Origin of the sequence: Paraburkholderia eburnea (assembly GCF_002917095.1) — a bacterium.
Classification (GTDB): Bacteria; Pseudomonadota; Gammaproteobacteria; order Burkholderiales; family Burkholderiaceae; genus Paraburkholderia; species Paraburkholderia eburnea.
In genome coordinates this window covers 1-113911 of the sequence record NZ_PQGA01000017.1, presented here as the reverse complement: position 1 = coordinate 113911, position 113911 = coordinate 1, and the positions used below count along the sequence as shown (strand labels likewise).

The following is a 113911-nucleotide window of genomic DNA, read 5'->3' as shown; positions in this document are numbered from 1 at the left end:
ACGCCGATCCGGCACACGAGACGGTGGAAGTGCTCAAGAAAATGGGCGCCGAGGCCGTGGCCTGCGTGGGCAACGTCACCTCGCCCGATTTTGCCGAGCGCTTTGTCGGCACGGCGATGAACACGTTCAAAGGCATCGACATCCTCGTGAACAACGCCGGTTACACCTGGGACGACGTGATCCAGAAGATGACCGACGAACAGTGGTACGCGATCCTTGACTGCCACATGACTGCGCCGTTTCGCATCCTGCGCGCCGCGTACCCCCACATCAAGGCGTTGCACGCCGCCGATGTCGCCGACGGTCGCGAGGTCTATCGCAAGATCGTCAACATCTCCTCGACCTCGGCGCTCAACGGCAATGCCGGGCAGATGAACTACTCGTCCGCGAAGGCCGGTGTGATCGGCATGACTCGCGCGCTCGCCCGCGAGTGGGGCCGCTTCAACGTCAACGTCAACGCCGTGGCTTTCGGTCTCATTCATACGCGCATGACCGCCGCCGACGCAAAAGCCGGCGCCACGGTGCGCATCGAGAATCGCGAGATCCGCGTGGGCCTGAACCCCGAGATGCTGAAGACGCACGCGCAGCGCAATCCGCTGGGCCGTGGCGGCACGCCTGAGGAAGCGGCAGGCGGCGTGTATCTGTTCTGCTCGCCGGAGTCGAACTACATCACCGGGCAGACCATTGCGGTAGCGGGCAATCTTCAGTAACAGCGGCTGTGTTTTAGCGACCAACAGCGAGGCGGTTTTTTCTCCGCCTCGCTGCGGTTTCTTCAATCGCGGTAGCCGAGTCCGAGCGCTCGCAGCCGCGCAATCGATGCGGTGTCGAAACCCCAGTCGCACAGCGCCGCATGACCGTGCTCGCCGCGCTCCGGCGCGGGCGCGCCGGCAACCGAAGGTGTCGCCGAAAAGCGCGGCGCCGGAGCCGGTTGCATAACGCCGGCGATTTCCACAAAGCTCGCCCGCGCGCGATTATGTGGATGCGAAGGGGCTTCCGAGAACGTCAACACGGGTGCAACGCACGCATCGGAACCATCGAAGATCGCACACCACTCATCGCGCGTGCGGCCAAGAAACGCAGCGGTGAACCGCTCGCGCAGAATGGGCCAACCATTTCGATCATGCTGTTTCGGCAGATCCGCGTCAGCCAGCCCGAGCTTTTCGATCAGTTGTCCATAGAATCTGGACTCGACGGCTCCCACCGACATGTAGTGGCCGTCTTTAGTGCGGTAGCTGTCATACCATGGCGTGCCACCGTCGAGCAGATTGCTTTCGCGCTGTTCGTTCCAGTGTCCGGATGCGAGCAGCCCCCAGATCACCGAGCCCAGTTGCGCAGCGCCCTCGACCATCGCCGCATCCACCACCTGCCCGCACCCGCCGCGCTGCACGTTGAACAGGGCCGCGACCACACCCAGCGCGAGCAACATGCCGCCCCCGCCGTAGTCGCCAACCAGGTTGAGCGGCGGCACGGGCGCCTCGCCTGCCCGCCCGATTCCCGACAACACGCCCGACAAGGCTACGTAGTTGAGGTCGTGGCCCGCGCGTGCGGCGAGCGGGCCACTCTGCCCCCAGCCGGTCATACGGCCATAAACGAGCCTGGGATTGCGTGCCAGGGCCAGATCCGGGCCCAATCCCAGGCGCTCCAATGTGCCGGGCCGAAAGCCTTCGATCACGACATCGGCCGTCGACATCAGTTCGAGCGCCGCCTCGATCGCGCTGGACTCCTTGAGATCCAGGGTGACCGAGCGCCGGCCACGCCCCGGAACGTTGACGATCTTGCCGGAACGCCTGGGCCCGAGGTCGTCGGGCGCCTGCGGCCGGTCGATGCGAAGGACGTCCGCCCCCATATCGGCCAGCAGCATGGCAGCGAACGGCGCGGGCCCGATCGCTTCGAATTCCAGCACGCGAATACCACTTAGCACACCCATCCTCATCTCCTCATTGTGCGTCTTGCTTTTTACGTTGGCGCTTGCGCTCGATCGCAGGCGCAGCTTGGCCGTTTATGAGGTTAATCGGAGACGGTTCAGGGGACGCCCCCCTGGGTGGGTAGGATATGGCGCGTGGCTGCGCCGGATTGCCTGCTAGCTCAGCGCTTCCTTGACGAAATCGAGTCGATCCTGCCCAAAGAACATCTCGTTGCCGACGAACATCGTCGGCGCGCCAAAGAGGCCGCGCGCCACCGCCGCCTCAGTGTCCTCTTTCAGCTTTGCCTTCACGGCAGGGCTTTCCGTCAACTGCAACAGCAACGACACGTCGAGGCCTCCCGCGGCGAGCACTTCTGCGATGGTCGTCGGATCGGCCATGTTGCGCGGCTGCTCCCACATCGCGCGATACACGACATCGACGTATTGCAGGAACAGCGCCTCGTCCTGCATCTGCAGGCCCGTCGCGGCGCGCATGAGCATCAAGGTATTGATCGGAAAATGCGGGTTATACCGAAACTGAACGCCATAGCGCCGGGCGAAACGCGCCAGATCCACCTGCATCCACGCGCCCTTGGACGCAATGGTGGCCGGAGAAGCATTGTTGGTCGCTTTGTGGATGCCTCCCAGCAGGACCGGCCGATAGACGAGCCGCGCGTCATGCTGCGCCGCGATGGCGGGTAGCTGGGTCCACGCGAGATAACTCGCGGGACTGCCGAAATCAAAATAAAACTCGACGTTTTTCATTCGCCTGTCTCCCCATGTCGTGCCTCGCCATCGCCAAACGCCAGCGGCCTTCGGCAATTCAAGGCTATAGATGAACACTCTTTAACTGAACGACGGTTATGCTATTCTGCCTGGTGGGTCAATCCGGAAACCGCCATGCGCTATTCAAGCTCTCACAAGGAAGAAACGCGACGCAAGCTCATTGAGAGCAGCCGCGCGATCGCGAAGCAGGACGGCTTCGCGTCCACGGGTATCGATGCGTTGATGGCGTCGATTGGCCTGACCGGCGCCGCGTTTTACACCCACTTCCCCTCCAAACAGGCGCTTTTCGATGCGCTGGTAAGCGAGGAAGCGTCCAATAGCGCCGACTTGCTCGCGAGCGACGACAATGCACCGGATGGCGATCTCGCGAAGCGGCTGCGCAGTTACCTGAGCACCTCTCACGCGCTGCATCCTGAATCGGGTTGCGCCCTGCCGGCACTCGGCGCGGAAATCGCGCGCGCCACGCCCGAGGCGCGCGCCGAAGTCGAGAAATCGCTCAAGCGCATTCAGAAGAGCTGGGGCTCGCAAATCGACGATCCGGAAACCGCCTGGGCAGTCATCGCCCAGTGTGTCGGCGCCCTTCTGCTGGCCCGCACGGTTGAGAGCGAACGCACACGCCGCGACATTCTTGCTTCGAGCCGGCGCTTCCTCGCAGAGGCGCTCGACCTCGACAAGCTCAAATAACAGCGGAATTACCAGCGCTCCATATAGGGGCGCAGATCCAGTTCGAAGGTCCAGGCGTCGCGCGGCTGCTGGTGCAGATACCAGTAGTTTTCAGCGATATGTTCCGGATTGAGGATGCCGTCCTGTTCCTTCAACGCGTAGCGCTCCGGAAACGTCGTGCGGATAAATTCCGTATCGATTGCGCCATCGACAATCACGTGCGCGACATGAATATTACGTGGTCCTAATTCTCTGGCCATACTTTGCGCGAGTGCGCGAAGCGCATGTTTCGCACCGGAAAACGCCGCGAAATTCGCCGAACCTCTCAGGCTCGCCGTAGCGCCAGTGAACAGAATCGTGCCGCGTCCGCGCTCCACCATGCGTTTGGCCACTTCACGACCGTTGAGAAACGCGCTCAGGCAGGCCATTTCCCAGATCTTGAAGTACTTGCGCGCCGTCTCTTCCAGGATGCTGCACGGCACATTGGCGCCGATGTTGAACACCATGGCCTCGATCGGGCCATGTTCGGCCTCCACGCGCTCGATCAGCGCGACGACATCCTCTTCCTTGCGCGCGTCGCTCCCGTAGCCATAGGCTTGGCCTCCCTCCTCGCGGATGCGATTGACCAGCGGCTCCAACTTCTCTGCCGAGCGCCGGACCACGCAGGCGATATAGCCTTCGCGGGCAAACCGGGCGGCAATCGCGCCTCCCGTGGCGTCGCCCGCGCCAATCACGAGCGCGACCTTCGGGCGCGAGTTGTCTGACTCCATGCTGCCTCCTTTATAGAACGATCGTTCAGTAAACGAACGTTAATTATAAGAGCGAGCGTTGTCAACCCTGTTTTACCTGATGCGGCGTGCCGCAGCTTTAGCCGGCGCTTTCCATCCGCGCATCGAACGCCGCGCGCGCCGCTTCCACGGCGTCCATATTGCGCAGCGTCCACCCGTAAAGAGCCTTGAACGGCGCCTGTAGCGAGCGCCCGAGCGGCGTGATTTCATACTCGACCGCGACTGGCGACACGGGAATGACCCGTCGAGAAACCAGGCCGTTGCGCTCCAGCCGCCGCAGACATTGCGTGAGCGCTTTTTGCGTGACGCCTTCCAGATGGCGTTTGATCGCGTTAAAACGCAGCGGTCCGCCATCGAGCACGGTCAGGATCATCATCGACCACTTGTCGGCGATCTGGTCGAACAGCAGCCGGCTCGGACAATTCACAGAAAAATGCTCTCGGCAGTCGGACATGGTTTCCTCAAAGATACCTGGGCGAAACAAAGTGCGTTATTGACGTCTGGTATCCAGAATATACCATTCGGGGTGCCGCTGAATTCCACGGAATTCCCACCGACACAACCCAACTCAATCGACACGGAGCCTCTTTTCCATGCCGTCGTTTTCGTCCGATATCCTGTTTCAGCCCTTCACCATCGGCTCGCTGACCTTGCCGAACCGCATCGTCATGGCGCCGATGACCCGCTCGTTCGCTCCTGAGGGCATCCCCGGTTCGCACAACGCCGCCTACTACCGGCGTCGCGCGGAAGGCGGCGTGGGTCTGATCCTCTCCGAAGGCACCGTCGTGAACCGCCCCGCCTCGCGCAACGATCCCGGCATTCCGTTCTTCCACGGCGACAAGGCGCTCGCGGGCTGGCAACACGTGATCGACGAAGTGCATGCGGCGGGCGGCAAGATGGGCCCGCAACTCTGGCACACGGGCGCGGTCAAGAGCTTCATGAGCGACTGGACGCCCGATGCGCCGGTCGAAAGCCCGTCGGGCATCGACGCTCCGGGCGTTCAGCGCGGCGTCGCGATGGCCGACGCCGATATCGCCGATACGATCGCAGCGTTCGCCCAGGCCGCCGCCGACGCGAAACGACTCGGCTTCGACACGATCGAGCTGCACGGCGCGCACGGCTATCTGATCGACCAGTTCTTCTGGTCCGGCAGCAACCAGCGCGATGATCGCTATGGCGGTCCGAGCATCGGCGAGCGCGCGCGTTTCGCGGCGGAAATCGTCGCGGCCGTGCGTGCGGCGGTCGGCCCGGATTTCCCGATCGTGATCCGCCTGAGCCAGTGGAAGCAGCAGGACTACAAGGCTCGCCTGGCGCTCACGCCGCAGGAAATGGCCCAGTGGCTCGAACCGCTCGTCGCGGCCGGCGCCAACGTGCTGCACTGCTCGCAACGCCGCTTCTGGGAGCCGGAATTCCCGGAAATCGACGGCGAGTCGGGTCTTAACTTCGCCGGTTGGGCCAAGAAACTCACCGGTGCGGCGACCATCAGCGTGGGCTCGGTCGGTCTGTCGGGCGACTTCATGGCGGCGTTCGGCGGCGAGAGTTCGACCAGCGTGGGTCTGGACCGTCTGCTTGAGCGCATGGAGCGCAACGAGTTCGATCTGATCGCGGTGGGCCGCGCGCTGCTGTCCGATCCGCGCTGGGTCGCCAAGGTGCGCGAGGGCGACGCCGAAGGCCTGCACGGTTTCGAACCCGCGGCGCTGCGCGAACTGGTCTAAGGAGCGAGCCTGAGCCTCAGGCAGACTCGGGGCGACGTGGCTCGGCGACGCATACGGCGCCTGCCACGTTCGTCCGGGCCGCCATGGTGACGCGATTGCGTCCCGACGCCTTCGCAACATAAAGGGCGTCGTCGGCGCGCACGATGGCGCTCTCCAGCGTATCGTGCGCGCCGATTCCATCGACGCCCGCGCTGAGCGTACAGCTCACCCCGTCCGTCGACGATCTCTCCACCGCAATACGCAATTCGTTCGTCATCCTTAGCGTATCGTCCTTGTCCGCATGTGCGAACAGCACCGCGAACTCCTCGCCGCCCAGCCGCCCGAACAGTTCGCACGCCCTCAAGCGCCCGGACACCGCCGACGATACCTGGGCAAGCAGCCGATCGCCGACCGCATGGCCGGAGCTGTCGTTGACGGCCTTGAACTTGTCGATGTCGAGAATCGCGATCGACAACGGGTCGCCCCGCGCACGCACGACACCGAGCAAAGCGTTGGCTCTTTCCATGAAAGCGCGACGCGTCAGCGCGCCGGTCAGTTCATCGATGGTCGCGAGCTTTTCCATGCGCCGGAGAATGCGCTCGTGCGCGAGCATGACCATGCCCGTCGACATGCAAAGCAAAGTGACGATCGCAAGACCGAGCAGCACGACATTCCACGGCGACGGCTGTATGAACGAGAGCGTCGGCATCCTGCCTGAGACAATCGCGACGATACGCGCGAAGTAGACCAATGCGCCTAGCCACGCCGACACGGCGATCAGCCGGCAAGCGTAGCGCGCGCGCCGATATTGGGCGATGAACGAACAGCGCCAGGCATTCGTCGCGCCGCACGGGAGGCATACCGAAAAAACAGCGCGTGCCCTGCACGAGCAACAACACCGCGCCCAGCGTGGCGAACGAGACGTCAACGATGGTGATGGCGCGGCCCTGCGCACCAGCGATCAGGATCCAGCACGAGGCCGCAGCCAGCAGCGCATAGCCCAGACACCAGCGGATCACGCCAGACAAGGCGGTGCGGGCCAGCGAGCCCAGCACGGCCACACTGATCAGACAGGAGACGATCAGGGTTCCCAACAAAGCGACGGCGCCAGGCATGAACAGGCCCGGTTCTGGCAGCGAGAGGAAAGGTCCGTACGGGGCGAACGGTAAGCCGCCGCAAATCGAAAGCAATTTGAAAAAGCCGCCGTGACCGCACCCCGTTTCGGGATACCTATCCTATCGCACCGGCTTAACTGGACAATTACAGTTTTGGCCGACGTGTGGATGAGGTTCCCGACCGGTTCGCGCGACGCTTCGACTTGAGCGGCTTTACGTCTTCGATGTGCCTGGCGTTGGCTTCAATCCATGCGGCGTCGCGTTCGAGCACGGGCGGCAATTCCGCCTTCAACAACTCGATCCATGCGCGGGTCTTGGCCTCAAGAAACTTTCTCGACGGCATCAGCACATAGACATCCACCTCCGGCGAACGCCACTGCGGCAGCACATGCACAAGCTCGCCGCGCTCCAGCGCGTCCAGCGCGGCAAAACCCGGCAGCAGGGCAATGCCCAGACCGCCGCACGCCGCCTGCAAAACAGCTTCCGGACGATCGCCGATCAGCGGCCCCGCAGGCTCGAACGCGTGCGTCGTGCGCCCATCGGTCAATTCCCAATGCGGCGTGGTCGAGGGATTGATGAGACGCAGGCAGGCATGGCCGGCCAGATCGGCCACGCTCTTCGGCGCGCCATGCTGCGCGAGATACGCGGGCGACGCGCACAACAACCCATGCACGGCACCCAGACGTTGAGCGACGAGGCTCGAATCCGGCAGACGCCGCGTCAAATACACGCTCACGTCCACGCCTTCTGCGAGCAGGTCCGGTACGTATTGCGAGACTCCGTACTCGACTGTCACCGCCGGATACAGCGCGCAGTAGCGCGTAACGAGGGGAACTACATAGCGATCGCCGAAACTCGCCATGCACAGCACGCGCAACCGCCCGGATGGCTGGATGGTCGCGCCGCTCGCCTCGCTTTCCGCTTCCGAGACCAGATCGAGAATGGTGCGGCACTGGTTGGCATAACGCTCGCCGGCGCTGGTGAGCGCGAGACGGCGCGTCGTGCGCTGCAACAGCTTGGTTTGCAGACGGTTTTCCAGCTCGGACACAAGCCGCGAGATCTGCGCCGTCGTCAGGGCCATGTGTTCCGCGGCGCCGGTGAAGCTGCCCGCGTCCACCACCCGCACGAAAGCATTCATCGCGTGGAGCAATCCATATTCGAGATTCTTGCGCATGACGTAACAATTTTTCAGATCAGACTGTATTTTTGCATAGTACCGACGTAGTTAGGATCACCTCATACGTCGATTTCGCGACGTCCTGACGCCCCAAAAACCCCGGGCGCCAAGCCTGATAAATGGGTTTCGACATAAGGTGGTCCAAAATGAACGGCGCTGAAAGTCTGTTGCGTTCGCTGGTGGCAAGTGGAGTGGAAGTCTGCTTCGGCAATCCTGGCACGTCCGAGATGCATTTCGTGGCGGCGCTGGACGAAGTGCCGGGCATGCGGCCGGTGCTCGGCCTGTTCGAGGGCGTCGTGACAGGCGCGGCCGATGGCTACGGCCGGATGGCGGGCAAGCCCGCCTGCACGTTGCTGCATCTGGGCCCGGGTCTGGCCAATGGCCTGGCGAATCTGCACAACGCGCGCCGCGCGTCGAGCCCGGTCGTCAATATCGTCGGCGACCATGCGTCCAGCCACTCGCTGTACGAGGCGCCGCTCACCTCCGACATCCCCGGCTTCGCCCGCCCCGTTTCGCACTGGATTCATGCGTCGAAGAGTGCGCTGACGGTCGGCGCCGACGCCGCGCGCGCGGTGCAGGCCGCCCGCACAGGCGCGGGGCAGATCGCTACCCTGATCCTGCCCGCCGATACCGCGTGGTCGAGCGCCGACGGCGCCGCCGCGCCGCTGCCCGTGCCGACGCCGGCCCACGTGGACGCCGCCACGATCGAGCGTATCGCCGCGCTTGCGCAAAGCGGCGCGCGCACGGCCTTCCTGCTCCGCGGCAACGCGCTGCAAGGCGAAGGCCTGCGCGCCGCCGGCCGCATCGCCGCCAAAACCGGCGCACGCCTGCTCTGCGACACCTTCGCGCCGCGCATCGAACGTGGCGCGGGCCGTGTGCGCGTCGAGCGCCTGCCCTATTTCGCCGAACAGGCGGTCGAGTTCCTCGCGGGCACGGAACTGCTCGTGCTGGTCGGCACGCAGGCGCCCGTCAGCTTCTTCGGCTACCCGGACAAGCCCAGTTGGCTCACGCCACAAGGCTGCCGCATCGCCGTGCTTGCGCATCCGCATGAAGACGGGGCAGCGGCGCTCGTTGCGCTCGCAGATGCGCTCGGCGCCGGCCAGGTCATCGCGGCAACGAATCCGCGCGCATCGTTCGACGCCGCGCCGGACGGTGTGCTCAACGGCGAAACCATCATGCGCAGCGTCGCGCGCCATCTTCCCGAGCACGCCATCATCACCGAAGAAGCCTCGCTGGCGATGGGCTACTCCGGCTTGACCGAAGCGGCCGCGCCGCACGATCTGCTGACCCTCACGGGCGGCGCGATCGGCTGCATGATGCCCGTCTCAGTCGGAGCGGGCATCGCCTGCCCCGAGCGCAAGGTCGTCAATCTCCAGGGGGACGGCAGCGCCATGTACACGGTCCAGTCGCTCTGGACCCAGGCGCGCGAAAACATCGACGTCGTGACAGTGATCTACGCGAATCGCGGCTACCGCATTCTCGCCAATGAACTCAAACGCGTGAACGCCCGCACCGATGGAGCGCACGCCGCCTCCATGTTCGATCTGGAAAATCCGACGCTCGACTGGGTCGCGCTCGCACAAGGGATGGGAGTCGAAGCGGTGCGTGTCGAATCGGCGGCTGCCTTCGACACCGCATTCGCTGGCGCGATGAAACGTCATGGCCCGATGCTGATCGAGGCCGTCATTTGACCTGATGCCTCACGGCGCCGACCTTTCTTTTACATCAATCTGGAATCCTCATGAATACGCCTTATGCCGTCCCGCTTTCTCCCCATGGCCTGTCGAGCATCGCACCGCCGCCGCCCTGGCACTATGCGGGCGACTTCGTCCTCGTCGAATTCTGGGCCGATCCCGCTGCCATCGAGGCGGTCCTGCCCAAAGGCCTGACGCTCGATCCGGCGTCGCCGGGCCATGCGAGCGCGCTCTTCATCGACTGGCAATTCACGTCGAACAACGACGAAATGCTCGATCCGGCGCGCTATCAATACCGCGAGTTTTTCATTCTCGTCGACGCGCTGCACGACGGCAAGCCGGTGTCCTTCTGCCCGTATATCTTCGTGGACAACGATTCGGCCATGATGCGCGGCCTGATCCAGGGCTTCCCGAAGCGCTACGGCCAGGTCCATCAGACGCGCACGTTCACGGCGCAAAGCCCGGCGGCAGCGCCCGTTGCGGCGGGCACGCGTTTCGCGGCGACGGCGTCCTCGGCTGGACAGCGTCTCGCGCGTGCCGAAGTGAAACTCGAGAAGGCCGTTGCAGACGTGTCGAAACTCGGCATCGCGGGCCGTCCGGTCGTCAATCTGCGCTACTTCCCGCGCCTCGCCGCAGGCCAGCACGACGCCGCGGCGGTCAACGAACCGGTGCTATCGGTGATGGATAACGCGAAGATCGCCGACGTGTGGAGCGGCGCAGGCCAACTGACGTTCCCGCCCGCGCAGGGCGAAGAGATCGCCGATCTTCAACCGCTGCGCGTGGGCGCGGGTTATCGCGGTTCGATGGCCTATAGCGTGACGGACCTGAAAACGCTGATCGATTACACGAAGTAAAAGCCGCATAACAACAAGGGCCGCTTTTGCGTGTGCTCTTCTGCGCGTGCAGTTTGATGAAAAATGCCGCCTGTCGAGGCGGCATTTTTTTATTTCTCGATCAGGAATCGTTCGCGGTTCTTGCCCTTGATCCAGACGGGCTCGCGGCCGCGGCCGCTCCAGGTCGCGCCGGTTTTCGGATCCAGGTATTTAGGCTCAACGGGGTGAGCCGCTTTCCTGTTGGGGCCGCGCGTGCGCTTTCGAACGAGATCGTCAGGCGTGAGATTGTATTCGTCCATGATCGAGTGAATTTGTTCGATTGCCTTCACCCGTCCTTCGTTTTCTGCTGCCTCGATCTGCTGTTGAAGTGCGGCGAGTTGTTCGCGCATCTGTGCGAGGTTGTTACCAGATTTTGTGGCCATCCTTCATCCTCAAGTGTGGTGCTACAGTCTGTCGTACCATCAGTTGACGCCCGTGTCGGCGCATTGCGTGGGGAAACCACCAAACCCAGTGCGTCCAGCTTGACGCTTTCGCTGTGATTACCTTTCCCACGGCATCCCGATCTCACGGTTCCGGGGAATATATGATGTTGCGGCTGAAATTGCCAGTAAAACAAACAGGCTGCCCCTCGTCCATCATGAATCGCCGTCCGCTTCCGCTTTACCTTGATCCAGTCAATCTGTCAGAAAAATCTTTTGATGATTGATTTCTTAGATTTTATGACGCAATGCTCCGATCTATGGGATTCTGGCAGAAATCCATGAAATCCGGATAGTTAACAAATAATCCCGCATGCCGAAAGCCGCAGAATCGCAGCACACCGACTGGCAGGGTGCGTATAGGCGAGGCGACCAGCGTGCTATCTTGTTTATTGATGGAGCCATCTGTGTTTCAGGAGAATCTCGCGTTATTCAGCATGATCTGAATAAAAACGAAGTATTTATCGCCGGAGGGAAATATGAGCAAGCTGACCGCCACGATCAAACATGAATTCCTGGAGATGCTGCCCCCGACGATTTTTTTCTTTGTCATCCTCCACATTGTCGCGATCATTCGCACGCTAACGACGTGGGGAACCGGCATATCCCTGCCGACGTCGATTTCCGTGACCATCGCGGCCCTCGTGCTCGGCAAGTCGGTGCTGATCGCCAACATGTTGCCTTTCATCAACCGGTTTCCCGAGAAGCCGCTGATCTGGAATGCCGGCTGGAAGACGCTGATCTACTCCCTCGTGGCATTGCTCGTGCACTACCTTGAGCACCTGTATGACTACTGGAAGGAAACCCCGGGACTGGCCGCCGCCAATCACAGACTACTCGCCGAACTCAACTGGCCACACTTCATTGCGATCCAGATCCTGCTGGTGACGCTCATCCTCAACTATTGCGTACTTGCCGAACTGGCCCGTGTTATCGGTCGTGACAGGTTCAAGGCCATGTTCTTCGGTCCTATGGCATTGAAGCCAGGCGATCAGTCTGTCAACTAGTCCAGCTTCAAAGGCTGGCGATATTCCGCTGATGTTTGACAACCGATTATATTTTATAAAACATGAGAAGGAAAATAACGCGCATTAACAATTTATTTTTAAATAACATATCCATTCGATCAAAAAAATACGGAAAATCAGGAGTCTTTCGTTTATTTCCTGTTTCTCCGACCTCACTACCTAAACTAAAACCCAGCCCCCAACGGGGCGCCGTTTCATTCACTTTATGACGGTGTCAAGGAAGACGCCGACGTGCTGGGCGCCGAAAACGTGCTGCTGCTCATCAGGACATACATCATTCCGCCAACGCTCACGATCCGGGAAGCGTCGTCGAGTCATTCGAACCAGCTCTTCGCGCTCGTCGGCACCGTCATCGTCCTGCCGATCATCCTGATCTACGACGCCATGCAATATCGCGTCTTCAATGGCAAGGTCCGCGAAGGCGATCAAGGCCGCCACTGACAGGATCTGTCTTATTCGTCTGGTTCTATTTCCATTGCCGACGCGAGCACGGCCCAGTCCGCGTTGACGGGCGTGGTGCCGCGCACGAAAGGACGATAGATCTTGTCGCCTCGCTGGATATTGCTGCCCGTGAGCGCGCACTGGCCGCGTTTTCGCGCGATGCACAGGCGCCAAAGCTGCTCCGTATAATGCCCGCTCGTGGAATCGCTCCACGACACGGAAATCAGCTTGTCCTTGCAAACCTCCACGAAAGACAGATTGGCGCGTCGCGCGGGAGCGGCGTCCATGATGTCGGATTGTGCCGTTCTGGAAAGACCGTTCGCGGCGTGACACGCTTTGTCATGCACGCCATCATGTAGAACGGAGCCGCCGCCCAGCAGCGTGAGGGTGTATTCCCAGGCATGGTCGATACTGACTTGGTGCATCGTCTGTCTTCCCTTCAATGTTGAATTGTCAGGCCAGATTCATACGATCATTCTGTCATGCGCAAGCGGTCCAACCGCGTGTCATCGCATGCTAGCACCGGCAAGAGGAAAATGATTCATTGTCGATTACCGCGATGACTAGTTCGATAACCTAACGATTCCCCCGATATCAGGACCGATCCGTCAACCGGTTCAGGCGGAACGCAAACCTTGCCGCCGCCGCAAGGCTGTAACAAAATCGTCGCATTAGCACAGTAAAGTGACGGCCATTTTACGCACGAACATGCTCGCTTCGTTACTGGCCGCATTTTACGAGACCGTCCGGCAAGGCAGCATCACCGCTGCCGCCAGGCGCCTCGACGTAAGCCAGCCCACCGTCACCTCACGCATCCAGCAGCTCGAAAAGCGATACGGCGTCGAGCTGTTTTTCCGGCGCGGCAGCCGGCTCGATCTCACGCAGACGGGCGCGACGCTCATGCCGCTCATCGACCGGATGATGCAGACCGAGCACGACATCGACTTCGCGCTGCGCAACGAGCGCGAGCTTTTTGCAGGCAGTTTCAGGCTGGGGGCGACGGGTCCTTACTACATTCTCCCCACCATCGCCGCGTTTCGCCGCCGCTATCCCCATGTGCAACTCGGCATCGAGATCGACAACTCGCAAGGCGTGCTCGATTCACTGATGGAATTTCGCGTCGATGTGGCGGTGTCATCGAATGCCGTGGATGACCCGAGTCTCGTATGCCACCGCATCGCTCACGACCAGCTCGTGCTGGTCGTCGCGCCCGAACATCCGCTCGCGGGCAAAGGAGCGGTCGAACTGGGCGTGCTCAGGTCAGAAACGCTGCTGCTGCGCGAACCCGGCTCGCGCACGCGCGATGCGACCGAAGCCGCGCTCGCGCGTCACGCCATCGAACCCGCGGCGCTGATCGAAATCGGCGGTCGCGAAGCGATCTGCGAAGCGATCCGTCACGGGCTGGGCTGCGCGCTCATGCCATCGGGTGAAGTGCCGCGCGGCGCGTCGCTGGTCGCTGTGCCAATCGCGCCCGAGGGTCCGGTGGTCCACGAATATCTCTACCATTTGCGCAGCCGCGCAAACACGCGCCTCATGCTCGCTTTTATGGCGACGCTCAATGAGACGCTTGCCCTCACCCCAAAAATGCCGATACGCCTATAGGTAATCTTGCGTAAAACGAAATAAGCACGTCTTACCAGCTTCGTAAGATCCCCTGCATTCGACGGACTGTCCGGCGATATGAACGGCAGGGGACAAACGATGACAAGGCAGGCAGCCAGGAGCGCAGTCGCCGCTGCAACCGTGCAGGCGCTTTGCGGGCTTGCGCTCGCTGGCGCACTCGCGGGATGCGGTGGCGAAGCGACGCAATCGTCGGGCACACCGGTGAATTCGAGCGCCACGAACAACGCGACGGGCAACATCAGTGCGAGCGGCACGGGCAGCAACACCGCGCTGGTCAACAAGATGCTGGTGATCGAACTGGATGGCGTGACGTACAACGCGCTCACCACAGCGATCGCGGCCGGCAAGCTGCCGAACCTTGCGAAGCTCAACTTCGCGCCTGCCTATAGCGGCGGCGTGAACAGCACGCTCAGCCAGCAGCCAAACCTAGACACGCCAGGCTGGGCCACGCTGGTCACCGGCACGTGGGCCGATCGTCACCAGATCAATTCCGATGCTTCGGGTCAGGCGCTGCACGCGCCCACCGTATTCTCGATGCTCAAAGCGGCGGGCGCGGGCACGCTGGGCGCGGCCGTCGATTCGCCGGGTTTCGCCGCGATCCTCGCAGCCGACCAGAACGCGGGCTATCTCGACAGCGTCGTCAACTGCGCGTCCGTGGACAGCTGCGTGACGAAGCAAGGCTTGAGCATGATCGACAACGGCTATTCGCTCGTCGTCGCGCAATATCATTCAGCGCAGGACGCCGCGCTGAACTGGGGCCTCAATTCGTCCAACTACGCCAGCACGCTCACGCAACTCGACAGCGCCGTGGGCACGCTGATCGCCGAAACGGCGCAACGCAGCGGCGAAAACTGGCTCGTGATGGTGAGCGCAAGCCACGGCCTGAACGCGGCGGGCGGCACGGATGGCCTGCCGCTCGCGCCGGAATCGACCAGCTTCATCGGCATGAATGTGCAGGGCAACGCTCGCACGGGCAGCAGCGCCGCGCCCACTTCGCTAGCGGACCTGTATACGCGTGCGAGCATTGCCGATATCACGCCCACCCTCCTTGCATGGCGAAGCGCGCTGCCGGGCGCGGCGACGTATGCGCTCGATGGCGGCGAATTGACGGGCCAGCAGCCGGTCTCGCAACTGGGCGGCGTAACGGGCAGCGACAACGCCAGCACGGTGCTCACGTGGACCGCGCCGAGCGCCGGTGCGATCACCGTGCTGCGCGACGGCCAGCAGATCGCCACGCTGCCCGCGGGCACGACGACCTTTACGGACAGCAATCTGGGCGTGAGCACCACCGGCGCTTATACGTTCAACTATGCGGTGGCCGCAGGCGCCGCGCCAGTTGCGTCGCTGATCCGCGTGGCCTATGTCGCGCCGCCGCCACCACCGCCTCCGCCTCCCCCACTTGCCACCACGCTCACGAACGGCCTGTCCACCTACTATCCGTTCGGCGCGCTGCCGGCCATCGACAGGATGAGCGCCAGCACGCTCGCCGCCTGGGCGACGGATGCGGACGGCGGCTCGCTCACGGCCGATCCGTTCGGCGGCAAGGGCCTGAAAATCGACACGAGCATCGTCGATAGCAACGGTTTCGACGGCTATCGTCTGCAGCAGACCAATGACGTGACGACGCAGGCGCAGTTCACGCTGGGCTTCTGGTTCATGACGTCGTGCCAGAACCTCACGGGCAACGGCACGCCGATCCTGTCGAACAAGAACTATTACTCGGGCGGCAACGCAGGGATCGCCATCGGCCTGTTCCCGGGATCGAGCACGAGCTGCAACGTGCGCTTCAATATCGGCGATGGTAGTACGCGCAACGATATGAACTCGGCGACGGTCACGGCCAACAAGTGGGCCTATGTCGCGCTCACCATCGACACGACGGGCAAGACGATGACGGGCTATGTGTTCGATCCGGTGCTCGGCGAACAGAAGTACACCACGTCGGTCACGGCGAACGTGGCGAAGCTGCCGGGACTCGGCGTATTCGGGCTGAACGAGGACGGCACGGGCCAGTACTACATGAACGCCTGCAAGGACACGCCGCCTTACACGGCCGGCAAGTGCGCGGCGACGCCGCCCGATGTGCAGTCGTTCGGCGACCTCGCCTTCTGGAAGCGCACCGTCACGGAAGCCGAATTGCAGACTGTCTACGGCTCGGGCAAACCGCTCTCCACGCTTTTGCCTTGATCTTGCCTTGAGATATTCGACGATGAACAACGCCTTCACGAATCAACAATATCGCTTCGGCGCAGGGGTCTTTCTTGCCGCGGTGCTTGGCGCGTCGCTCGCGGGTTGCGGCGACGGGTCGAACAGCAACGGCGCATCGGGCAGCAGCGCCGCAACGGCCAATACGGCCGCCGCCGGTGCGGGCGGCGCGAGCGCGCCCGTAGCCATCGTGGCCGCGCCCGCCTCGGGTAGTTGCGCGGCATCGGGCACCGCCGCCTCGCAGCCCTTGCTCAACACGCAACTGGACTGCGCGCCCTGATCGGCGCGAGCCGCGTGGAAAGACCGCTCGGCTCGCGTCGCCTGGCACACCCCGAAATACACCGTCCCGCGCGCGCCGGCTCGCCGGCTGCGCCTGCGTGCGCGCGCAAACACACAAAAAACACCGCCCATCATGACTTCAATGGATCGCCGAAATTTCCTGCGCGCCGCCGCGGCGGGCGCGTCGCTCAGCCTGTTTCCGCCTGCGATCCGGCGTGCGCTCGCGATTCCCGCGAACAACACGACCGGCACGATCAACGACGTCCAGCATGTCGTGATCTTCATGCAGGAAAACCGCTCGTTCGACCATTACCTCGGTACGCTGCCCGGCGTGCGTGGTTTCGCCGACCGCTTCACGATCCCGCAGCCAGGCGGCACCAACGTCTGGCAACAGAGCGACGGCAGCCGCACCGTGCTGCCGTTCCATCTGGACAGCACCAAGGGCAACGCGCTGCTCGCGGGCGGCGCGCATTCGTGGAGCGACGCGCATAGCGCCTGGGATAACGGCCGCATGACGCAATGGCCCAAGTCGAAAGGCGATGTATCGATGGGCTATCTGCAATCCGCCGATCTGCCGTTTCACTTCGCGCTGGCCAACGCGTTCACGATCTGCGATGCGTACCATTGCTCGCTGCATGGCGGCACGAACTCGAACCGCATCTTCCTGTGGACCGGCACGAACGGCCCGACCGGCTCGAACTACGCGGTGGTGAACAACAATGGCTGGGACAGCCTGGGCGCATCGGCGACGGGCCTCACGTGGACCACCTATGCCGAGCGCCTGCAAGGCGCGGGGGTGAGCTGGAAGGTCTACGAGAACCAGCCCGACAACTATACGGACAACCCGCTCGCCGGCTTCGCGAGCTTCCGCAAGGTCAACGAGACCGTTCCCGGTTCGCCAAATGCGCCCTATACGGCCGCGATGGAGGCGCTCTCGCCGCTCTACAAGGGCATCGGCAACACCATGCCCGATGGCGGCTTTTTGCAGGCGCTGCGCGACGATATCGCCGCAGGAGAGCTGCCGCCGGTGAGCTGGATCGTGTCGCCGCAGGCCTATTGCGAGCACCCCGGCGCATCGACGCCGGGCCAGGGCGCGTACTACCTGCAATTGCTGCTCGACGCGCTGACCGCGAACCCGGACGTGTGGAGCAAGACCGTACTCATCGTCAATTACGACGAGAACGACTGCTTCTTCGATCACATGCCGCCGCCCGACGCACCCTCGCCCAACGGCGACGGCACCTATGCGGGCAAATCCACGGTCACGACGCAGTACGAGTACTTCACAGTGCCGAACCCGCCCGGCGACTCCTCGCCGCTCCAACCCGACGGCCTGCCCTATGGCCCAGGCCCGCGCGTGCCGATGTTCGTGGTGTCGCCGTGGAGCACGGGCGGCTTCGTCAACTCGCAGGTGTTCGACCATACCTCGGTGCTGCGCTTTCTCGAAGCGCGCTTCGGCGTGTACGAGCCGAACATCAGCCCGTGGCGGCGCGCCGTATTCGGCGACCTCACCTCGTGCTTCAACTTCGCGACGCCGAACGACGCCACGCCCGCCGCGATCGCCGCGCCGACCAAGGCCGCCGCCGACGCGCAAAGCGCCCAGCAGAGCGCGCTGGGCGCGGTGCCCGTGCCGTCGGTCGCCGCACAGACGATGCCGCAACAGGCGCTGGCGTTGCGCCCCTCGCGCGCGCTGCCCTATCACCTGCACACGAGCGCGAACGTCGATACGCAAAACGGTGCCGTGTGGCTCGTGTTCAGCAATACCGGCAGCGCGGGCGCGGTATTCCATGTCTACGACCAGTTGCATCTGGACCGCGCGCCGCGCCGCTACACCGTGGAAGCGGGCAAGGAACTCTCGGATATCTGGACACCCGCCACCACGGACGGCGGCGCGTACAGCCTCTGGGTGCTCGGTCCGAACGGCTTCCATCGCGAATTCACCGGCAACATCGTTGCGTCCGCAACGGGTCCGAAGCCCGAAGTGCGCGTGTGTTACGACGAGACCAACAACGCCGTCTATCTGACCATCATGAACACGGGCACGTCGACCACCAGCGTCACGGTCACGAGTAACGCCTATCGCGCCGACGGCCCTTGGACTTACAGCGTCCCGGCCGGCATGCAGGTCGAGCCGTACTGGTCGCTCACGGGCTCGAATGGCTGGTACGACTTCACGCTGGCGGCGGAAAACGGCGTGACGCGCCGTTTCGCGGGACGCGTGGAAACAGGCAAGGACAGCATCAGCGATCCGGCAATGGGCGCGGCGAGCTGAACACCACCGCAGATCACGAAAAAGACCCCTTTCTTCATTCAACCACCGTCACACGACACCACCACAGATGAATACGCTTCGACTTTCCACGCTTTCCCTCGCTCTGCTGGGCGCCAGCTCCGCTGCCTTCGCGGCGGACAGCGTCACGCTCTACGGCGTCATCGACACCTCGATCCAGTACGTGAGCCACGCCGACTCGCAAGGCGACCATCGTTGGGGCATGGCCGACAGCAACCTCTCGGGCAGCCGCTGGGGCCTCAAGGGCGCCGAAGATCTGGGTGGCGGCCTGAAGGCGATCTTCCAGCTTGAAAACGGCTTCAATCCGAATACCGGCGGCTTTCACCAGAGCAGCCGGATGTTCGGCCGCCAGGCGTTCGTCGGCCTGTCCGGCGATCAGTGGGGCACCGTGACACTCGGCCGCCAATACGACCCGCTCGTCGACATGATCCAGCCGCTGACAGCCGATAACGACTTCAGCAGCATGTTTTCCACGCCGGGCGACGTCGACAACAACGACAACAGCTCACGCACCAGCAACGCCGTGAAGTATGTATCGCCGGTGATTTCGGGCTTCCAGTTCGAAGGCCTTTACGCGCTGGGCGGCGTCGCGGGCCAGACCGGCTCGGGTCAGACGTGGTCGGGCGCGGCTACGTATTCGATCGGCCAGTTCAGCGCGGCGGCGGGCTACTTCTACGCCGCCAACGCCGCGTCGAGCGTCAAGCGCACGGGCTGGAGCGGCACCTCGGACGGCACCTTCGACGGCAACTTCGATCCCAACACGCCGCTGAACAACGGCTACATCACGGCGAAGTCGATCGGCATTGCGTCGGTGGCCGCTCAGTACGTCATCGGCCCGGTGAAGATGAACCTGCGTTATAGCAACGCGCAATATCGTCCGGACGCGCAATCGGCATTTGGCAGCACGGAGCGCTACAACGTAGGCGGCGCGTATGTCGGCTATCAGGCGACGCCTGCGCTGCTGCTCGGCCTCGGCTATATCTATACGAAGGCCGATGGCAATACGTCGGCGACGTATCACCAGGTTTCGGCGGGCGCGGATTATTCGCTTTCGAAGCGCACGGATGTCTATCTGATGGGCGCGTGGCAGCACGCGAGCGGCACGCAAGGCAACGGCAAGGGCGGCACGGCGCCGGCGGAAGCGTCGATCGGTTCGTACGGCTACTCGTCGAACGATACGGTGCAGGCGATTGCGACGGTGGGCATTCGCCACAAGTTCTGATCGGCAAGCTGTTATCCGGGTTGAAAGGCCGCGCATCGGGAATGCGCGGTTTTTTTGCTCCGCTTCAAAAAAAGTTTTTGCTTCGCTGTAACCGGTGGCGCGCCCCGCGCGAATTAGCTGTTGTATCCGCGACGGATACCCTCTACCTCGACCACCGGAGAACACTCATGTCTGCAAAGCTCAACGTCAATGCCGCGCTGCTCGCCGGCGCCGTCGCCAGCCTGCTCGCCTCCACCGTTCACGCCGCGCCGCTTACCCAGGCCGAAGCCAGCGCCGCCGTGGCTGCGCACAAGGAGAAGTGCTACGGCGTCGCGCTCAAGGGGCAAAACGACTGCGCGGCGGGACCCGGCACGAGCTGTCAGGGCACATCGGCGATGGACTTCCAGGGCAACTCGTGGAAATTCGTTCAGGGCGGCACCTGCACGAGCATCCAGGTGCCGGGCGGCGGCCACGGCTCGCTCACGCCGATGAAATCCTGATCGCTAACGTGCTTCAACCAACCCGCGAGGAGCGTGACGGCCATGAGCGATTTCGTCCGATCAATGGCGTGGGCTGCGCCTGGCCGTCCCCCTCACGCCGGGTTCGTGGGCACCAGTTTCAAGCACGATCATCTCGGCGCGATTCTCAACGAGGGCTTGAAAGAAGGCTTTTTCGAAGTCCATGCCGAAAACTACATGGGCGCGGGCGGCCCGCCCCACCGCGCGCTTGCTGCGATCCGCGAGCGCTATCCAGTTTCGCTCCATGGCGTGTGCATGTCGATAGGTGGTCCGGACGCGCTGAACTTAACGCATCTCGCGCGTTTTCGTGATCTGGTAACGCGCTATGAACCGGAATGGATTTCGGAACATCTCGCGTGGTCCTCGCACGACGGCACGTTCTTCAACGACCTGTTGCCGCTGCCTTACCACCGCGCAACGCTCGATCGTGTATGCGCGCATATCGACCAGATGCAAACGGCTATCGGCCGTCCGATCCTGCTCGAAAACCCTTCGACGTATGTGAGGTTTGCCTCATCGACAATGAGCGAAACCGATTTTCTGCGTGCCGTCGCGCAAAAGACAGGATGCGGCTTGTTGCTGGATGTGAATAACGCCTTCGTTTCGGCAGTAAATCATGGCAATTCGGCGCATGACTATCTCGCCGCGTTTCCACTCGAATATGTAGGCGAAATCCATCTGGCCGGTCATAGCGAGCAGCGCGACGACGAGAATCAACCGCTACTCATCGACAGTCACGACCAACCTGTCGCCGATGTCGTGTGGGATCTCTACGCGAAGATCATTGCCCGCGCCGGCGCGGTACCAACCCTCATCGAATGGGACAGCGATCTGCCCACGTGGCCCGTGCTGCGCGCGCAGGCGGAAGCGGCCCGGAGGATCATGACGCAGTGCGCCCCCGTGCATAACGAAAGCCTCTGCCATGAAGCCTAAACAGCATGCCGCGTATGCGACGGCATTCGCGCGAGGATTGACCGATCCCGCCATCGTTGCCCCCGCCGACGTGATCGCTCAGCATGGCAAGGGGGTAATCAATCGCTACAATGTCTATCGCAACAACGTGACGGTGAGCCTGATCGATGCGCTCGCAGCGATCTACCCGGCGGTGCAACGCATCACGGGCGTCGAATTCTTTCGTGCGATGGCGCGCTTTCATGTGCGCGCGACGCCGCCGCGTTCACCGCTGCTTTTCGAGTACGGCAGGGATTTCCCGTCCTTCATCGAGTCGTACGAATACGCGCGCGAGATGCCCTGGCTCGCGGATACAGCCCGCATCGAACGCGCGTGGCTCGATGCGTATCACGCGGCGGACGCCGCCCCGCTGGCCGCGCAGGCATTCGCCGCTATCGACGCCGAATCGCTCGCGCAACTGCGCTTCATCGCTCACCCGGCCACGCGAATCGTGCGCTCGCCCTATCCGGCTGTTTCGATTTTCGCCATGAACCGCAGGGACGAAGCGATCGAACCGCTCCACGCAAGCGACGCGCAGGACGCACTCATCACGCGTCCCGATCAGGACGTGATCGTCTCACAACTGCCCGCCGGCGGCGCGGCGTTCCTGCTCGCGCTGATATCCGGTTCGCCATTGGGAGCCGCCGTGGAAACCGCGTTTTTCGAAGACGAATCATTCGATATCCAAACTAACCTGCAGGCAATGATTTCAGCCGGCGTGTTTACCGCTATCCGTTCTGGAGCCCCGTCATGATGCCGACCCAGGAAAATCTCAAACCATCCTCTGCGGCCTTCTTCGCGACCGCGATCGTGCGGGCGCGTCGCGCGGTTGAAACGCTCGCGCAACCGTGGCTCGTGCAACTCGTGCTGCGCCTCGCACTTGCGGTGCCATTCTGGCGATCGGGCGTCCTCAAATGGCACGGTTTTCTGCAACTCAATGACACGGCGATCACGCTCTTTACGGACGAATTCCAGCTACATCTGCCGGGCGGTCCTTATCCCTTCCCCGCGCCCGCCGTTTTCGCGTTTCTTTCCGCCTGCGGGGAGGTGGGATTTCCCGTGCTGCTGGTGCTCGGAATCGGCACGCGTTTCGCCGCTGCGGGTCTGTTCCTGATGACCTGCATCATCGAATTGACGGTGCCGGACGGCTGGCCCATTCACATCACCTGGGCAGCGATGGCGCTGGGCATCGCCGCGTGGGGGCCGGGCCGGATCTCGATCGACTGGCTGCTGGGAGACCGCGCAAGCCGCTCGCGCTAACTCTGGCTCTCATAGAGCAGCAGGGACACGCAGCAGAACGTGCATGCAAGACCGACTGCAGCCAATGAGTGAATTTATAGAAAAATTCGCCCCAATCTGCCCGCCATCCTATACTCCCCCACAGTACTTGTGGCATACTCCCATCCAGTATCTAACCGGGAGCCACCATGCCCCACACCGTCGAAGAAAAGAAACGCGTTCTGACCCGCGTTCGCCGCGTGCGTGGGCAACTGGACGCGCTCGAGCGCGCGCTTGAAGAAGGCGCGGATTGCGGGCCGATTCTCCAGCAGATTGCCGCCATGCGTGGCGCCATCAATGGCCTGATGGCCGGTGTGCTCGAAAGCCATCTGCGCGAGGAGTTTTCGAGCCTTGCGCCCGCTGACGACACCTCGAAAAAATCCATTGACGAAGTCGTTTCGCTCGTGCGTTCCTATCTTCGTTGAGGCTTCGCAGATTCTCGATTGACTCTCGATTGACACGCGCCGGTAACCGCCCGTGCGGGCCGGACCCTTTGTTTATCTCACCAGGATTGCTATGAAATCACGTGCAGCCGTTGCATTCGGGCCGGGCAAGCCCCTCGAAATCGTCGAGATCGACGTCGAACCGCCCCGCAAGGGCGAAGTGCTGGTGAAGATCACGCACACCGGTGTGTGCCACACCGATGCGTTCACGCTTTCCGGCGACGACCCCGAAGGTCTCTTCCCCGCCGTGCTGGGCCATGAAGGCGCCGGCATCGTCGTCGAAGTGGGCGAAGGCGTGACGAGCGTGAAGCCCGGCGATCATGTGATTCCGCTCTATACCGCCGAATGCGGCGAATGTCTGTTCTGCAAGAGCGGCAAGACCAATCTGTGCGTGGCCGTGCGCGCCACCCAGGGCAAGGGCGTGATGCCCGACGGCACGACGCGTTTCAGCTATAACGGTCAGCCCGTCTATCACTACATGGGCTGTTCGACGTTCAGCGAATACACCGTCGTCGCGGAAGTGTCGCTCGCGAAAATCAGCCCCGACGCCAACCCCGAACAGGTCTGCCTGCTCGGCTGCGGCGTGACCACGGGTCTGGGCGCGGTAAAGAACACCGCCAAGGTTCAGGAAGGCGATACCGTGGCCGTGTTCGGTCTCGGCGGTATTGGCCTGGCCGTCATCCAGGGCGCGAAGCTCGCCAAGGCGGGCCGCATCATCGCCGTCGATACCAACCCGGGCAAGTTCGAGCTCGCACAGGCCTTCGGCGCGACCGATTGCGTCAACCCGAAAGATCACGAAAAGCCCATCCAGCAAGTGATCGTCGAGATGACGGGCTGGGGCGTGGATCACAGCTTCGAGTGCATCGGCAACGTCAACGTCATGCGCGCCGCGCTCGAATGCGCGCATCGCGGCTGGGGTCAGTCGGTGGTGATCGGCGTGGCGGGTGCGGGCCAGGAAATCTCCACGCGTCCGTTCCAGCTCGTCACGGGCCGCCGCTGGCTGGGCACGGCGTTCGGCGGTGTCAAGGGCCGCTCGCAACTGCCGGGCATGGTCGAAGACGCGATGAGCGGCAAGATCCAGCTCGCACCGTTCGTCACGCACACGAAGCCGCTGTCCGGCATCAATGAAGCGTTCGACCTGATGCACGAAGGCAAGTCGATCCGCACCGTCGTTCACTATTAAAGCCAGCACTTAAGGCCTGCGCGCGGCACGTCATCCGTGCCGCGATGCTTTGCCCTCTGTCGTGCGCAAAAAAGGCCTCGCCGATTGGCAAGGCCTTTTCCGCTTTCGCTGGGGCGGCGTTATTGCAACGCGCGAACCGGCAGCAGCTTGCCTTCCCAGAGCAATGCGGTCGTCTTGACCATCAGCAGTCCGATCGCGGCAGTCGATGCAACGAACAGGACGAAGGCCAGTTCAGGCACCCACCGCGGGCCGCCATGCTGGGCGATGAGCATCGCGAGGGTCGGCAGGGCCGCGACGCCGAAGCTGAAGGCCCAGTACGACGGCGCGAAGGCCTGAGCGCGAATCCACGGCAACAGACGCAGCAGCAACAGCGCTTGATAGAGACCATAGCCGAGCAGCGCATAAGCCACGATGCCCGCGGCGCCTGTCAACGACACATGCATGCTGGTCATGATCGCCATCCATGCGACGCCGCCCACGACCGGCGGCGCGAGCTGCACGCCAAAGGTCGGACGCAGGGCCGGCGCGGTCGGTGCGGATAGCGCGGCTCGGTTGAGCAACTTCGATTCGATCGCGAGCCACGAAAGCGCGCCGCTGCCGAAGAACATCGCCGCCAGTTCGGGCAAGCCGAATATCGCGGCCGTCGTGGCCGCCACGAAACCCGCAGCGACGGTCGGCAGATAGATCGCGGGCGTCACGAGTTCGGCGTTGCGCCCGCCTTGCCAGAGCCGCCCGTGCAGCATCACGCCGACGCCGATTTGCGCCGTCGCGCCCGCCACGAACAGCGCGAGGCCCGCGTCGTGCGACCAGAGCTTGATGGCCTGAGCGGCCAGCATCGTCGATACCGGCGCGAGCGCCACGAACGACGACTGCACTTCGTGCTGCCATTCCTTGCGCGCGGCATCGCGGTGCGCGACCCACTTGAGCGCATACATCGCCATCACGGCAGCCCATACGACGAGCCCCACGACCGTGAGCGCCGTGCCCGCGAAAGCCGGCACCTCCCAGAGCCTGGCGGCGACCCGCCATGCGCCCGCCAGCGCGAGCATCCCTACCGCGATGCCAAAAAATCCGGCGGGCATCGGCTCATGTTTCATCATCCATTCGTTCATGATTCCACTCCTGAAACTTGAGGCAGCAAAAGCCGCCGTCGATGGAGTGACTTTAGGCTCGGGCGCGCCCGACGCGAATGCCGGGCCGTGTCAACAACATGCCCGATCGTCTCACCGGCGCGTTGCCGGAAGCCGCCCTCTATTTCAGACGCCCAGGCCTTCCTCGAACTCGGCCAGCGCGCCTTCGTGGGCTTCGAGCGTGCGTTGCACCTCGGGCAGCGCGCGGCGCACCAGTGTGCGCGCGGATTTCGGCAGATCCGAGCACGCAAGCTCGATGTCGCCGCTGCGATGCTCGCCGAGCATCGCAAGCAGCACGCAGGCTTGCTGGACGTCCTTCTGCGACTTGATGAGCATGTTGGTGCGCAGGCGCGATACGAGGATCTTGTGGATCGCGAAGCGCGCCGGGTCGGGCACGCGCACGGGCACGGCGCCATGCCGCGAGATCAGCGTGCCCATATGCGACTGGCCGAGCAGATACGCGAGATACGGCATCCCGCTCGCATGCGCGCCTAGTTCCGGCACGGCGACGGTCGGAAACGTGTCGCCCTTCGACGGCACGAGCAAATCGACGTGAAAGCGCGTTTTGCCCGCCTGCTTGAACGACGTAGGCGGATCGCCCCGGTTGAACGGCGGCACCGGCACGAAATCGATGCCCGTCTCCCGCAAAATGTCGAGCAGGCCGCCAGAAGGCAGATTCTGCAAGGCGAGCTGGCGCGCGCGGGCGATATCGATATCCTCGGTCTCGTAGGCGATCGCCTTGATGCCGAGGCTGTTGAGCAGCACGGCATACGCGTGCGAACCCACCAGCACCGCGCCCGCCTGGAACAGGCCGTGGTTGTAGAGGACCGCCATCGTCGCGTAGGTCTTGTTGTCGGCGATCTGGAAGCCGAGTTTCGCCAGTTCCCGGATGCGGCTGATGAGATCCTTGGCCTGCTCGATCTGCGCGGCCACTGCCGCAACGCGTTCGTCGGCCTCGGCATCGCCCTTCGGGCCGCCCAGACTGAGCTGCTGGCGCTTGCCCTCGGCGTCCATGAACTGGCGGTAGTAGTAGACAGCGTTGCCGCGATTGTGCTCGACGATCGTGCCGGGCGCGCCCACCAGCACACGCGGCTGGGCGGCCGCGCCCTGCTCGACGTTTGCATACTGGGAGCCGAACGCCTGATCGTGCCGCTGATAGAGAGGGAAGCCTGACATGGTCCGGAGAAATTGCAGTAATTTTCAGAATTTTACTGCAAACACAGGATCGTCGATAAGCAGGTATTGCAGTAATTTTTCGAAAACTACTGCAATAGCGTGACAGGCGGCCTATGTACCGCCCGGTATCCGGCACATGCCGCGACACATTACGTTGCACAGCGCGGCCATTGGGGACATGTACGGGATACGTGCAGGAGGTCCAATGCACTCGTACCCCAACCCTCCATGGAGAGTCCGTCATGTTCGAACGTCTCAAGATCGCCGCCGTCGTCACTGCATTGGTAGCCACCGCCGCCTACGCGGTCTTCGCGTCCACCGCCAGCCCCGCCGCCAACGAACCGGCCGCCTTGCAGAACGGCGCACCCGCGCCCGACTTCACCGGCATCGACACCTGGATCAACAGCCCGCCACTCGATCTGAAGCAGTTGCGCGGCAAGGTCGTGCTGGTCGAGTTCTGGACTTTCGACTGCATCAACTGCGCGCATACCGTGCCTTACATGAAGGCGTGGTATTCGCGCTATCGCGACAGGGGGCTGGTGGTCGTCGGCGTGCATACGCCCGAACTCCCGATCGAGCGCAACACCGACAACCTGAAGAAAGCCATCGCGCGTTTCGGCATCGAATACCCGGTTGCGCAGGACAATTCGTATGCGACGTGGAATGCGTATAGCAACCAGTATTGGCCCGCGCTATATCTCATCGACAAGAACGGCAAGCTGGCCTACAGCCATTTCGGCGAAGGCGATTACGATCAGACCGAGCAGACGATTCGTGGGTTGCTGGGGTTGGACGGGAAGAAGGGTTGATCGGGGTGATGTGGAAAGCGCGCCTTGAACGGCGCGCTTTTGTATGTTCAAGCCACGAGAAACTAGCCACGCTCCTTTGCTTTGTCTTTGCGTTTCGGCGGCGGCCCGGCACGAAGTTCGGATTCCTCCAGGAAAAAATCCCGGTTGCCGGTCATGCGCTCGACCATGAAGTCGATGAAAGTCCGCACGCGCAACGGCTGTTCGGTTCGGTGCCTGTAGTGGATGTAAATCATCCCGTATTCGCTGACATGCTGCGTCAGTAGCGCAACGAGCCGGCCGCTTCGAATATGGCGCGTCGCATTGAAACTCCCCAGTTGCCCGACGCCCAGGCCCGCCAGCACCGCTTGCGTTTCCATTTCCGTATCGTTGACGCAGATGGCCGCAGGCAGATCGCGATAAACGATCTCATCGCCGACACGAAATTGCCACTGCGCAAGCTTGCCGGTATTCGCGCGCCGATACCCCGTGCAGCGATGTCGAGCCAGGTCGTCGATGGTGCAACGCGCTTACTCCGTCGGGCGCAGGTCGCACATGACCAGCGTATTGAGCATCAACGAAATCTGCTGCAACGCCAGCGCATAGTCCCCGAGCTGCGTATCGCTAGGGATAGACTCGCCATGCAGAGCACCCGCCCGCTGCGAGGCGGCCAGCAGCAGGGCGTTGGTCGCGATCGCAACGTAGCCCGCTGCCGCATTCGCGCTATCGGCAGACATGAGCGCACGGCGTAGTCCAGATACCGCCCCGCCAGCCAGACGAAATAGCGCGGGCTGTGCGCGCCCGCCGTGGCATCGGATACCCCCGCCGCATTCTCGCGGTCGAAGGCGGCAGCATCGCCCGCTGACACCTGGGGCAATCTCGCCCGCAGCAGCAGCGCGGCTTTCGCGATATCGACGGCGCCGGTTGCCCGAAGCTGCTGGCATACGCGAACCGCGTCACCGGACGTCATCGCTGCGCCGGCTGCGGCGGCAGACTGCGCGGCCATCATGACCGGCAATACCAGCGCTGCCGCACAAAGATCTGGATTCCTTATTTTTTCTGATCCGCATCGAGAACGAGGTTGCGGTCCGCCGCGACGAGCCTGACCGGGTCGGTCTTCTTCCATTGCGATTTCGGTATCAGCACCGACCACTCGGCGTCAGACGTATCGCGAAAGAACGCCGCTACGCCCACGTAGTTCGCCTCGTCGCCGATGGGCTCCGATACCTTCAGTGTTTGCCCCGGCCCGAGCGTAACGTCCCGGCTCCAGAGCGTCGCGGCCTTCAGCGCATCGCTACCGCCGAGCAGTTGCGCGTAAGTCGCCGTCGCAAAGGGCCGGTCGTCCTTCAACTGGACAATGCGCAACACGACCGGCAGCGACGCGCCGCGCGTGTCCGGATTGAGCGCCCCGCGCCCAACAATGGCGAGGTTCATCTGTTTGACCTTCGACACGAAAACCGCCTGCGTCGCTGCCACCGTGCCGTCCTTCACCGACTGCAACATCCCGCACGCCGGGAGGGCCAGCGCCAGGCCCACGCCAAGCGCGCCCTTCGCGATTGCGTTTCGCATCAGAAAGGCGCTCCCTCGAAGTCGATGCGCGGATAGACGGTCTCCTTTCCGTCGAAGTTCAGTACCAGCCGCATGGAATGGTGGAAACAGGCGTAACGGCCTATAAAGTGATTGAGCACGTCGCCAAACAGGACGGCGTCGCCTGGCCCGTCAAAGGCAGTGGGGTCGAGGTCGACGTGTACGCGGACCTCGCGGTGCATGTAGGCGCGCTGAAGGACGTTCTTCGCGGATAGCCGCGCCTCCCGGATCGCCTCGATGCGGCGAGTCGGCCCGTCGTCCGGCGTCCAGTCGTAGAGTTCCAGGGTCTCCTGCAGCGCCGCTTCGCCCTCCATCGCGATCCGGTTGATCTCGTTCGCGCCGCCCGCCGTAAACTGGCCCAGCAACCGCCAGTCATATCCCGGGTAGTAGCGCGGCGGATAGAGCGGCATGGTCGGCGCGGTCAGGTTGCGCACCGACGCAATGCCGGTAAAGCCCGAGACGGTCTCGGTAATGGTCGCTTCGGTCAGCGCCATGCGCGGCAGGCGCCCGTTGTTCGCGAGCGCGCGCACCGTGAGATAGCGGTCCGGCGAGGGGCGGTCCTCATCGTCCTGCGCGTCGCGGTGCGTGCCCGACCAGAGCTGCCCCTCCAGCTCGACCCACAGTTCCCGCCCGTTCACGCCGAAGTGCGTCGAGGTGCAGTAATACCGCTCCGGCTTGTCGTAGCGCGTGAGCCAGCCACGATGCCGGAAGCTCCTGAACGGCTGGTAGGCATGTTGTGCATTGCTTTCCGGGTTCGACGCGATCACCGCGACCAGGTCGTACGGCTCGACATGCCCGGCGAGGCCGGGCTGAACCCGGATGCGGTGCTCCCGGTCGTGCCAGTCGGCGGGCCGCAGCGGCAGCGCGTCGACCTCGAACAGGTTGATGATGGGCGTACAGAAAAGACGGAAGCTGCCGCGACTGACCGGATGATCGCCGGGCATGCGTCCGTCGAGTTCGATCTCGAACGTCATCTGCGCTTCACCGGGCGGCAGGACCGCCGCGTCGAAACCGCACAGGTCGACGAAATGGAACTTCTGTGGAAACACGAAATACTCCAGCAGCGTCTGCTCGCGGTCGAGTTCCTTGTTGCGCTTCGCGTCCGTCACCGGCCAGAGCCGCGTCGAGGGGCCAAAGCCCGACGCCTCGAAGCGTACTTCGGGCTGCGGCTGCAATGCGCCGTCACGTACCGAGGGTAGGCGCAGGTTGATCGCCGCGACCTGGCGCGTGAGCGCCGCATACAGCGCGGCAGCGGCGGGCCGGTCGCCGTGCAGGTAGAGGCGGATGCGCGAGAGGTCGACGCGCTCGCGTTGCTCCCCGAGCCAGAGGCCGAACGTGAGGCGGATGACCGTGCGCCCGTCCGCGCGCACCGCGACGAGCGCATCCTCCACCGAAAGCGGCAGCAGCTCGACCGCCTGCGTCGTCCGGTACGGACACTGCACGCCCTCGGGGCCGATGGGCGCCGAGCGCACCACGGCTCCCGCCGGGATCTGCGCCGGAGTCTGGACGGTGCGGTTCAGCGGCGTGCATTCGATGATCGACAGCGAGGGAATCGCGCGCGCCGCGTACTCGTAGAAATTGTCGAGCAGCGGGTCGGTAATCTCCGGCATGCCATCGCCGATCTTGCCGCGCAGCCGGGCCACGAGGAACGCGAAGCCCTCGTAGACCGCCCGGACCTGGTCGTCCTCCTGACCGTACTGCATACCCAGGCGCCGCGCGGCCTCGGGCTGCTCGCGTGCGAATTCCCGAGCCGCCTCGCGCAGATAGCGCATTTCCCCGTCAAAGAGCCCCAGGAAGGGATTCTCGTGTTCAGCCGGGTTTTTCTTCCACGGTGCAGTCATGGTTGCATCTCCGGTGGGAGCGGTGGCAGGGAGGGCAGGCCGGAGATCACGCCGGCGCGGCCCGTTACGAAGATGCGCTCGGGCATCTGGAAGCCGCGCAGCCTGAGCAGATCCAGCGGCCCGGCGCCCGCCTGCACGCGCAGCAGGTAGCGCAATGGCAACGTTGCATCGCCCGCCGACGCAGCCTTCGCGTCAGCGCTGGCGGTTGTGCCGTTCCAGACCAGCTCGAAGCGCGAGTCGTCGAGCGGCTTCACCTGCGCATTGGCGAGCAGGCGCAGAAACGCCCAGTCGCCGGTCGCATCGGACGCGATGCGCGTTCCCGCGTCCAGCGATTGCCAGGTCAGCGACGCGTGGCCGGCGAGACCGTTGCCCGGCCATACGAGCGGCGTCCAGATCTCCCGCTGGTTGAAGTAGACGATCTGCTGCCCGTCTACCGTCAGTTCCGTACGCGTCACGTCCGGCGTAGGCTGCGGCATGATCTCGAAGTGATACCCCGCCTCGCCCTGCGCATAGAGACGCGCGCCCAGCGGGCCGATCAGCCGCAGCAAGGCGAGGAACTTCGGGTCGAACTGCAACGACTGCGGCGCGAGTTCGTTCGGCACCCACTGGTCGCCCTGACGCTTGAGCACACCGGAAAGCTCGACCTCGACAAAGCGGTTGATGAGCCCCGTATCGGGCCGCACATACCGGCCAAACTCGGCGAAGGACGCATCCGAGCCTGTCGGTGCGAACGGATAGCGCGAGGCGAACGCCGCCTGAAAGGGTGAGTACACGGCGGCGCGCCACGCATCGTTCAGGCTTGCGGCGGCGGGCTGGAGGACGGCTTGCCAGGCCGCGTCGAGTGGCTGCACGAACATCGTCTGCCCGAAACCGGCCCACTGCGCGCCCAGGCTCGCGGCAGTCAGCGCCGCGTCATCGTGCGCCTGCGTGAGATCCGAGAGCTTGCCCTGAAACACGGCTTGCGCGAGCGAGCGCGCCATCGACTGCGCATCGGGGCTCGACTGGATTTGCTGGAGCTTCAGCCGCACGGTGGTATCCGCCGTGAGGACGCGCGAGAGGCTGACGCCGTTGAACGCGGCGGCATTCGCCGTATTGCCGCCCGCCTTGTTGCCCCCCGCCGCCGGGTTCGCGTCGCCCATCAGCGCGAGCAGCGGCCCGAACGAGCGGTCGAGCGGATTGACAACGGGTGCCTGCGTCGCATCGCTGTCGCCCCCGCCGAGGAGCCCCTGCGCCTTGCGCACCAGCGTATCGGTGAGCGCCTGCGAGGGACGGCCCGCCTCGCCCTGGTACTGCACCGACTTCATGACCGCGAGCAGCGGCGACGTCTGCGCATCCGTGAGGCGCGTCAGCTGGTCAATGACGCCGGAAAAGCTGGTCGCCGGGATCAACTGGAAACTGTTGAGCATGGTCGCCCAGGCCGCGGTGTAGTCCGTGAAGTAACGCGTGCGCAGCCGCTCCCGGAGGTCGTCGGCATCGTGCTTCGCGTCGAGCGCGGTACGCGCCGCATCGACCGCACCCTCTACGGCGGTGGCGCTGATCCGCGCTGCCGGCTGTTCGCCGGTCAGCACCCAGTCTCCCTCGACGTGCTGGTCCTTCGCAGCGTCGTCGATCGCCTTCTCGATCACGCCCTCCCACGCCGCGCGCGTGAAAATGCCCGGTACGGTCTGCGTGGTCGTGAACAGGCCGTGCGCATCCGCCCCGGCGAGCAGCGTCGCGAGCGAAATGTCCGCGTACTTGCCGCGCGCTTCGTCGAGGATGCGCTGGTAAAGGACGTCGTCGCTCGCGGAAAGTCCAATTTGATTGACCAATGTCGAGCGCATCTGCGTGACGAGCGGCATCGACGCGCTGATCCGCCATTCGGGATGCGCCTTGAGATGGTCGGACCAGAAGCCCGCGAGCTGCTGCGAGGTATCGAGCCATTCCCCCGGGCGCATACCGGCGGGCGCAGGCCAGACAGCCAGCAGTTGCGACTTGAGGAACGGCGCGTCGGTACGCGCGGGCGTAGCGAGCATCAGGTACGCCTTGAGGCGGTTGTAGGCGAGCTGCTGCGCATCGTGGCTTTGCTGCTCGTCGGCGCGAACCTGCGAGAGCTGCCCGAGCTGCCCTTCCAGCGCCTGTACGACTGGCTGGCGCAGGTTGCGCAGGGCGACGGTCCGGTACGGTTGCCAGAGCGCGTCCAGGAGGTCGTCGTTGCGCGAGAGGCCCGCGCGCAGATACCACGGCGCGCCGTGCTGACGCCGGTATTCGAGCGTTTCGATCTGCTGCTGGAGGGCGAGCTGCGTACGCAGCGCCTGCGGGGTACCGGGTGTGGCGGCCAGCGCCGCTGCGGCGGTCGTCCCGGATTCCCGGATGAGCGCGTGGTTACCGAGGCCCGATATCATCAGCGCGACCGTCCAGGCCACCACACAGACAAGGGCAAGCACCGCGAGCGCATTGCGCCAGTAAAAGCCGGTGCGGCGACCGCGATAACCGGGCGAACTCGCCGCGATCTCCCGCCATACCGGCAAGAGGGCGGCGGGCTGGACACGCGTCACGGTCATCGTCTGCGCCAACGGCGCTTCGGCGGACGCGGGTGTGTCGCCGCCGTCGACCACCGGCACCGGTACGACGGTCGGTCCCGGAAAGACCGGCGCGAACATGACGCCCGCCAGCGGCGCGCGCAGCCAGTTCGAGGCCGCCAGGCCCCGCACGCCTTCGGCGATACGCTCGCAATGGTCGCCGATGTACTTCGACACGTCCATCAGCCAGGTCATCCACTGCGGTTCGCCGGCCTGGCGCACACCCGCGTCCGCCGTTCGCCGCTCCAGTTCGCCGAGCAGTTCCGGCACGCGGGCGGCAGCCGTCTGTGCCTGGCCACGCAATTCGCCCGGCATGAACGCGCCGACGGCATCGAACCGCTCAGGCTGCTGACCATGCGCTGCGACCGGATGCAGGAACGTAACGGGCGCGGCCCAGCCGAGCGAAGTCGCAAGCATCGAGAGCCTGCGCGGCAGGTCCATATCGGCGTCCCCGGCGCGGGCAACGTGTACCAGAGCATCCACCGGATAGCGGCCACGCAACTGCCGGATCTGGCCGAGCCACTTCGCCGCCTCGATGCCGTCTGGGGCCGCATGGACGAGGATGGTCTCGTCGACGTGCAAGACCCCCGTCTGCTTGAGTCCGGGCGCAACCTGCTCGACCCGCTCGTCCGTGCCGTTCACCAGCAGCCAGCGCAGGCGCTTGCGCCAGAACCAGCCGTGCGCGACGCGCAGTTCTTCGGCCATGCGTTGCAGCCGGGCGTCGCGCTTGAGCGGCTTTTGGGGCTTTACGGTATCGCCGGCTTCCCTTCGAAACAGCCGCCCGGCGAATGCGTAGGTACCCGTAGCAAACAGGACAAGATGAGCGACGACGACGAACGCGAAGGCCGAGAGGATGGCGACGATCGCCCACAGGCGCGACTCGCGCGACGTTATGTTGACCATGTCGCCATGCAGCGACACGAAGCCGATCGCGAGCAGGGCGATGCACAGGGCCACGACTGGCACCCCCCATATCGCGAGGCGGCTGGACGGGCCGGGTTCTTCCGTCGGTGCTGCGTGCTCGGTCGAGAGCAGGTTAATCCTGGGGTCTGTCATCGGAAATCGGGGGGGTGTCGGTTGTATTGGGCGTGACGCGCAGGACCGCAGACTGCATGTCGTCGATGATGAGTTGCGGGCCATCCGCCGCGCCCGACTCGACGGCGGCTACGACGGACAGCCAGCCGTTGCCGTCGCCGAAGTCGCCAACGATGCGGTCGGGCCTGCGCTGCGCCTCGTCTTTCGAAATGGCGTCCATATGGGCCGCGTAGAGCGCCTTGTCGCAGCCGTCGACGGGCCGGGTAATCCACGCACGTACGAGCGAGGTCCAGGCTGCCTTGCCCCATAAGGCAGCATTGGCGAAGCCGTATGCGGCCTCGCCGGCAAGGCCCCGGACGGGCCGGTGCAGGAGCGCCGCGACCCTGACCGTCTCCGGCAGCTTGAAGTAGCCCGCCGAGAGCAGCACGGCGACGCATCCCTCGGTACTGGCTTCCGGTGGTCCGTTCTCGTGCCAGGCGGTCGCGACGACAAGCAGCGGGCGGGCCTCCCTCGCGTCGAGCCACGCATCGGCCACCATCAAGCCATCTGAAGCCGGTACGGCCTGTACCGCGAGCGACGGTAGACCCGCGATACGCAGCGCCCCGACGACCTGTGCAACGTCCGCCTGCTCCCGGCCCGGGGCGCTCAATACGCGAACCTGCGGCCACCAGACCCGCTCGTAGCACGTCAGCGCCCCCAGACTCCCGGAAAGCTGTTCTAGCGTCTGCGCAATCTTGAGCGTCAGCAGCGATACAGATTGCGTCGCACGTTTCGCGTCGAGGCTATCTTCGCGATACTCAGGAACCTCCGGAGCGGGCTCCTCGACCGTCCAGTTCGCCTCCTCAAAGCGCGCGTGAGAAACGCGCGCCATGCCGGCGCGCGGTAATTGCTCAACGAGGAGGCGTTTCCCGACGGCAATCGCGTCGGCAAGCATCTGTCCGCCAAGCGGCAGACAGTAGCCTACGCAGAGCACCTGGAGGGGCCGCTGCGCCGTACGTAACCGCTCCGCCAGCCACCGGTTCCGATGATGGTTACGCCAGTGCGCCCGATACCACAGGCCCTCATAGCCGATGCGCTCGATGCCGAACAACAGCACAAAGGCACCGTTTGGAACGCCAACGAACCAGAACCAGAACGATCCCCCGCTCGCTGGTTGTCCCTTCGGCCAGGCCAGCATGGCAATGGCGACGCCGACCATGTTGCAGGCGAGCCAGATGCAGAACCACCACGGCCAGAACCGGGGACGGCGCGGATAGGCGCTCGCGCGACCCGCAGGAGAGAGGTCGACCGGCATTACGCGATATTGACGTTCTGGAGCGACGAGATCAGCCGGCAGCCACATGCACAGCGGTGATGGTGCATGGCGACCCACTCGCCGTCACGGTCAGGGAATTTCTCGTAACCCTCGTCGATGACAGTCGGGCCGTGCTGCGCGCAGAGCGCCGCGTCGCCCTTGCGGGCGAGCGGCCGGCTCATGAAATTGGTCCACGGCGAGCCGCCCGTCACTTCGCCACCGTGTTCGAGTTTGTCACCCTTACGGATCGGTGATTTTGTATTCATGTTGTCGTTGAAATTAATTTATTCATCATCTTCTAATTGACAATCTAGTAACGCACCTTTTAGGGATATTTTGATCCCAATATGTACTAACCAAGTAGCGCCTCTTCTTATCCACCTGGAGGTTAACAAATTCATCACCACATGATGGAAACCTCTCTACAAACTCATTAGACGATAGAGAATATGTAAAAACCCTATCGACTTCATACGTCCCCATCCCATCGTCTACATGCGACACCAAAAATCCAATTCGCCCGCTAAAGTCATAACTGCCAATTTCGATATTTGGAGGTTTTTCTGTGTCGAGACTTATCTCACCCTGCTTAACTCCATTCCTCCCAGATAGCCTCCACACCAAATTTTGACCTTTAATTTCCACTACAGCAGTAACCCCAGGAGATGGAGTGAAAGTTTTCGAAAAATCGGCAGCGTACACCGAAAACGATATCGCGAGCATCGCCACAGCCACTAAGGACCTGATTATTCTCATAGATTACTCCGGTCTAAGCATATTTGCCAAAACAGCAACCTTTGGGTGAGGAGGATTAATTAGCACCGCCTCATCAGCATCAATTTCATCACCCAAGACGCGCGATATAAATACTGAATAGGCCTGCCTCTCGTAGTAACCGTTTCCACCCCCGTTAACGAGCCGATTTATAAAACCTACGTTCGAAGCCGAAAAGTTTTTGTCGGAAACCCTATTAATATCCAACAACCCTTGAGAAAATGACTTCGATACCCAATAGAAACCACCTGAGTCACACGCATATTCAGCATTCTCCGCGATAATATCCGGATCGTAACGCGGCGACCAAAGCATCAAATGTCCACCATCACTCGGATTCGCTGAGTAGTGCTGCGAAGTCGCCGTGATACGGTGCTGCGAACCCGGCAACCGCTCAACGTATGAACCTGTAGTGTTATTAGGTATAGCTCGATACGTCCCATACGCCTCAAAATTTCCAACCCAAGTAAGCTGCATAACTCCACGACCATAAAATGGCCCATAGTATTGCGTCGCTGGATTGGCAGCAGAGTATTGACCAAAACCCCATTCATGCATAAGGCGTCTTGTACCACCGAGATTACGCCATTGGGCCGTTTCCAATAAGACTTGCGCCAAAAATAGGGAAATCCGCTTTGAATCACTTCCCATATACTTTCTAAGGCAATTGTTTAGCGCAACTACGTGATTTTTAATACGTTGACGCGCAATTTCCAGCGTTACCCGATAAGTATCGTTGTCGGTTGTAATAGCTCTCCGAGGATGGTCACTTTCCGTATAGAACGGATAGCGAGGAAATGTAGCCGCTAGTTCATCGCGGGTTAGCCAGCCACACTTCCTAAAATGCCGTATAAATGCGAGCGGATGGAAGAACCAGAGATTCTTCCCGGCGGGCAAGCCGGTCACGCCCCAAAACTGGATTTCCTTCAGGTAGTCGAGGAACTTGGTGTAACCTGCCTCGTTCCCGTGATAAAAGCCTCCCTCGTCGAGCAGCTTCACGTAACGCGTATTGTTGTTCGTACTATCCCATTCGCTGGGAGCGTTGCAGATGAATCCACGCAATGCCTGGCGGACGCCATCGTGCCCCCTCACGTAACTGGAAAGTGCGTCCGCCTTCTGTACCTCAGTCGTTGCCGCCGAGACTGTGGGCTGTTCGTTAGCTGAAGCGTCTCTGACGAGTTTCTTTAGCGCGTCGATATCGCACAACCCGTCACTGCCAAAAGGCGTATTACCGTCGCTTAGCTTCTGCCAGCCCATGAACGACGGGAAATCTGCGTCGGACAACTTCTTGATCGCCCGGGCATTGATGTCGATATAACCGAAGTGGTCTGCTGCGTAAGAAACCCGCAGCCACGTAACGCGCTGGCTGGAGACATTTGTCGGATGAGGATTGCCCGGCAATGCCCCGTCTACCGGAGGAGGTGAATTGGCCGACTGATCCGTTAGCGTAGGTGCCGAAAGGATACGTCCGAAGCGCAGCATCTCGTACCCGTCGCTCGGGCAGGCCCCATAGAGCGCCGTCGCACGCTTGTAAAGGTCGTATTCGTAATCGGGCTCGGGTACCGGCTGCTCCGTCAGCAGCGTGCGCGAACCGTCCGCCGCGACGCTCCAGACATTGGTGTACTTTGTCCCTTTGCTGAAGTACGTTTCGACGACGAGCGGCAGCGTATTCGTCCCTACCTGCCCCGGGTCAAACTCGATGCCATGCAGTTTGTTGTGTTCATCAGTTCCGGGCGGTAGTGGATAAAATTGTTGCCCGGCGGGAATCGTGTAGTAGGTATGCCCCCAGCAATCCGTCGTCGTCGGCGTAACCGGCGTCGCGTTGCCGAGCTGCGTATGGCCGAAAAAAGTATCGAAATCGGCCGGCAGCATGAAGACTTCGCAGTGCATATACACGACGCCTTGATAACGCCCGAGATAACCAACGATATCTTTGCGCCGTACCTTATGGACGCCGCCCGCCACCGCAGGCGCTACCTGCCCCTGCGGAACCTCACCGGTAGGCTTGCACAGGAAGTCCGCCAGCCCCGTCGCGTCGTAACCGAACGTGTGGTACTCCGCGAGCGGCAACAGGTGCATGTAGAGCGAATAGAACGTCAGCGTGCGGCCATCGCCCGTTTCGGTCGAGTGCCTGAGCAGGACGAAACCCGCGTTGCTGTTGCCGGAGTTGATCGCGTGCTGGCAGACCCGGTACGCAACGACATCGCCGTCGGCGATGGCATAAACCGCGCCGTGCACGTCGGGCGCCAGATGGACGCCACAATGCCAGTGCCGGTCGAACGCGACCGGGTAGATACCGTGTGCAAGCTCGAACTTGTCGACGGCGTCCATCATTGGGTCCGGCTTCGAGGCATCGCTCGACGTCACGCCCGATTGGGGCAGAAAGGGAGGGCTGATAATCATGGCGGTCTAGTGCGTATGGGAGTACAGATCGTCGAGCTGAAGATCGCTTTGGGGCAGCACAGGCAGCGTCGTCGCGACGTTGTCCGGTCCCACGAAGGTAAACGAGGCGGCCTTGATGGTGTATGCGCCGGGACAATGGAACGTGATATTGCCGCCCTCCAAGACGACGGAAGCGCCCCCGCAATTCAACGTGATCTTCGACTTCGCAGAAACCTGGACGTCCGCAGTTTCGCTCGCGACGCGCAACTGCTTCTGCGCGAACAGGTCCATCCCGTCCGTGAGCGCCGCCATCATGACCTTGCCCTTCGCCGCGATAAAGTTCAGCCCGAGCTTGTGCGAGCATAGCGAGATCAGTTCGCCCGCTACCATGCGTAGCCGCTTCGTGATGCTGGCGTCCATGCTCTGGCCGGCGGTGACGATCACGTTCTCGCCCGCCGAGTGCTGGACCGATTTCGGTGTGACGAACGCCATGCCGCCCGGGGCACTCGCGAGCAGCCCCGCGTCGCGGAGCTGGTTCAGCCCGTCGAGAAGCGCCGCCTGCGTCGCGCGATCGGCAGGATCGGCTCCGGCCTGCGTGGTTGCCGCCGCGAGATCCGTCACACGCTGTAATGCCGACTTGAGCAGCGCAACGGCGGCAGGCATTTCGAGGTGCGGCGTATCGGCTCCCGCCGCAGCATCCGCCGTAAAGAACAACCCTTTCGCCGCGCGCGTCGTACCCCATCCCTGGGTCGTGACCTCATACCCCTCCCCGCGCTTGAGCTTTTTGCTGTTGAGCAGGTAGCCCTGGTTCATCGCCGTCTGGTTGTAGACCGTCGCGATTCGCGCGCTTTCCTTGCCCTGCAAATCGTTAAAGACGATCTCCGCGCCACGCAGCGGCGAACGCCAGATCGCGTAGCTGAACATTGCGTTCGCGCCGTGAACCACGTCCGGGTGGGAATAGTCGTGCAGGGCACCGGAGATATGCAGGCGGTCGACGTCGTTGTGGGCCGCTTCGAGCAGGACCTCGGTCGTCGGAAGCAGTGGCGAGTGGAAGCCACCCTGATACGACGAGGACGGCCGCAGCAGACGCAGCTTAAGCAGTTGCCGGTCGGTATTGCCCGAGCCTTGCAGGAACTTCGGCAGAACCGGATACCGCCCGTATTCGTCGAGGCACGCGTAGGGCGCCGAATCAAATGTCGTGACGACGCCTACGACGGGGCCATTGATAAATCGCCAGTCACGCTCGTAGTCGAACCGTGGCCGATACGCGAGGTGCGCGGGCATCGCCTTGAAGCGGGTGAACGCCGGCTTCGTGCGGCTGCCCTTCATGACCATCGAGGTAATCACGAAGCCGTATTCCGCGCTTGCGAGCTTCGCGTTCGTCAGCTTCATGACCACGCCCGGCGCGACACCCTTCGCGTCGGTCGTGCCCGAGAGCGTCGCCTGCCGCGCTACCAGCTCGTCGCGCCGTGCCTGGACCAGCGCCTCGCCTTGCTGCTGCGTGAGGTGGAACTCCGCGCTGCGGTTGATCTGGCCGAATACCGAGCGGTCCCCCGCTTCGCTGGAGACGCTCGCGCTCGCCCGTAACGGGTCGTCCGGCGTGCGATAGTTGCGCTCCCATACCTCGACCGTCGCGGCAACCAGCCTGCGGTGCTCGTTGACCTGCTGCACCGCTTCCTGCCAGTTGCTGTTCAGACCCGCGCCGTCGAGCAGCGGCACCTCGATCGAGCGGATATAGGCGCGCGGATTGTTGGCGAAAACAATGGTCTCAAGTCGCCCGTCCTTGCTGCGGCCCTGCCGGTAGAACCAGAAAACGCCCTTGCGGCGGCAGTGACGGGTAATCAGGTTGTAGAGCGACTCCTCATACATGACCACCTGTTCCATCTTCTCGTCGAATCCCTCAATCTGGAACTCCACGTCGAAGGCGTCGAAATTCTTCCGGTCGACGACGGCCTGCGTGATCAGCTCCTGGAGGGTAACGTCCTTGAACGTATCGGACCGGACTATGCGCTTGAGGAGGGCCGCGAAACGCGGTTCGAGGCGCAGGCGGTAGGTGCCCTCGTCGCGACTCACGCTGACCCGCTTCCAGCGCGTGATCACGCCGTTGAAGGTCGCCGCCTCACGGTCGACGGAGTCGGCATAGCTCGCCGAAGGCACGGTCGCACACTCGTCGATCTGCAACCCCGCCCGTTTCCCCACGCAGAGCTTGCCGTCGATGGCCAGTTCCGGCGACGTGACCGTGACGTCGACGAAATAGTCCCGGCAGAAGCCGGCCTTCGCCTTGAAGTTGACCACGTCGAGCGGAATGTCGAGTCCGCCTACCCACAGGCTCAGGCGCTGACTCAGGCGCGCGCTTGGGTGGAGCAAGGTATCCGTAAATCGTTTTGTCACAGCATCCATACGCATCCCGGTTCGTTAAAAGGAACAAGGCGAAGCCGCCGGATTGACGCTTCTCGCCGGATTCGCGATTTCTGGCAACCAGCAATTAAGGAATTACTCCATCCATGCGTCAATCGGGGCATCAGGATGGCGTCTGCAATTCCCCACGTTTTTGTCAAACAAGGACAACCCCGCGATCTGCCGATTTTTCGAGATTCCATTGCGTGGTAGTCCGTAGCAAACGCCCTTAACCGGCGGGGAACGTCCCGCGAAAAACACGCTAGTGATGCGCGGGCGGCGCGAGCGGATCGCGCACCGGGAACGGCCATTCCTGGAGGTTCTCGCGATGCAGGGCGCAGAGGAGCATCGTCGCGTCATCGCGGGCGCGCGACTCGATCTGCCCGATCAGATTTTCGACAAGCGCGAGGGTCGCGCGCCCGGCGTCGCCGGGGCCAGCCCGCATGACCTCGCGGATCAGGCGGCCGAGCTGCTGAAGGTCGTCTACGCGCGTATCGGCGTGGCTGGCCGCGAGCATGGCAAGACTTTGCAGGCGGTTGTAGTCGCGCAGGAGGGTGCGCAGGGCTGTGCCCGGCAACGGCACGGTGAGAGAGTGTCGTCGGACATGGCATGCAGGTCCTTGAGACGGGCCCGCGCACAACGCGACAAGGTGGGGTGAGCGGGCACATTGACAGGGTGTGGAAACCGGCTGCTTGACCAGTACCGGCAGGTCCGAAGACCTACCCCACCAAGGCCCGCCCATTGACGAAAGCAACAGACGTGCGGAGGTAGCCGCAACCCTTGCGGATGTGCAGGGTCATCCACGCCGAATTGAAGCCGCTGGGCATCCACGCAACCGTGGTCGAGCCGGGATATTTCCGCACCGACTTTCTGGATGCGTCTTCACTGGTCGTGGCGCCCGACGTGATCGACGACGCGTCAAACCCGCCGCTGCGGCTTCCGCTTGGCACGGACACGCTCGCTGCCATCGCTGCGAAAAACGCATACGTCACGCAGGAAACGGAAGCATGGAAGGTGTTATCCGCATCGACTGACTTTGCAGCTTGAGTGCGAGGCGGGCGCTGATCGACGCAATATTGCCCGCAACAAAAAGCGCCCAGGTCTCCCCGGGCGTTTTCATTCCAGCATCACTCACGCTTTTCGACGCCTCCTCTCCATCACAAATGCGTCACCTGCAGGATCGCCTCGGCAAACGCCTTCGGCGCTTCTTGCGGCAGGTTGTGCCCAATTCCGCCAGTCAGATTGCGGTGCAGATACTTGCCCGTAAACTTCTTCGCGTAGGAGGCCGGTTCCGGATGCGGCGCGCCGTTCGCATCGCCTTCCATCGTAATCGTCGGTACCGCAATCGTCGGACCAGCCGCAAGACGCTGCTCGATTGCATCGAGACGCGATTCGCCTTGCACGAGGCCCAGCCGCCAGCGGTAATTGTGAATCACGACAGCCACATGATCCGGATTCTGGAATGAAGCCGCCGTACGCTCATAGGTGGCGTCATCGAAATTCCACTTTGGCGAGGCCAGTTGCCAGATCAGTTTATTGAACGCATCGCGGTTGGCGGCATAGCCCTGCGCGCCGCGCTCGGTCGAGAAGTAGAACTGATACCACCACTGCAATTCGGCCTTCGGCGGCAACGGGTTTTTATTCGCCGCCTGAGAGCCGATCAAATAGCCGCTCACCGAAACCAGCCCCTTGACGCGTTCGGGCCACAGCGCCGCGATGCAGTCCGCCGTGCGGCCGCCCCAATCGTAACCGCCCAGGATGGCCTGATCGATCTTCAGCGCATCCATGAACGCGATGATGTCCACGGCGGTCACAGCCTGCTGGCCGTTGCGCGGCGTATTCGCGGAGAGAAAGCGCGTCGAACCATAACCGCGCAAATACGGCACGATCACGCGATAGCCCGCTGCCGCAAGCATCGGCGCGACTTCGACGAAGCTATGAATGTCATATGGCCAGCCGTGCAGCAGCAGCACCGGTTGACCGTCCTTTGGTCCCGCCTCGGCATAGCCGACGTTCAGCAGGCCCGCGTCGATCTGGCGGATCGGCCCGAACGAGATGTTACTGCCCGTACGCGAGCTGGACGCCGCGCCTTCCGTGGACTGCGCGTGGGCCAGGCTGTTCAGGCCCAGGTCCGCGAGGCTCAAGCTCGCCAGCGTAGTGCCGAGAATCCGACGACGCCGGACATTGACGGGATCTGACATGACGTTTTTCTCCGTGGTGATCGCAAACACGCGAATGAACGCTTCAGCGTCTTTATAGCGCAGTCGCTCAGACGCCACGTATCCCAATGTATCTGCCCGCCGTCCGTACACACGACGAATCAAAATCGCTGCTTTAAATGCGATTTGAATACACCTTAAATTCACTTTAAGCGCGCGAATCGACCAGCGAAGCAGGTACGCCGCCGGCCCCGATATCGATGTGGATATTACGCTGGCCGAAGTCCGACGCGAGCTAATGATGTGATAACGCACCGCATATCGTACGGAATCCGTATCGATATGCGGCGCGCTTTGGCCTTGATCGAATTTAGTGGGCGCTTCGTGGCCGCCACCCCACTTCCCTCAACGCATCGACCAGCCGCGCCGCGCCCAGCGCTTCCACCTTCGCGCCACGCGACGCCACATCGCGCCCGGCCACGAGCGCGTTGATGATCGCTTCCTCCACGGCTTCCGCCGCCGCCACGAACAGCGCGGAAATATGGTCGTTGTTGACCATCTTCACGTCGGCCGTGGGCGCGCCCTTGCGGCCATAGTTCGCCGCAGGCAGCCCGCGATTACCCGTCGCAAAAGCCAGAAAGATATCGCCGCTCGAATCCTCCGTGCCTCCGCCCACGCGAGCCAGGCCCACGCTCGCGCGCTGCGCCAGTCGCGTGCACTGATGCGGCAGCAAGGGCGCGTCGGTGGCGAGCGTGACAACAATGGAACCCATGCCCGGCTCGCCTTTCGCATCGGCCTCGCGAAACGGCGAATGCACATGGCCCAGCACTTCGCCCACCGGATAACCGGCCACCCGCAGCATCTCGCGCACGCCATAGTTTGACTGCACGAGCGCGCCCATGGTCCAGCCGCCCGCGTCGGCGTCCAGCACGCGCGATGCCGTGCCAATGCCGCCCTTGAACTCGTGGCAGATCATGCCCGTGCCGCCGCCCACGCTCCCTTCCTCGACCGGCCCGCTGCGCGCCGCCGCAAGCGCATCACGCACATGCGCGGCTGTGACGTGTTGCCCCCAGATGTCGTTGAGCAGGCCGTCGTACGTCTCCATCACGACCGGCATGCACCAGTAGATACGATTACGCACGCTGTCCCGTTCGGCCGCGATCAATGCATCGCGCACCGTGCCAACGCTGTGCGTGTTCGTGCAGGCGATGGGCGTGGTAAGCAGACCCGCCTCGCGAATCCATTCGAGGCCCGTGGCGTCGCCGTTGCCGTTGAGCACATGCACGCCCGCAAAACAGGGGTCGTCGTGTGTCGCGCCCGCGCGCGGCTCGATGATCGTCACGCCGGTGCGTACCGACACGTCGCCGTTATCGACTTCGACCGTGCAATGCCCGACCCGCACGCCCGCGACATCGGTGATCGCGTTGAAACGCCCCGGCTTGCCGGTTCCGATGCGGATGCCGAGTTCCCTCGTTCGCATGATGCCTGTCCTCCGTTGTTTCAGTTTCAGTGCTATTTACAGTGTTAGGTGTGGTTCAAAGCGTGCGGAATGTTTCGCTACGCCGCGCGCAGGCCGCATACATCACGAGCGCGACGATCAGCAGCACGCCGATGATGTACAGATCCGCTGCCTTGGTGGCCGTGGCGAGCGTCGTATAGAGCGTGTAGCCGGCCCCCGCGATCGCGACGAGCGGCGTGACGGGCCACAACGGCATACGGTAGTGATGCTCGACATCGCGGCGCACGAGACGGCTCGCAAGCGCGGCCAGCCCGACGACGAGGTAGACCAGCAGCAGCAGATCCACCGTGAAAGCGGTCAGCTCATCGAGGCTCGATACGAACACCAGCCCCGCCGAAGGCACCGCGAGCGCGAGCGTCGCAAGCCACGGCGAATCCAGACGCGGATGGATCGTCGAGAACGCCCGGTTGCAGCCGCGCGGCCAGAGCGCGTGACGGCCGCTGCTATAGAGCAGACGCCCCATCGTGATGACGATCGCGATGATCGCGTTGAACACGGAGAGAAAGATGCCGCCGCTCACCACACGCGAGAGCACCGGATTGCCGAGTTCACGCACGACATAGCCGATCGGATCGGCGCTCTTCGACAGTTCGCTGAGCGACGGCGCGCCGAGCACGATCGCAATGAGCGGCACGAGTTCGACCACCAGAATCACGAGCAGCGAATAGATCACGGCGCGCGCGACATTGCGATTGCCGCCGCGCAGGTCTTCGGCGAGATACGCTGCCGAGCCGAAGCCGTTGTAGCAGAAGATCGCCGTGCCGATGGCGGGCACGATCGCCGCCGCTGTAGCCGGAATCAGCGCACCGCCGCTGGCGACGAGCGGATGCACGAGCGCGAGCGCGCCGCGATGCGGGGCACTGAAGCCCAGTCCCGCGATCAGCATCAGCACGCCCACTTCGACGACGAGAAACGCCCCCGTGATCCACGCGTTGGTCTTGATGTTGAGCATGCCCAGCACGTAGCTGAGCAGCACGATGGTCAACGCGACGGACTGGTTGCCGAACTGCGTGCCGAGCGCGTTGTTGAGGTAAGGCGCGGCGCCGCTTGCGAGCACGGCCGGAATGAATACGCTGACCGCCAGCACCGTGATGAAGGTCAGATAGCCGGGCAAGGTGCCGAACACGCGTTTGGCCATCACATATTCGCCGCCCGCGCTGCGGTGTGCGGCGCTTAGCTCCGCATAACAAAGTGCGAATGCAAAGGCGAGCACGCCGCCCAGCAGGAACGACATCACCGCGCCGCTGCCCGCCTGCTGGATCGCGAACGGCGCGATCACGAAGATCGAACTCGCGGGCGTGACGCCCGACACGGTGATCATGACCGCGTCGCGCACGCTAAGCGTCTGCGTGAGCGTGCGTCTCGTTTCACCGGCTTGGCTGGTTTCACCCGGCTCGGACGACGATTGCATCGTGCCCGTGGATTCCGACATCATTGCCATCCTGCTCTCCTATGCTGCGCTTTTTTGAACGCCCATACTCGGGGCCACAGATTGCGTTGCAGTCTAGGAAGCCATTTTTTTGACCGCTATTCCCATTTAGGGTTACGCCCTCGCGGTGTCTGGCTATTGTGGCGACATAGGGCCAACATAGCGCCAACAAACAGGTTATGGATCGACTCTTTACGGAAATTGCAATGCATCAGGCGCTCGGCCGCGTGCTGGACCATCTCGGTCAGCCGCGTTTCTGGCGCTTTCTGGTGCTGCTGCTCAACGAAATGGTGCCGTTCGACAACGCGCTCGCCACGGCGATCGGCGCGGATGGCGTGCCCGTCGTGCTCGACGAATACGATGCGGGCGGCAGCGATACACCCTCGCCCGTGCCGCTCTATCTGAACGGTCTCTATCTGCTCGATCCGTTTCTACAGGCGGCGCACGACGGGCTCGCGGACGGCTGCTACCGGCTGGAGGAAGTCGCGCCTGACCTGTTCCGGCAAAGCGAATATTTTCTGAGTTATTTCCGCGATGCGGTAGGCGAGGATGAAATCCAGGTGCTGTTGCGCCCGCAGCCGGACGTGCTGCTTTCGCTGTCGCTGGGCGCCGCCACGCGTTTCGATGCCGAGCCGCTAGGCAAGCTCACGGCTGCCTTGCCGTGGGTGCTCGCCGCCATTCGCCAGCATTGGCGGCTGGCCGGCGACACCGCGCGCATCGTACCGAGCGCCGCCGATCTGGGCGCGCGCGTGGAGGCAGCGCTCGCGCGTTTCGGCGCGGGTCTGCTGACCGAGCGGGAAATGGGCATCGCGCGCATGGTGCTTCGCGGCAATTCCTCCAAGGCGATCGCCGAGCGGCTCGCCATATCGCCGGAGACGGTGAAGGTGCACCGCCGCCATCTCTACACCAAGCTAGGGGTTTCTACCCAGCCTGAACTGTTTTCGCGCTTTATCGAAGCGCTGGGCGATGAGGACGCACCTTAGCGCTTTTTCGCCTTGTCATTCGGTATCCTCTCTAATTTTTCACGACACTGTTGCGTGCGCGCGAAATCAGCAATAAAAATCAAAGGCGACTATCACGCGCTACGGCAACTTACTGCAGTGACACCCCATCGAAACGATGGCTGCCCAGCGGCGAGAACACCAGGCCCTGAACGCGATCCGACACCGGCAGCGACACGATCGAATGCGCGATCGGCGTGAACGGCACCTGCTGCTTGAAAATGACCTGCGCCTGCTCATAGAGCGCGGTGCGCTGCTGCACATCGGCATCGGCACGCGCCTTGTCGATCAGCTTGTTGAACGCCGGATCGCACCATTTCGACACGTTGCTGCCGTGCACGGCATCGCAGCCCAGCAGCGCGCCCAGCCAGTTGTCCGGATCGCCGTTATCGCCCGACCAGCCGTATAGCAGCGCGTCGTGCTCGCCGCCCTGCTTTGCGCGGCGATTATATTCGCCCCATTCGTAGCTCACGATCTTCGCGCGCACACCGATCTTCGCCCAATCCTGCTGGATCAGTTGCGCCATCAATTGGGCGTTCGGATTGTAGGGACGCTGCACGGGCATCGCCCAGAGCGTGATCTCGAAGCCCTGCGAAAAACCCGCCTGCGCGAGCAGCGCACGGGCTTTCGCGGGATCGAAAGGCGCGTCCTTGAGGCTCGGGTTATACGACCATTGCGACGGCGGCATGGGATTGGACGCGATCTTCGCATTGCCGGCGAACACCGCCTGAATGATGGCAGGCTTGTCGATCGCCATATCGAGCGCGCGGCGCACGTCCACGCGATCGAGCGGCGGATGCTGCGTGTTATAGGCGACGAAGCCGACATTGAAGCCCACGCCCGACACCAGCCGCAGCGACGGATTGCGTTTGACCACGTCGAGATCGGCCGGACGCGGAAACACCGACACCTGGCATTCGCCGCTCGCGAGCTTCTGGATCCGCACGGCCGGATCGGGATTGATCGAGAAGATCAGATGCGCGAGCTTGACGTCCTGGGGGCGCCAGTAATCGGGATTCGCGTCGTAGCGGATCAGCGCGTCCTTCTGGTAAGAGCGGAACACGAATGGCCCCGTGCCCACCGGCAACTGGTTGATATCGGCTTCGCGATGCGCGGCGCTCAACTGCGCCGCGTATTCGGCCGAGAGAATCGACGCGAAGCTCATCGCCAGATTGCGCACGAAGATCACGTCGGGCGTCTTGAGCGTGAAGCGCACCGTGTAATCGTCGAGCTTGTCGATCTGCGCGATGTTCTTGTCGAAGCCCAGATCGCTGAAATATGGGAAGCTCGTCGGATAGGCCTTGCGGAACGGCTGCTGCGCATCGAGCATCCGGTTGAACGTGAAAAGCACGTCATCGGCGTCGAAGTCGCGTGTGGGATGGAACCACGCCGTCGTCTGGAATTTCACGCCGCGCCGCAAGTGAAACGTGTAGACGCGCTGATCGGGCGAACTGTCCCAACTCGTCGCGAGTCCCGGTTCGAGATCGAGCGTGCCGTTGCGAAACTGCACGAGTTCGTTGTAGATCGTATCGGTGCTGGCGTCGAAGTCGGTGCTGGTAGTGTGCTGGCCGGGGTCGAAGCCGGCCGGGCTGCCCTCGCTACAGAAAACCAGCGTGCCTTTGGGCGCGGCGTGGGCTATCGGCGGGAAAAGCAAAAACGCGGCGGCGAGTGCGCCGGTGCTTGCGAGCGCCTGGGCAAAGCGCCGCACACCTGAAACTTGAATTGGCATGGTGATGTCCGGATGAGGTGCGAAACCTGCGGATTTTTCTGCGATATCCGGACGATTTTGCGTACTGCGCACGCCATGAACCACCAATTTATCCGCACAACATTAGCAGCGAAGGTGCTAAAGCAGTCGGCATGTTGCGTTCGGCCGCCAGTCGTCGGGCGGGTTGACTGTCGTTCTGGGGCCACATCGACTCGGTAAATTGTTGCATCGCCGCACGCCGCCCTTGCATTCCAGGAAAGGGAGCCTATAATAGGGAAAACCCTTAGGTAACTACCCTGGAAACAGAGGACATCATGGCTGCGCTCATCGCTGCACTTTCGTCTAACGTCAATCAAGCTGTTGAGGCGCTCGGTCGTCTCGGCGTCAAGGCTCTCAATCGCCACCTGGAATACTGCGAACTGCTCGCAGAAGCCCAGCGCCGCTACTAAGCGGACCCGCGGACCGAGGGCGTCCGCAGCATTGATCTGTCGCCCTCGAAGTCGCTCTATGTCGTTGCTGTGCTTGCGTCAACGCGCGCCGGAAGCCATTGCTTCTGGCGTTTGCGTTTGTGCCAGGCAAACGCGCATTATTGCGGCCCCGTTCGCGGGCACACCGCCTGGCTTGCCGCAATGGGTCGCGCGCGGATATATGCGGTCGTATGGGCGGTGGGCCGAACTCGGCTTCCAGCAGAACGCAGAACAAGCGTGGTGTAGCATGTTCCGAACAAGCGAACGCCTGCCCCTCAGGCCCGCCCCCGGAACCCTCGTCGATGCCCACCGACTGGAAGCGCCGTATCCGCCTGTTCGTGCAGCGTTTCTGGCAGCCCGCCAGCGCCTGCATGACCTGCATGCCCGGCAGTTGGGGCAACATCATGAGCCTTGGGCACTGGACGCTGGCGTTCAAGACGGGCCTCTTCACCGGCCTGCTCGCTGTGCTGCTCACCTTCACGCCGCTGGCGAATCTCTATTCGAACCGCTACGGCAACGCGCTCGTGATGGGCGCGCTGACGGCAATCGGCGACGCCTGGTCCCACCCAAGTCACTACGCCTTTCCGGAAGCGATCCTCACCGGCACGATTTCGGGGCTGATCACGCTGGCCGCGTCCTTTCTCCTCGAAGACCGCGCGCGGCGACTACGCAGCGCGTGGACGCGGCTCTTCGGTTAAGCGCCGCGCTCATTCAACGCTAATCTGGTTAGTCAACGGCTGCCCGGTTTCAAATTCCGTGATGCTGCGCATCGTCGTCTCGCAGATGGTCGATACGGCCTCGCGCGTCATGAACGCCTGATGCCCCGTCACGATCACATTGGGAAACGTCATCAATCGCTGCAACACATCGTCGTCGACGATCGTGCCCGAGAGATCGCGAAAGAAGACATCGGCTTCCTGCTCGTACACGTCGATCGCGAGGCCACCCAGTTGCCCGCTCTTGAGCGCACCAATCACGGCCTCCGTGTCGACCAGGCCGCCGCGGCTCGTGTTGATGAGCAGTGCGCCACGCTTCGCGCGCGCGAGCGTATCGGCGTTGATGACATGGTAGGTCTGCGGCGTCAGCGGGCAATGCAGCGACACAATGTCGGCGTTCATGCCGATCGCTCCATCCGTCGCGTAGCGGCCGCCCAGCGCTTCGAATTCCGGCGACGGATACGCATCGTAGCCAATCACATCGCAACCGAAACCCACCATGATGCGCGTAAACGCGCGGCCAATCTTGCCGGTGCCGATCACCGCGACGGTCTTGCCACACAGATCGAAGCCCATCAAACCGTCGAGCGCGAAATTGAAATCGCGCGTGCGGTTATACGCCCGGTGGACCTTGCGGTTGATCGCCATCAGCAACGCCACGGCATGCTCGGCGACCGAATTGGGCGAGTAATCGACCACGCGCACCACCTTGATACCCAGTTTCGCGGCCGCCTTCAGGTCGACATTATTGAAACCGGTGCAGCGCAACGCCACCAGTTGCGTGCCGCCGCGCGCCAGCGCTTCAAGGATGCCGGCGTCGGCCTTGTCGTTGACGAAGATGCAGACGCCGCGATAACCCGCCGCAAGTCCTACGGTATCCTCATCAAGCGGATCATCCAGATACCGCAGCCGATGCCCATGATCCGCATTTGCCGCATCGAGAAACTGGCGATCATAGGGCTTTGCACTGAATACGGCTAATTCCATCTGCTTTCTCCGGATACGGGTTCGATACTGCGCGCCGCCGCAACCGCTCACCCCATCAACGCGACGACGATCTGCACAAAGAGAATCTTCACGATAGTCATTGAAGGGAAAATCATCGCATAACCCACGTCTGGCAGGTCGGTCGGCGCCACGCGGTTAGCAAACGCCAGTATCGCCGGGTTGCCGGTCGCGCCGCTGATCACGCCCATCGTCACGTCGAAGGGCAAGCGGAAGATCCACAGGCAGCACGCCGCCGTGATAACCACCAACGCAAGCACGATGACCACGCCATAGAGCAGAAACGACATGCCCGTCGTGCCGACCGTCGCGAAGAATTTGGGCCCGGACGCCATCCCTACCTGGGCCAGAAAGATCGTCAGGCCGAAGTTGCGCAACACCAGATTCGCGGTGAGCGGCATCGTCCAGACGAACGGCCCGAAGCGCCGCAAGCGGCCAAGACACAGCGCGACCAGCAGGAGTGCCGCGAGGCCCAGCGTCAGCCTGCCGACACCGGGAATCGGCACCGGAATCACCCCCGCGATCAACCCGAGCGCCGCGCCGACACCGATCGAAATAAACCCCAGTTCCGCAGTCCCTTTAATCGAATCGCCGAAGAACGCACGCATCGTCTTCTGATGGACCTGATTGACCAGCAAGCCCACCCGGTCGCCGAATTCGAGGATCAATTCCTGGCCCGGCATCATATCGACGTCGCCCCGGCGCACATGCGCGATCGAACACGCCACCCCATCGGGAAGGCGCAAGTCGCGCAGCGCGCGCCCGACCACCCGCCGGCTCGACGCGAACACGCGCATATAGGCCAGATCCTCGCGATGGTTCGTCATGCGCCCCGGCTGCAATTCCCCGCATAGCGCGGTGGCGTCGCGCAACAAGGCCGGATCGGTCGAGGTCGCCAGCAACACGTCGTCGGGCTGCAGGACCAGGTCGGCCAACGGCGTCTGATTGTGGTGAGCGCGGCGCACGGCCGCGATGAACACGCCCTGCGGCAATCGCTTGATGAGATCCGCCAGGGTCAGGCCGACGAGATCCGCATTCCTGAGCGCGATCTCGGCGGTCTCGATCAGTTTCGGCGACGGCCGCTCGATTCTGGGTTTCAGCACGGCGCCCAGCGCATACAGAAACAGAATGGGACCGGCGACGCCAAACGGATACGAAACGCTATAGCCCACCGCCGCGCCGTCGCTTTTCAATGCGGCCACCGCGGCTTGCAGGCTCGCGGTGCTGGTGCCGGAGCCCGCGAACATCCCCAGCGCCTGATCGAGCTTCACGCCGAACAACGGAATCAGCGCGATGGAGACAAAGCCCGCGCCGATCACACCCACGATCGCCGCCGCGTTGGCCTTGAGTCCGTTGGCACTGGTCAGCCCCTTGAAGAACTGCTCGCCATACTGAATGCCGATTCCATACAGAAACAGCAGCAGACCGAGCGTGCCGAGCATGGCGGGCGGCGCCGACTTCGGCGCCCATCCGCCTATCGCGAGACCCACGAACAGCACCGCGCCGGACCCGAGCGACACGCCCTTGATATTCAGTTCGCCCACGACGTAGCCGAGCGCCACCGTCACGAAGAGAGTCAGCAGAGGCTGGGCTTCGAGCAGCGTCTTGATCGCGTCCATGCAAGCCATCCCTGTCGAAGAGTTGGAGTGCTACCACCGCGCTTGCACACATTGGCCTCGCTCAGGCAATGTGTCGCTTCGGCGAATTCGGCAGCTTCGAATTGTCTGCCATTATTCCCCGCGCTGCGTTGGCGCCGCGCGAAACTGCACGCTGACGATAAAGTGGACGCCAAAGGTTAGTTAACCCGCAGCGTGCTTCCCGCCTTCGCCCGTCAATCGCGCTCCGGCGCGCCAAGCGGAAAGAGCGGCCGATACGGCCTCGCCTCCTCCACCGCACGCGCAAATGACGGCCGCGTCAGCAATCGCTCGCGATAAGCGCGCAGCGTGGCTAACTCAACCGGGATGCGATGCGTCCAGTCCGCATAGAACAGCGAGGGCGCCGCCGCGCAATCCGCCAGCGTGAAGTCTTCGCCCGCGGCCCATGTCCGGCGGGCCAACTGCGCGTCCAGCCAGGCATACGCCAGATCGAGCTTCTGTGCCGCGTAGATCTCGCCTTCGGCACGCCTCGCGGCGTCGCCGGATAACGCACCATCGACAGCGCGCTGTACCGGCGTCATCACATGCAGATCGAAGAAACGGTCAAGAAAGCGCACATCGAGCGCCGCCATGGGGTCGGCGGGCAACAGGCGCACGGGTCCGGGATGCGTGAGCTGAAGATATTCGATGATGATGCTGGTCTCGGCCACATCGCGCGCGCCGTCCACCAGCAGCGGGAATTTACGCAGCGGCCAGCGTCGAAGCCAGTCCGCCGCGTGCGGCGAATCCGGCCCGATGACGCGAAATTCAAATGGCGTGGCGTTCTCGTACAGCGCGATCAGCACCTTCTGCGTGTACGAGGAGAAAGGATGACCGTAGAGCGCGAGCGACATCTTGCGACCTCCCTGCAATGCCAACCAGGCGGCAGTTGGCGACGTCCGCCAGACTACCGCATTCAGGCGGCGACGGGACGGCCCCGGGACGGGCGGGCGCGCTTCAGGCGCAGCGCCGGCGATTCCACGCCGCGCCAGCTCGCATAGGCGAGCGGCACGCAAATCGCCGTCACACAGGCAAACAGCGCGAGCGGTGCGATCGACGGCAACCAGAGCGCGAGCAATTGCGTAACGGGCCAGCCGTAGAGATAAAGCCCATAAGAAAGATCGTCACTCGTGCGCAGCTTCGCGAGCAACGGCGACTGGCGCTGGCCGATGTAAAAGAGGGCATAGGCTCCCAGCGTCACGGTGGCCGCGCGCATGACGGCCCCCGGCGCGAACAGGGCCGCGCAAAAGCCGATCAGCGCGAACACGGCGAAGCGACCGCGCAACCGCAAGCGCTCGCGGAACAGGTAGAAGCACACACCCGCCAGATAGAGCGACGCGAACCACAGCATGAAACCCGATACGCCGAATAGCGCGTCGCCCTGCTCGCCGCGATGCTCGGGCGCACCGGCGATCGCGGCCACGTTGACGGCCAGCGCGAGTACAAGAATCGCCCAGCGCCGCTTCATCACGCCGCATAAACCGAGCACGGTCATCAGCAGATAACAGCGCAGTTCGAACGTAATCGTCCACATCGAACCGTTGACCGACGGCACCGGCGAATTCGCGAATACGTCGGGCGTGCGCGGCTGGCGCAGCCCCACGAGATCGGCGAAGAATTTATGCGCCGACCAGTCACTGAAATACTGTGCGGTACTCGCGCCCAAAGGCCCGACCACGAATACCGAAAGCACCGAAGCGACGATAAACGCCGGATAGAGCCGCAAGGCGCGCTTCTTCAGGAACGCGAGCGCGCGGTTCGTGCGACCAGCTTTGCGCGGTCAGATAGCCGCTGAGCAGAAAGAAACCGCATACGCCGAGCGTGCCCACGGACATCCCCGCCGACAGGCCCTCAAGCGGATCCGGATGGCGCAGCAACTCAAACGAATGAGAAAAGATCACCCCGACCGCGAATAGCAGCCGCAAAACGTTGAAGTTATTTTTATGCACGCTTTTATCGTATGTTTGTTGATTTCCCCGTAGCAACGCGGACCGGACTATAGCATCGATCTATTTCAGTTAAATCAAGGCTGTCGCGTGAAAAGAACAACCGATAAGGGGGTGTTGCATCTGTTTTAAATCGCTGGTTTAAAACGCCTTTTAAACTGCGCACCGACGCCCGCGCGCGCACGCATAGGCCCGCGCAAATCCGGCCACGGCACGGTTTCTGCTCAGACACTCCCCATCGGCGCGGCGCTGCCCGCAAGACACAGCGCAACGCGCCGTCAACAACCGGAGGAGGAACCCCATGAATCACACTGAACTGGGCGCGGGGGTGGCAACACCGCTTGTGGCAACGCAGCACGTCAGGCCGCGAGAGGCCGTTTCCTGGGGGGCGATACTCGCGGGGGCTGTCGGTATGGCCGCGTTCTCGCTGATCCTCCTCACTCTCGGCACAGGACTCGGACTCTCATCGCTCTCGCCGTGGCCGGGCAGCGGCGCGCACGCCAAGACCTTTGGCGCGGCGGTCGTAATCTGGATCGTCGTGTCGCAGATCATGGCCTCGGGCCTGGGCGGCTATCTGGCTGGGCGTCTGCGCCGCCACTGGCCGGACATCAGCGGCGATGAAACCCATTTCCGCGACACGGCGCACGGCTTTCTCGCGTGGGCGCTGGCGACGCTCCTGATGGCCGGCCTGCTCGCTTCGGCGGCATCGGGAGTCGGGCGTACCGCGGCGGTGGCTGCCGCCGAAAGCGGCGTCCATACGGCGGCGGGCCTGGGCGGCGTCGATCGCGGCAATGCCCAGACGGCGTGGCAGACCTGGCCCATGGGCTATCTGATCGACGGCATGCTGCGCCCCGTCGACGGCGCGGCCGCGCAGGTGCAAACGCGCCCCGAGCAGGCGCTCGCGAGCGTCGCGCAGAAGCAGGAAATCGCCCGCATCTTCCTCAACAGCCTGCCCTCGGGCAGCGCACTCTCAACCGAAGATGCGCATTACGTCTCGCAGGCCGTCGCCCGGCAAACGGGCCTCTCGGCCGCCGATGCCCAGGCGCGCGTCACGACGACGTACACGCGCCTGCAGGACAAGATGAACGCACTCGACACCGCTGCGCGCGCCGCCGCCGACGAGGCCCGCAAGGCCACCATCCACGCCACGCTCTGGCTGTTCGTTTCGCTGCTGATCGGTGCGTTCGCCGCCAGCTACATGGCGACCGTGGGCGGCCGCCTGCGCGAATTCTGATCATTTCCCCTGGAGACTGACATGCGCTCGATTCTTCTCTATCTGATTGGCGTGCCGATTCCAATCATCATTCTGATCGCCTTGTTCTGGCATTGATCTCATCGAAGACGGCGCGCCTGGCACGCCGTCTTTGACATCGCCCCCACGCCCGCAGTAAAATTATTTCATCATGCGTTGAATATATAGGGCGGGGCGGCCCATGCTTACACAAGCCCTACGCGTCGCGCCCATTTCATCGCTGCGCCCCCGCGCCAACCCGATGAACATTCACACAAGCGCAATCCAATGGACAAGCTGGGCAGCATGAAGATGTTCGTGGGCGTCGCGGAAGCCGGCGGTTTCGCCAAGGCCGCCGTGCGCGCGTCCCTCAGTACCGCCGCCGTCTCGCGTGCGATCATGGATCTGGAGGCCAGCCTGCAAACGCGCCTCTTCAACCGCACCACGCGCCAGATCTCGCTGACCGAAGCGGGCCGCCGTTATCTGGAGCATTGCGAGCGCATCCTCAACGAGGTCGATCTCGCCGATGCGGAGGCCATGGGCGCGACAGCCCTGCCCACCGGACGGCTGCGCGTGCATGCGTCAGCGGGCTTCGGCCAGCATTACCTGACGCCGCTGCTCGCGCGCTATACGCAGCAATTCGAAGGCGTGTCCGTCGATCTGGTGCTTTCGCAGCGCACGCCCGATCTGCTCGAAGAGCGTTTCGACGTGGCAATCGTGGTGGCGCAAAACCTGAAGGATTCGTCGCTGGTGTCGCAGCGCCTGGGCATGACGCGCGCGGTGCTGTGCGCGTCCCCGGAGTATCTGTCGCGGCACGGCACGCCCGCGTCGCTCGATGAACTCGAAGCACACACCTGTGTGCAGCTTTCGCTGCAGGATCAGCCCTCGCTGCCATGGATCTTCGAAGACGCCGACGGCAACGAACAGGCCGTGCGTCCCCAGCACGAAGCGCCCTTCACCGTGAATATCGCCGAAGCGCTGGGCGAAGCGATCCGCGCGGGCATGGGGATCGGCATGCTGCCCATCCCGACCGCGCTGCAAGGTCTGCGCGACGGCACGCTCGTGCAGGTGCTGCCGCATGCGTGCCTGAAGCCGATCAACGTTCACGCGCTGTATGCATCGCGCCAGTACCTCGACGCCAAAATCAAGACGCTGGTGGAATTTTTACGCGATGCCGTGCCGCAACGCGTGGCGGAGCACGAGCAGGAACTGGGGCTATGGCACGCACGCTATGGCCGCTCGCCGATGTGCCCCGCCTGAATGCCGATAATCAGCTAACCGAAGCATCAGAAGAAAACGCCGCGCGCCATGACATGACATGGCGCGCGGCGTTTTTTATGTCGCTCAGGCGAGGCGGATCTTCGGCTGCACCCAGCCGTTGATACGCTCGGCGGTCCAGAGCAGCGTCGCCTTGCGCAAGCCGTGCAGCGCCTGCTGATGACGGCGGTAGAGCATCGCATGGCTCAATTGCGCGAGCCTGCCGCGAATGAAGCCGCCACGGAAGAATCCAAAGCGCCCCAACGTCCCGAACGCATCGTAATCGCTCAGCGAGACCAGCGAGCCGAAGTCATGAAACGCGAACGCGGGCAACGGCTTGCCGGCGAGCCAGCCCGGCAGATGGCGCGCGAGATACTCGGCCTGCTGCGTGGCGACTTGCGCGGTCGGCGCAAGCGCGCGTTCGGCGCCGGCCGGCGTGAGGCTGGCACAGTCGCCAAGCGCGAAGACATGGTCATCCTCCGTGGATTGCAGCGTCGGGCCTACGACGATCTGGTTCGCGCGGTTGGTCGTGAGACCGCCCAGGCCGCTCAGAAAATCGGCGGCCTTCACGCCTGCGGCCCAGACCATCAGATCGGCTTCGGCCAGTGCTCCGCCGTCATAGACGAAGCCGCTGGCCGTCGCCTCGGTCACGCGCGTGCCGGTTTTGACGCTAAAGCCGATTTTTTCGAGCTGATGCTGGCTCGATGCGGAAATAGTGGGCGGAAACGCGCCGAGAATGCGCGGGCCGCTTTCGAGCAGCGTCAATTGCAGGCGCTCACGCACCTTCGCGTCGCCATACGCGCTCGCCACCTCCAGCAGACGGCTCAACTCGGCGGCCAGTTCCACGCCGGTCGCCCCGCCGCCGACGATCGCCACCCGCAACGCCTCGTCGCGCGCCACGCTGCGAAACGCACGCGCACGCAGCGCCTCGTTGAAGGTTTCGGCCTGCTTCTGGCTGTCGATGAAATAACTGTGCTGCGCGACGCCAGGCACGCCGAAATCGTTCGCATGACTGCCGAGCGCGAGCACCAGCACGTCATAGACAACTTCGCGCGGCTCCAGCACCGTGCCGCCATCGGTCGTTGTGAGCGCACCCAGTTGCACGCGACGGCGCGCGCGGTCGAGCCCGAGCATCTCACCCGGCTCGTAGGTGTAGCCGTGTTCGCTCGCGTGCGCGAGAAAGATCACCTGCTGCTGGACATCGCGCGTGCCGGCCGCGATCGTGTGCAGCATGGGCTTCCAGATATGCGTCGGGCTTTTGTCGATCAGCCTGATCTGGGCCTTGCCCGCGCGGCCAAGCGTATCACCCAGCTTCGTTGCCAACAGGATGCCGGCGATGCCGCCACCCACGATTACGATGCGTACCGGATTTGCCATCTTTAATTCAACACGCAATGAATAAAACCCGATGGTAAACCCTTGTCGCAGATCGTGTCAATCGCAGGCGGCAACGCGCCGGCGCTCGGTTACACTCACGTCCATCGAAAAACGGGAACGCTGATCCGCATGAAAGAGAAGGCCACTGCATCTTCAACTCCAACGTCCACGCCCGCGCGGCGCGGCCGCGGGCGACCGGCGCAGCAAGCCTCGGTGGGCCGGGAGGTGCTGCTGCGCAACGCGCGCAAGACCTTCGGCACGCGCGGCTACGACGCCACCAGCGTGCGCGAGATCGCGCGCGAATCGGGGGTCGATCCGGCCTTGCTCGCGCATCATTTCGGCTCGAAGGATGCGTTATGGGAAGCCGTGGTCGAGCAGATCGCCGTGCATGCACGCCCCATGATCGCGGCCACGGCGGCGCTGCGCGACTCGGAACTGGATGCCCGCGCACGCGTGGACCGCGCCGTGGAGATCTATATCGACAAGGTGTTCGAGGAACCCGATATCGGCTTGTTTTTCTCGACCGCGACCACCGAGGAAGGCGCGCGCCTCGATCTGCTCGTCGAGCGGCTCATGCGGCCCTACTACGATGTGATGGTGCCGCTGTTCGACGACGCCGCGAAACAGGGCCTGCTCAAGGTGAAGGACGCGGAGATGCTGTTCTTCGTGCTGCTCAACGGTGTGAGCAAGACCGTTGGCTACGGCCACCTGATGCTGGCGTTCACCACGCTGCCCCGCAATCCGAAGAAGTTCAAGCGCACCGTCCTGGAGACCGTGCTCGAATTGCTCTCCTGAGCCAAATCCCGCCTTGACTCGCGCGGGCGCCTCCCGCCCGCCGCTTCGCTTCCCATCCTCCCCCCCACCGCCCGAATCGCGAGCGGTCCGGCATCGACTACGTCCCTTCGCACGCGGCGAAACCGCCATCCTGCACCCTCGCAACCGCTTTTCGAACCACGGAGTTGCGAAACTGCGGGCAGGATTTCAATTTTCCCAATAAAATGTACCAACTAGTTAATATAAAGCAAGGCTTGGCGTTTTCACGCCAATTTCAGGGCGCGCGCTCAGGCCGACCTTCGCGGCGAGCCTTTAGCGTTCAATCGAGAACAAAACGATGTCGAAGCAACCAACAGATTCAGATAAACAGATTTCAAAGGCCGTGCGTATCGGCCTGCCCGTCATAGGGTTCGTCGGCCTGCTGCTCGGGCTGTATTTCCTCATCGGCGGCGGCATGTTGATCGCCCGCGGCGGCAGCTGGTACTACCTGCTCGCCGGCCTCGCGCTGTGCGCCACCGGTGTGCAGCTCGCGCGCCGCCGCTCCAGCGCCTTCACGATCTTCCTCGTATTCCTGATCGCCACGGCGCTGTGGGCCGTGTGGGAAGTCGGCTTCGACTTCTGGCCGCTCAATACGCGCATTTTCATGTTCTCGATGATCGGCATGCTGCTCGCGCCGCTCGTCCCCGTGCTGCGCAAGGGCGAAGGCAAGACGCCTGCCTGCGGCAAGGCGTGGGGCGTCGCCGCCCTGCTGGCCGTCTGCAACGTCGCGTTCGTGTGGGGCATGTTCGTGCCACACGGCAAGTTCGGCGCCGAAGCCACGCCGCCGATCGCAAGTTCAGCGGGAAATGTGGGCACCGGCGACTGGAGCGCCTACGGCCATTCGGCCGGCGGCGACCGCTTCGCGGGCTTCACGCAGATCGACCGCGATAACGTGAAGGATCTCCAGGTCGCCTGGACGTTCCACACCGGCGACGTGCCGCTCAGCCCGGACGGCGGCGGCTCGGAAGACCAGGAAACGCCGCTGCAGGTCGGCAGGACGCTGTTCCTGTGCTCGCCGCACAACACGGTGATCGCCGTCGATGCCGCCAGCGGCACCGAAAAATGGCGCCACGCGTTCCCGACCCACACCACGGTCTGGGTACGCTGCCGCGGCCTCGCCTACTTCGATGCCACCAGGCCGCTCGTGCAGCCCACCGTGGCCGGCTCGACGCCGGTGTCGGCGATCGATACGTCGGGCGACCCCGCCGCGTGCCGCCGCCGCATCTACATGAACACGATCGACGGCAAGCTGGTTTCGCTCGACGCCGACAACGGCAAGCTCTGCGACAACTTCGGCGATCACGGCATCATCGACCTTAAGGCAGGTCTGGGCAAAGCTCAAAGCCCGCTCTACCAGTTGACGTCCGCGCCGACGGTGGCCGGCACGACCGTGGTGGTGGGCGGCCGCGTCGCCGACAACGTCTCGCTCGACATGCCTGGCGGCGTGATCCGCGGCTTCGACGTGATGACCGGCAAGATGAAGTGGGCGTTCGATCCGGGCAGCCCGCAAGACCACGCGGCACCGGTCGCCGGCAAGACCTTCACGCGTTCGACGCCGAACGTGTGGGCGCCGATGACCTATGACGCGACCTCGAACACCCTCTACATGCCGACCGGCAACGCCGCGATCGACCTGTGGGGCGTCAAGCGCACGGCGCTCGACGAGAAGTACGGCGCCTCGATCCTCGCGCTCGACGCCACCACCGGCGTCGAAAAATGGCACTTCCAGACCGTCCACCACGACCTCTGGGACTACGACGTGCCGATGCAGCCGACGCTGATCGACTTCCCGATGGAAGACGGCAAGAAGGTGCCGGCGCTGATCGTCGGCACCAAGATGGGCCAGCTGTTCGTGCTCGACCGCCTGACCGGCAAGCCGCTCACCAAGGTCGTCGAACACCCGGTCAAGACCGGCACGATCCCGAACGAGCCGTACTCGAAGACCCAGCCGCTGTCGGTCGGTATGCCGCAGATCGGCGCCGAAGTGCTCGACGACGCCGACATGTGGGGCGTCACGCCGATCGACCAGTTGATGTGCCGCATCTCGTTTCGCGGCATGCGCTACGACGGCCTGTTCACCGCGCCCGATACGGACTACGCACTGAGCTTCCCGGGTTCGCTCGGCGGCATGAACTGGGGCGGTCTGTCGTACGACCCGAACGCCGGCATGATCTACGTGAACGACATGCGCCTGGGCCTGTGGGTGCATCTGGTCAAGGAAGCGCAGCGCAGCAGCGCCACCTCGAACGGTAACGAGGCCGTCAACGCCGGCATGGGCGCGGTGCCGCTCGGCGGCACGCCGTACTCGGTGACCAAGGACCGCTTCTTCTCGCCGCTGGGCATTCCGTGCCAGAAGCCGCCGTTCGGCAGCCTCACGGCAATCGACCTGAAAACGCGCAGCGTCGCGTGGCAAGTGCCGCTCGGCACGGTCAAGGACACGCGCCTCTACGGCGTGCAGATGCACATGCCCTCGCCGATCGGCATGCCGACCATTGGCGGCTCGCTGACGACCGGCGGCGGTCTGGTGTTCTTCGCGGCGACCCAGGATTACTACCTGCGCGCGTTCGACAGCTCGACCGGCAAGGAAGTCTGGAAGGCCCGTCTTCCGGTGGGCAGCCAGGGCACGCCGATGAGCTACACGATCGACGGCAGGCAGTACATCGTGATCTCGGCGGGCGGCGCGCGCCAATCGCCGGATCGCGGCGATTACGTGATCGCCTACGCACTGCCGCAGACGCACCAAGGCATCCAGCGGCATTGATCCGCCGCCATTGTTAACTACTTAGACCAAATATTCTTCCGAATCCGGGATGGCTGTGTATAGCGGCCATCACCCGGATCGTTCGCCTGTCTTACGATGAAATCAGAACACTTTTTCCGGGGCGGCTCGCTGCTCATGTGCGCTGCGGCGATGTCGCAACCGGCCATGGCGCAAAACAGCCTGACGCTGTATGGCAACGTGGACGAAGCCATCACCTACGCGAGCAACCAGGGCGGCCATTCGAACGTGTACATGCGCAATGGCAATCTGTACGCGTCGAAGTTCGGCTTCAAGGGCTCGGAGCCACTAAGCTCGACGCTCAACGCGATTTTCGATTTGCAGGAAGGTTTCGATCCGGGCACCGGCGCGCAGCAATCGGCCGGTCTCGCGTTCAACCGCTATGCCTTCGTCGGCTTGCAGGACAGCCGCTGGGGCACGCTGACGATGGGCCGCCAGTACACGCCGTACTATTTGCTGGCCGGCACGCTCGGCCCGGTCACGTACCTGACCGGCGCGACGGGAGCGCACCCAGGCGACATCGACGGTTTCGATACGGACATCCGCTCGAATAGTTCGGTTACCTACACATCATCGGGCATCGACGGTCTGCGCGGCAGCGTGCAATACGGCTTTGGTGGTGTGGCGGGCAGCATGAAAAGCGGCAGCCTGTTCAGCGCGGCGCTGCGTTACGACGGAGGCCCGCTTTCCGTGGGCCTGGGCTATCTGCGCATGAGCAACACGCAATATTCGGGCGGCTTCGATCCGGACGCGAGCGCCACGTTCCCGCATTCGACGATCAACACGGGTTATCTGTCGGCGAACACGGTGCAGCAGTCGGCGGCGCTGGCGACCTATACGTTCGGCAATCTGCTGTTCGGCGTGAACTATTCGAACGTGGTCTATCGTCCGGGCGGTCATTCGCTCTTCGCCGATACCGCCGTATTCAACACGTACGGCGCGCTGGCGAGCTACCGCGTGAGCACGCCGATCGAGGTATCGGGCGGCTATGGCTACACGCGCGCCTCCACCGCGAACGGCATTCACGACGCCGCGCGCTATCAGCAGATTTCGCTGCGCGAGATGTATCACCTCTCGAAGCGCACGACGCTTTACACCATTCAGGCGTATCAGCACGCTTCGGGGCAGACGCTGGGCGCGAACGGCGCCGGCGACATTGTCGATGCGGTGGCGATGGTCGGCGACTCGCAGAATACGTCGGCGTCATCGACGGGCAATCAGTTCGTCGCCATGTTCGGCATTGCAATTGCGTTTTAAAGCGCGTTCTAAAAACGCTCAGGTCTTGCGGTGCAGCTTGAGACAGTCCGCGCTGTAGTCGGCGGTCAAGGCTTTCTGCGCGGCTTGCAGATCGGCCGGATAGGTGCCGTCGTCGGAACCCGGATGGTAGCCGCGCGCTTCTAGCTCACCCAGTTCGTCCATCAATTGCGCATGCGTGACCTTGCCCGCCGCTACGTGCTTGAACGGGTAGCCCATGCATTGCTGCTGGGTGAGGTGCGGCCCGGCATGAGCAGCCAGGCTAACGGTCGCTGCGGCAAGCGCAGCAAGATATTGCAGGTTTGCTCTCATAGGGGCCATCCAGTCGAGTTCGAAGTCACGAGTCGAGAGCTTATGCGAGCGCGCCTATGGGATCGTGATCGGCTAGATGAAGTTTTTCTTAATAAGCGGTAAGCCGCTTTAAAACAGGCAGCGCGCAGGCACGAATCGTCAACGTTGATTATGCTGATCGCCATTCGCCGGAATCGTCGCCGCATAGCCAACCTCATCATGCCGACCTATCTGACTTCCACCGAAGCCGCCGCGCGTCTGGGCGTCTCGCGCCAGACGCTCTACGCCTACGTGAGCCGTGGCCTGCTGCGCGCCGAAAGCGATCCCGTCTCGCGCGAAAGCCGCTATCTCGCCACCGACGTCGAGCGGCTCGCGGCGGATCGCGCGCGCGGCCGCAAGCCGAAGGAAGTGGCGCGTGCGGCGCTCGACTGGGGCGCGCCGGTGCTCGAATCGGCCATCACGCTGATCGAAAACGGCCGGCTCTCCTATCGTGGTGTCGATGCCCTCGATCTGGCGTCACGCGCAAGCCTCGAAGAAGTAGCCGCGTTGCTCTGGCAATGCGACGAAAGCGCCGCTTTCACGCCGCGCGCGCCGCAAGCGCCCGCGGTCCTCAAGGCCCTGCTCAAGCATTACCGCGACCAGCGCGCGGAAGCCGCCATGCTGCCGCTCTTTGCGGTGGCGAGCGAAGACGCGCCCACCGCGATCTGGCAGCGCAACGCCGACCGTCAGGCGCAGGGTTGCGGCGATCTCGTGCGCCTGTTGGCTGCGTGCCTGCTGGGCACCGCGCCCGACACCGCGCCGCTCCACGAACAGTGCGCACACGCATGGGGCGTCGGCAAGACGGGCGCGGACCTGATCTGCATGGCACTGGTGCTCTGCGCCGACCACGAACTGAACGCGTCGAGCTTCACCGCGCGCTGCGTCGCGTCCACCGATGCAAGCCTGCGCTCGGTGGTGATCGGCGGTCTCGCGGGTCTTTCGGGCGGCCGGCACGGCGCGACCACGGGGCGCTGCGAGGCGCTCTGGGACGAGCTGGACGCGAATTCACCGGCGGACGCCGAACGCAAATTGCACGAACGCCTCGCGCGCGGCGACGATCTGCCCGGCTTCGGCCACCCGCTTTATCCCGATGGCGACGTGCGCGCGGCGTGGCTGCTCGCGCGCGTGCTGCCGCGTCATCCGAAGTGGCAAAAGCTCATCGACCTGGGCAGTTCGCTCGTCGGACAGCAGCCGTCTCTCGATCTCGCGCTCGTGGCGTTGCGGCGTCATCTGGGCCTGCCGGTGGGAGCCGCGTTCGGGCTGTTCGCGTTGGGACGTTCGGTGGGCTGGATCGCGCACGGGCTGGAGCAACGCCAGAATCCGCACCTGATCCGGCCGCGCGCGGTATACACGGGCGCGAGGCCGCCCGCAAGCGATGCCGGCACCCCGCGCGCGGGCACACGCAGACACAACAGCAAAGCCCAGCACAATAGCGTGCCCGCCCCGGATATGTTCACGAGCTGGTTCAAGATTACGTAGCTTTCGGTTGAATTGCAGCCGAGTATTGCTGCATCCGAAATAAAGTGTTTCGTGTGTCGGTGTTCAGCGCGCTTTCGGCGTTTGATACGGCATTTCAGGGCCATCCGCGTATCGGCGAGCCATCGTGATGCGCGCAAATTTGATACGATACGCGCGAGGAGAATTGCGGCGCATATAGAACGTGTCAGGCGTGCAGTTCATTCCGCCTGCCGCATCGGCCGCCGTTTCCCGCATTGTCCGGTGTGTCCGCTTTGCCGGACGTCCGCCTGCTCATCCATTTTTCAAGGAGTTCCGCCATGTGGACCAAGCCCGCTTACACCGACCTGCGTTTCGGTTTTGAAATCACGATGTACATTTCGAACCGTTAATCCGCAGCGTCAACATCCTCTCGCAGGATCTACATAGCCCCGGCCCGCCGGGGCTATTTATCTGGCGCGTTCAATCCGCAGCCTATTTTCCGCAAGCATGCATATTCACATTCTCGGCTCCGCAGCCGGCGGCGGCTTTCCTCAGTGGAACTGCAATTGCGCGAACTGCGCGGGCTTCCGTAACGGCCGCCTCAACGCGAAGGCGCGCACTCAGTCGTCGATCGCCGTCTCCGACGATGGCGAATCCTGGGTTCTCTGCAACGCGTCGCCCGATATCCGGGCCCAGTTGCAGGCTTTCGCGCCCATGCAGCCGGGCCGCGCGCTGCGCGACACCGGCATCGCGGCCATCGTGCTGATGGACAGCCAGATCGATCACACGACCGGCCTGCTGAGCCTGCGCGAAGGCTGCCCGCACGAAGTCTGGTGCACGGACATGGTTCACGAGGACCTGAACACCGGCTTTCCGATCTTTCCGATGCTCAAGCACTGGAACGGCGGCCTGCGCTGGAACCCGATCGTCTCCGGCGAAGCGTTTACGATTAGCGCCTGCCCGAATCTGCGCTTCACGCCGTTCGCGCTGCGCAGCGCCGCGCCGCCCTACTCGCCGCACCGCCACGATCCGCATCCGGGCGACAACATCGGCCTTGTGATCGAGGACACGCGCACGGGCGGCAAACTGTTTTACGCGCCGGGTCTGGGCGAAGTCGACGAGGCACTGCTTGCGCGCATGCACGAAGCCGATTGCCTGCTGGTGGACGGCACGCTCTGGCACGACGACGAAATGCAGCGCCGCGGCGTGGGCACGCGCACGGGCCGCCAGATGGGCCACCTCGCGCAAAGCGGCCCCGGCGGCATGCTCGAAGTGCTCGATCAATTCCCGAACGCGCGCAAGATTCTCACGCACATCAACAATACGAATCCGATCCTCGACGAAGATTCGGCGGAACGCGCCGAACTCGCGCTGCGTCACGTCGAAGTCGCCTTCGACGGCATGAGCATCGATCTGTAAATACCCGTGCGGCGCGCGATACAAGCGCGCCGCCCTGCATTTCGCTGCTGCAATCTTCAGGCAGCAGCCTTCATTGGAATTGGACCGAATCATGAGCCAGGCCGCCCTCACACCCGAGCAATTCGAACAGGCCCTGCGCGCCAAGGGCGCGTTCTATCACATTCACCACCCGTATCACGTGGCGATGTACGAAGGCCGCGCAACGCGCGAACAGATCCAGGGGTGGGTCGCGAACCGCTTCTACTACCAGGTCAATATCCCGATGAAGGACGCGGCGATACTCGCCAACTGTCCCGATCGCGAAGTGCGCCGCCAGTGGATCCAGCGTCTGCTCGATCACGACGGGGCGCCCGGCGAGGACGGCGGCATCGAGGCCTGGCTGCGCCTGGGCGAGGCCGTCGGACTCGATCCCGATCAACTGCGTTCGCAGGAACTGGTCCTGCCCGGCGTGCGTTTTGCCGTCGATGCCTACGTGAATTTCGCGCGGCGCGCGAGCTGGCAGGAAGCGGCCAGCAGTTCGCTCACCGAATTATTTGCGCCGCAGATCCATCAGTCGCGACTCGACACGTGGCCGAAGCATTACCCCTGGATCGACCCGCGCGGCTACGAGTATTTCCGTTCGCGCCTGGGCCAGGCGCGCCGCGACGTGGAGCACGGCCTGCAGATCACGCTGCAGCACTACACGACCTTCGAGAGCCAGCAGCGTATGCTGGAGATCCTGCAATTCAAGCTCGACATTCTGTGGACCATGCTCGACGCGATGTCGATGGCCTACGAACTGGGCCGTCCGCCGTATCATACGGTCACGAACGAACGCGTCTGGCACAAGGGGATCGCACTGTGAACACGATGAACACACCCTTCGACCGCAATCTCAAGCCCGTCTGGCGACGCGGCTATCGCTTTCAGTTCGAGCCCGCGCAAAACGCGCACGTCCTGCTCTATCCTGAGGGCATGATCAAGCTGAACGACAGCGCCGCCGCGATCGGCGGCCTGATCGACGGCGAACGCAACGTCGCGGCGATCGTCGCGCATCTGGACACGCAATTCCCGGGCGTGCCCGAACTGGGCGAAGACGTCGAGCAGTTCATGCTCGTGGCCCGCGAAAAGCACTGGATCGATCTTGTCTGACGAACACCTCGCGCCAGGCGCGGCCATAGCAGCGCCTGCCGATCACGCCCAACCCGCCCAGCCCGCCGTCGGCCTGCCCTTGTGGCTGCTCGCGGAAGTGACCTATCGTTGCCCGCTGCAATGCCCCTACTGCTCGAACCCGCTGGACTTCGCGCGCCAGGGCGAGGAATTGAGCACGGAGCAGTGGATTCGCGTGATGACCGAGGCGCGCCAGATGGGCGCCGCGCAGATCGGCTTCTCCGGCGGCGAGCCGCTGGTGCGCAAGGATCTCGCGCAGCTGATCGCCGAGGCGCGCAAGCTCGGCTATTACACGAACCTCATCACCTCGGGCATCGGCCTGAACGAGCAGAAACTCGCCGATTTCCAGCGCGCCGGACTCGATCACATCCAGATCAGCTTCCAGTCGAGCGACGAGGAAGTGAACAACATGCTCGCCGGCTCGGGCAAGGCGTTCGCGCAAAAGCTGGCGATGGCGCGCGCCGTGAAGGCGCACGGCTATCCGATGGTGCTGAACTTCGTCACGCATCGCTACAACATCGACGATATCGACCGCATCATCGAACTCTGCATCGCGCTCGAAGCGGATTTCGTCGAACTCGCGACCACCCAGTTCTACGGCTGGGCCAAGCTCAACCGCGCGCTGCTGCTGCCCACGCGCGAGCAGCTCGAACGCGCGGAGCGCATCACCAACGAATATCGCGCGAAGCTGGAAGCCAGCGGCAACCCCTGCAAGCTGATCTTCGTGACTCCTGACTACTACGAAGAGCGCCCGAAGCCCTGCATGGGCGGCTGGGGCAGCCTCTTCCTCACGGTCACGCCGGACGGCACCGCTTTGCCCTGCCACGGCGCGCGCATGCTGCCAGTCGAATTCCCCAACGTGCGCGATCACGATCTGCGCCACATCTGGTACGAATCGTTCGGCTTCAACCGTTTTCGCGGCAATGCGTGGATGCCCGAACCGTGCCGCTCGTGCGACGAAAAGGAAAAGGACTTTGGGGGCTGCCGCTGCCAGGCCTTCATGCTGACCGGCGACGCCGCGAACACCGACCCCGTGTGCGGCAAGTCCCCCGAGCATCGCATCATTGTGCAGGCCCGCAGCGAGGCCGCGCAACCCGTCCAACCGATCCAGCGACTCATCTTCCGCAATGACAGGAATTCCCGCGAACTCAGCCAACCCTGAGCGCGTCAGCGCCGAACAGGCCGTCGCCGCCGGCAAGGATTTTGGCGAACTGGCCGCGTCGGCGCGCGGCGTGTTCTGGACGGCCTACGATCCCGCCGATGCCGCCACGCGCATCTGGCACTGGCGCAGCGGCGCGCAGGCGCGTTGCCTCACGCCGGAAGGCTTCAGCGTGCGCGGGCGCGTCTACGAATACGGCGGCGGCTCATTTTGCCTTACTGAGGATACCGTAGTATTTGCCAACGAGAAAGACCAGCGGCTTTATCGTCAGTCCATCGACGACGATTCTGCGCCGGCCGCGCTCACCGAGCCTGGCTGCCGCTACGGCGATCTGCGTTATAGCCGCGACGCGGTGCTCGCGGTGGAAGAAGACGGCGGAACGCATCGCATCGTGTCGATCGCGCTCGCCAACGGCGCGCGGACCGTGCTCGCGGAAGGTGCGGATTTTTATGCGGCGCCCTGCCTGCGCGCGGACGGCGCGCGCCTCGCGTGGATCGAGTGGCAGCGCCCGCATCAGCCGTGGACCGCGACGCGACTGCGCAGCCGCGAGCGCGATGCCAACGGCGCGTGGCTGCCGCCCCGCACGCTTGCGGGCGACGATATCGAGGATGCGCTGCAACAGCCGCAATTCGACACGCACGGCACCCTGTATTGCCTGAGTGATCGCCACGGCTTCTGGCAGCCGTGGCGTGAGCATGGCGATGCGCTGCATGCGTTGCCCGCAGCACGGGCCGATCATGCCTCCGCGCCGTGGCAGCTCGGCGGGCGTAGCTGGATTGTGCTCGACGACGGATCGAGCCTTGGCGCATGGACGGACGAAGGCTGGGGCGTACTCGGCCATCGCACGGCCGATGGCGCGTTGCGCACGCTCGCGCCGGAATATAGCCGCTTTCGCAATCTCGCCGCAGACGACACGCATGTCTACTGCCTCGCCGCTTCGCCCACCTGCCCCGCAGCCGTGCTCGCGATCCGGCGTGACGACTTCAGCGTGCAAGTGCTCGCGGATGTCTCGCCGATGATGCCGGCAGAGCGCATTCCCGTGCCCGAGCGCCTGCGTTTTTCGACCGGCGGCAGCGAATCGCACGCGTATTTCTATGCGCCGGAGCGGCTGCAAAGCGAGAAAAGCGTGGACAGAGCCCCGCCCGTCGTCGTGTTCATTCACGGCGGCCCGACCTCGGCCTGCTACCCCGTGTTCGATCCGCGCATCCCATACTGGACGCAACGCGGCTTCGCCGTCGTCAACCTCAACTATCGTGGCAGCACCGGCTATGGCCGCGCCTATCGCCAGGCGCTGCACGAAAGCTGGGGTGTCGTGGATGTGGACGACGCTTGCGGCGTCGTCGCGCATCTTGCCGCAGACCACCGCATCGATCTCGCCCGCGCCTTTATTCGCGGCAGCAGCGCGGGTGGCTATACGACGCTCTGCGCACTCGCGTTTCGCGACGTGTTTCGCGGCGGCGCGAGCCTGTATGGCGTGAGCGATCCGCTTACGCTCGGCCGGCACACGCACAAGTTCGAAGCCGACTATCTGGACTGGCTGATCGGCGACGCCGTGGCCGATGCCGAGCGCTATAACGCCCGCACCCCGCTGCTGCACGCCGACCGGATTCGCGTACCCGTGGCGTTCTTCCAGGGCGAACTGGACGCTGTCGTCACGCCCGATCAGACGCGCAGCATGGTGAGCGCCTTGCAGGCCAACGGCATCGCTACCGAGGCGCATTATTACGCCGACGAACGTCACGGCTTTCGCAAGGCCGTCAACCAGGCACATGCCCTGCAGGCCGAATACGCGTTCTACTGCGGGATTCTCGGGCAAACGCCGCTGTAAGCACGCGCCCATGGCGGGGGGAATGCCGGGCATAGCAGGGCACTCCGGGTTTATGAAGGTGCGCAACCCAGCCATAGATGCCGTGAAAACAAACCCAGGGCGAGCGGCGTCATGCGTGCCGCCCGCACTGCGGGAACGCCCGGTCGAACGTCCGTTACTGCCCCTTCGTATCGCTGCTGGCGTCGGCGCCCGGCGTGTTGGTGGTGTCGTTCATCGGCTTCGTCGCCGTATGCTTCTTCGTCGTATGCGACTTGTGCGTGGACTTGTGGGTCGTAGTGCTTGTGCCCGTCGCGGCGGTCGCCGCGTTGTTATCCGCGCCTTGGGCCGGCGTCGTGGCGTCCGCGCCCGTGCCCGAGCCTGCACCGCCAGGTCCGTTGCTGCTGCCGCCGCCCGCTCCTGCAGCAAGCGCAACGCCGGATACTGCCAGCATTGCGCTCAGGATGGCCGGGGCGATCAAGTGACGTGATTTCATGATTGGTTTTCCTCATTAAATTTTAAGGTCTGCGAGCAAGTCGACAAGCACGCCGCTCACGACCTGCCTGCCGCACATCGCATGCCTTAACTATCTTCAGTAGTCCGGCGTATGCCTGATCTCGTCGGGTAATACATCGCCGTCCGGACGCAGCGCTTCGTCGCCATCGGCCGCCGCGCGTTCTCCGGTGCCGTGACTATCGGTACCGCTTAGCGCTTCGTCCTCCCCCGCTTCTAGCGCGTGATTGTCAAGCTCCGAGTCGCGATCGAACTCATGGCGCTTCGCGCCCAGCGTATCGCTGCCCGAATCGGACGAATCGCCGGGACCGAGCGCTTCGGCATTGTGACCCGGGGGGATCGGTTGAGCCATGTCGTCGTCGCTATCGGGATCCAGTGTGCTGCTCATGATGTGAACTCCTTCGAACGTGCTGCGATGCAAAATCCGCGCGCCAGCGGCGCACGGCGCCCTTCCCTATAGAGCAGTCTGCGTGCCCCGTGCAGGCGTTCAAGATGCCCCGTCGCGGCATGACGCTTGCTACAGCAATTGCGCTTTTGCTCACCGTCGAGACGTGTCCTGCATCGAGCACCTCATGAGATCCCTTCCTTTTTCGAGCACCTCACTGAACCCTGCCGGAGCGACGCATGGCTGAGCGCGACGGGGCGGGCAGCATCCGCGCATGGTCGCGCGCGCATCGGGGCAAGCCGCGCCGCGCTGCGAATGCGCGTAACAGCGCGCAAAACGGCAAGGACGGCAAGGACGACGGCAAAACCGCCCGCAAGCGTCCGGGCAAGAAGCCGCTCATCATCCTTGGCCTGATCGTGCTAATCATCGCGATCGGCGCATTCGCCTGGTGGTTTGCGACGCGCAACGAAGTCAGTACCGACGATGCCTACACCGACGGCAACGCCATCACCGTCGCGCCGAAGGTCTCGGGCTACGTCACGCAGCTCAATATCAACGACAACGTCTTTGTCCACAAAGGCGATCTGATGGTCGAGATCGACCGCCGCGACTACCAGGCGCAGGTCGATCAGGCAAACGCCCAGTTGGGCCTCGCCAGGGCGCAATTGCTGGCCGCCCAGGCCCAGCTGGACATCGCGCGCGTGCAGTATCCGGCGCAGTACGAGCAGGCGCGCGCGCAGATCGAGACGGCCAATGCCAACTTCGCGCGCGCCCAGGCCGACTATGCGCGCCAGCATGGCGTCGATCCGCGCGCGACCACGCAACAGAACATCGACACCGCCACGGCCCAGCAGCGCAGCTCGTACGCCGACGTCATAAGCGCCCAGGCACAACTGAAGACGGCCAGCCTCGTGCCGCAGCAGATCCGCCAGGCCGTGGCCGCCGTTGAACAACGCCGCCAGCAGGTCGCGCAGGCCCAGGCGCAACTGGACACCGCGCAGCTCGATCTTGCGTGGTGCGATCTGCGCGCGCCTTCGGACGGCTGGATCACGCGGCGCAACGTGCAGTTCGGCAGCTTCCTGCAAGCGGGCACGTCGCTTTTCTCGATCGTCACGCCGCAGGTGTGGATCACGGCGAACTTCAAGGAGTCGCAGCTCACCCATATGCGTGCCGGCGACAAGGTGAAAATCAGCATCGACGCGTACCCGAAACTCGACTTGCGCGGCCACGTGGACAGCATCCAGCTTGGCAGCGGCTCGCGCTTTTCGGCTTTTCCAGCGGAGAACGCCACCGGTAATTTCGTCAAGATCGTGCAGCGCGTACCCGTGAAAATCGTGATCGACAACGGCCTGCCGGCCAACCGGCCCTTGCCGCTGGGCATCTCGGTCGTGCCCACCGTCTATCTGAGCCACTGATCATGAGCGACACCCGACCCGCGTGGCGCCCCGCCGGCAATCCGTGGCTGATCGCCATCGCGGTCACGCTCGCGGCGTTCATGGAAGTGCTGGACACGACCATCGTCAACGTCGCGCTGCCGCATATCGCGGGCACGATGTCGGCGAGTTACGACGAAGCCACCTGGGTGCTCACGTCCTACCTTGTCGCCAACGGCATCGTCTTGCCGATTTCGGCGTTCTTTGGCCGCGTGCTCGGGCGCAAGCGCTATTTTCTTCTGTGCATCGTCGCCTTCACGGTCTGCTCGTTCCTGTGCGGCGTGGCGACGAGCCTCGGCCAACTGGTGATTTTTCGCCTGCTGCAGGGCTTTTTTGGCGGCGGCCTGCAACCCAACCAGCAATCGATCATCCTCGACACTTTCGCCCCCAGTCAGCGTGGCCGCGCGTTCTCGATCTCGGCGGTGGCCATCGTGGTCGCGCCGATCCTGGGTCCGACGCTGGGCGGCTGGATCACCGACCACTTCTCGTGGCGCTGGGTGTTCCTGCTCAACGTGCCCGTCGGCGTGCTGACGACCTTCGCCGTCATGCAACTGGTCGAAGATCCCCCCTGGATCGTGCGCGAGACGAAGCGGCGCATGAACTGGCGCGACGTCGATTTTCCCGGTATCGCGCTAATCGCCATTGGCCTGGGCTGCCTTCAGGTGATGCTCGATCGCGGCGAGGACGACGACTGGTTTTCCTCGCCCTTCATCGTCACGTTCGCGGTGCTGGCCGTTCTCGGCATGGTGGGCGCGGTGTTCCGGCTGCTCTACGCGAAGCATCCCGTGGTGGATCTGCGCTGCCTGCGCGACCGCAATTTCGCGCTGGGCTGCGTGATGATCGGCGCGTTTGCGACTGTCCTCTATGGCAGCGCCGTGATCGTGCCGCAGCTCGCGCAGCAGCAGCTCGGTTATACGGCCACGCTCGCGGGCCTTGTCCTCTCGCCGGGGGCGTTGCTCGTCACGATGGAAATTCCCATCATCAGCAAATTGATGCCCTATGTGCAGACGCGGCTGATCATCATGACCGGCTTTGTTCTGCTGAGCGTCGCGCTGATTTACGCACGCATTTTGACGCCCGATGTCGATTACACGACGCTCGTGAAGCTGCGCAGCGCGCAATCGATCGCGATCGGCTTTCTGTTCGTGCCCGTCACCACGCTCGCCTATCTCACGGTGCCGCGCGCGCTCAACAACGACGCCTCCGCGCTCTTTACCATGTTCCGCAACGTGGCGGGATCGATCGGCATTTCCGTCTCGACGGCGCTCATCCGCGAACGCTCGCAGGCGTGGATGGCCCATCTTTCCGGGCATATGTCGCCTTTTTCGCAGAACTATCAGGACACGCTCGCGCGCAACGCGCAAACCGTGATGGACAGCACGGGCGCGCCGCTCGCCCAGGCCTTGCAGACCGCGACCGGTCATCTGTACGAGACATTCGTTTCGCAGGCAACGATCCTTGCCTATATCGATGTGTTCGGCATTCTCGCGGTGTATTGCGCGCTGTTTGCGCCGCTCGCGCTGTTCTTCTCGCCCGTGAAGGCTTCGGGCGGAGCGGGAGGACATTAACATGCGCCCACATATTTTCTCTGCAGTCCGGATTATGATGATCAATGCGCTAGCCGCAACGGTCACAGCCTGCACCGTCGGGCCCAATTTCAAGCCGCCCGAAGCGAACATGCCCGCGGGCTGGAACGCGATGCAAACACCGGGCGCAACAGCGCAAGCCGCATCCAACCCAACCGTCGAAGCGGACCCCGACCCGCGCTGGTGGCAGAGCTTTCACGATCCCGTGCTCGACGCGTTGATCGCGCGCGCCGTGCGGGGCAATCCCGATCTGCGCATCGCCGTGGTTCGCATCGCCGAGGCGCGCGCGCAAACGCAACAGGCCGCCGCGCAAGGGCTGCCCGACGTGCGCGCGAGCGCGAGCTATGAGCGCGAGCAGCTCGGCGCGAAAGGTATCCTCGAATCGGCAGGTATCTACAACAAGGTCGATTCGCTGGGCGCACCGAACTCGCCGGTCAACACGCTCCAGCCAGGCGCGGGCGCCGCCGTCGAGCGCGGCGCGCAAAGCGCGCTCGATCAACTCACGGCGCCGGTCAATCTCTGGCAAGCGGGTTTCGACGCTTCCTGGGAACTCGATCTGTTTGGCCGCGTGCGCCGTTCGGTGGAAGCCGCGAATGCGCAGACCGACGAGGCGATCGAATCGCAACACGACGCCCAGGTCTCGCTCGAAGCCGAAGTCGCCGAAACCTATCTGCAGTTACGCGGCGCACAGATGTTGCACGCGACCGCCGTAGCGTTGATCGACCAGCAGCGCGAAGTCGTGGAATTGACACAGAGCGCTTCCAGACACGGTCTGGAAAGCCAGCTGGACGTCGAGCGCTCGCAGGCGCAGCGCGCGCAGACCGAAGCCCTGCTGCCGCAGTACGATCAGCAGATCGCGCAAGCGCTCAATGCGCTTGCGGTCCTCACGGGCGAAGCGCCCGGCGCGCTCGATGCGAGTCTTGCCGCTGCCGCCGCGTTGCCGGACACGCCGCCAGGCGTGCCGGTCGGCCTGCCTGCCACGCTCGCGCGCCGCCGCCCCGATATCCGCCGTGCGGAGGCGTCCTTGCACGCGGCAACCGCCAACGTGGGCGTGGCCGTCGCACAGTTCTATCCGGACATTTCGCTGTCCGCGCAGGCCGGCACGCGTGCGACCACGCCGCGCGATCTCGCGCATTGGGCGAGCCTGTTCTGGTCGTGGGGGCCAAGCGTGTCGCTGCCGATCTTCCAGGGCGGTGCACTGGTATCGAATCTGCGGCTCTCGAAGCTTCAGCAGCAGGAAGCGGCGCTCGACTATCGCAAGACCGTCCTGACGGCGCTACGCGACGTGAACAATGCACTGGTGGTCTATCGCACCGATCAAACCCGGCTCGCCTCGCTAGACGAAAGCGTCGCGGACCAGCAGCGCGCTTATCTGCTCGCACGCGACAGCTATCGCAAGGGGATCGTGTCGTTCATCAATGTCCTGGACGCCGAACGTCAACTGAGCACCGCGCAGCAGAATGCGCAGCAGCAGAAGCTTCAGGTGTGTACCGACCTGGTCTCGCTCTACAAGGCGCTGGGCGGCGGCTGGGACGATGCGGGCACGCTGGCGTCAGCGCCGGCAACGGCGCATTGACGGGCGTTCGGCCATGCATTCGCCCTCAGGCATCGATCAATTTGCCCGCGCGGCACTGACGCCGTTTGCGCTCTTGGCGCAAGGCTGCGAGCGCGGCATCGGCGCTCGCAGCGTCGGCGAAGATCTCGCGATGGTCTTGCGCCAGTCGTTCCGTCGCCACGGCATCGTTCAGATCTCCGAAGCGTTGCTGGAGCTTCTTCAACGGCTTCAGACGCTTCGCATCGCGGCGCGGCAGCATCGGCTCGAAGAATTCCAGTGTGTAACGCAGTTTCTTCGCGCCCTTGCGTACATCGTGCCATGCCGCGTAGTCGCTCTTTTTCGCCTTGCCCGCATGGCGCACGCGCTTTTTCAGCGCGCGTCCTGCCGCGTCCACGCTATCGGATGCGAGGCGTTCGATGGACGCGCGGCGCGCCGCCGTGTTGAGCGCCTGATTGACCTTATGCAGCATCTCGCGCAACGCATGGCGCAAATCGGCAGCAGCAAGCGCCGTGCATGCGCGCTCGCGGGCGGCGATGCGTGCGGCGTCCAGACGCATTCCCGCCACGCGCGTTTCTCCGGCATCGAGTTCGCCGAGCAGTTGCGCCGCGATGTCCCAGTCGCGCGCCGAACCCGCCGCCGCGCCCACGTGCTTCAGGTAAGCGCGCTCGAGCGCCGTCATCTCGCGTTTGAGCAGCGGCCGCCACACCCACAGCAGCGTGCGCAGCCGCAGCAACGCCACGCGAAGTTTGTGCAGATCGTCGGCGCTCGGGTCGAGATGCGCGCTGCGCCTCAACGCTTCGTCAACGAGCGGCTTCGCATAGCCGGAAAAACGCGCCTGCGCGTCGTGGCGCGGCTTGATTGTCGTCACTTTCGCGCGCTTGTCCCGCTTCATGATCGCCTCCGTGCTCGCTGCCGTACGCAGCGTTTGCGCATGGCGCGTGCCCTGTTCCGTACCCAACGCTTACAGCGCTTAATCCAACGCCGCACTGTCGCGCCGCGATTGAACAGAACGTTCTATGCGGCGATCGCGAAGCATGATGAAAGGCCGCTCATCGGTGGGCCGGACCTTGTTGTCCAACAAGTGACGTGCGCGCAACCGGTCGGCTTTTTGTATGATTGCATTTGCATCGATTTCACCCTTTTTGCCCCGTAGAGGGCGCGCCGTTTTTCGCAAATGGCGTGAAAAACCGGTCGATATTTCCGTCTGAACGCCAGCGACCCACGAACCATCGGAACGAATCGGAAAATAATGCCTGCACTCAATGCGATCGACCCGCTGCGCTTCAAACGCATCATTCAAAGAAACGTCGCGCTGCCGCTGCTTGCGGGTTTCGCGACCGCCGTGGCTTTCGTCGCGCTGATCGCGTACCTCGTCTCGACGATGAACTGGGCCGAGCACTCGGAGCGCGTGATCGGCGAAGCCTACGAGTTGCTGCGCGTGCAGGCCGACCGCGAATCGAGCCTGCGCGGCTTCCTGCTCGACGGCGACGAACGCGGACTTGCGCCGTTCGAAGTGGGCCGCCCGCATTTCGAGGCGCAGGTGGGCAGTCTGTCCGCGCTCGTGGCCGATAACCCCCCGCAGGTGGAGCGCCTCAAACGCATTCTCGCGCTCGCGCGGCAGTGGGATCGATCCGCGGGCGAAGCCGTGCGCCTGCGCCGCGATCACGACGCCGTGCTCGCCACGGTGCAGAACGACAAAGGCCAGCCCAACGCCGACGCGCTGCGCCGCGAGTTCGCCGATTTCCTCGCCGAGGAAGACCGCCTGCGCGAAGCGCGCACCAGCGCCGCGCGCAATCTGACCTTCACGACGGTGGCCGTGTTTCTCGCGCTCACCGTGCTCGTCAACAGCCTGCTCGCGTGGCTGGGCCGCCGCGAGCTGACCGCGCTCTCCGCCACCTACGACGAGGCGCTGCGCGGCCAGGCCGAACAGGGCGAAGCGCTCGCCGAGCAGGTCTGGTTTCGCTCGGGGCAACGCCTGCTGGCCGAAAGCGGCATGGGCAAGGAAGCGCTCGCCGAGGTGGGCGGCGCGATGCTCGACTGCCTCGCGGGTTATCTGAGCGCGAGCGTCGCCACGCTTTATGTGCGCGACGCGAAGGACGCGTCGCTGCGCCGCGTGGCGACCTTCGGCTTCGGCGACGAGAGCGGCTACAACGTGCCGCTGCTGCAAAGCGGCCAGACGCTGGTGGGCCAGGCCGCCGCCTCGCGCCGCGTGATCGAGCTGCGCGAGGCGCCCGCGGGCTATCTGAAGGTGGAGTCGGGTCTGGGGTCCGCCACGCCCACGTCGCTGCTGATTTCGCCGATCGACGCCACCGGCCGGATCAACGGCGTGGTGGAACTGGCCTTCATGCGCGCGCTCTTGCCGCGCGACACCGAATTCCTCTCGCGCGTGGCCGGCACGATGGGCGACCTCGTCGAAGCCGCGATCTCGCGCGAACGGCTCCAGGCCGCTTACGCCGACGCGCAGCAACTCAATCACGAACTCCAGGTGCAGCAGGAAGAACTGCGCGTGGCCAACGAAGGCCTGGAAGAGCGCGGCCGCGCGCTGATGGATTCGCAGTCGCGTCTTGAAGCGCAGCAGGTCGAGCTGGAGCAGACCAACGTGCAGCTTGAGGAATACGCCCGCCGCCTCGAAACGCAAAAGAGCGAACTCGAACGCGCCCAGGGCGAACTCACGCGCAATGCCGAGCGCCTCGCGCAGTCGAGCCGCTACAAGTCCGAATTCCTCGCCAACATGTCGCACGAGCTGCGCACGCCGCTCAATAGCTCGCTGATTCTCGCCAGGCTGCTGCAGCAGAATCGCGCCGGCAATCTCAGCGAGGAACAGGTGCGCTACGCGGCCACGATCCACGCGTCGAACACCGACCTGCTCGCGCTCATCAACGACATTCTCGATCTCTCGAAGGTCGAGGCGGGCCAGATTCAGCTCATGCTGGAAGCCGTCAAGCTCGACGAATTGACGTCGTCGCTGCACGAAACCTTCGCGCCGCTTGCGCGCGAGAAGGGCGTCACGCTCACGATCGGCCGCCTTCCCGGCGTCGCCGACACGCTCACGACCGACGGCCAGCGCGTGCTGCAGATCCTGCGCAACCTGCTCGCGAACGCGCTGAAGTTCACCGCGCAGGGCGAGGTGTCGCTCACGGTCTCGCCAGTCGACGCGAACGTGCTGCGTTTCGACGTGCGCGACACCGGCATCGGTATTCCCAAAGACAAGCAGGACATGATTTTCGAAGCCTTCCAGCAGGCCGATGGCTCGACAAGCCGCGAGTACGGCGGCAGTGGGCTCGGCCTGTCGATCTCGCGCGAACTCTCGCGCCTGCTGGGTGGCCGCATCGGCGTGGCCAGCGAGCCGGGCGTGGGCAGCGTGTTTACGCTCTGGCTGCCGCTCGACAGCACGGCCGCCGCCAGGCGCGCGCAGACCGGCGACGCGGCTCAAGCTGGGGTGGCCACGCCGCACGCCGCTGCCGCCCATCAGGCCGCCCGCTCACAACCCGCTCACATTGAAGCGATTACCGAAACCACGACGCTCAACGCCGACGCGCGCGCCGGCCAGGCGATCGTGGCCGCCAGCGCGCCGACGGCGCCCGCCGCTCATCTCGCCGACGACCGTGGCCGCCGCCAGCACGGCAACCGCGCGATCCTCGTGGTCGAAGACGACCTCTCCTTCTCCGAAATCCTGCGCGACCTCGTCCACGAACTCCAGTTCGATTTCCTGCACGCCGCGGACGCCGCCACCGGCTTCGCGATGGTCAAGGACGAGGCGCCCGTGGCCGTGCTGCTCGACGTCGGCCTGCCGGACCGCTCGGGCCTCTCGGTGCTCGAATGGCTCAAGAGCGATCCGCTCACGCGCCATATTCCCGTGCATATCGTCTCGGCGACCGACCACGCGGACAAGGCGCTGCATCTGGGCGCAATCGGCTACACGCTCAAGCCCACGGCGCGCAGCACGCTCGAAGCGGCGATCCGGCGGCTCGAATCGCGGCTCGAACAGCGCGTCAAACGCGTGCTGGTGATCGAGGACGACTACGCGATGCGCGAAAGCATCCGCGCGCTGCTGGTGGGCGACGGCGTGGAGATCGTCGCGGTGGGCACGCTCGCGGACACGCACGCGCAGATCGCGCAAGGCGCCTTCGACTGCATCGTGACCGACCTCACACTGCCCGACGGCACCGGCTACGACCTGCTGGAAACGCTCGCGGGCGAGGCGGGCATCGCGCCCGTGCCGGTGATCGTCTACACGGGCCACATGCTCTCCGACGACGACGAGCAGCGCCTGCGCCGCTACTCGAAGTCGATCATCATCAAGGGCGCGCGCTCGCCCGAGCGCCTGCTCGACGAAGTCACGCTGTTCCTGCACAGCGTGGAGTCGTCGCTCGCGCCCGAGCAGCAGCGCATGCTGCGCGCGGTGCGCCAGCGCGACGACACCTTCGAAGGCAAGACGATCCTGCTGGCCGAGGACGACGTGCGCAACATCTTCGCGCTCTCGCATGTGATCGAGCCGCTGGGCGCGAAGCTGCTGATCGCGCGCAATGGCCGCGAGGCGCTCGACATACTGGGTGCCCGGGAGCCGGTGGACCTCGTGCTGATGGACGTGATGATGCCGGAGATGGATGGACTCGCCGCCATGCGCACGCTGCGCACCGATCCGCGCTACGCGCGCGCCGCGCGCCTGCCGGTGATCGCGCTGACCGCGAAGGCGATGGCCGACGACCGCCAGCGCTGCCTCGAAGCGGGCGCGGACGACTACGTTTCCAAACCCATCGACGTGGACAAGCTGGTGTCGCTGTGCCGCGTCTGGTTGCGCAAGTAAGACCATGACCGACTACACTCCGTCCGCCAGCCGGCCCGCGCACAGCCTCTTCGACATCGAGTTGCGGCTGCTGCTCGAAGCGATCTATCTGCGCTATCAGCACGACTTCCGGCACTATTCGCTGCCTTCGCTGCGCCGCCGTCTGGAAGAAGCGCGGCGCGACTTCGGCGTGGCGTCGCTCAGCCAGTTGCAGGACCGCGTGCTGCGCAGCCCCGAGGACTTCTCGCGCCTGTTCGGCTACATGACGGTCCAGGTGAGCGACATGTTCCGCGACCCGGAATACTTTCTCGCGCTGCGCCAGCACGTGCTGCCGGTGCTGCAGACCTATCCCTCGCTCAAGGTGTGGGTGGCGGGCTGCAGTTCGGGCGAGGAACTCTGGTCGCTCAAGATCCTGTTCGAAGAGGAAGGGCTTGCCGAGCGCACGATCTTCTACGCGACCGACATCAGCCCGCAGGCGCTCGAACGCGCGGAATCGGGCATCTATCCCGTGGACCGCTTCGCGGGCTTCAGCCAGAATTACCTGGCCGCCGGCGGACGGCGCACACTGTCCGATTATTATCACGCGGCCTATGGCGGCGCGCGGCTGTCCAGCACGCTCAAGGAACGCGTGGTGTTCGCGGATCACAGCCTCGCCACCGACGAAGTATTCCTCGAAGCGCATCTGGTGTCGTGCCGCAATGTGCTGATCTATTTCGACCGCCCGCTGCAAGACCGCGCGATCGGCCTGTTCGAGCGCGCCCTGGTGCGGCGCGGCTTCCTGGGTCTCGGCAGCAAGGAAAATCTGCGCTTTTCCCGACGCCACGAAGCCTTCGACGAATTCCGCGCCGCCGAACGCATTTACCAGAAGCGCTGAACCGTTATCGACACCGCCCAACCATGCCGTCAGCCCCTCGACCGAAGCGCGATCCCGCGAACGAACCCGCGTACGCGCCAAGGCGCACCGTCGCAGGCCCCTTCGACGCCGTCGTGATCGGCGCGTCGGCGGGCGGCGTGGACGTGCTCGGCCAGATCCTGCCGATGCTGCCCGCGCATTTCGGCGCGGCGGTGCTGATCGTGCTGCACCTGCCGCCCGCCTCGCCGAGCTTTCTGGCCCACGCGCTGTCCGCACGCTGCGCGCTGCCGGTGGCCGAACCCGATGCGGGCGAGCCGATTGTCGGCGGGCGCATCTATGTCGCGCCGCCCGACTATCACATGCTAGTGGAGTCCGCGCCGGGGTCCGCCGGACGGGACGCGCGCATCGCGCTGTCGATCGGCGGTCCCGTGCGCTACTCGCGCCCCTCGATCGACGTGCTGATGGAGTCGGCCGCCGACGTCTATGGCGCGCGCCTGCTGGGCGTGCTGCTCTCGGGCGCCAACGACGACGGCGCGCGCGGCCTCGCCGCGATCCACGGCGCGGGCGGCACGACGTGGGCGCAGGCGCCCGACACGGCCGCCGCGCCCCGGATGCCGGAAGCCGCTATCGCGCTTAACGCCGTCAGCGCCACGATGACCCCTGCCCTACTCGGCGCGCGGCTGGCCGCGTGGCCGGCGATGAAACTGGATTGACCCGGATAAACCGCATGAACCTGCCCACTGTCAATGTGCTGATCGTCGACGACATCGAGCACAACCTCACCGCGCTGGCGGCCCTGCTCGCGCGGCCCGAAGTGCGGCTGCTCGTGGCCCGCTCGGGCGTCGAGGCGCTAGAGCATCTGCTCGAACACGACGTCGCCGTCGCGATCCTCGACGTCAACATGCCGGGCATGAGCGGCTTCGAGCTGGCCTCGCTGATCCGTGGCAGCCCGCGCACCGCGCACGTGCCAATCATTTTCCTCACGGCCACCTCGCAGGACGCGCTGCGCACCTTCCAGGGCTACGAGGCCGGCGCCGTGGACTTCCTCTACAAGCCGATCGAGCCGCGCATCGTGCAGTCGAAGGTCGGCATCTTCGTGCAGCTCGAACTGCAGAAGCGCCAGCTCGCCGAGCAGCATGCGGCCACGCGCCAGATGCTCGAAGCCAACGAGATGCTGATGGCGGTGCTCAGCCACGATCTGCGCACGCCGCTGTCCGCGGTGATGAGTTCGGCGGAATATCTGATGCGCGCGTCCACCGACGAGAAAACCCTCGCCGTGGGACGCCGTATCGAACATTGCGGGCGACGCATGTCGCGCATGGTCGAGCAATTGCTCAATCTCGCGCGTCTGCAGGGCGGACGGCTGCCGTTGCGGCGCTCGGACGTGCAGCTCGACGCACTGTGCCAGGCCGTGATCGAGGAATTCGCCGCCCACACGGCGGCGGTGGCCGATGGCCGGGTCGTCTTCGAGGCGCGCGGCGATCTCGCGGGCCAGTGGGACTCGGACCTGGTCACCCAGGCGGTGTCGAATCTCGTCTTCAACGCGCTCACCCACGGCGAGGCCGATGCGCCCGTGCACGTGCGCGCAAGCGGCGAGTCGCCCGCCGAAGTGCTCGTGACGGTCGCCAATCGCGGCGCGATTCCCGCCGACGTCATGCCGCAGCTGTTCGGCGCGTTCAGCACCGCGACGCGCGCCGAGCGCCAGGGTTCGGGTCTCGGCCTTGGGCTGCATATCGTGCGGCTGATCGCGCGCACGCACGGCGGCGACGTGAGCGTGCTATCGAACGAGGCCGAAGGCACCGTGTTCACCATCCGGTTACCTCGCACGCCGCAACCGGGCGCACAGCCTGGTGAGGCCGCGCTGATCTGAGATGCAGGCAAAAGGGCCTGCGCAAGCCGCGTGCGCCTGCGTGTCCCCGCTTGCGACTAGCCGAGTTGTCTGTGCGGCAGGCCACATTGCCCCATTGAATGACGTACCGACTTCATAGCGGGTCCATCGCTTTTGCCTGGCGTTTGCAACGCTCGTTTGCCACTTGTTTGCCACTTGTTTGCAACCCGTCGGTGAACGCATCGCAGAATACGTCGCGTCTGCATCCGTCAGGTTGTTTCGTCATCGATTTCACCCGCTCTTCGGTATCCCGATCATCCCGTACCGCGCGCACATTCGGCTAGCGTGATGCAAATCACTGACTACAATGTGTGGGTGCATCCAACGCGCGCAAAACATGAGAACGCGCGGCACTGCGGGTCTGTTCAGACGTAATCACCGGTCGCGTGACGTTTCGATTCCTTCTTCATGGAGGGCATGCCCATGTCGTGCCTGAACGAAAGGATGGTGGGTGCCGTCTTGCTTATGCTAGGCGGCTCCGCGTTCGCGGGCGGTCCCGCGGCCGACTTGCCCGAGGCGATGACCGTCGCCAATATCGCGCCGCTGCCGGTGGAAGTCGTAGCGCCCGCCCCTGAACCGCAGGCCTGGCTGTTCCACTACGAGATGGAAACGCAGGCGAGTCAGGCCAAACCGTTCTTCGCCCAGATGGATCAGTTCTATAGCGCCCAGCTTGGCCACACTTATACCTTCGTCAAAAAGCCAGCGCCGGGCTCGGGCACGAGCGCCAACGCCGACACAAGCCCGTCCGCGCAATTCCTCGACACCGGCCCGTCGACGGCGCCGCAGATTTCCATCGTCCAGTTGCCGACCTCGAACACGGCGCTCGGCGCTGCGCCGCAGCGCAGGCTGTCGCTGACCGTGGACGACTGGGTCTTCTCCGGTACGGCACGCGTGGCCGTGCTGCATTCGCACGATTCCGGCGCGACCCTCACCGTCCGTCACGGTTTCTGATCCTTCCGATCGCATTGCCTCCTGGCGAGCGTGTTCGGGCGTGCCCGCCAGCAGGTGGCGCGCCCGTACCGGCAAGTTAGCGTGATCGTTCTATGCGGCGCGCCACCACTCCCGTAACGTGCGAGTCATCCCCGCGCGCGAGGTCAGCTTGACCCCAGCGCCGCGCGGCCACGACGATACCAGGAGATCCGCATGACCGCGCCCCTTTCCGCGCCGCCGCGTCCGCACGGCTACGCCCTCACCCTGTCCTGCCCGAGCGCGGCGGGTCAGGTCGCCGCCGTGGCGGCCTTTCTCGACCGCCATCGCTGCTATATCGACGAACTGACCGTCTTCGACGATGCCGAAAGCACGCGCTTCTTCCTGCGCTGCGTCTTTCACCCAGTCGCGGAAGACAGCCCGCAAGGCGAGCCGGATGTCGCCACGCTGCGCGACGACTTCGCACCCACGGGCCGCGCGCACGGCATGGACTGGGCGATCCACGATCTGCGGCGCCGTCCCAAGGTGCTGATCCTCGTGTCGAAGCTCGAACACTGCCTGAACGACCTGCTGTTCCGTTGGCGCATGGGCGAACTGGAGATGGAGATCGCGGGCATCGCCTCGAATCATCCGGATTTCGAATCCATTGCCCAGCAGCACAAACTGCCGTTTCATCATCTGCCCGTCAACGCGCAAACGCGCGAGCAGCAGGAAGCGCAACTGCTGAAGCTGGTCGAAACGAGCGGCGCGGAACTGGTCGTGCTCGCGCGCTACATGCAGATTTTGTCCGACGCCACGAGCGCAAAGCTCGCGGGCCGCGCGATCAATATCCACCACTCGTTCCTGCCTGGTTTCAAGGGCGCGCGGCCTTATCATCAGGCGCACGCGCGCGGCGTGAAGCTGATTGGCGCGACGGCGCATTTCGTGACCGCCGATCTCGACGAAGGCCCGATCATCGAGCAGGAAGTCCAGCGCGTCGATCACGCTTACGGGCCGCAACGGCTGCTCGCGGTTGGGCGCGATCTGGAATGCGTGACGCTCGCGCGCGCGCTCAAGGCCGTGCTGGAGCATCGCGTGTTTATCAACGGGGCGAGAACGGTGGTGCTCTAAAGCGCGCGGATAAGCCCCTTCACGCGCCGCGCCGCCGCCTGGCCTCGGCGGCCAGGCCCGCGAGCGCTTCGGCGCTCAGGCGCTGCGCGACACGCCGCACATAATCGTGATGGCGTGCCTGCAACGGCGCGCTCAGGTATTGCGCCTGCAGATAGCGCAGCAGCGCGATACGCCGATGCCCGCGCGCCATGCTGTGCTCCAGCAGAGCGAGTGCGGCCTGCGCGTCGCCGGCTGTGGCGCGTTCGGAGAGTTCGATGGTCTGTGGGCGCATACTGGCGGTCGTGGCAGCAATGGCGGCAAGCGTGGCTTTCGATCACGCCAGCATCGCCCGGACGCCCCGCCGCCGATAGAACAGGCGCGGCATGAGCGTGGAATCGCACCGCCGCCGCGCGCATACGCGATGATTGATGGCGCAAAATGACAAGTGCGTGCGCGCCGGATCGGCGACGCTTGCCTCGCGGGCTTTGTCTTTAAGCCAGAACCGTGCATCCGATTGCACTCCTTGCCGCCGCACCGACACACCATCATGCACGCCCAATCCGTTCCGCCCGCATCGACCGCTGCATCCGCCCCTGCCGAAACCGCAGGCCGCATCCGCTTTGGCATCGTGCTGCTGCCGAACTTCACGCTGACCGCCTTCTCGGGCTTCGTGGACATGTTGCGCCTGTCCGCCGACGACGGCGATTACAGCAAGCCGGTGCGCTGCTCGTGGAGCATCGTCGGCGAAACGCTCACGCCGGTGCGCGCGAGTTGCGGCATCCAGATCGCGCCGTGGGAGACCTTCCCGGATGCCGGCGAGTTCGACTATGTGGTCGTGGTGGGCGGCCTGCTGCACTCGGGCCCGCAGGCGAGCGAAGAGACGCTGCGCTTCATCCGCGCGGCGGCGCAGCGCGGCGCGACGCTGGTGGGCATCTGCACGGGCGCGTTCACGCTGATGCGCGCGGGCGTGCTCGAAGGCCATCGCGTGTGCGTGAGCTGGTTCCACTACTGGGATTTCATCGAGCGCTTCCCGGCCGTCAACGCCGATGCGCTGGTGGCCGACCGCCTGTTCGTGATCGATCGCCGCCGCATCACCTGTTCGGGCGGACGCGCCTCGATCGACGTCGCCGCAGCCATTCTGCTGCGCCACTTCGATCACGCCACCGTGCAGAAGGCGCTGCGCATCCTGCTGGTCGGCGAGCTGCAAAAAGGCAATGCGCCGCAGCCGCATCCGCCGGGACTCGACCCGGCCACGCACCCGAAGGTCAAGCGCGCGATCCTGCTGATGGAACAGCACGTCGGGCGCAACGTGCCGCTCGAAGAACTGGCGGGCAAGCTCAATCTATCGCCACGTCAGCTTGAACGACTTTTCAAGGCCGAAACCGGCAGAAGCCCGCGCGCGTTCGCCAACGGCCTGCGCCTGCGCACCGCCGCGTGGCTGCTGACCAGTTCCGATCGCACCGTGGCCGATATCGCCTCAAGCTGCGGATTTTCCGACGCCTCGCATCTGGGGCGCGAATTCCGCAAGCAGTTTGGCGTGCCGCCGATGATGTTCCGCGAGCAACGCAGCGGCCAGGAGGACAGCCGCGTGGAGCGCTTCGACGACTTCATGCGCAACGGCATCCCCGCTGGCGAAACGCCGCTCGAAGTCGATCCCGATTGACGTTTGCCGCATCGGCGTTTCAGGCGCGCCCCGCGCGCCGCTCGAAACTCGGCGCATGTCCGAATTGCACGCGATACGCCTTGCTGAAATGGCAAGGCGAATTGAAACCGCAATTCGACGTGATATGCGCCACCGACATATCGGTCGTGCGCAGCAGTTCGCGCGCGCGCTTCAAACGCAGCGTCAGATAGTAATGCGCGGGCGAAATGTTCAGATACGCCTTGAACATGCGCTGCAAATGTCGCTGTGAGAGCCGCACGAGACGCGCCAGTTCCTCGAGTGAAAGCGGCTCCTTGAGATTGGCTTCCATGAGCCGCACGACTTCCACGAGTTCGGCGCGCGAAAAGCCCACGCGCGCATCGACGGGAATCGGCTGCAGGTCGCTCGCGCCGCGAATGCGTTCGAGGATGAATTGCTCGGAGACCTTCGCGGCCAGCGGCTGACCTAAACGCGCGCTCACGATATCGAGCATCAGGTCGAGCGGCGCGGTGCCGCCCGTGCAGGTCAGACGGTCGCGATCGACCACGAAGAGTTCGTCGGCGAAACGCACGCGCGGAAACTCCTCATGCAGCGCTGAAAGACTCTCCCAGTGCACCGCGCAGCGATAACCGTCGAGCAACCCGCTCGACATCAACGCATACGCGCCCGTACAGATGCCGCCCAGCGGCCTGCCGCTGCGCGCGATCCGGGCGAGCGCGGCGCGCACGGAATCGTCCACCACGTCGCGAATGCGGATGCCGCCGCACACGATCATCACGTCCGGCAGGTCATCGGGGTCGAGCGCCTGGGTCGGACGCACCGTGATGCCGTTGCTGGCCCGCGCGGGCTGCCCGTCGAGCGAATAGATCGACCAGCGATAGTGCTCGCCGTTGCCCACGTAATTGGCCATACGCAGCACTTCGACGGCGCTCGAAAACGCGATCATCGAGAAATGCGGCAAAGTCAGGAAGCCGAAATGCTTGAATGTGGATGCCTGCGACGATGCCTGACTGGCCTGCGGGGCCATTTCGGCGATGTCGGCAGCGATCTCCGTGCTCATGTCCGCAATCACATTACGCCCCTTCTCTGGAGACGATTCGGGCGAGCCATGCCTGTTCGACATCGGCTCGCCGCTTACGCGTGGACGAACGGCTTCTTCGGGTCAAGCCTCGGCGGGCACGGCGCGCACGCGCAACACCTGCTTGAGGCCCGAGAACAGCGGCGCCTTTGCGGCACCCGGCGCGCGCCCGAAGCTTTCGGTGATGCGGTCGAGAATAATCGCCAGCAGCACCACGGACAGACCGCTTTCAAAGCCCAGGCCGATATCGAGGCGCTGAATGCTCGCCAGCACGTCGTTGCCCAGACCTCCGGCGCCCACCATCGACGCGATGATGACCATCGACAGCGCCATCATGATGGTCTGGTTCACGCCCTGCATGATCGAAGGCAGCGCGTTGGGAAACTGCACCTTGTAGAGCAGTTGCCACGGCGTGCAGCCGAACGCCTGCCCGGCTTCGACGATCTCGCGGTTCACGTGGCGGATGCCCAGACTCGTGAGACGCACGGCGGGCGGCATCGCGAAGATCACCGTCGACAGGATGCCGGGCACGCGGCCCAGACCGAACAGCATCGCCGCCGGAATCAGATAGACGAACGCGGGCATCGTCTGCATCAGGTCGAGGATCGGCCGCACGACGGTCTGCACGAGCTTGCTCTTCGCGGTCCAGATGCCGAGCGGCACGCCCAGCACGAGGCTAATGAGCGTCGAAGACAGCGTGAGCGCGAGCGTGACGACGGTCTGATCCCAGAAGCCGGTCGCATAGATCAGCAGCAGCGACGCCAGCGCGAACACCGCGAAGCGCCAACCCACGCGCCACAATCCGCCCACCACGAAGATCGCCATCAGCAGCGGCATGGGGATGCCTTGCAAGCCTTGTTCGATGAGCTTCGCGAAGCTCTCGATTCCACGCCCGATGGCGTCGAAGGTATTGGCGTCGTGGTCGAGCAGGTAGTGGACCGACTGGTCCACCCAGCGGCCAAGCGGAATGATCTCAGACATGGTGATGACTCCCGTTGCGCATCATGACCTTGAGGACGGCCGCCTGATCGATCGAACCGCAGAAGCGGCCTTCGTCGTCGACCACGGGCAGCGCGACCGGATTCGCGCACACGCGCGAGACGACCTGTTCGAGCGGCGCGCCGCGCGAAATGCATTCGATCTTCTTGAGCTGCGGTTTCGCCACGCCGATGGCGTCGCGCGTGACGAAGCCGCTGATACGGCGTTCGGCGTCCAGCACGAAGGCATAATCTGCGCTGCCGTTCAGCGACGCGGCCACGCTCATGGCGTCGAGCGAGCGCACCAGCGGCACACGCTCGGACTGCATCAGATCGCCCGCAGTGAGGTAACGGCTCGTGTCCACGCCGTCGAAAAAGGCGCGCACGTATTCATCGGCAGGATTACTGATGATCTCGCGCGGCGTACCGATCTGCACGATGCGCCCGCCTTCCATGATGGCGATGCGGCTGCCGATACGCAGCGCCTCCTCCAGATCGTGCGAAACGAACATGATGGTGCGGCGCTGCTCCTTCTGCAGTTGCAACAGCACGTTCTGCATTTCCTTGCGCTTGAGCGGATCGAGTGCGGAAAACGCTTCGTCCATGATCATCAGCGAGGGATTCACGGCCAGCGCGCGCGCAAGGCCCACGCGCTGCTGCATGCCGCCCGACAACTCGGCGGGCAGTTTGTTCGCGAAGGCCGCGAGTCCGACCTGTTCCAGCACCTCCAGCGCGCGCTGCTCGCGCGCCTTGCGGCCCATGCCCGCCACTTCCAGGCCGAACGCCGCGTTGGAGAGCACGGTGCGTTGCGGCATCAGCGCGAAGGACTGGAACACCATGCTCATGTCGGTGCGGCGCAGCGACACGAGTTCCGAGCGGCGCACCGCCGCGATGTCGCGGCCATCGATCACCACGCGGCCGGCAGTCGGTTCGACCAGGCGGTTGATGAGGCGGATCAAGGTGGACTTGCCGGAGCCGGACAGGCCCATCAGCACGAAGATCTCGCCCTCCTGGACTTCGAAACTCGCGTTGTTGACGCCAAGGACATAGCCGGTCTGGCGAAACAGTTCGTCCTTGGTCGCGCCGCGCGCCAACATCTCGCGTGCCACCTTGGGGTTGGGACCGAACACCTTGCAGAGTCCGTCAACCACGATCTTGGGGGATTTCATCGAGTCCATCTCCTCGTGATGCAGGCACCGGCCCGCACTGTGTCTGAACATGCATGCCGGCGCGGCGCGCGGCGACACGTTTCGGATGCCTTACTGTGTGCCTTGGCGCGCTTACTGCGCGGACGCCACCCAGTCCTGCACGCGTTCGCCGTGCGCGGCGATCCAGGTGTCGGCGGCGGCGTCGGGTTTGGTGCCGTTCTGGATCGCAAGCATCACGCTGTCGATCTCGCCCGGCTTCCACTGGAACTTCTTGAGGAAGGCGACCACGGGCGGCGCCTTGGTTTCCAGCCCCGGATTCGCGACGCTATCCACGTGTTCGGCCGCGCCGAAGACATTCTTCGGATCGTCCAGGAAACGCAGCTTGTATTTGGCGAACATCCAGTGCGGCGTCCAGCCCGTGACGATCACCGGCTTGTTCGCGTTGACCGAGCGCGCCAGTTCCGCCGTCATGCCACTGCCGGAGCTGGGCATCACGGCATAGTTCAGACCATATTGCTTGATCGCCTGATCGGTCTTGGCCATGACACCGGCACCGGCGTCGATGCCGACGATGCGCCCGGCAAAGGCCGACTTCTGGGCGTTGAGATCATCGATACTCTTCGCCGCGACGTATTGCGGCACCACGAGACCGATTTTCGCGCCCGGGAAGTTGGTGCCCAGATCGACCACCTTGCCCTTGAACTGGTCCCAGTACGCGCCCTGGGTGACCGGCAGCCAGGCGGACAGCGTGGCGTCCAGGTCGCCGCGCGCCACGCCCTGCCACATGATGCCGGCGGCCACCGGCACGAGTTCGACCTGATAGCCAAGGCGCTTTTCGATGATGCGCGCGGCTACGTTGGAGGTCGCCACGCTGTCGTCCCAGCCTTCGACATAGCCGATTTTCAGCGTCGGCTTGCTGTCCGCCAGCGCGCTCGCGCCCAGCGCTACCGACATCACCCCCATGCCCAACCATTTTGCTAGCAGCTTCACGGCAATCTCCTGTGATTCGGGCGATGAGCGCCCTACACCTCCAGATTCACCCGTCACAAATGGCCGATACCGTTGTTTTCCGACGCGATCTTGTCCAGCCGCGACGCGGTGCGCATTGGCGGATTTATTTGTCGACGACGAGGTCCGAACGCGGCGTGCTGCAGCACAGCAGCACCATGCCCTGATCGATTTCGCGCTGGCGAATGCCGCCGTTGTGCTTCATCTCCACCTGCCCCGAAACGAGCTTGACCTTGCAGGTGCCGCACATGCCCTGGGTACAGGACGCGGGCAGACGCACGCCCGCCTCGCGCGCCGCCGCAAGCACAGGTTGATGCTCGCCGCAGACGATCTCGCGGTGGCTCTTTGTGAACGTCACCTTGAAAGTGGCGGCGTCATTCGATGCGGATCCAACGTCATCCGGCACACACGAAGGCACATCATCGGCCGCCAGCGTCTCGAACGAAAAACTCTCTTCGTGATAGCGCGCCCGCGCAAAACCCGCTTCGTCGAGCAGATCGCGCACGGCCTTCATATACGGCGCGGGACCGCAGGTGAAGATCTCGCGCTCCATGAAATCCGGCGCGATCAGCTTGAGCAGCGGCAGCGTGAGAAAGCCCGTCACACCCGACCAATGCGTGCGAGCGCCCACACGTTCGCACACGAACGAAGTGCGAAAACTCGAATGGCTCGCGGCGATCAATTCCAGTTCGCGCGCGAAGATCACGTCGTCGGGCGTGCGCGCGCTGTGCACGAATACGATGTCGCGATCCTCGGCCAGATCGTGATAAGCGCGGCTCATCGACATCAGCGGCGTAATGCCCGAGCCGGCCGAAAGAAACAGATATTTAGGCGCGGCATGGCGCGCGCAGGTGAATTCGCCGGCTGGCCCAAGCACGCGAATCGTCGCGCCCGGCATGAGGTTGTCGTGCAGCCAGTTGGAGACCTTACCGCCCGGCACGCGCTTGACCGTGATGGACAGCGTGTGCGGGCGCGCGGGCGAGGACGAAATCGTATAGCAGCGGTTCATCGTCTCGCCGTCGATCTCCAGTTCGAGCGTAACGAACTGCCCCGGCTCGAACGAGAAGGTGCGGCCCTGCGGCGAGCGCAGGAAAAAGCTCTTCACGTCATGCGTTTCCTGCCGCACGTGACAGCATTCCAGCGTCTCCTCGGCGTCGCTCGTCCACTTCTCCGGCAGCGCGCCCCAGAACGCCGGGCGCGTCACGCGGCTGTGGGCGGGATCGAATTGGGCCGCATCTCGCATCATGTCAGACTCCGCTTTCCACGCGCAGGGGAATGGACCGCTTGCGCGCGAGCGCGGCGGCAATACGGCCCACATACCAGGCCGAGAATTTTTCGACCAGCCCTTCGGTGAAGGGCGAATACGGGCCCGGCTCATACGCGCTGCTCGCCGCGCCGCGCTGCGAGTACTCCACCAGCGTGCGGTCCTGGTTGTTGGTCGCGTTCCAGACCGCCGTGAGGTTCGCTACCTCGTAGTCGATGCCTTCGCGCGCGTCCTTGTGCACGAGCCAGCGCGTGCGCACCAGCGTTTCGCCCGCCGACAGCGGAATCACCGAGAACGACACGATATGATCGCTCATGAAGTGATGCCAGGAATTCGGCTGGGTCCAGAACGACAGGCCGCCCAGATCGGCGCTGCGGAATTCGCCGAGCAGTTTCTTGCAGGCCACCTTGGCATCGAGCGTTTGCGATTCGCCGGCGCGATCGAGCGGCAGCCGCTGCGTGCGAAAGCCCGTCACATCCAGCAGTTTTTCGATTTCCAGCGACGGCAGGTTCAATTGCTCCCACTGCTGGGCGCGCTCCACGCAGGTGCGCTCGAAAGCGTCCATGCCTTCCGCGTTGGCGGGCGAGCGCTGATAGCCAAAGCCGTATTCGTAGAGCGAAATCGTCAGTTCAGGATGGTTCGCGACGCAGTGATAGCACTCGCGATTGTTCTCCATCACGAGTTTCCAGTTGCCCTTTTCAACGATATCGACCTGCGCCGCCACCTTGCAGCTGGCCAGATCATGCGGCAGCATGTAAGGCTCCATCGCCGCGCGCATGAGGTCGAAATCGGCGGGCGGCTCGTCGGCCAGACACACGAAGATCAGGCCTGCCAGGTTTTGCACATGGACGCTCTTGAGACTGTGCTTGCAGCGGTCGAACTGCTCGCCCATGTGCTCGGCGAACATCAGATCGCCACTCAGGTTATAGGTCCAGCTATGGTACGGGCAGACGATATTGCCCACGGAGCCTTTTTCCTCGTTGCACAGACGCGCGCCGCGATGGCGGCATACGTTGTGGAAGGCGCGCACCTGCATGTCGTCGTCGCGCACGATCAGGATCGAATCGCTCCCCAGCTCGACCGTCACATAGTCGCCCGGCTCCGGGATTTCCGGTTCCACGGCCACCTGAATCCAGTGTTCCCTGAAAATCGCCTGCATATCGAGCGCGAAAATCTCCTCGCTCAGATAGAAAGGCGCTTCGAGGCTGTAACCCGTTTTGCGCCGCTCCAACAGTGCGCGCATTTGCGCTATTACGTTTGCCGATACGTTCATCGTGTGCTCCGGATTCTTCGTCCCTGATACGTCTGTTAAACGCGTCTGTTTGGTGCTGGCATTGTTACGGACCGCATTCGTGCGGGCCGCTGGCGCCCCGGCGAAATCAGTCGTCGATGAGTTGATGCTCGCGTAAATACGCCAGAATCACTTGTGCTTTTTCGACCGAAGTCCCCGCATTTACGACGTTGCCGCCACGGCTTTCCGTGGTGGTCGCGCCGAGCATGCGGGCGTGGCCCGAGCGGCGTTCGGCGGCGGCGAATTTAAGAGGCTTGCGCTCGACGGGGCCGGATTGCCACGCGGCGGCTTCGGTATCGGCGATGCGCGGGCCCGCAGACGGCAAGACCGACCCGGCGCGCAGCCGCGCATAGGCATACGCGGGCCGCGCGTCGGCGAGCGGATGCACGGCCACCACTGCGGGGAGTGCCGCTTCCACGCGGCGGCGCAAGCCTTTGGGCAGGAACTGGCGCACGCGCGCGTGCCCGTCTTCGACTTCGAGATCGACCGCCGCACCCACCAGTGCATAACCCAGCAGCGCCGCGACGCGATACGACAGCATGCCGCTGTCGTGCGCGCCCTCGGCGCGCGTGCCGGTCAGCACGAGGTCGTGCTCGCGCACGCGGGTGGCGAGCGCCTGCGCAACGTCGTCACCCGCCGCGCAGTTCAGTACCTCGACCTGCTGCGCCCCCAGCGCGAGATATTCGGGCAGCGCCGGATCGGCGGGATCGCCCGCATGGATCACGTCGAGTTGCGCGCCGTGCCGCTGTGCGAGCTTGCGGCCCAGTTCGAGCGCGGCGGCATCGTTGCGGCTGTAGCGCGGCGCACCGCTTACGGGATGACGCCCCGTCGAAACCAGCACGGCAATGCGCTGCAGTTTGGCGTTGACTTTGGCGTTCATGCGGCAACTCCTGCGGGCTTGCGCTTTTCCACGTTTGTGCCGATCGCGGCGGCTCCTGACTGGCGTGCCGCGCGCGCGGCCTGCACCTGTGCGATCAGCGCGGCGATGGTCGCCTGCGCGTCGCCAACCACGGTGAGATTCGCGCGCTTCGCGATGGGCGCGCTGGCGTCCGTGTTCACGGCGATCACATGGCGACAGTCCTTGATGCCCTGCAAATGCTGCACGGCGCCCGAAATGCCGAAGGCGATATAGACGCTCGCTTCCACGGTCTTGCCGGTCGCGCCCACCTGCTTGTCGCGCGTGAAGTGACCGTTATCGACGGCCACCCGGCTCGCGCCGATGGCCGCGCCGAACACCCCCGCCAGCCGCTCGAACGCGGCGACATCGCTCACGCCGTTGCCGGCCGCGACGATGAAATCGGCCTCTTCCAGCGCGACTTTGGCCGCGTCGACTTCTTCCATCCCAAGATCGCGATACGGCTGCGCGAGCGCGCTGGCCGGGCGGATGAAGTCCCCCGTCAATCTTTCGCCCGCACCCACGAAAGGCAGCTTCGTTTCCACGGCATTGGGCGCGAGCAGGATCACATCAGGCAGCGCACGCGTGGCGAAGGCACGCTTCGCCTGTTCGTAGACGCCCACGTGCCGCGCGTCGATTTCGACCACGTGCGTGGCGACGCTTGCTCCGGCCGAGGCCGCAAAGCGGCGGCCCAGATCGCCGTCGCCATAAGCGTTGTCGGGCAGGAGCACATGCTTCGGGCCGAGCGCCGCGGCGCAGGCCTGCAATGCGCGCAGTTCGTTTTCGGGCGCGAAGGCGCGGCGCTCGAAACCCGGCAGTTCGATGAGCTTGTCCACGCCGCGCGCGGCGACATCCTCTTTCAGCTCGCCAAACACCAGCAGCGCGACTTCGGTTTGCGCATCGGCCAACAGGGCGGCGGCGGCAATCGTCTGGCAGGCGTGATCGTCGAGCGCGCCGCGTTCGCTATGCGCGACCGCCAGCAGCATGTGCTTGCGCTCGCGCACTTCGCGGCGCGGCTTCGCCGCCGTCGCGCCATGACCGTGCGAAGCGCGCTGCAAAGCCGAAAGATCGGCGCTGCCCGCTTCGCCCAGCGTGATGCGCCGCAGTCCGTCGGCGGTGATGACAAAAGGTCGGCGCGGATCGATTCGTTTGATGGCGTTCATCGGCTCACTCCAGCGCGGCGGCGACGAGTTCGGCGACGTCGAGGACTTCGGGGCGCGGGCCCACGACGCCTTCGAGCATGGCCGTACAGTTAGGACAACCGACAGCCACCACGTCTGCGCCCACGGCGCGTGCGTCGGCGATGCGGATATCGGGGATGCGCTGCTTGCCGGGGATATCGGTCAGCGGCGCGCCGCCTCCGCCGCCGCAGCAGCGCCCCCGCATACCGCTGCGCTCCATCTCCACCACGCGGATGCCGATGGTCTTGAGCAGCTTGCGCGGCGCGTCGGTTTCGCCGTTGTAGCGGCCCAGATAGCAGGGGTCGTGATACGTCGTGCGTTTGTCGCGCAAGGCTTCGAGCGCCTTCGGCTCGATGCGGCCTTTGTCGGCGAGTTCCGCGAGCAGCATGGTGTGATGCAGCACTTCGTAGCGCGAGCCCAGCGCGCGGTACTCGTTGCGCAGGCTGTGCATGACGTGCGGATCGGCGGTAACGATACGGCCGAACTGCAACGCGTCGAGCGTGCCCATCATCTGCCGCGCCATCTGGCGGAAGGTGGCTTCGTCGCCCAGACGCCGCGCCACGTCGCCCGTGTCGCCCTCGCTCGCGCCCAGCACCGCGTAATCGACGCCGGCCTTGTTGAGCACCTTGACGAGCGCGCGCAGCGTGCGCTGATAGCGCATGTCGAACGCGCCCTCGCCCGCCACCAGCAGGATATCGACTGGCTTGCCCGGCTGCGCCACCGGCGCTTCCAGATCCACGGACCAGTCGTAGCGCGCACGCTTGTCGTAACCGCCCATCGTGCCGGTCTCGCGCAGATTGGCCAGCACCTCGGGCCCCTTGCCCGGCACCATGCCATGCACGAGCGTCTGGTTGCGGCGCATATCGACGATGGCGTCCACATGCTCGATCAACATCGGGCACTCCTGCACGCAGGCGCGGCAGGTCGTGCAGGACCAGAGCGTCTGCGGCTCGATCAGGCCCGAGACGATCGGACCATCGGGCCGACCGCCATGGCTGCCCACCGCGATGCCTGGCGTCGGGCTGCCCGCGTAGGCCGCGTCCGTGCCGCCCGCCATGCCGGTCACGAGATCCTGAATCAGCTTCTTCGGATTGAGCGGCTGGCCTGCCGCAAACGCCGGGCAAGCGGCCTCGCACTTGCCGCACTGCACGCAGGCGTCGAAGCTCAGCAACTGATTCCAGCGGAATTCGACGGGTTTGGCGACGCCATATTCCTTTTGCTCGATATCGGGCAGCTTGAGCGCCGTGGGCGGCGTGGCCTCGCCCTGGCCGGTCCAGGCCGCGCGGTCCGCCGCGAAACGCTCCTGGCGCGGGTGAAACGCCAGATGCAGCAGGCCCGCGACCGCGTGCTTCATCGGGCCGCCCCGCGCCGCGCCGAACGTCATGGTGTAGGCGCCAACCACGATCAGCACCGCGCAGATCAGCGCGAACGCACCGGACATCGCAGCGGCAGGAACCGCCGTGTACAGCGCGATCCCGAGCGCGAACGCGCCCAGCATCCACGGCAGCGTATTCCACGGCCCGCGCGAGAGCCGCGCGGGTACCTGCTTAGCGTGCCGGCGACGCCACACGAACACGGCGCCCGCCAGCATCGCCAGCGCGGCCAGCAGGATCAACTTGTCGAGCCACGGCGAGTAGATCGCCAGACCATAGTTGACGAACACCAGCACGAGCGCGCCAATCGCGCCGCCCGCCGTGGCCACATGCGTCTTCGCGATGTACGGATCGCGCGCCACCACATGATGCAGATCGACGAAATAACGCTTAGGGATACTGAACAGGTTGCCGATGCCGAATTTACCGGGATTTCCGTATGGACCCGGCGCCGCCGCGCGTCCGAGCCGCCAGTAGGCGGCGCGCTTCGCGACCGCGAACACGAGCCCCGCCATCGAAAGCCACAGCAATGCGGTGATGAGGTAGGCAGGCTTCATGGCTCAGAAGTCCTTGACGAGACGCAGCGCGTCGTAGATCGCGCCGTGGATGTTGTGCAGGGAAATGCAGTCGCCCACGCGGAACAGCAGGAAGCGCCCATTGCCCAGTTCCTCCGAAAGACAGGGCTGCGGCTCGGCGGCGAAGAGCTTGTGCACGTCCACCTGGCCACGATTGAGCGACTCGGGCTTGAGCTTCCAGTAGAGCGCGTCGTTGGGCGTGCTGCCGTTCTCGATCACCACCTGATCGACCGCGCGCTCCTCCTGCTCCTCCGTGTACTCGTTGCGCAGCACGGCAATCTTCTTGCCGTTTTCCTCGTACACGCGGTCGAGCCAGTAGTTCGGCGTATGAATCACGCCTTGCGCGTAGAGCCGCCGATAGAAGATCGGGAACGTCGTGCCGCCCACGTCATCGGCCACTTTCACATCGGGCGTGACGATCTCCACGTTCGAACCACGGCTGGAGATGAAATCGGCCACGCCCGCGCCGGCATGTGTGCTCACGCCGTCGTAGACCAGTACGTTCTGCTTCGGCTCCACGCGGCCCGAAAGAATGTCCCACGAACTCACGGCCAGCCCGTCAGCCGCACCCCACGCCGGCACCTGCTGCGTGAAACTCGATCCACCGGTTGCGAGCACAACGATATCGGGCTGTTCCGCGAAAATGACTGCTTCATCGGCTTCGACGCCTATGCGGCGATCCACGCCCAGGCGCTTCGTCTCCATGTCGAACCAGCGCACGATACCGGCCATCTGCTCGCGCTGCGGCGCCTTTGCGGCCAGCAGAATCTGCCCGCCCACGGCATCGCCCTTCTCGAACAGCACCACGTCATGGCCACGCAGGCGCGCGACACGCGCCGCCTCCAGGCCCGCCGGGCCTGCGCCCACCACCACGACCTTGCGCTTCGGCCCACGCGTGCGCGCGATCACATGCGGCATGGTGGCCTCGCGCGAAGTCGCGGCGTTCTGCACGCAAAGTACGTCGTGGCCGTTGTACTGGCGATCGATACAGTAATTCGCGCCCACGCACTGCTTGATTTCATCCTCGCGGCCATCGCGGATCTTGATGACCATGTGCGGATCGGCGATCTGCGCGCGCGTCATGCCGACCAGATCGACCATGCCGCCAGCCAGCAGACGCTCGGCCTGGCCCGCATCGCGAATGCTCTGCGCGTGCATCACCGGCAGCTTCACCACCGACTTGATGCCCGCCGCGAGATGCACGAAAGGCTCGGGCGGCAACGCCATCGGCGGCATGCAGTTGGCGAGCGTATTGTGCGTATCCGCACCCGAACCAATCACGCCGAGATAATCGATCAGACCGGTTTCGGCCATTGCCTGGGCGATCTCCTTCAACTGCTCGTGGTCCAGACCGTCCTCATGGAATTCGTCGCCGCACATGCGCAGACCCACGCAGAAGTCCTTGCCCACCGCCTCGCGTACGGCCTGCAACACCTCGACACCGAAGCGCAGACGGTTTTCAAGCGAGCCGCCCCACTCGTCGGTGCGAAAGTTGGTGCGCCGGCTCCAGAACTGATCGATCAGATGCTGGTGCGCCGCTGAAATTTCGATGCCGTCCATGCCCGCGTCCTGCACGCGCTTCGCGGCGGTCGCGAAGTCGCCGATGATGCGGCGGATTTCCTCGACTTCGATGATCTTGGCGTTGCCGCGATGCACCGGCTCGCGAATGCCCGATGGCGACATCAGATGCGGCCAGTGCTCGCCATGGAACGCCGAGCGGCGGCCCATGTGCGTGGCCTGGATCATGATCTTCGCACCATGACGATGCATCGCTTCGGCCAGGCGTGCGAGCGGATCGATAATGCGGTCGGTCGAGAGATTCACCGACTTCCACCAGCCTTGCGGGCTGTCCACCGACACGGGGCTGGAGCCGCCGCAAACGGCGAGACCCACGCCGCCCTTGGCTTTCTCCTCGTAATACCGAATATAGCGGTCGCCCGGCAGGCCGCCCGGCTCCGCGTAGACCTCGGCATGGGCGGTGCTGACGATGCGGTTGCGCAGCGTGAGCTGGTTGAGCGTCAGGGGCTTGAACAGATTGGGATAACGCATCGCGGACGACCTCAGGCGTTCAGGGTGTATTGCGGTCTGACTATTTTGTTCGGCATACTGATTGAATTGCCGTACTCTTTATTCTCAGGTTCTGCGCATAGGCCTCAGTTCGTGAGCGGCGATACCTCGAACACGCAATGCGCGTGTCCGCCGCAAGCACAACGCACTTCGCGCGACTGGGCGCGGGGCGCGCGCTTGCCGTCGGGCGTCGTATCACTGCTTGTATCGTTCACCCAGTCCATCGCGCCTGCAAACCAGCCCGCGAACATATAGCAAAGCTTTTCGTCCTGGCCATGCTTGTCCGGCTGCGCGAGCACGAACGACGAGTTGCGCAGTTCGATGCGTGCGCGCGCGCTCGCCGGATCGGCTTCCACGATCGTGAAGATCCCCCAGCCACGCTGCGAAAGACGCTTGAGATAATGCTCGAACACGGCCATGCCCTCGATACCGTGCTTTTCAGCTTCCTTCGCGCACCAGTGATACGCGGACTTATAGCCGGCCTTGTAGAGAATCCCGGCGTAGGCATCGCGGCCCAGCGCCTCCTCCACGGCGGTATGGTTGTTCGTGAAGAAGTGGCGCGGCACGTAGAGCATCGGCAGCGCGTCGGTGGTCCAGACGCCGGTTTCCGGGTTCACGTCGATGGGCAATTGCGGTTGCATCGTGATTTTCCTGATCGTGGGATTCGTAATGTGTCGACGTGAAGCGCTTCAGCCGTTCCAGACTTCGCCGAACACGCGCAGCCAGTTCTCGCCCATCACCTTCTTGATGCGCGTTTCGCTCCAGCCCGCGCGTTCCATCGCGGCGGTGAGATTCGGAAACTCGCCGATGGTGCGGATGCCTTCCGGGTTGACCACCTTGCCGAAGTTCGTGAGACGGCGATAGCGGCCCTTGTCGTGTGTGATCCAGTCGAAGAATTCGGTCGTATAACCCTGCGTGAAGTCCGTGCCGATCCCCACGCGGTCCTCGCCGATCAGATCGACCACGTATTCGATCGCTTCCAGATAGTCCTCGACAGTGGCGTCCGGGCCGCGCTTGAGGAACGGCGCGAACATCGTCACGCCCACGAAGCCGTTGGCATCCGCGATTTCCTTCAGTTGCTCGTCGCTTTTGTTACGCGGATGTTCCTTGAGACCCGACGGGCAGCAATGCGAATACGTCACCGGCTTTTTCGACGCGGCGATCGCATCGGACGACGTCTTGCCGCCCACATGCGAGAGATCGACCATGATGCCCACGCGGTTCATTTCCTGAATGACTTCGCGCCCGTAACCGGACAGGCCGCCGTCCGCCTCATAACAACCCGTGCCCACCAGGTTCTGCGTGTTGTAGCAAAGCTGCACCACGTTCACGCCGAGTTCCTTGAACACCTCGATATAGCCAAGGTTGTCCTCGAACGCATACGAATTCTGGAAGCCGAAGATGATGCCGGTCTTGTTCTCCTTCTTCGCACGCACGATGTCGTCGGTCGTGCGCACGAGCGTGAGGATCTCGCTGTATTCGCGGATCTGCTGCTTCATCTCGGCGATGTTGTCCACCGTCTTCTGGAAATCTTCCCAGACCGAGACCGTGCAATTGACGGCGGTGACGCCGCCCTTACGCATGTCCTCGAACACGGAGCGCTCGAACTTCGAAATGTTCAGGCCATCGATGATGATGCTGTTGTCGTGCAGGGTGCTCATCGTGCTTGTGCTCCGTGGGGATCTCAGTAGATGGGAAAGCGTTCGCACAGCGCGAAGATTTCGCGGCGCACGCGTTGCTCGGTGCCGGCGTCGCCCTCGGGATGCGCGCGCAGCGCGTCGAACACCTCCAGGATCAGCGCGCCGATCTGGCGGAATTCCGCCACGCCGAAGCCGCGCGTCGTGCCTGCGGGCGTGCCCAGGCGAATGCCGGACGTGACCGTGGGTTTTTCCGTGTCGAAGGGGATGCCGTTCTTGTTGCAGGTAATACCGGCGCGCTCAAGCGCCTGTTCGACCTGCGTGCCCTTGAGACCCTTCGGGCGCAGATCGACCAATAGCAGATGGTTGTCGGTGCCGCCCGTGACCAGATCGACGCCGCCGTCCTTGAGAACTTCGCCCAACGCGCGCGCATTGGCCAGCACGTTGTCGATATAGGTTGTGAAACCGGCGTCGAGCGCTTCGCCGAAAGCCACCGCCTTGCCCGCGATCACGTGCATGAGCGGGCCGCCCTGCAGGCCGGGAAACACGGCCGAGTTGATCTTCTTCGCGATGTCTTCGTCGTTGGTCAGCACCACGCCACCGCGTGGGCCGCGCAACGTCTTGTGCGTGGTCGAAGTCACCACATGGGCGTGCTCGACCGGATTTGCGTGGCGCCCCGCCGCGATGATGCCCGCAATATGCGCCATGTCCACCATCAGCTTTGCGCCCACGCTATCGGCGATGGCGCGAAAGCGCGCGAAGTCCAGTTCGCGCGGATACGCGGAAAAGCCAGCGATCAGAAGACTCGGCTTGTGCTGTTGCGCGAGTTCCGCGACCTGGTCGTAATCGATGCGCATGGTGTCGCGATTCACACCGTACTGCACCGCGTTGAACCATTTGCCAGACAGCGCCGGCTTCGCGCCGTGCGTGAGGTGACCGCCAGCGTCCAGCGACATGCCCAGCACCGTATCGCCCGGCCTGGCGAGCGCCAGCATGACCGCGCCGTTGGCCTGTGCGCCGGAATGGGGCTGCACATTGGCAAAACCTGCACCAAAAAGCTGCTTGAGGCGGTCGATGGCCAGCGTTTCGATTTCGTCGGCGAATTCGCAGCCGCCGTAATAGCGCTTGCCGGGATAACCTTCCGCATACTTATTGGTCAACACCGAACCCTGCGCTTCCAGCACGGCGCGCGAGACGATGTTTTCCGAGGCGATCATTTCCACCTGCGACTGCTGACGCTCCAGTTCTTTCAGGAGGCTATTGCGCACCGCAGCATCACGCTGGGCGAGCGGTTGCGAAAAGAAGGCTTGCGAGTTCGACATAGGGCATCCATGACGAGAGATAGGGGTGAGGAGCCTGCCCGCGCGGCCTTGGCGCTGAAGCGGCGACCGACGGCTCTATTCTTGTCGCTCGGCTTTTTGATCGATATCCGAATTCAGACGCGTTCTTTTCCTTTTCCGCCATCGGCGTCCGTTTTTTACAAGTCGTGTTGAATCCGCCGCAATCGTCCGCCCCATCCGCACGACCGTAAATTCTTTCTGATGCGAATAAATTTCTCGTACACTCAAAACGGCCATTCCCCGATACGCCGAGTCGCCGTTCAAGCGAGTGATACGAACGCCTGATGCGCCGCGAATAGCACGACTGTTTCTTCAGGGGAAAAGAGCCCAGGCAGATTCGAAGCTCGTTGTAAGGAGCCAGGCTCATCAGGGTTTTGCCGCATGGCAGACCGATGGGGCGCGACTCCAGAATGCCGTAGCCTGGCCGCGCCCCGAGCGTTGCCATCGAATAAAAGGAATGGTTCCCCATGTCACCCGAGCGCACCGCGTCGCTAGCGCATTTCGCGTTCATGCCGCTGCCGAACTTCACGATGATCGCCTTCACCAACGCGATCGAAGTGCTTCGCATGGCTAATTACCTGAGCGGTCAGCCGCTCTACCGCTGGTCCGTCATCAGCCCCGAAGGCGGCACCGTCACTTCCAGCAGCGGCATCGGCTTCGACACGGGCCCGGCGGAATGCGCCGGGCAGCCCGATATCGTGTTCGTGTGCGGCGGCATCGACGTGCAACACGTCACGTCCGCCGCGCATCTGAATGCGCTGCGCCGGTTTGCGCGCATGGGTGTGGCGCTCGGCAGTCTTTGCACCGGCACCTATGCGCTGGCGAAGTCGGGGCTATTGGCGGGCTACGCGTGCGCGATCCATTGGGAGAATATGTCGGCGCTCAAGGAGGAGTTTCCTTCCACGCGCTTTCTCAAAGAGCTGTTCGTGATCGACCGCGATCGCGTGACCTGCACGGGCGGCGTGGCGCCGCTCGATATGATGCTGCACCTCATCACGCCGCGCGTGGGCACGGCGCGCGTCACGCAGATCGCAGAACAATTCGTGGTCGAGCATATCCGCGATACCAGCGCGCAGCAGCGCATGCCGCTGGTGGCGCGGCTCGGTTCGGCCAACAAGTCGCTCTTCGAAGTTATCTCGCTGATGGAGAGCAATATCGAAGAGCCGCTCTCGCGCGAAGAGCTGGCGCGTCTGGCAAACATGTCGCAACGGCAGTTGCAAAGGCTTTTTCACGAACACCTCGGCATGACGCCAACGCACTATTACCTCACGTTGCGCCTGCGCCGCGCGCGCGAACTGCTGCTGCAAACCGATATGTCGATCATGCAGATCACCATGGCGTGCGGCTTCCAGTCGGCGTGCCATTTCAGCAAGAGTTATCGCGACGCGTTTGGCATCGCGCCCACCGGCGAACGCCGCAAGCGCGTCGCGCCGATGGCGGGCGTGGACGCACCGCTACGGCATTTGCCTGCGCTACCCGCGCACGCGTAAAAAACGCGCAGCAACACCGAAAGGCAGCCCGAACCAAGGGCTGCCTTTTTCATGCACGCGAATAAAACCTTACGCCGCCAGCATCCGATGCGGGTCGATGACGAATTTACGCGGCGCGCCGCCATCGAATTTCTTGTACCCCTCCGGGGCTTCTTCCAGCGAAATCACCGTCACGTTGACGATCTTCGCGATCGGCAGACGGTCGAACAGAATCGCCTGCATGAGGTTGCGGTTGTACTTGAGCACGGGCGTCTGACCGGTATGGAACGTGTGCGATTTCGCCCAGCCCAGGCCAAAGCGGATGCTCAGGCTGCCGTGCTTCGCCGCCACGTCGGTTGCGCCCGGATCATCGGTCACATAAAGACCCGGAATACCGATCATCCCCGCAGGGCGCGTAATCTCCATCAGCGAATTGAGCACGGTAGCGGGCGCCTCCTCCTCGTGCCCCGAGGCACCATGTCCATGGGCCTCGAAACCCACGCAATCGACGGCGCAATCGATCTCCGGCTTGCCGAGAATCTGCTCGATCTGTTCGCCCAACGTTGCGTCCTTCGAAAGATCGACCACTTCGAAGCCCATCGCCTTCGCATGTGCGAGACGTTCGGCATTCATGTCGCCGACGATCGTGCAGGCCGCGCCGAGCAAGCGCGCCGAAGCCGCCGCCGCCATTCCGACCGGCCCCGCGCCCGCGATATAGACCGTCGAGCCAGGTTTCACTCCCGCCGTGAGCGCGCCGTGATAACCCGTCGGCAGAATATCCGATAGGCACGTGAGATCGCGAATCTTCGACATCGCCTGATCGCGATCCGGGAATTTGAGCAGATTGAAATCGGCGTAAGGCACGAGCACATATTCCGCCTGTCCGCCGATCCAGCCGCCCATATCCACGTAGCCATACGCGCCGCCCGCGCGCGAGGGATTCACGTTAAGGCACACGCCCGTGTGCTGTTCGCGGCACATCGCGCAACGTCCACACGCGACGTTGAACGGCACCGACACCAGATCGCCGATCTTGAGCGTTTCCACGTCGCGACCCACTTCCACCACTTCGCCGGTAATCTCGTGGCCGAGCACGAGACCAACGGGCGCTGTCGTGCGGCCACGGACCATGTGCTGGTCCGAGCCGCAGATATTCGTACTGACCACCTTGAGAATCACACCATGGCCGATCGAGCGTCCCGAAGGATCGACCATTTTCGGGTAGTCGATATTCTGCACTTCGACCTTGCCCGCTCCTAGATACACCACGCCTCGATTATTGCTCATCGTTGCTGTCTCCTTTGTGATGGGCTTTTTGCTTTCTATTTCTCCCTGTCAATCCTGACAATTCAGGACTACTTCACGCTGCTCCATGCGAGAAAGTCGGCGCGCGTCCAGTCGAGCGCCACGCCCACGCGCCGCGTGCCGGGACGAATCTTCGGCTTGTGCACGGCGAGCGTGAGCGTCTGCAACGCAGGCCACTCGCGAAACGAGAACGCCGCGAGATCGGCGACCAGCGTTTCGAGCAGCCTCGTATGCGGCCGATGCGCGAGCCAGTCGGCCACGCGCGTGCACCAGCCGTCGTAGTCGATCCACTCGGCCGTCTCGTTCGGCTCGCAGCGGTAGCCCAATTGCGCATCGATCACGACGGGCTGCGGCGCCTCATGCTCATACGCATGAATGCCCACGCGCACCGGCACGCTCAACCCATCGACGAACACGCTCCAGCCACGGCCCATCGACGACGCACGCGATGCAAGAGGAGCCAGCGCCTGCACGATGCCCTCATCGACGATATTCATGACATAAGCGGCGCAGCAGCGTCGAGCAGAATGCGGCAGAAGTAATCCGCGAAGCTGCGACGCACGACCACTTCATAGCGATCGACGCCCGAGGGAATCAGCACGATCGACGCCTTGAAAAAGAAGCTTTGCGCGCATTGCCCGTCCTTGAACAGACGCGGATGAAGATCGAGCGGGCAGCCGCGCGCGAGCACTTCGCGCACGCGCGTGCCGGTCAATTCGACCACGGTATAGCCGCTGCCGACATCGACAGCCGTGGCCCACGCACCGGTATTGCCGCTCAATACGCCCGTGAGCTTCGCTTCGAGCACGCCGGCTTCGACAGGGCCGGCCGAGCGCACGAGCCATTCATCCGGGCCGAGCCAGAGCGCGTCGTAATCGGTGCCCTGCGAGCGTGTGTTCGGCTGCGCCGGCAGGCGGCAGCCCACGGCCTGCGCGAACGCGCTGGTGAACGCGGTGTCGCCCGGTTCGCCACGCACGTTGACCAGATCGCGAAACGGCAGTTCGCGCATCGCAAACGCCTTCGATGCACGCGTAGCGTGCGCGTCCATCACATCCGCCGCGCCGACGAACGGCGACTCCAGCCGCACAGCCGCCACGCGTTCCGCGAGGGGCATCGGTTCTCTCGTTTCATTCCACATGCTGACGCACCCCTTCCGTGTCATAGAAAATCGGGCTGGCGATCGTGGCGCTCACGCGCCGCCCATCGGCCATCGGCACCACGACTTTTTCGCCCATTTTGCCGAGGCCACCCTTCACCACCGCGAGCGCGATTGAGCGCTTGAGAATCGGGCTGTAATAGCTCGACGTGACGTGGCCGATCATCGGTGTCGTGCCGTCTGTTGCCTCGCGCGCTTCGGGGGCGACGATCTGGCCGCCTTCGGGCAGCACGTATTGCGTGTCCTCGGTGAGCAGGCCGACGAACTGCTTGCGTCCTTCCTTCGCCGTATCCGAGCGCGACAGCGAACGCTTGCCCAGAAAATCCTTCGTCTGCGAAACCAGCCCGCCCATGCCCAGATCGAACGGCGTGACCGATCCGTCGGTATCCTGACCAACGATGATGTAACCCTTTTCCGCCCGTAAAACGTGCATCGTTTCCGTGCCGTAAGGCGTGATGTCGAATTCCGCGCCTGCGGCCATCAATGCTTCCCACACAGCGCGGCCCGCATTGGCCGGCACGTTCACTTCATAGGCCAGTTCGCCCGAAAAGCTGATGCGCATCACACGCGCCTTCGCACCCGCCACCGTGCCGTTGCGATACGACATGAACGGGAACGCGGCGTTGGCGAAATCGATATCGGCGCACACCTTCTGCAGCACCTTGCGGCTCTTCGGGCCGACGACCGCAAACGTCGCCCAATGGTCCGTCACGGACGCCAGACGCACCTTCATATCGGGCCATTCGGTCTGCAACCAGCGTTCGAGCCATGTGAGCACGCGCGCCGCGCCGCCCGTCGTCGTGGTCATCATGTAGTGCTCGGGTCCGAGGCGCACGGTCACGCCGTCGTCGAACACCATGCCGTTTTCGTCGAGCATCAGGCCGTAGCGGCACTTGCCGACTTCCAGTTTGCTCCACGGATTCGTATAGACCCAGTTGAGCAGCTTCGCGGCATCGGGACCCTGAATATCGATCTTGCCCAGCGTCGAGGCGTCGAGTATGCCCACACTGTTTCGGACAGCCAGGCATTCTCGCACGACCGCCGCGTGCAGGGTTTCGCCCTTCTTCGGGAAGTACCACGGACGCTTCCAGTTGCCGACGTCCTCGAACAGCGCGCCATGCTCCACGTGCCATTCGTGCACGCAGGTCTTGCGGATCGGGTCGAGCATGTCGCCCAGCTCGCGCCCCGCAAAGGTGCCGAACGTGACCGGCGTGTAGTTTGGCCGGAACGTCGTGGTGCCCGTTTCCGGAATCGACTTGCCGAGTGCATTGGCGAGAATCGCCATGCCGTTGATATTGCCGAGCTTGCCCTGATCGGTGCCGAAGCCCATCGCCGTATAGCGCTTGACGTGCTCGATCGACTCGAAACCTTCACGCGCGGCCACCAGGATATCGGCGGCGGCAACGTCATTCTGGAAGTCGACGAACTGCTTCGGCCCGCGTGCCGCCGCAGCGTGACTACCTACGAGCCAGAGCGGTTGCAGCGGCGCTTCGGCATGATCGGCCACTTTTGGCACAGCACCGCGCGTGACCTTGAAGCCCAGCGATTGCGCGGCGTCCACGCCCGCGTCGATGCCCTGCGTAAGACCGCGCGCGAGACTGAATTCGCCTACTGCCGCGCCCGCGCTCACTTCTGGCTGCACGCGCTTGCCCGGAATGAAGCACGACTTCGCATCGCTCCACGCGGCCTTGCCGCCCGACTGTGCAAACAGATGCAGCACCGGATTGAAGCCGCCCGACATCGCGACCAGATCGCAGGGCAGATCGGCCTGCTTCGCGCCCGTCTGGCCTTTGTTCCAGGCCACGACCTCGACCGAATTCACACGCAGCTTGCCGCGTGCGCTCATGATCGCCGCGTTATTCATGATCTTCACGCCCTGGCGGCGCGCGGCGGCCTGCCACTCGCTCGTGCTCTGGCCACGCGGGTCGACAATCGTGACCGACGCGCCACAAGCCTTGAGATCGAGCGCGCAGCGATAACCCGCGTCGTTGTTCGTGAATACAACCGCGTTGCGGCCCGGCAACACGCCATAGCGATGGATATAAGTCGACACGGCCGAGGCCAGCATGATCCCCGGCAGATCGTTATTGCCGAACACGATGGGCCGCTCGTGCGCACCCGTCGCGAGAATCACGCGCTTCGCGCGGATCTTCCACAGCAATTCGCGCGAACCCTGGCGTGTGGAAACCGGCAGATGATCGGTCAGACGCTGCGTGACGGTGACGAGATTGTGATCCTGATAGCCGAAGGCCATGCTGCGCGACAGAATCTGCACATCGGGCAACGCGGCGAGTTCCGCTTCGACCTTTTCGACCCAGTGAATCGCGGGGCGCCCGTCGATTTCGGTCTTGCCCGCGAGCAGGCTGCCGCCCAGTTCACGCTGATCGTCGACCAGAATCACGCGCGCGCCGCTGCGCCCTGCCGTCAATGCAGCGAGCAGGCCAACCGGCCCGCCGCCCACCACGAGCACGTCGCAATGTGCGAAGGTCTTGTCGTAGCGATCCGCGTCGAGCGCTTCGGGCACCTTGCCCAGGCCCGCCGCCTCGCGAATCTTTTCTTCATACTTCGGCCAGAATTTACGCGGCCACATGAAGGTCTTGTAATAGAAGCCCGCAGGCATGAAACGCGAGAACTTCTGGTTCACGGCCATGCGGTCGCTTTCGAGGCTCGGCTCGGCGTTCACGCTGGTCGCAACGAGGCCTTGATACAGCTCGATTTCCGTGGCGCGCGCGTTCGGCACTGTATAGGCGCCTCGCTCCAGTTGCACGACGGCATTCGGCTCCGCCACGTCCGCTGTGACGATGCCGCGTGGACGGTGATACTTGAAGCTGCGCGCGACGAAATGCACATCGTTGGCGAGCAGCGCCGATGCCAGCGTATCGCCCTGGTAGCCTTGATACGTGCGTCCGTTGAACGTGAAGGTCAAGGGAATCGCGCGGTTGATGCGGCCGCCGCCGCCCAGACGGTTTTTCTGGCTCATGCCTTGCTCCCTTGCGTGTCCTGTGCGGTCGTGCTTTCGCCGCCCGTGCGAAATTTCTCGTAGCCGTGAATCTCATAGCTGACGGTGTCGCGCGTCACCATGAACCAGCGGCGACAGCCCTGCGCATGCAGCCATTGCTCCTTGTGAACGCCGCGCGGGTTATGGCGCATGAACAGATAATCGCCCCACTCCTTGTCAGTGAGCTTGTCGGTCTCCAGCGGCCGGGCGATTTCCGCCTCGCCGCCGCAGGAGAATTCCGCTTCGGCACGCGGGCCGCACCACGGACATTCGATCAGCAACATGTTGTGTTCTCCTTACCAGATCCGTGTGGAATTCAATGCGCGACGGCGGCGGCGCCGTGCTCGTCGATCAGATGACCGGTATAGAACCGGTCCAGCGAGAAGGGTGCGTTCAACGGGTGCGGCTCGTCGTTGGCGATGGTGTGCGCGAACGTCCAGCCCGAACCCGGCGTGGCCTTGAAACCGCCCGTGCCCCAGCCGCAGTTGAAATACAGGCCCTTCACGTCGGTCTTGCTGATGATCGGGCACGCGTCGGGCGACACATCGACAATGCCGCCCCACTGCCGGTTCATGCGCACGCGCGAGAACACCGGGAACATTTCGACAATCGCCTGCAAAGTGCCTTCGATAATGTTGAAACTGCCGCGCTGGCCGAAACCCGTGTATTGATCGACGCCCGCACCGATCACGAGATCGCCCTTGTCGGACTGGCTGATATAGGCGTGCACGGCATTCGACATGATGACGGTGTTGACCACGGGCTTGATCGGCTCGGACACCAGCGCCTGCAGCGGATGGCTTTCGAGCGGCAGGCGCACACCGGCCATATCGGCGAGCGTCGAGGTGTTGCCTGCGGCCACCACCGCGACTTTCTTCGCCTTGATGAATCCCTTAACGGTATCCACGCCCGTCACGCGCGCCCCATCTCGGCGAATGCCCGTCACCTGGCAGTTCTGAATGATGTCCACACCCAGGCGGTCCGCGCCGCGCGCGAAGCCCCAGGCCACCGCATCGTGACGCGCCACGCCCGCGCGGCGCTGGATCGACGCGCCCAGCACCGGATAGCGGCTGTTGAGATTGATGGTCGGCTCGATTTCCTTGATCTGCGCGGGCGTGAGGAATTCGGCATCCACGCCATTCAGACGGTTCGCATTCACGCGGCGCTCGGTATCGCGCACGTCCTGGAGCGTGTGCGCGAGATTCAGCACGCCGCGCTGGCTGAACATCACGTTGTAGTTCAAGTCCTGGGAAAGCCCTTCCCAGAGCTTCATCGCCTTCTCATAGAGCGCAGCCGATTCGTCCCAGAGATAGTTCGAACGCACGATGGTGGTGTTGCGCGCCGTATTGCCGCCGCCGATCCAGCCTTTTTCCAGAATGGCGATGTTCTTCACGCCATGTTCTTTCGCGAGGTAATACGCGGTGGCCAAACCATGCCCGCCGCCGCCGACGATCACGACGTCATATTCCTTTTTAGGCTCCGGACTCTTCCATTGCCGCTCCCAGTTCTCGTGATACGACAACCCGTTGCGGAACAGACTGAATATCGAATAGCGGCTCATTTCACGGTTCCTTCGTTGTGCGTTTCCCGCGTGTTCCATTAGCATTCGATGACGTTCACGGCCAGACCACCCCGCGACGTCTCCTTGTATTTGGTTTTCATATCGGCACCCGTTTCGCGCATGGTCTTGATCACGTTGTCGAGCGTGACGTAATGCTCGCCATTGCCTTTGAGCGCCATGCGCGATGCGTTGAGCGCCTTGATTGCGCCCATCGCATTGCGCTCGATGCAGGGAATCTGCACGAGGCCGCCCACCGGATCGCAGGTCATGCCCAGGTTGTGTTCCATGCCGATTTCAGCGGCGTTTTCCACCTGCAAGGGTGTGCCGCCCATGACAGCCGCGAGCGCCGCCGCGGCCATCGAGCAGGCCACGCCCACCTCGCCCTGGCAACCCACTTCGGCCCCTGAAATCGAGGCCGTTTCCTTGTAGATGATGCCGATGGCCGCCGCCGTGAGCAGGAAGTCGACAATACCCTTGTCGTTCGCACCCGGCGTAAACTTGACGTAGTAATGGAGCACGGCGGGAATCACGCCGGCTGCGCCGTTGGTGGGCGCCGTGACCACGCGCCCGCCAGCGGCGTTCTCCTCATTGACGGCCATCGCGTAGAGATTGACCCAGTCGAGCATCGACAGTGGATCGCGCAACGACTCTTCCGAGCGGGCGCGCAGATTCGTGCAGAGATCGGCGGCACGGCGGCGCACCTGCATCGGACCGGGCAGTTCGCCACGCATGCGGCAGCCGCGTTCCACGCAAGCGGCCATGGTTTGCCAGATCGCCATCAGACCTTCGCGCACGGCTTGAGGCGAGCGCGAAGCGCATTCATTGGCGAACACCACCTCGGCAATCGAGAGACCACTTTCGCGGCATACGCGCAGCAGATCATCGCCGGTGCGAAACGGCCAGGGTACCTCTTGCGCGCCGCGCACGCCATTCACGCGATCGCCTTCGCGATTCACGACAAAGCCGCCGCCGACCGAGTAATACTCCTTCTCCACCAGCAACTGACCTTGCTCGTCGAAAGCCTGAAAGCGCATGCCGTTGGAATGCAGCGTGTTCGTGCCGCCCAGGGTCTTGCGATAGAAGCCGATGCACTCGCGCTCGTCGAAGCGTATCGGATGCTTGCCGAGCAGCACGAGTTCGCGGTCGCGGCGAATGGCGGCGAGGCGCGGCTCGATGCTGTCCGGATCGACGATATGCGGCAGATTGCCTTCGAGGCCGAGCAGCACGGCCTTGTCGGTGCCGTGGCCCTTGCCGGTTGCGCCGAGCGAACCGTACAACTCCGCCTTCACGCGGCGCACGAAGCCGAGCAGATTGGCGTCCTCGATATGCGATGCGAAGCGGCAAGCGGCGATCATCGGGCCGACCGTGTGCGAACTCGACGGACCGATGCCGATCTTGAACAGGTCGAAGACGCTGACGTTCATCTGTTTTTCCCTGTGCTGGGGGGCGGGCCGCTTGTGCGGCGATGGGAGCAGTAGAACAAATTAGCCGCCCTCGCCGATAGAATAAAAACGGCATCGCGTTATGATGGGGACGCCAGTTGGTGTTTTCGGTATTGCGTGATTGCGGGTTGGCGATGGTTTTTGACGGAAAAACTTAAGTGGTTTGTGGTGTGGTTTTTTGTCGTTGTGCTTTTGGGGTTGGCATTTCCTTGTTTTCGTGTCGGTCTGCCAGTGTTGCCCCTGTGCGGGGCGGCACCTACTTTCTTTGCCGCGGTGTACAGACTGGAGACATGGTTGACACATGTACGAGGACATGGTTGACACATGATGCTCAGGTTTTTACGGTCTTCAGGTCAAGTTCTGTG

Annotated in this window: 99 protein-coding genes and 4 pseudogenes (1 of these 103 cut by a window edge); 47 read left to right on the top strand and 56 right to left on the bottom strand. The window is 63.8% G+C overall.

Annotated elements, in window-relative coordinates; all coding sequences use genetic code 11:
* Positions 1 to 710, top strand: the 3' portion of a protein-coding gene (locus tag B0G62_RS24245; RefSeq protein ID WP_103706745.1) for an SDR family NAD(P)-dependent oxidoreductase. Its footprint begins 115 nt before the window's first position; only the last 710 of its 825 coding nucleotides appear in the window; its start codon lies beyond the left edge, outside the window; it ends in the stop codon at positions 708 to 710.
* A 62-nt stretch (positions 711 to 772) separates the two neighbouring features.
* On the opposite strand, the gene B0G62_RS24240 is transcribed toward B0G62_RS24245, so the two are convergent.
* Together B0G62_RS24240 and B0G62_RS24235 are read right to left on the bottom strand one after the other, a co-directional pair.
* Entirely contained in the window at positions 773 to 1927 is a 1155-nt protein-coding gene (locus B0G62_RS24240; RefSeq protein WP_103706744.1) for a CaiB/BaiF CoA transferase family protein, read from the bottom strand.
* 153 nt (positions 1928 to 2080) lie between these two features.
* A complete protein-coding gene (locus B0G62_RS24235) occupies positions 2081 to 2668 on the bottom strand; it encodes a 2-hydroxychromene-2-carboxylate isomerase (protein ID WP_103706743.1) in 588 nt (195 codons plus the stop codon).
* Positions 2669 to 2803: 135 nt separating this feature from the next.
* On the opposite strand from B0G62_RS24235, the gene B0G62_RS24230 reads away from it, so the two are divergent.
* Positions 2804 to 3373 carry a TetR/AcrR family transcriptional regulator gene (locus tag B0G62_RS24230; RefSeq protein WP_103706742.1) on the top strand — a complete coding sequence of 190 codons (570 nt, stop codon included), beginning with the start codon at positions 2804 to 2806 and terminating at the stop codon, positions 3371 to 3373.
* A gap of 8 nt (positions 3374 to 3381) precedes the next feature.
* Here B0G62_RS24230 and B0G62_RS24225 read toward each other — a convergent pair whose 3' ends face one another.
* Together B0G62_RS24225 and B0G62_RS24220 are read right to left on the bottom strand one after the other, a co-directional pair.
* Positions 3382 to 4122, bottom strand: coding sequence for an SDR family oxidoreductase (locus tag B0G62_RS24225; RefSeq protein WP_103706741.1), 741 nt, complete (start codon positions 4120 to 4122; stop codon positions 3382 to 3384).
* Positions 4123 to 4219: 97 nt separating this feature from the next.
* Positions 4220 to 4594, bottom strand: coding sequence for a winged helix-turn-helix transcriptional regulator (locus tag B0G62_RS24220; protein ID WP_103706740.1), 375 nt, complete (start codon positions 4592 to 4594; stop codon positions 4220 to 4222).
* Positions 4595 to 4733: 139 nt separating this feature from the next.
* Between B0G62_RS24220 and B0G62_RS24215 the strand changes: the two genes are divergently transcribed.
* Positions 4734 to 5855, top strand: coding sequence for an NADH:flavin oxidoreductase (locus B0G62_RS24215; RefSeq protein ID WP_103706739.1), 1122 nt, complete (start codon positions 4734 to 4736; stop codon positions 5853 to 5855).
* A 16-nt stretch (positions 5856 to 5871) separates the two neighbouring features.
* On the opposite strand, the gene B0G62_RS32310 is transcribed toward B0G62_RS24215, so the two are convergent.
* The 3 genes from B0G62_RS32310 to B0G62_RS24205 all read right to left on the bottom strand — a co-directional run bounded on the left by B0G62_RS32310 (position 5872) and on the right by B0G62_RS24205 (position 8123).
* Positions 5872 to 6417 (bottom strand): GGDEF domain-containing protein, encoded by a 546-nt coding sequence (locus B0G62_RS32310; RefSeq protein ID WP_244193356.1) that lies wholly within the window; start codon positions 6415 to 6417, stop codon positions 5872 to 5874.
* Positions 6392 to 6949: a hypothetical protein gene (locus tag B0G62_RS32305; RefSeq protein ID WP_244193355.1), complete on the bottom strand. Its 558-nt coding sequence runs from the start codon at positions 6947 to 6949 to the stop codon at positions 6392 to 6394. Before B0G62_RS32305 ends, B0G62_RS32310 begins: the two co-directional genes overlap by 26 nt.
* 145 nt (positions 6950 to 7094) lie before the next feature.
* The gene (locus B0G62_RS24205) at positions 7095 to 8123 is read right to left on the bottom strand and encodes a LysR family transcriptional regulator (protein WP_103706738.1); all 1029 of its coding nucleotides are present in this window, start codon (positions 8121 to 8123) and stop codon (positions 7095 to 7097) included.
* A 149-nt stretch (positions 8124 to 8272) separates the two neighbouring features.
* Here B0G62_RS24205 and B0G62_RS24200 point away from each other — a divergent pair, with 149 nt between their 5' ends.
* Positions 8273 to 9817 (top strand): acetolactate synthase large subunit, encoded by a 1545-nt coding sequence (locus B0G62_RS24200; protein WP_103706737.1) that lies wholly within the window; start codon positions 8273 to 8275, stop codon positions 9815 to 9817.
* Between the two features lie 50 nt (positions 9818 to 9867).
* Entirely contained in the window at positions 9868 to 10674 is an 807-nt protein-coding gene (locus B0G62_RS24195) for an acetoacetate decarboxylase family protein (RefSeq protein WP_103706736.1), read from the top strand.
* Positions 10675 to 10763: 89 nt separating this feature from the next.
* Here the strand turns inward: B0G62_RS24195 and B0G62_RS24190 are convergent, their stop codons facing one another.
* Positions 10764 to 11075, bottom strand: a complete 312-nt coding sequence (locus B0G62_RS24190) for an H-NS histone family protein (RefSeq protein WP_167401329.1) — start codon at positions 11073 to 11075, stop codon at positions 10764 to 10766.
* Positions 11076 to 11445: 370 nt separating this feature from the next.
* Here B0G62_RS24190 and B0G62_RS31785 point away from each other — a divergent pair, with 370 nt between their 5' ends.
* The 3 genes and pseudogenes from B0G62_RS31785 to B0G62_RS24180 form a co-directional block, all read left to right on the top strand.
* Positions 11446 to 11643: a hypothetical protein gene (locus B0G62_RS31785; RefSeq protein ID WP_167401328.1), complete on the top strand. Its 198-nt coding sequence runs from the start codon at positions 11446 to 11448 to the stop codon at positions 11641 to 11643.
* Positions 11612 to 12139, top strand: a complete 528-nt coding sequence (locus tag B0G62_RS24185) for a hypothetical protein (RefSeq protein WP_103706734.1) — start codon at positions 11612 to 11614, stop codon at positions 12137 to 12139. Before B0G62_RS31785 ends, B0G62_RS24185 begins: the two co-directional genes overlap by 32 nt.
* A gap of 291 nt (positions 12140 to 12430) precedes the next feature.
* Positions 12431 to 12601 (top strand): annotated as a pseudogene (locus B0G62_RS24180) (cytochrome d ubiquinol oxidase subunit II); the annotation flags it as partial.
* Between the two features lie 11 nt (positions 12602 to 12612).
* Here B0G62_RS24180 and B0G62_RS24175 read toward each other — a convergent pair.
* The gene (locus B0G62_RS24175) at positions 12613 to 13026 is read right to left on the bottom strand and encodes a DUF3331 domain-containing protein (protein ID WP_103706733.1); all 414 of its coding nucleotides are present in this window, start codon (positions 13024 to 13026) and stop codon (positions 12613 to 12615) included.
* 283 nt (positions 13027 to 13309) lie between these two features.
* Between B0G62_RS24175 and B0G62_RS24170 the strand changes: the two genes are divergently transcribed.
* The 11 genes from B0G62_RS24170 to B0G62_RS24120 all read left to right on the top strand — a co-directional run bounded on the left by B0G62_RS24170 (position 13310) and on the right by B0G62_RS24120 (position 24572).
* Entirely contained in the window at positions 13310 to 14203 is an 894-nt protein-coding gene (locus B0G62_RS24170; protein ID WP_103706732.1) for a LysR substrate-binding domain-containing protein, read from the top strand.
* A gap of 99 nt (positions 14204 to 14302) precedes the next feature.
* Positions 14303 to 16411: a LamG-like jellyroll fold domain-containing protein gene (locus B0G62_RS24165; protein WP_103706731.1), complete on the top strand. Its 2109-nt coding sequence runs from the start codon at positions 14303 to 14305 to the stop codon at positions 16409 to 16411.
* 22 nt (positions 16412 to 16433) lie between these two features.
* Entirely contained in the window at positions 16434 to 16709 is a 276-nt protein-coding gene (locus B0G62_RS24160; RefSeq protein WP_103706730.1) for a hypothetical protein, read from the top strand.
* A 132-nt stretch (positions 16710 to 16841) separates the two neighbouring features.
* Positions 16842 to 18980 carry a phosphocholine-specific phospholipase C gene (locus B0G62_RS24155; protein ID WP_103706729.1) on the top strand — a complete coding sequence of 713 codons (2139 nt, stop codon included), beginning with the start codon at positions 16842 to 16844 and terminating at the stop codon, positions 18978 to 18980.
* Positions 18981 to 19047: 67 nt separating this feature from the next.
* Positions 19048 to 20220 carry a porin gene (locus tag B0G62_RS24150; protein ID WP_103706728.1) on the top strand — a complete coding sequence of 391 codons (1173 nt, stop codon included), beginning with the start codon at positions 19048 to 19050 and terminating at the stop codon, positions 20218 to 20220.
* 167 nt (positions 20221 to 20387) lie between these two features.
* Positions 20388 to 20699, top strand: coding sequence for a BufA1 family periplasmic bufferin-type metallophore (locus tag B0G62_RS24145; protein ID WP_103706727.1), 312 nt, complete (start codon positions 20388 to 20390; stop codon positions 20697 to 20699).
* Between the two features lie 42 nt (positions 20700 to 20741).
* On the top strand, positions 20742 to 21650 hold the full coding sequence (bufB, locus tag B0G62_RS24140; RefSeq protein ID WP_103706726.1) for an MNIO family bufferin maturase: 909 nt from the start codon (positions 20742 to 20744) through the stop codon (positions 21648 to 21650).
* Positions 21640 to 22422, top strand: a complete 783-nt coding sequence (locus B0G62_RS24135; protein WP_103706725.1) for an HvfC/BufC N-terminal domain-containing protein — start codon at positions 21640 to 21642, stop codon at positions 22420 to 22422. Before bufB ends, B0G62_RS24135 begins: the two co-directional genes overlap by 11 nt.
* Positions 22422 to 22928 (top strand): DoxX family protein, encoded by a 507-nt coding sequence (locus tag B0G62_RS24130; protein WP_103706764.1) that lies wholly within the window; start codon positions 22422 to 22424, stop codon positions 22926 to 22928. Before B0G62_RS24135 ends, B0G62_RS24130 begins: the two co-directional genes overlap by 1 nt.
* 167 nt (positions 22929 to 23095) lie before the next feature.
* Complete coding sequence (gene frmR / locus B0G62_RS24125; RefSeq protein WP_103706724.1) at positions 23096 to 23371, top strand: formaldehyde-responsive transcriptional repressor FrmR; 276 nt, start codon at positions 23096 to 23098, stop codon at positions 23369 to 23371.
* A 91-nt stretch (positions 23372 to 23462) separates the two neighbouring features.
* Positions 23463 to 24572, top strand: a complete 1110-nt coding sequence (locus B0G62_RS24120; RefSeq protein WP_027816150.1) for an S-(hydroxymethyl)glutathione dehydrogenase/class III alcohol dehydrogenase — start codon at positions 23463 to 23465, stop codon at positions 24570 to 24572.
* Between the two features lie 119 nt (positions 24573 to 24691).
* Here the strand turns inward: B0G62_RS24120 and tehA are convergent, their stop codons facing one another.
* Together tehA and B0G62_RS24110 are read right to left on the bottom strand one after the other, a co-directional pair.
* Positions 24692 to 25684 carry a dicarboxylate transporter/tellurite-resistance protein TehA gene (gene tehA / locus B0G62_RS24115; RefSeq protein ID WP_244193354.1) on the bottom strand — a complete coding sequence of 331 codons (993 nt, stop codon included), beginning with the start codon at positions 25682 to 25684 and terminating at the stop codon, positions 24692 to 24694.
* A gap of 144 nt (positions 25685 to 25828) precedes the next feature.
* A complete protein-coding gene (locus tag B0G62_RS24110; protein ID WP_103706723.1) occupies positions 25829 to 26878 on the bottom strand; it encodes a GSU2403 family nucleotidyltransferase fold protein in 1050 nt (349 codons plus the stop codon).
* Between the two features lie 242 nt (positions 26879 to 27120).
* Here B0G62_RS24110 and B0G62_RS24105 point away from each other — a divergent pair, with 242 nt between their 5' ends.
* Positions 27121 to 27687: a thioredoxin family protein gene (locus B0G62_RS24105; RefSeq protein WP_103706722.1), complete on the top strand. Its 567-nt coding sequence runs from the start codon at positions 27121 to 27123 to the stop codon at positions 27685 to 27687.
* Positions 27688 to 27749: 62 nt separating this feature from the next.
* Here the strand turns inward: B0G62_RS24105 and B0G62_RS24100 are convergent.
* From B0G62_RS24100 to B0G62_RS24055, 10 genes and pseudogenes are all read right to left on the bottom strand, one after another.
* A pseudogene (locus B0G62_RS24100) lies at positions 27750 to 28184 on the bottom strand (LysR substrate-binding domain-containing protein); the annotation flags it as partial.
* A gap of 9 nt (positions 28185 to 28193) precedes the next feature.
* Positions 28194 to 28400, bottom strand: a complete 207-nt coding sequence (locus B0G62_RS24095) for a hypothetical protein (protein ID WP_103706721.1) — start codon at positions 28398 to 28400, stop codon at positions 28194 to 28196.
* A 313-nt stretch (positions 28401 to 28713) separates the two neighbouring features.
* Positions 28714 to 29232: a type VI secretion system lipoprotein TssJ gene (tssJ, locus tag B0G62_RS24090; RefSeq protein WP_103706720.1), complete on the bottom strand. Its 519-nt coding sequence runs from the start codon at positions 29230 to 29232 to the stop codon at positions 28714 to 28716.
* Positions 29232 to 31091 (bottom strand): type VI secretion system baseplate subunit TssF, encoded by a 1860-nt coding sequence (tssF, locus tag B0G62_RS24085; protein WP_103706719.1) that lies wholly within the window; start codon positions 31089 to 31091, stop codon positions 29232 to 29234. The genes tssJ and tssF overlap by 1 nt, the downstream gene beginning before the upstream one ends.
* A complete protein-coding gene (locus B0G62_RS24080) occupies positions 31088 to 34705 on the bottom strand; it encodes an ImcF-related family protein (protein ID WP_103706718.1) in 3618 nt (1205 codons plus the stop codon). The genes tssF and B0G62_RS24080 overlap by 4 nt, the downstream gene beginning before the upstream one ends.
* Entirely contained in the window at positions 34686 to 35978 is a 1293-nt protein-coding gene (locus tag B0G62_RS24075) for a hypothetical protein (protein WP_103706717.1), read from the bottom strand. The genes B0G62_RS24080 and B0G62_RS24075 overlap by 20 nt, the downstream gene beginning before the upstream one ends.
* On the bottom strand, positions 35978 to 36244 hold the full coding sequence (locus B0G62_RS24070) for a PAAR domain-containing protein (RefSeq protein WP_103706716.1): 267 nt from the start codon (positions 36242 to 36244) through the stop codon (positions 35978 to 35980). Before B0G62_RS24070 ends, B0G62_RS24075 begins: the two co-directional genes overlap by 1 nt.
* A gap of 493 nt (positions 36245 to 36737) precedes the next feature.
* Positions 36738 to 39083, bottom strand: a complete 2346-nt coding sequence (locus B0G62_RS24065; RefSeq protein ID WP_146055350.1) for a M23 family metallopeptidase — start codon at positions 39081 to 39083, stop codon at positions 36738 to 36740.
* Positions 39084 to 39161: 78 nt separating this feature from the next.
* Positions 39162 to 41501, bottom strand: a complete 2340-nt coding sequence (locus B0G62_RS24060) for a type VI secretion system Vgr family protein (protein ID WP_322789244.1) — start codon at positions 41499 to 41501, stop codon at positions 39162 to 39164.
* Positions 41502 to 41793: 292 nt separating this feature from the next.
* Positions 41794 to 42114: a hypothetical protein gene (locus B0G62_RS24055; protein ID WP_103706713.1), complete on the bottom strand. Its 321-nt coding sequence runs from the start codon at positions 42112 to 42114 to the stop codon at positions 41794 to 41796.
* A gap of 215 nt (positions 42115 to 42329) precedes the next feature.
* Here B0G62_RS24055 and B0G62_RS24050 point away from each other — a divergent pair.
* Positions 42330 to 42578, top strand: a pseudogene (locus tag B0G62_RS24050) (short-chain dehydrogenase/reductase); the annotation flags it as partial.
* A gap of 110 nt (positions 42579 to 42688) precedes the next feature.
* On the opposite strand, the gene B0G62_RS24045 reads toward B0G62_RS24050, so the two are convergent.
* The 3 genes from B0G62_RS24045 to B0G62_RS24035 form a co-directional block, all read right to left on the bottom strand.
* Entirely contained in the window at positions 42689 to 43732 is a 1044-nt protein-coding gene (locus B0G62_RS24045) for an alpha/beta fold hydrolase (RefSeq protein ID WP_103706762.1), read from the bottom strand.
* A gap of 328 nt (positions 43733 to 44060) precedes the next feature.
* Positions 44061 to 45170, bottom strand: coding sequence for a DmpA family aminopeptidase (locus B0G62_RS24040; RefSeq protein ID WP_103706712.1), 1110 nt, complete (start codon positions 45168 to 45170; stop codon positions 44061 to 44063).
* A 55-nt stretch (positions 45171 to 45225) separates the two neighbouring features.
* Positions 45226 to 46650, bottom strand: a complete 1425-nt coding sequence (locus tag B0G62_RS24035; protein WP_103706711.1) for an APC family permease — start codon at positions 46648 to 46650, stop codon at positions 45226 to 45228.
* A 167-nt stretch (positions 46651 to 46817) separates the two neighbouring features.
* Here B0G62_RS24035 and B0G62_RS24030 point away from each other — a divergent pair, with 167 nt between their 5' ends.
* Positions 46818 to 47621: a helix-turn-helix transcriptional regulator gene (locus tag B0G62_RS24030; protein WP_103706710.1), complete on the top strand. Its 804-nt coding sequence runs from the start codon at positions 46818 to 46820 to the stop codon at positions 47619 to 47621.
* A 109-nt stretch (positions 47622 to 47730) separates the two neighbouring features.
* Here the strand turns inward: B0G62_RS24030 and B0G62_RS24025 are convergent, their stop codons facing one another.
* Positions 47731 to 49368: an ABC transporter substrate-binding protein gene (locus tag B0G62_RS24025; RefSeq protein ID WP_103706709.1), complete on the bottom strand. Its 1638-nt coding sequence runs from the start codon at positions 49366 to 49368 to the stop codon at positions 47731 to 47733.
* A 293-nt stretch (positions 49369 to 49661) separates the two neighbouring features.
* On the opposite strand from B0G62_RS24025, the gene B0G62_RS32510 reads away from it, so the two are divergent.
* Together B0G62_RS32510 and B0G62_RS24020 are read left to right on the top strand one after the other, a co-directional pair.
* Positions 49662 to 49796: a hypothetical protein gene (locus B0G62_RS32510; protein WP_275692885.1), complete on the top strand. Its 135-nt coding sequence runs from the start codon at positions 49662 to 49664 to the stop codon at positions 49794 to 49796.
* Positions 49797 to 50116: 320 nt separating this feature from the next.
* Complete coding sequence (locus B0G62_RS24020) at positions 50117 to 50512, top strand: hypothetical protein (RefSeq protein ID WP_103706708.1); 396 nt, start codon at positions 50117 to 50119, stop codon at positions 50510 to 50512.
* 9 nt (positions 50513 to 50521) lie between these two features.
* Here B0G62_RS24020 and B0G62_RS24015 read toward each other — a convergent pair whose 3' ends face one another.
* The 5 genes from B0G62_RS24015 to B0G62_RS31435 form a co-directional block, all read right to left on the bottom strand.
* The gene (locus B0G62_RS24015) at positions 50522 to 51517 is read right to left on the bottom strand and encodes a 2-hydroxyacid dehydrogenase (protein ID WP_103706707.1); all 996 of its coding nucleotides are present in this window, start codon (positions 51515 to 51517) and stop codon (positions 50522 to 50524) included.
* Positions 51518 to 51564: 47 nt separating this feature from the next.
* Complete coding sequence (locus tag B0G62_RS24010) at positions 51565 to 53154, bottom strand: aspartate:alanine exchanger family transporter (RefSeq protein ID WP_103706706.1); 1590 nt, start codon at positions 53152 to 53154, stop codon at positions 51565 to 51567.
* Positions 53155 to 53366: 212 nt separating this feature from the next.
* Positions 53367 to 54023: a glutathione S-transferase family protein gene (locus B0G62_RS24005; RefSeq protein ID WP_103706705.1), complete on the bottom strand. Its 657-nt coding sequence runs from the start codon at positions 54021 to 54023 to the stop codon at positions 53367 to 53369.
* Between the two features lie 62 nt (positions 54024 to 54085).
* A complete protein-coding gene (locus B0G62_RS24000; protein WP_167401327.1) occupies positions 54086 to 54895 on the bottom strand; it encodes an acyltransferase family protein in 810 nt (269 codons plus the stop codon).
* Positions 54804 to 55118: an acyltransferase family protein gene (locus B0G62_RS31435; protein ID WP_146055349.1), complete on the bottom strand. Its 315-nt coding sequence runs from the start codon at positions 55116 to 55118 to the stop codon at positions 54804 to 54806. The genes B0G62_RS24000 and B0G62_RS31435 overlap by 92 nt, the downstream gene beginning before the upstream one ends.
* A gap of 298 nt (positions 55119 to 55416) precedes the next feature.
* On the opposite strand from B0G62_RS31435, the gene B0G62_RS23995 reads away from it, so the two are divergent.
* Positions 55417 to 56349 (top strand): hypothetical protein, encoded by a 933-nt coding sequence (locus B0G62_RS23995; RefSeq protein ID WP_146055348.1) that lies wholly within the window; start codon positions 55417 to 55419, stop codon positions 56347 to 56349.
* Between the two features lie 285 nt (positions 56350 to 56634).
* Positions 56635 to 57606 (top strand): LysR family transcriptional regulator, encoded by a 972-nt coding sequence (locus tag B0G62_RS23990; protein ID WP_103706702.1) that lies wholly within the window; start codon positions 56635 to 56637, stop codon positions 57604 to 57606.
* An 84-nt stretch (positions 57607 to 57690) separates the two neighbouring features.
* On the opposite strand, the gene B0G62_RS23985 is transcribed toward B0G62_RS23990, so the two are convergent.
* The gene (locus tag B0G62_RS23985) at positions 57691 to 58980 is read right to left on the bottom strand and encodes an NAD(P)/FAD-dependent oxidoreductase (protein WP_103706701.1); all 1290 of its coding nucleotides are present in this window, start codon (positions 58978 to 58980) and stop codon (positions 57691 to 57693) included.
* A 129-nt stretch (positions 58981 to 59109) separates the two neighbouring features.
* On the opposite strand from B0G62_RS23985, the gene B0G62_RS23980 reads away from it, so the two are divergent.
* The 3 genes from B0G62_RS23980 (at position 59110) to B0G62_RS23970 (ending at position 63829) form a co-directional block, all read left to right on the top strand.
* A complete protein-coding gene (locus B0G62_RS23980; RefSeq protein ID WP_103706761.1) occupies positions 59110 to 59775 on the top strand; it encodes a TetR/AcrR family transcriptional regulator in 666 nt (221 codons plus the stop codon).
* A 316-nt stretch (positions 59776 to 60091) separates the two neighbouring features.
* Complete coding sequence (locus B0G62_RS23975; protein ID WP_103706700.1) at positions 60092 to 62554, top strand: membrane-bound PQQ-dependent dehydrogenase, glucose/quinate/shikimate family; 2463 nt, start codon at positions 60092 to 60094, stop codon at positions 62552 to 62554.
* A 96-nt stretch (positions 62555 to 62650) separates the two neighbouring features.
* Positions 62651 to 63829, top strand: a complete 1179-nt coding sequence (locus B0G62_RS23970; protein ID WP_103706699.1) for a porin — start codon at positions 62651 to 62653, stop codon at positions 63827 to 63829.
* Positions 63830 to 63847: 18 nt separating this feature from the next.
* On the opposite strand, the gene B0G62_RS23965 is transcribed toward B0G62_RS23970, so the two are convergent.
* Complete coding sequence (locus tag B0G62_RS23965) at positions 63848 to 64138, bottom strand: DUF4148 domain-containing protein (RefSeq protein ID WP_103706698.1); 291 nt, start codon at positions 64136 to 64138, stop codon at positions 63848 to 63850.
* 198 nt (positions 64139 to 64336) lie between these two features.
* On the opposite strand from B0G62_RS23965, the gene B0G62_RS23960 reads away from it, so the two are divergent.
* The 7 genes from B0G62_RS23960 to B0G62_RS23930 all read left to right on the top strand — a co-directional run bounded on the left by B0G62_RS23960 (position 64337) and on the right by B0G62_RS23930 (position 71148).
* Positions 64337 to 65635 (top strand): citrate synthase family protein, encoded by a 1299-nt coding sequence (locus B0G62_RS23960; RefSeq protein ID WP_103706760.1) that lies wholly within the window; start codon positions 64337 to 64339, stop codon positions 65633 to 65635.
* Between the two features lie 296 nt (positions 65636 to 65931).
* The gene (pqqA, locus tag B0G62_RS23955) at positions 65932 to 66003 is read left to right on the top strand and encodes a pyrroloquinoline quinone precursor peptide PqqA (RefSeq protein WP_084162062.1); all 72 of its coding nucleotides are present in this window, start codon (positions 65932 to 65934) and stop codon (positions 66001 to 66003) included.
* Positions 66004 to 66100: 97 nt separating this feature from the next.
* The gene (gene pqqB / locus B0G62_RS23950; RefSeq protein ID WP_103706697.1) at positions 66101 to 67012 is read left to right on the top strand and encodes a pyrroloquinoline quinone biosynthesis protein PqqB; all 912 of its coding nucleotides are present in this window, start codon (positions 66101 to 66103) and stop codon (positions 67010 to 67012) included.
* A gap of 91 nt (positions 67013 to 67103) precedes the next feature.
* Positions 67104 to 67856 (top strand): pyrroloquinoline-quinone synthase PqqC, encoded by a 753-nt coding sequence (gene pqqC, locus B0G62_RS23945; RefSeq protein WP_103706696.1) that lies wholly within the window; start codon positions 67104 to 67106, stop codon positions 67854 to 67856.
* Between the two features lie 5 nt (positions 67857 to 67861).
* Positions 67862 to 68143 (top strand): pyrroloquinoline quinone biosynthesis peptide chaperone PqqD, encoded by a 282-nt coding sequence (pqqD, locus tag B0G62_RS23940; protein ID WP_103706759.1) that lies wholly within the window; start codon positions 67862 to 67864, stop codon positions 68141 to 68143.
* Positions 68136 to 69323 carry a pyrroloquinoline quinone biosynthesis protein PqqE gene (pqqE, locus tag B0G62_RS23935; protein ID WP_208624244.1) on the top strand — a complete coding sequence of 396 codons (1188 nt, stop codon included), beginning with the start codon at positions 68136 to 68138 and terminating at the stop codon, positions 69321 to 69323. Before pqqD ends, pqqE begins: the two co-directional genes overlap by 8 nt.
* On the top strand, positions 69289 to 71148 hold the full coding sequence (locus B0G62_RS23930) for an alpha/beta hydrolase family protein (RefSeq protein ID WP_103706695.1): 1860 nt from the start codon (positions 69289 to 69291) through the stop codon (positions 71146 to 71148). Before pqqE ends, B0G62_RS23930 begins: the two co-directional genes overlap by 35 nt.
* Before the next feature lie 154 nt (positions 71149 to 71302).
* Here the strand turns inward: B0G62_RS23930 and B0G62_RS23925 are convergent, their stop codons facing one another.
* Entirely contained in the window at positions 71303 to 71620 is a 318-nt protein-coding gene (locus B0G62_RS23925; RefSeq protein ID WP_103706694.1) for a hypothetical protein, read from the bottom strand.
* Positions 71621 to 71716: 96 nt separating this feature from the next.
* On the bottom strand, positions 71717 to 72025 hold the full coding sequence (locus tag B0G62_RS23920; protein ID WP_103706693.1) for a chemotaxis protein: 309 nt from the start codon (positions 72023 to 72025) through the stop codon (positions 71717 to 71719).
* Between the two features lie 236 nt (positions 72026 to 72261).
* Here B0G62_RS23920 and B0G62_RS23915 point away from each other — a divergent pair, with 236 nt between their 5' ends.
* From B0G62_RS23915 to B0G62_RS23905, 3 genes are read left to right on the top strand one after another with little or no spacing between them, the layout of a single operon-like run.
* Complete coding sequence (locus B0G62_RS23915; protein ID WP_103706692.1) at positions 72262 to 73437, top strand: HlyD family secretion protein; 1176 nt, start codon at positions 72262 to 72264, stop codon at positions 73435 to 73437.
* A 2-nt stretch (positions 73438 to 73439) separates the two neighbouring features.
* On the top strand, positions 73440 to 75023 hold the full coding sequence (locus B0G62_RS23910; RefSeq protein WP_103706691.1) for a DHA2 family efflux MFS transporter permease subunit: 1584 nt from the start codon (positions 73440 to 73442) through the stop codon (positions 75021 to 75023).
* A gap of 34 nt (positions 75024 to 75057) precedes the next feature.
* A complete protein-coding gene (locus B0G62_RS23905) occupies positions 75058 to 76617 on the top strand; it encodes an efflux transporter outer membrane subunit (protein WP_244193353.1) in 1560 nt (519 codons plus the stop codon).
* A 25-nt stretch (positions 76618 to 76642) separates the two neighbouring features.
* On the opposite strand, the gene B0G62_RS23900 is transcribed toward B0G62_RS23905, so the two are convergent.
* Positions 76643 to 77488, bottom strand: coding sequence for a CHAD domain-containing protein (locus tag B0G62_RS23900; RefSeq protein WP_103706757.1), 846 nt, complete (start codon positions 77486 to 77488; stop codon positions 76643 to 76645).
* 357 nt (positions 77489 to 77845) lie between these two features.
* On the opposite strand from B0G62_RS23900, the gene B0G62_RS23895 reads away from it, so the two are divergent.
* The 6 genes from B0G62_RS23895 to purU all read left to right on the top strand — a co-directional run bounded on the left by B0G62_RS23895 (position 77846) and on the right by purU (position 86160).
* The gene (locus B0G62_RS23895; RefSeq protein WP_103706689.1) at positions 77846 to 81403 is read left to right on the top strand and encodes a response regulator; all 3558 of its coding nucleotides are present in this window, start codon (positions 77846 to 77848) and stop codon (positions 81401 to 81403) included.
* Between the two features lie 4 nt (positions 81404 to 81407).
* A complete protein-coding gene (locus B0G62_RS23890) occupies positions 81408 to 82256 on the top strand; it encodes a CheR family methyltransferase (protein ID WP_103706688.1) in 849 nt (282 codons plus the stop codon).
* A gap of 23 nt (positions 82257 to 82279) precedes the next feature.
* On the top strand, positions 82280 to 82948 hold the full coding sequence (locus tag B0G62_RS23885; RefSeq protein ID WP_103706687.1) for a chemotaxis protein CheB: 669 nt from the start codon (positions 82280 to 82282) through the stop codon (positions 82946 to 82948).
* A gap of 14 nt (positions 82949 to 82962) precedes the next feature.
* Positions 82963 to 84105 (top strand): hybrid sensor histidine kinase/response regulator, encoded by a 1143-nt coding sequence (locus tag B0G62_RS23880; RefSeq protein WP_103706686.1) that lies wholly within the window; start codon positions 82963 to 82965, stop codon positions 84103 to 84105.
* 441 nt (positions 84106 to 84546) lie between these two features.
* Positions 84547 to 85074 carry a hypothetical protein gene (locus tag B0G62_RS23875; RefSeq protein ID WP_103706685.1) on the top strand — a complete coding sequence of 176 codons (528 nt, stop codon included), beginning with the start codon at positions 84547 to 84549 and terminating at the stop codon, positions 85072 to 85074.
* A 192-nt stretch (positions 85075 to 85266) separates the two neighbouring features.
* On the top strand, positions 85267 to 86160 hold the full coding sequence (gene purU, locus B0G62_RS23870; protein ID WP_103706684.1) for a formyltetrahydrofolate deformylase: 894 nt from the start codon (positions 85267 to 85269) through the stop codon (positions 86158 to 86160).
* 19 nt (positions 86161 to 86179) lie between these two features.
* Here the strand turns inward: purU and B0G62_RS23865 are convergent, their stop codons facing one another.
* A complete protein-coding gene (locus B0G62_RS23865) occupies positions 86180 to 86431 on the bottom strand; it encodes a hypothetical protein (RefSeq protein WP_103706683.1) in 252 nt (83 codons plus the stop codon).
* Positions 86432 to 86686: 255 nt separating this feature from the next.
* On the opposite strand from B0G62_RS23865, the gene B0G62_RS23860 reads away from it, so the two are divergent.
* Positions 86687 to 87802, top strand: coding sequence for a GlxA family transcriptional regulator (locus B0G62_RS23860; RefSeq protein WP_103706682.1), 1116 nt, complete (start codon positions 86687 to 86689; stop codon positions 87800 to 87802).
* A 19-nt stretch (positions 87803 to 87821) separates the two neighbouring features.
* Here the strand turns inward: B0G62_RS23860 and B0G62_RS23855 are convergent, their stop codons facing one another.
* From B0G62_RS23855 to B0G62_RS23795, 13 genes are all read right to left on the bottom strand, one after another.
* The gene (locus B0G62_RS23855; protein WP_103706756.1) at positions 87822 to 88808 is read right to left on the bottom strand and encodes a GlxA family transcriptional regulator; all 987 of its coding nucleotides are present in this window, start codon (positions 88806 to 88808) and stop codon (positions 87822 to 87824) included.
* A gap of 135 nt (positions 88809 to 88943) precedes the next feature.
* A complete protein-coding gene (gene choW, locus B0G62_RS23850; RefSeq protein ID WP_103706681.1) occupies positions 88944 to 89840 on the bottom strand; it encodes a choline ABC transporter permease subunit in 897 nt (298 codons plus the stop codon).
* Positions 89833 to 91005, bottom strand: a complete 1173-nt coding sequence (locus tag B0G62_RS23845) for a quaternary amine ABC transporter ATP-binding protein (protein ID WP_103706755.1) — start codon at positions 91003 to 91005, stop codon at positions 89833 to 89835. The genes choW and B0G62_RS23845 overlap by 8 nt, the downstream gene beginning before the upstream one ends.
* Before the next feature lie 111 nt (positions 91006 to 91116).
* Positions 91117 to 91974: a glycine betaine ABC transporter substrate-binding protein gene (locus B0G62_RS23840; protein WP_103706680.1), complete on the bottom strand. Its 858-nt coding sequence runs from the start codon at positions 91972 to 91974 to the stop codon at positions 91117 to 91119.
* Between the two features lie 124 nt (positions 91975 to 92098).
* The gene (locus B0G62_RS23835) at positions 92099 to 93238 is read right to left on the bottom strand and encodes an FAD-binding oxidoreductase (protein WP_103706679.1); all 1140 of its coding nucleotides are present in this window, start codon (positions 93236 to 93238) and stop codon (positions 92099 to 92101) included.
* A gap of 1 nt (position 93239) precedes the next feature.
* The gene (locus B0G62_RS23830; protein WP_103706678.1) at positions 93240 to 94529 is read right to left on the bottom strand and encodes an aromatic ring-hydroxylating oxygenase subunit alpha; all 1290 of its coding nucleotides are present in this window, start codon (positions 94527 to 94529) and stop codon (positions 93240 to 93242) included.
* A gap of 106 nt (positions 94530 to 94635) precedes the next feature.
* Complete coding sequence (locus B0G62_RS23825) at positions 94636 to 95427, bottom strand: drug:proton antiporter (protein ID WP_103706677.1); 792 nt, start codon at positions 95425 to 95427, stop codon at positions 94636 to 94638.
* Positions 95424 to 96605, bottom strand: coding sequence for an electron transfer flavoprotein subunit alpha/FixB family protein (locus B0G62_RS23820; RefSeq protein WP_103706676.1), 1182 nt, complete (start codon positions 96603 to 96605; stop codon positions 95424 to 95426). The genes B0G62_RS23825 and B0G62_RS23820 overlap by 4 nt, the downstream gene beginning before the upstream one ends.
* A gap of 4 nt (positions 96606 to 96609) precedes the next feature.
* Positions 96610 to 98553: a (Fe-S)-binding protein gene (locus tag B0G62_RS23815; RefSeq protein ID WP_103706675.1), complete on the bottom strand. Its 1944-nt coding sequence runs from the start codon at positions 98551 to 98553 to the stop codon at positions 96610 to 96612.
* A 3-nt stretch (positions 98554 to 98556) separates the two neighbouring features.
* Complete coding sequence (locus B0G62_RS23810; RefSeq protein WP_103706674.1) at positions 98557 to 100620, bottom strand: NADH:flavin oxidoreductase; 2064 nt, start codon at positions 100618 to 100620, stop codon at positions 98557 to 98559.
* 104 nt (positions 100621 to 100724) lie between these two features.
* A complete protein-coding gene (locus B0G62_RS23805; RefSeq protein WP_103706673.1) occupies positions 100725 to 101279 on the bottom strand; it encodes a DUF5943 domain-containing protein in 555 nt (184 codons plus the stop codon).
* Between the two features lie 48 nt (positions 101280 to 101327).
* Positions 101328 to 102299, bottom strand: a complete 972-nt coding sequence (locus B0G62_RS23800; protein WP_103706672.1) for a dipeptidase — start codon at positions 102297 to 102299, stop codon at positions 101328 to 101330.
* Between the two features lie 23 nt (positions 102300 to 102322).
* Entirely contained in the window at positions 102323 to 103597 is a 1275-nt protein-coding gene (locus B0G62_RS23795; protein WP_103706671.1) for a serine hydroxymethyltransferase, read from the bottom strand.
* Between the two features lie 470 nt (positions 103598 to 104067).
* On the opposite strand from B0G62_RS23795, the pseudogene B0G62_RS23790 reads away from it, so the two are divergent.
* Positions 104068 to 105105, top strand: a pseudogene (locus tag B0G62_RS23790) (GlxA family transcriptional regulator); the annotation flags it as partial.
* 69 nt (positions 105106 to 105174) lie between these two features.
* Here B0G62_RS23790 and fdhA read toward each other — a convergent pair.
* The 7 genes from fdhA to B0G62_RS23755 all read right to left on the bottom strand — a co-directional run bounded on the left by fdhA (position 105175) and on the right by B0G62_RS23755 (position 113528).
* Complete coding sequence (gene fdhA, locus B0G62_RS23785; protein WP_103706669.1) at positions 105175 to 106371, bottom strand: formaldehyde dehydrogenase, glutathione-independent; 1197 nt, start codon at positions 106369 to 106371, stop codon at positions 105175 to 105177.
* A 68-nt stretch (positions 106372 to 106439) separates the two neighbouring features.
* Positions 106440 to 106823, bottom strand: a complete 384-nt coding sequence (locus B0G62_RS23780) for a dihydroneopterin aldolase (protein WP_244193359.1) — start codon at positions 106821 to 106823, stop codon at positions 106440 to 106442.
* 59 nt (positions 106824 to 106882) lie between these two features.
* Positions 106883 to 107527, bottom strand: coding sequence for a sarcosine oxidase subunit gamma (locus tag B0G62_RS23775; RefSeq protein ID WP_103706667.1), 645 nt, complete (start codon positions 107525 to 107527; stop codon positions 106883 to 106885).
* Entirely contained in the window at positions 107517 to 110525 is a 3009-nt protein-coding gene (locus tag B0G62_RS23770; RefSeq protein ID WP_103706666.1) for a sarcosine oxidase subunit alpha family protein, read from the bottom strand. The genes B0G62_RS23775 and B0G62_RS23770 overlap by 11 nt, the downstream gene beginning before the upstream one ends.
* The gene (locus tag B0G62_RS23765; protein ID WP_103706665.1) at positions 110522 to 110827 is read right to left on the bottom strand and encodes a sarcosine oxidase subunit delta; all 306 of its coding nucleotides are present in this window, start codon (positions 110825 to 110827) and stop codon (positions 110522 to 110524) included. The genes B0G62_RS23770 and B0G62_RS23765 overlap by 4 nt, the downstream gene beginning before the upstream one ends.
* Before the next feature lie 32 nt (positions 110828 to 110859).
* Positions 110860 to 112104, bottom strand: a complete 1245-nt coding sequence (locus tag B0G62_RS23760; RefSeq protein ID WP_103706664.1) for a sarcosine oxidase subunit beta family protein — start codon at positions 112102 to 112104, stop codon at positions 110860 to 110862.
* 38 nt (positions 112105 to 112142) lie between these two features.
* A complete protein-coding gene (locus B0G62_RS23755; protein ID WP_103706663.1) occupies positions 112143 to 113528 on the bottom strand; it encodes an L-serine ammonia-lyase in 1386 nt (461 codons plus the stop codon).
* Positions 113529 to 113911: the final 383 nt, after the last annotated feature.

Excerpts from the sequence above, each read along its gene's own strand:
- B0G62_RS23985 (WP_103706701.1), bottom strand. The coding sequence starts at position 58,980 with ATGGCAAATCCGGTACGCATCGTAATCGTGGGTGGCGGCATCGCCGGC.
- tssF (WP_103706719.1), bottom strand. The coding sequence starts at position 31,091 with ATGACTGCACCGTGGAAGAAAAACCCGGCTGAACACGAGAATCCCTTC.
- B0G62_RS24015 (WP_103706707.1), bottom strand. The coding sequence starts at position 51,517 with ATGGAATTAGCCGTATTCAGTGCAAAGCCCTATGATCGCCAGTTTCTC.
- B0G62_RS23960 (WP_103706760.1), top strand. The coding sequence starts at position 64,337 with ATGCCGACCTATCTGACTTCCACCGAAGCCGCCGCGCGTCTGGGCGTC.
- B0G62_RS23900 (WP_103706757.1), bottom strand. The coding sequence starts at position 77,488 with ATGAAGCGGGACAAGCGCGCGAAAGTGACGACAATCAAGCCGCGCCAC.
- B0G62_RS24195 (WP_103706736.1), top strand. The coding sequence starts at position 9,868 with ATGAATACGCCTTATGCCGTCCCGCTTTCTCCCCATGGCCTGTCGAGC.
- B0G62_RS24170 (WP_103706732.1), top strand. The coding sequence starts at position 13,310 with ATGCTCGCTTCGTTACTGGCCGCATTTTACGAGACCGTCCGGCAAGGC.
- B0G62_RS32305 (WP_244193355.1), bottom strand. The coding sequence starts at position 6,949 with ATGCCTGGCGCCGTCGCTTTGTTGGGAACCCTGATCGTCTCCTGTCTG.
- B0G62_RS24220 (WP_103706740.1), bottom strand. The coding sequence starts at position 4,594 with ATGTCCGACTGCCGAGAGCATTTTTCTGTGAATTGTCCGAGCCGGCTG.
- B0G62_RS23970 (WP_103706699.1), top strand. The coding sequence starts at position 62,651 with ATGAAATCAGAACACTTTTTCCGGGGCGGCTCGCTGCTCATGTGCGCT.
- B0G62_RS24225 (WP_103706741.1), bottom strand. The coding sequence starts at position 4,122 with ATGGAGTCAGACAACTCGCGCCCGAAGGTCGCGCTCGTGATTGGCGCG.
- B0G62_RS23920 (WP_103706693.1), bottom strand. The coding sequence starts at position 72,025 with ATGAGCAGCACACTGGATCCCGATAGCGACGACGACATGGCTCAACCG.
- B0G62_RS23875 (WP_103706685.1), top strand. The coding sequence starts at position 84,547 with ATGTCGTGCCTGAACGAAAGGATGGTGGGTGCCGTCTTGCTTATGCTA.
- B0G62_RS32310 (WP_244193356.1), bottom strand. The coding sequence starts at position 6,417 with ATGGAAAAGCTCGCGACCATCGATGAACTGACCGGCGCGCTGACGCGT.
- B0G62_RS23810 (WP_103706674.1), bottom strand. The coding sequence starts at position 100,620 with ATGCGTTATCCCAATCTGTTCAAGCCCCTGACGCTCAACCAGCTCACG.
- tssJ (WP_103706720.1), bottom strand. The coding sequence starts at position 29,232 with ATGCGAAACGCAATCGCGAAGGGCGCGCTTGGCGTGGGCCTGGCGCTG.
- B0G62_RS23815 (WP_103706675.1), bottom strand. The coding sequence starts at position 98,553 with ATGAAGCCTGCCTACCTCATCACCGCATTGCTGTGGCTTTCGATGGCG.
- B0G62_RS24120 (WP_027816150.1), top strand. The coding sequence starts at position 23,463 with ATGAAATCACGTGCAGCCGTTGCATTCGGGCCGGGCAAGCCCCTCGAA.
- B0G62_RS24230 (WP_103706742.1), top strand. The coding sequence starts at position 2,804 with ATGCGCTATTCAAGCTCTCACAAGGAAGAAACGCGACGCAAGCTCATT.
- B0G62_RS24185 (WP_103706734.1), top strand. The coding sequence starts at position 11,612 with ATGAGCAAGCTGACCGCCACGATCAAACATGAATTCCTGGAGATGCTG.
- B0G62_RS23885 (WP_103706687.1), top strand. The coding sequence starts at position 82,280 with ATGCCGTCAGCCCCTCGACCGAAGCGCGATCCCGCGAACGAACCCGCG.
- B0G62_RS24005 (WP_103706705.1), bottom strand. The coding sequence starts at position 54,023 with ATGTCGCTCGCGCTCTACGGTCATCCTTTCTCCTCGTACACGCAGAAG.
- B0G62_RS24215 (WP_103706739.1), top strand. The coding sequence starts at position 4,734 with ATGCCGTCGTTTTCGTCCGATATCCTGTTTCAGCCCTTCACCATCGGC.
- B0G62_RS23770 (WP_103706666.1), bottom strand. The coding sequence starts at position 110,525 with ATGAGCCAGAAAAACCGTCTGGGCGGCGGCGGCCGCATCAACCGCGCG.
- B0G62_RS23760 (WP_103706664.1), bottom strand. The coding sequence starts at position 112,104 with ATGAGCCGCTATTCGATATTCAGTCTGTTCCGCAACGGGTTGTCGTAT.
- B0G62_RS24080 (WP_103706718.1), bottom strand. The coding sequence starts at position 34,705 with ATGACAGACCCCAGGATTAACCTGCTCTCGACCGAGCACGCAGCACCG.
- B0G62_RS24200 (WP_103706737.1), top strand. The coding sequence starts at position 8,273 with ATGAACGGCGCTGAAAGTCTGTTGCGTTCGCTGGTGGCAAGTGGAGTG.
- B0G62_RS23795 (WP_103706671.1), bottom strand. The coding sequence starts at position 103,597 with ATGTCGAACTCGCAAGCCTTCTTTTCGCAACCGCTCGCCCAGCGTGAT.
- frmR (WP_103706724.1), top strand. The coding sequence starts at position 23,096 with ATGCCCCACACCGTCGAAGAAAAGAAACGCGTTCTGACCCGCGTTCGC.
- B0G62_RS23830 (WP_103706678.1), bottom strand. The coding sequence starts at position 94,529 with ATGAACGTATCGGCAAACGTAATAGCGCAAATGCGCGCACTGTTGGAG.
- tehA (WP_244193354.1), bottom strand. The coding sequence starts at position 25,684 with ATGAACGAATGGATGATGAAACATGAGCCGATGCCCGCCGGATTTTTT.
- bufB (WP_103706726.1), top strand. The coding sequence starts at position 20,742 with ATGAGCGATTTCGTCCGATCAATGGCGTGGGCTGCGCCTGGCCGTCCC.
- B0G62_RS24095 (WP_103706721.1), bottom strand. The coding sequence starts at position 28,400 with ATGTCTGCCGATAGCGCGAATGCGGCAGCGGGCTACGTTGCGATCGCG.
- B0G62_RS23880 (WP_103706686.1), top strand. The coding sequence starts at position 82,963 with ATGAACCTGCCCACTGTCAATGTGCTGATCGTCGACGACATCGAGCAC.
- B0G62_RS23860 (WP_103706682.1), top strand. The coding sequence starts at position 86,687 with ATGCACGCCCAATCCGTTCCGCCCGCATCGACCGCTGCATCCGCCCCT.
- B0G62_RS24160 (WP_103706730.1), top strand. The coding sequence starts at position 16,434 with ATGAACAACGCCTTCACGAATCAACAATATCGCTTCGGCGCAGGGGTC.
- B0G62_RS24135 (WP_103706725.1), top strand. The coding sequence starts at position 21,640 with ATGAAGCCTAAACAGCATGCCGCGTATGCGACGGCATTCGCGCGAGGA.
- B0G62_RS24075 (WP_103706717.1), bottom strand. The coding sequence starts at position 35,978 with ATGCCGGTCGACCTCTCTCCTGCGGGTCGCGCGAGCGCCTATCCGCGC.
- pqqC (WP_103706696.1), top strand. The coding sequence starts at position 67,104 with ATGAGCCAGGCCGCCCTCACACCCGAGCAATTCGAACAGGCCCTGCGC.
- B0G62_RS24025 (WP_103706709.1), bottom strand. The coding sequence starts at position 49,368 with ATGCCAATTCAAGTTTCAGGTGTGCGGCGCTTTGCCCAGGCGCTCGCA.
- B0G62_RS23965 (WP_103706698.1), bottom strand. The coding sequence starts at position 64,138 with ATGAGAGCAAACCTGCAATATCTTGCTGCGCTTGCCGCAGCGACCGTT.
- choW (WP_103706681.1), bottom strand. The coding sequence starts at position 89,840 with ATGTCTGAGATCATTCCGCTTGGCCGCTGGGTGGACCAGTCGGTCCAC.
- B0G62_RS23825 (WP_103706677.1), bottom strand. The coding sequence starts at position 95,427 with ATGAACGCCAAAGTCAACGCCAAACTGCAGCGCATTGCCGTGCTGGTT.
- B0G62_RS24190 (WP_167401329.1), bottom strand. The coding sequence starts at position 11,075 with ATGGCCACAAAATCTGGTAACAACCTCGCACAGATGCGCGAACAACTC.
- B0G62_RS23925 (WP_103706694.1), bottom strand. The coding sequence starts at position 71,620 with ATGAAATCACGTCACTTGATCGCCCCGGCCATCCTGAGCGCAATGCTG.
- B0G62_RS24035 (WP_103706711.1), bottom strand. The coding sequence starts at position 46,650 with ATGGCAATGATGTCGGAATCCACGGGCACGATGCAATCGTCGTCCGAG.
- B0G62_RS24010 (WP_103706706.1), bottom strand. The coding sequence starts at position 53,154 with ATGGACGCGATCAAGACGCTGCTCGAAGCCCAGCCTCTGCTGACTCTC.
- B0G62_RS23895 (WP_103706689.1), top strand. The coding sequence starts at position 77,846 with ATGCCTGCACTCAATGCGATCGACCCGCTGCGCTTCAAACGCATCATT.
- B0G62_RS23800 (WP_103706672.1), bottom strand. The coding sequence starts at position 102,299 with ATGAGCACCCTGCACGACAACAGCATCATCATCGATGGCCTGAACATT.
- B0G62_RS24235 (WP_103706743.1), bottom strand. The coding sequence starts at position 2,668 with ATGAAAAACGTCGAGTTTTATTTTGATTTCGGCAGTCCCGCGAGTTAT.
- B0G62_RS24020 (WP_103706708.1), top strand. The coding sequence starts at position 50,117 with ATGCCCACCGACTGGAAGCGCCGTATCCGCCTGTTCGTGCAGCGTTTC.
- B0G62_RS23835 (WP_103706679.1), bottom strand. The coding sequence starts at position 93,238 with ATGATGCGAGATGCGGCCCAATTCGATCCCGCCCACAGCCGCGTGACG.
- B0G62_RS23990 (WP_103706702.1), top strand. The coding sequence starts at position 56,635 with ATGGACAAGCTGGGCAGCATGAAGATGTTCGTGGGCGTCGCGGAAGCC.
- B0G62_RS23865 (WP_103706683.1), bottom strand. The coding sequence starts at position 86,431 with ATGCGCCCACAGACCATCGAACTCTCCGAACGCGCCACAGCCGGCGAC.
- B0G62_RS23775 (WP_103706667.1), bottom strand. The coding sequence starts at position 107,527 with ATGTGGAATGAAACGAGAGAACCGATGCCCCTCGCGGAACGCGTGGCG.
- B0G62_RS23805 (WP_103706673.1), bottom strand. The coding sequence starts at position 101,279 with ATGCAACCGCAATTGCCCATCGACGTGAACCCGGAAACCGGCGTCTGG.
- B0G62_RS24155 (WP_103706729.1), top strand. The coding sequence starts at position 16,842 with ATGACTTCAATGGATCGCCGAAATTTCCTGCGCGCCGCCGCGGCGGGC.
- B0G62_RS23780 (WP_244193359.1), bottom strand. The coding sequence starts at position 106,823 with ATGGGCCGTGGCTGGAGCGTGTTCGTCGATGGGTTGAGCGTGCCGGTG.
- B0G62_RS23980 (WP_103706761.1), top strand. The coding sequence starts at position 59,110 with ATGAAAGAGAAGGCCACTGCATCTTCAACTCCAACGTCCACGCCCGCG.
- B0G62_RS24065 (WP_146055350.1), bottom strand. The coding sequence starts at position 39,083 with ATGGACGCCGTCGACAAGTTCGAGCTTGCACACGGTATCTACCCGGTC.
- fdhA (WP_103706669.1), bottom strand. The coding sequence starts at position 106,371 with ATGAGCAATAATCGAGGCGTGGTGTATCTAGGAGCGGGCAAGGTCGAA.
- B0G62_RS24105 (WP_103706722.1), top strand. The coding sequence starts at position 27,121 with ATGTTCGAACGTCTCAAGATCGCCGCCGTCGTCACTGCATTGGTAGCC.
- B0G62_RS24045 (WP_103706762.1), bottom strand. The coding sequence starts at position 43,732 with ATGTCAGATCCCGTCAATGTCCGGCGTCGTCGGATTCTCGGCACTACG.
- B0G62_RS23905 (WP_244193353.1), top strand. The coding sequence starts at position 75,058 with ATGATGATCAATGCGCTAGCCGCAACGGTCACAGCCTGCACCGTCGGG.
- B0G62_RS24240 (WP_103706744.1), bottom strand. The coding sequence starts at position 1,927 with ATGGGTGTGCTAAGTGGTATTCGCGTGCTGGAATTCGAAGCGATCGGG.
- B0G62_RS23845 (WP_103706755.1), bottom strand. The coding sequence starts at position 91,005 with ATGAAATCCCCCAAGATCGTGGTTGACGGACTCTGCAAGGTGTTCGGT.
- B0G62_RS24130 (WP_103706764.1), top strand. The coding sequence starts at position 22,422 with ATGCCGACCCAGGAAAATCTCAAACCATCCTCTGCGGCCTTCTTCGCG.
- B0G62_RS24040 (WP_103706712.1), bottom strand. The coding sequence starts at position 45,170 with ATGCGAACGAGGGAACTCGGCATCCGCATCGGAACCGGCAAGCCGGGG.
- B0G62_RS23765 (WP_103706665.1), bottom strand. The coding sequence starts at position 110,827 with ATGTTGCTGATCGAATGTCCGTGGTGCGGCCCGCGTGCCGAAGCGGAA.
- B0G62_RS23855 (WP_103706756.1), bottom strand. The coding sequence starts at position 88,808 with ATGGCCCCGCAGGCCAGTCAGGCATCGTCGCAGGCATCCACATTCAAG.
- B0G62_RS24030 (WP_103706710.1), top strand. The coding sequence starts at position 46,818 with ATGGATCGACTCTTTACGGAAATTGCAATGCATCAGGCGCTCGGCCGC.
- pqqD (WP_103706759.1), top strand. The coding sequence starts at position 67,862 with ATGAACACACCCTTCGACCGCAATCTCAAGCCCGTCTGGCGACGCGGC.
- pqqB (WP_103706697.1), top strand. The coding sequence starts at position 66,101 with ATGCATATTCACATTCTCGGCTCCGCAGCCGGCGGCGGCTTTCCTCAG.
- B0G62_RS32510 (WP_275692885.1), top strand. The coding sequence starts at position 49,662 with ATGGCTGCGCTCATCGCTGCACTTTCGTCTAACGTCAATCAAGCTGTT.
- B0G62_RS31785 (WP_167401328.1), top strand. The coding sequence starts at position 11,446 with ATGCCGAAAGCCGCAGAATCGCAGCACACCGACTGGCAGGGTGCGTAT.
- purU (WP_103706684.1), top strand. The coding sequence starts at position 85,267 with ATGACCGCGCCCCTTTCCGCGCCGCCGCGTCCGCACGGCTACGCCCTC.
- B0G62_RS23915 (WP_103706692.1), top strand. The coding sequence starts at position 72,262 with ATGGCTGAGCGCGACGGGGCGGGCAGCATCCGCGCATGGTCGCGCGCG.
- B0G62_RS23975 (WP_103706700.1), top strand. The coding sequence starts at position 60,092 with ATGTCGAAGCAACCAACAGATTCAGATAAACAGATTTCAAAGGCCGTG.
- B0G62_RS24150 (WP_103706728.1), top strand. The coding sequence starts at position 19,048 with ATGAATACGCTTCGACTTTCCACGCTTTCCCTCGCTCTGCTGGGCGCC.
- B0G62_RS24205 (WP_103706738.1), bottom strand. The coding sequence starts at position 8,123 with ATGCGCAAGAATCTCGAATATGGATTGCTCCACGCGATGAATGCTTTC.
- B0G62_RS24070 (WP_103706716.1), bottom strand. The coding sequence starts at position 36,244 with ATGAATACAAAATCACCGATCCGTAAGGGTGACAAACTCGAACACGGT.
- B0G62_RS24145 (WP_103706727.1), top strand. The coding sequence starts at position 20,388 with ATGTCTGCAAAGCTCAACGTCAATGCCGCGCTGCTCGCCGGCGCCGTC.
- B0G62_RS24110 (WP_103706723.1), bottom strand. The coding sequence starts at position 26,878 with ATGTCAGGCTTCCCTCTCTATCAGCGGCACGATCAGGCGTTCGGCTCC.
- B0G62_RS24165 (WP_103706731.1), top strand. The coding sequence starts at position 14,303 with ATGACAAGGCAGGCAGCCAGGAGCGCAGTCGCCGCTGCAACCGTGCAG.
- B0G62_RS23820 (WP_103706676.1), bottom strand. The coding sequence starts at position 96,605 with ATGAACGCCATCAAACGAATCGATCCGCGCCGACCTTTTGTCATCACC.
- B0G62_RS23910 (WP_103706691.1), top strand. The coding sequence starts at position 73,440 with ATGAGCGACACCCGACCCGCGTGGCGCCCCGCCGGCAATCCGTGGCTG.
- B0G62_RS23930 (WP_103706695.1), top strand. The coding sequence starts at position 69,289 with ATGACAGGAATTCCCGCGAACTCAGCCAACCCTGAGCGCGTCAGCGCC.
- B0G62_RS23755 (WP_103706663.1), bottom strand. The coding sequence starts at position 113,528 with ATGAACGTCAGCGTCTTCGACCTGTTCAAGATCGGCATCGGTCCGTCG.
- B0G62_RS23995 (WP_146055348.1), top strand. The coding sequence starts at position 55,417 with ATGAATCACACTGAACTGGGCGCGGGGGTGGCAACACCGCTTGTGGCA.
- B0G62_RS23890 (WP_103706688.1), top strand. The coding sequence starts at position 81,408 with ATGACCGACTACACTCCGTCCGCCAGCCGGCCCGCGCACAGCCTCTTC.
- B0G62_RS24175 (WP_103706733.1), bottom strand. The coding sequence starts at position 13,026 with ATGCACCAAGTCAGTATCGACCATGCCTGGGAATACACCCTCACGCTG.